The 115,343-nt window shown below is 38.9% G+C and carries 93 protein-coding genes and 3 pseudogenes (2 of these 96 cut by a window edge); 32 read left to right on the forward strand and 64 right to left on the reverse strand.

Annotation, left to right across the window (positions count from 1 at the left end; genetic code table 11):
* The 7 genes and pseudogenes from ACOV1Q_RS07110 to ACOV1Q_RS07140 all read right to left on the reverse strand — a co-directional run.
* Positions 1–628, reverse strand: partial view of a LegC family aminotransferase gene (locus tag ACOV1Q_RS07110; RefSeq protein ID WP_424493700.1) — the 5' portion only. It extends 521 nt beyond the left edge of the window; the window shows 628 of its 1,149 coding nt (coding positions 1–628); its start codon is at positions 626–628; its stop codon lies beyond the left edge, outside the window.
* Entirely contained in the window at positions 628–1,815 is a 1,188-nt protein-coding gene (locus ACOV1Q_RS07115) for a UDP-N-acetylglucosamine 4,6-dehydratase (RefSeq protein WP_424493701.1), read from the reverse strand. The genes ACOV1Q_RS07110 and ACOV1Q_RS07115 overlap by 1 nt, the downstream gene beginning before the upstream one ends.
* A gap of 2 nt (positions 1,816–1,817) precedes the next feature.
* The gene (locus ACOV1Q_RS07120; protein WP_424493702.1) at positions 1,818–3,212 is read right to left on the reverse strand and encodes a nucleotide sugar dehydrogenase; all 1,395 of its coding nucleotides are present in this window, start codon (positions 3,210–3,212) and stop codon (positions 1,818–1,820) included.
* Between the two features lie 87 nt (positions 3,213–3,299).
* Entirely contained in the window at positions 3,300–4,577 is a 1,278-nt protein-coding gene (locus ACOV1Q_RS07125; RefSeq protein ID WP_424494312.1) for a nucleotide sugar dehydrogenase, read from the reverse strand.
* 9 nt (positions 4,578–4,586) lie between these two features.
* Positions 4,587–5,303, reverse strand: coding sequence for a GNAT family N-acetyltransferase (locus ACOV1Q_RS07130; RefSeq protein ID WP_424493703.1), 717 nt, complete (start codon positions 5,301–5,303; stop codon positions 4,587–4,589).
* 24 nt (positions 5,304–5,327) lie between these two features.
* Positions 5,328–6,324, reverse strand: a pseudogene (locus tag ACOV1Q_RS07135) (SDR family oxidoreductase).
* A 131-nt stretch (positions 6,325–6,455) separates the two neighbouring features.
* The gene (locus ACOV1Q_RS07140) at positions 6,456–7,466 is read right to left on the reverse strand and encodes a LacI family DNA-binding transcriptional regulator (RefSeq protein WP_424493704.1); all 1,011 of its coding nucleotides are present in this window, start codon (positions 7,464–7,466) and stop codon (positions 6,456–6,458) included.
* A gap of 382 nt (positions 7,467–7,848) precedes the next feature.
* Between ACOV1Q_RS07140 and ACOV1Q_RS07145 the strand changes: the two genes are divergently transcribed.
* The 3 genes from ACOV1Q_RS07145 (at position 7,849) to ACOV1Q_RS07155 (ending at position 9,656) form a co-directional block, all read left to right on the forward strand.
* Positions 7,849–8,172 carry a phosphoribosylpyrophosphate synthetase gene (locus ACOV1Q_RS07145; RefSeq protein WP_424493705.1) on the forward strand — a complete coding sequence of 108 codons (324 nt, stop codon included), beginning with the start codon at positions 7,849–7,851 and terminating at the stop codon, positions 8,170–8,172.
* Between the two features lie 74 nt (positions 8,173–8,246).
* Positions 8,247–8,738, forward strand: a complete 492-nt coding sequence (locus tag ACOV1Q_RS07150) for a Dps family protein (protein WP_424493706.1) — start codon at positions 8,247–8,249, stop codon at positions 8,736–8,738.
* An 18-nt stretch (positions 8,739–8,756) separates the two neighbouring features.
* Positions 8,757–9,656 (forward strand): mechanosensitive ion channel family protein, encoded by a 900-nt coding sequence (locus tag ACOV1Q_RS07155; RefSeq protein WP_424493707.1) that lies wholly within the window; start codon positions 8,757–8,759, stop codon positions 9,654–9,656.
* A 212-nt stretch (positions 9,657–9,868) separates the two neighbouring features.
* Here the strand turns inward: ACOV1Q_RS07155 and ACOV1Q_RS07160 are convergent, their stop codons facing one another.
* Positions 9,869–13,588 carry a metallophosphoesterase gene (locus tag ACOV1Q_RS07160; RefSeq protein ID WP_424493708.1) on the reverse strand — a complete coding sequence of 1,240 codons (3,720 nt, stop codon included), beginning with the start codon at positions 13,586–13,588 and terminating at the stop codon, positions 9,869–9,871.
* A gap of 56 nt (positions 13,589–13,644) precedes the next feature.
* Here ACOV1Q_RS07160 and ACOV1Q_RS07165 point away from each other — a divergent pair, with 56 nt between their 5' ends.
* The gene (locus tag ACOV1Q_RS07165; RefSeq protein WP_424493709.1) at positions 13,645–14,832 is read left to right on the forward strand and encodes a Pycsar system effector family protein; all 1,188 of its coding nucleotides are present in this window, start codon (positions 13,645–13,647) and stop codon (positions 14,830–14,832) included.
* On the opposite strand, the gene ACOV1Q_RS07170 is transcribed toward ACOV1Q_RS07165, so the two are convergent.
* Entirely contained in the window at positions 14,824–17,190 is a 2,367-nt protein-coding gene (locus ACOV1Q_RS07170; RefSeq protein WP_424493710.1) for a GAF domain-containing protein, read from the reverse strand. The genes ACOV1Q_RS07165 and ACOV1Q_RS07170 overlap by 9 nt on opposite strands.
* A 120-nt stretch (positions 17,191–17,310) precedes the next feature.
* Between ACOV1Q_RS07170 and ACOV1Q_RS07175 the strand changes: the two genes are divergently transcribed.
* Positions 17,311–18,426: a redoxin domain-containing protein gene (locus ACOV1Q_RS07175; protein ID WP_424493711.1), complete on the forward strand. Its 1,116-nt coding sequence runs from the start codon at positions 17,311–17,313 to the stop codon at positions 18,424–18,426.
* Positions 18,427–18,499: 73 nt separating this feature from the next.
* On the opposite strand, the gene ACOV1Q_RS07180 is transcribed toward ACOV1Q_RS07175, so the two are convergent.
* Together ACOV1Q_RS07180 and ACOV1Q_RS07185 are read right to left on the reverse strand one after the other, a co-directional pair.
* Positions 18,500–19,174, reverse strand: a complete 675-nt coding sequence (locus tag ACOV1Q_RS07180; protein WP_424493712.1) for an SIMPL domain-containing protein — start codon at positions 19,172–19,174, stop codon at positions 18,500–18,502.
* 34 nt (positions 19,175–19,208) lie between these two features.
* Entirely contained in the window at positions 19,209–19,859 is a 651-nt protein-coding gene (locus ACOV1Q_RS07185) for a rhomboid family intramembrane serine protease (RefSeq protein WP_424493713.1), read from the reverse strand.
* Between the two features lie 54 nt (positions 19,860–19,913).
* Here ACOV1Q_RS07185 and ACOV1Q_RS07190 point away from each other — a divergent pair, with 54 nt between their 5' ends.
* Positions 19,914–20,816, forward strand: coding sequence for a lysophospholipid acyltransferase family protein (locus tag ACOV1Q_RS07190; protein ID WP_424493714.1), 903 nt, complete (start codon positions 19,914–19,916; stop codon positions 20,814–20,816).
* Here ACOV1Q_RS07190 and glmM read toward each other — a convergent pair.
* Positions 20,813–22,204 carry a phosphoglucosamine mutase gene (gene glmM, locus ACOV1Q_RS07195; protein WP_424493715.1) on the reverse strand — a complete coding sequence of 464 codons (1,392 nt, stop codon included), beginning with the start codon at positions 22,202–22,204 and terminating at the stop codon, positions 20,813–20,815. The genes ACOV1Q_RS07190 and glmM overlap by 4 nt on opposite strands.
* Before the next feature lie 200 nt (positions 22,205–22,404).
* Between glmM and ACOV1Q_RS07200 the strand changes: the two genes are divergently transcribed.
* Positions 22,405–22,989 carry an acyl carrier protein phosphodiesterase gene (locus ACOV1Q_RS07200; RefSeq protein ID WP_424493716.1) on the forward strand — a complete coding sequence of 195 codons (585 nt, stop codon included), beginning with the start codon at positions 22,405–22,407 and terminating at the stop codon, positions 22,987–22,989.
* 300 nt (positions 22,990–23,289) lie between these two features.
* On the opposite strand, the gene ACOV1Q_RS07205 is transcribed toward ACOV1Q_RS07200, so the two are convergent.
* From ACOV1Q_RS07205 to ACOV1Q_RS07230, 6 genes are all read right to left on the reverse strand, one after another.
* Positions 23,290–24,348: a M12 family metallopeptidase gene (locus ACOV1Q_RS07205; protein ID WP_424493717.1), complete on the reverse strand. Its 1,059-nt coding sequence runs from the start codon at positions 24,346–24,348 to the stop codon at positions 23,290–23,292.
* A 582-nt stretch (positions 24,349–24,930) separates the two neighbouring features.
* Positions 24,931–26,604, reverse strand: coding sequence for a thrombospondin type 3 repeat-containing protein (locus ACOV1Q_RS07210; RefSeq protein WP_424493718.1), 1,674 nt, complete (start codon positions 26,602–26,604; stop codon positions 24,931–24,933).
* Positions 26,605–26,695: 91 nt separating this feature from the next.
* Complete coding sequence (locus ACOV1Q_RS07215) at positions 26,696–28,150, reverse strand: hypothetical protein (protein WP_424493719.1); 1,455 nt, start codon at positions 28,148–28,150, stop codon at positions 26,696–26,698.
* 186 nt (positions 28,151–28,336) lie between these two features.
* Complete coding sequence (locus ACOV1Q_RS07220; protein ID WP_424493720.1) at positions 28,337–29,335, reverse strand: hypothetical protein; 999 nt, start codon at positions 29,333–29,335, stop codon at positions 28,337–28,339.
* A gap of 81 nt (positions 29,336–29,416) precedes the next feature.
* Positions 29,417–31,012, reverse strand: coding sequence for a thrombospondin type 3 repeat-containing protein (locus tag ACOV1Q_RS07225; protein ID WP_424493721.1), 1,596 nt, complete (start codon positions 31,010–31,012; stop codon positions 29,417–29,419).
* A 214-nt stretch (positions 31,013–31,226) separates the two neighbouring features.
* Positions 31,227–32,225: a response regulator transcription factor gene (locus ACOV1Q_RS07230; RefSeq protein WP_424493722.1), complete on the reverse strand. Its 999-nt coding sequence runs from the start codon at positions 32,223–32,225 to the stop codon at positions 31,227–31,229.
* A gap of 362 nt (positions 32,226–32,587) precedes the next feature.
* Here ACOV1Q_RS07230 and uvrA point away from each other — a divergent pair, with 362 nt between their 5' ends.
* From uvrA to ACOV1Q_RS07250, 4 genes are all read left to right on the forward strand, one after another.
* On the forward strand, positions 32,588–35,419 hold the full coding sequence (gene uvrA, locus ACOV1Q_RS07235; protein ID WP_424493723.1) for an excinuclease ABC subunit UvrA: 2,832 nt from the start codon (positions 32,588–32,590) through the stop codon (positions 35,417–35,419).
* A gap of 18 nt (positions 35,420–35,437) precedes the next feature.
* On the forward strand, positions 35,438–36,127 hold the full coding sequence (locus ACOV1Q_RS07240) for an LOG family protein (RefSeq protein ID WP_424493724.1): 690 nt from the start codon (positions 35,438–35,440) through the stop codon (positions 36,125–36,127).
* Between the two features lie 208 nt (positions 36,128–36,335).
* Positions 36,336–39,149, forward strand: coding sequence for a gluzincin family metallopeptidase (locus ACOV1Q_RS07245; protein WP_424493725.1), 2,814 nt, complete (start codon positions 36,336–36,338; stop codon positions 39,147–39,149).
* A 182-nt stretch (positions 39,150–39,331) separates the two neighbouring features.
* The gene (locus tag ACOV1Q_RS07250) at positions 39,332–41,746 is read left to right on the forward strand and encodes an alpha-ketoacid dehydrogenase subunit alpha/beta (RefSeq protein WP_424493726.1); all 2,415 of its coding nucleotides are present in this window, start codon (positions 39,332–39,334) and stop codon (positions 41,744–41,746) included.
* An 87-nt stretch (positions 41,747–41,833) separates the two neighbouring features.
* Here the strand turns inward: ACOV1Q_RS07250 and ACOV1Q_RS07255 are convergent, their stop codons facing one another.
* Genes ACOV1Q_RS07255 through ACOV1Q_RS07265 form a run of 3 tightly spaced genes read right to left on the reverse strand, consistent with a single transcriptional unit; the run spans position 41,834 to position 44,689 of the window.
* A complete protein-coding gene (locus tag ACOV1Q_RS07255; RefSeq protein WP_424493727.1) occupies positions 41,834–43,339 on the reverse strand; it encodes a PH domain-containing protein in 1,506 nt (501 codons plus the stop codon).
* Positions 43,332–43,862 (reverse strand): PH domain-containing protein, encoded by a 531-nt coding sequence (locus tag ACOV1Q_RS07260; RefSeq protein ID WP_424493728.1) that lies wholly within the window; start codon positions 43,860–43,862, stop codon positions 43,332–43,334. Before ACOV1Q_RS07260 ends, ACOV1Q_RS07255 begins: the two co-directional genes overlap by 8 nt.
* Positions 43,850–44,689 carry a 1,4-dihydroxy-2-naphthoyl-CoA synthase gene (locus ACOV1Q_RS07265; protein ID WP_424493729.1) on the reverse strand — a complete coding sequence of 280 codons (840 nt, stop codon included), beginning with the start codon at positions 44,687–44,689 and terminating at the stop codon, positions 43,850–43,852. The genes ACOV1Q_RS07260 and ACOV1Q_RS07265 overlap by 13 nt, the downstream gene beginning before the upstream one ends.
* A gap of 149 nt (positions 44,690–44,838) precedes the next feature.
* On the opposite strand from ACOV1Q_RS07265, the gene ACOV1Q_RS07270 reads away from it, so the two are divergent.
* Entirely contained in the window at positions 44,839–45,342 is a 504-nt protein-coding gene (locus ACOV1Q_RS07270) for a hypothetical protein (protein ID WP_424493730.1), read from the forward strand.
* On the opposite strand, the gene ACOV1Q_RS07275 is transcribed toward ACOV1Q_RS07270, so the two are convergent.
* Complete coding sequence (locus ACOV1Q_RS07275; protein ID WP_424493731.1) at positions 45,324–46,160, reverse strand: CvfB family protein; 837 nt, start codon at positions 46,158–46,160, stop codon at positions 45,324–45,326. The two genes, ACOV1Q_RS07270 and ACOV1Q_RS07275, sit on opposite strands and share 19 nt — an antisense overlap.
* A 177-nt stretch (positions 46,161–46,337) precedes the next feature.
* On the opposite strand from ACOV1Q_RS07275, the gene ACOV1Q_RS07280 reads away from it, so the two are divergent.
* A complete protein-coding gene (locus ACOV1Q_RS07280; RefSeq protein ID WP_424493732.1) occupies positions 46,338–47,318 on the forward strand; it encodes a sterol desaturase family protein in 981 nt (326 codons plus the stop codon).
* Positions 47,319–47,321: 3 nt separating this feature from the next.
* Here ACOV1Q_RS07280 and menD read toward each other — a convergent pair whose 3' ends face one another.
* The 3 genes from menD to ACOV1Q_RS07295 form a co-directional block, all read right to left on the reverse strand.
* Positions 47,322–49,055: a 2-succinyl-5-enolpyruvyl-6-hydroxy-3-cyclohexene-1-carboxylic-acid synthase gene (gene menD / locus ACOV1Q_RS07285; RefSeq protein ID WP_424493733.1), complete on the reverse strand. Its 1,734-nt coding sequence runs from the start codon at positions 49,053–49,055 to the stop codon at positions 47,322–47,324.
* A 203-nt stretch (positions 49,056–49,258) separates the two neighbouring features.
* Complete coding sequence (locus ACOV1Q_RS07290) at positions 49,259–50,416, reverse strand: chorismate-binding protein (protein ID WP_424493734.1); 1,158 nt, start codon at positions 50,414–50,416, stop codon at positions 49,259–49,261.
* A gap of 1 nt (position 50,417) precedes the next feature.
* On the reverse strand, positions 50,418–50,837 hold the full coding sequence (locus tag ACOV1Q_RS07295) for a PaaI family thioesterase (protein ID WP_424493735.1): 420 nt from the start codon (positions 50,835–50,837) through the stop codon (positions 50,418–50,420).
* Between the two features lie 48 nt (positions 50,838–50,885).
* Between ACOV1Q_RS07295 and ACOV1Q_RS07300 the strand changes: the two genes are divergently transcribed.
* Positions 50,886–51,527, forward strand: a complete 642-nt coding sequence (locus ACOV1Q_RS07300) for an alpha/beta hydrolase (protein WP_424493736.1) — start codon at positions 50,886–50,888, stop codon at positions 51,525–51,527.
* Between the two features lie 52 nt (positions 51,528–51,579).
* Here the strand turns inward: ACOV1Q_RS07300 and ACOV1Q_RS07305 are convergent, their stop codons facing one another.
* Entirely contained in the window at positions 51,580–55,047 is a 3,468-nt protein-coding gene (locus ACOV1Q_RS07305) for a sensor histidine kinase (RefSeq protein WP_424493737.1), read from the reverse strand.
* A gap of 28 nt (positions 55,048–55,075) precedes the next feature.
* Positions 55,076–56,446: an SdrD B-like domain-containing protein gene (locus ACOV1Q_RS07310; RefSeq protein ID WP_424493738.1), complete on the reverse strand. Its 1,371-nt coding sequence runs from the start codon at positions 56,444–56,446 to the stop codon at positions 55,076–55,078.
* A 591-nt stretch (positions 56,447–57,037) separates the two neighbouring features.
* Between ACOV1Q_RS07310 and ACOV1Q_RS07315 the strand changes: the two genes are divergently transcribed.
* The 5 genes from ACOV1Q_RS07315 to ACOV1Q_RS07335 are packed head-to-tail and all read left to right on the forward strand — an operon-like array spanning position 57,038 to position 61,333.
* Positions 57,038–58,354: an ATP-binding protein gene (locus ACOV1Q_RS07315; protein WP_424493739.1), complete on the forward strand. Its 1,317-nt coding sequence runs from the start codon at positions 57,038–57,040 to the stop codon at positions 58,352–58,354.
* Positions 58,355–58,389: 35 nt separating this feature from the next.
* A complete protein-coding gene (locus ACOV1Q_RS07320; protein ID WP_424493740.1) occupies positions 58,390–58,767 on the forward strand; it encodes a response regulator in 378 nt (125 codons plus the stop codon).
* Between the two features lie 12 nt (positions 58,768–58,779).
* On the forward strand, positions 58,780–59,817 hold the full coding sequence (locus ACOV1Q_RS07325; RefSeq protein ID WP_424493741.1) for an adenylate/guanylate cyclase domain-containing protein: 1,038 nt from the start codon (positions 58,780–58,782) through the stop codon (positions 59,815–59,817).
* A 32-nt stretch (positions 59,818–59,849) separates the two neighbouring features.
* Positions 59,850–60,737, forward strand: a complete 888-nt coding sequence (locus ACOV1Q_RS07330; RefSeq protein ID WP_424493742.1) for a YitT family protein — start codon at positions 59,850–59,852, stop codon at positions 60,735–60,737.
* Positions 60,737–61,333 (forward strand): HD domain-containing protein, encoded by a 597-nt coding sequence (locus tag ACOV1Q_RS07335; protein WP_424493743.1) that lies wholly within the window; start codon positions 60,737–60,739, stop codon positions 61,331–61,333. The genes ACOV1Q_RS07330 and ACOV1Q_RS07335 overlap by 1 nt, the downstream gene beginning before the upstream one ends.
* 168 nt (positions 61,334–61,501) lie before the next feature.
* Here ACOV1Q_RS07335 and dnaK read toward each other — a convergent pair whose 3' ends face one another.
* Complete coding sequence (gene dnaK / locus ACOV1Q_RS07340; protein ID WP_424493744.1) at positions 61,502–63,427, reverse strand: molecular chaperone DnaK; 1,926 nt, start codon at positions 63,425–63,427, stop codon at positions 61,502–61,504.
* Positions 63,428–63,641: 214 nt separating this feature from the next.
* Here dnaK and ACOV1Q_RS07345 point away from each other — a divergent pair, with 214 nt between their 5' ends.
* On the forward strand, positions 63,642–65,066 hold the full coding sequence (locus ACOV1Q_RS07345) for an L-serine ammonia-lyase (RefSeq protein WP_424493745.1): 1,425 nt from the start codon (positions 63,642–63,644) through the stop codon (positions 65,064–65,066).
* Between the two features lie 99 nt (positions 65,067–65,165).
* Here ACOV1Q_RS07345 and ACOV1Q_RS07350 read toward each other — a convergent pair whose 3' ends face one another.
* Complete coding sequence (locus ACOV1Q_RS07350) at positions 65,166–65,642, reverse strand: nuclear transport factor 2 family protein (RefSeq protein ID WP_424493746.1); 477 nt, start codon at positions 65,640–65,642, stop codon at positions 65,166–65,168.
* A gap of 63 nt (positions 65,643–65,705) precedes the next feature.
* On the opposite strand from ACOV1Q_RS07350, the gene panB reads away from it, so the two are divergent.
* From panB to ACOV1Q_RS07370, 4 genes are all read left to right on the forward strand, one after another.
* Complete coding sequence (panB, locus tag ACOV1Q_RS07355; RefSeq protein WP_424493747.1) at positions 65,706–66,524, forward strand: 3-methyl-2-oxobutanoate hydroxymethyltransferase; 819 nt, start codon at positions 65,706–65,708, stop codon at positions 66,522–66,524.
* Positions 66,525–66,621: 97 nt separating this feature from the next.
* The gene (locus ACOV1Q_RS07360; protein WP_424493748.1) at positions 66,622–67,407 is read left to right on the forward strand and encodes a CPBP family intramembrane glutamic endopeptidase; all 786 of its coding nucleotides are present in this window, start codon (positions 66,622–66,624) and stop codon (positions 67,405–67,407) included.
* Entirely contained in the window at positions 67,404–67,847 is a 444-nt protein-coding gene (locus ACOV1Q_RS07365) for a hypothetical protein (protein ID WP_424493749.1), read from the forward strand. Before ACOV1Q_RS07360 ends, ACOV1Q_RS07365 begins: the two co-directional genes overlap by 4 nt.
* Complete coding sequence (locus ACOV1Q_RS07370) at positions 67,840–68,541, forward strand: RluA family pseudouridine synthase (protein ID WP_424493750.1); 702 nt, start codon at positions 67,840–67,842, stop codon at positions 68,539–68,541. The genes ACOV1Q_RS07365 and ACOV1Q_RS07370 overlap by 8 nt, the downstream gene beginning before the upstream one ends.
* Here ACOV1Q_RS07370 and ACOV1Q_RS07375 read toward each other — a convergent pair.
* On the reverse strand, positions 68,534–70,081 hold the full coding sequence (locus ACOV1Q_RS07375; RefSeq protein WP_424493751.1) for a hypothetical protein: 1,548 nt from the start codon (positions 70,079–70,081) through the stop codon (positions 68,534–68,536). The two genes, ACOV1Q_RS07370 and ACOV1Q_RS07375, sit on opposite strands and share 8 nt — an antisense overlap.
* Before the next feature lie 148 nt (positions 70,082–70,229).
* Between ACOV1Q_RS07375 and ACOV1Q_RS07380 the strand changes: the two genes are divergently transcribed.
* From ACOV1Q_RS07380 to leuB, 4 genes are read left to right on the forward strand one after another with little or no spacing between them, the layout of a single operon-like run.
* Positions 70,230–71,399: a 2-isopropylmalate synthase gene (locus ACOV1Q_RS07380; protein WP_424493752.1), complete on the forward strand. Its 1,170-nt coding sequence runs from the start codon at positions 70,230–70,232 to the stop codon at positions 71,397–71,399.
* Complete coding sequence (leuC, locus tag ACOV1Q_RS07385) at positions 71,399–72,781, forward strand: 3-isopropylmalate dehydratase large subunit (protein WP_424493753.1); 1,383 nt, start codon at positions 71,399–71,401, stop codon at positions 72,779–72,781. The genes ACOV1Q_RS07380 and leuC overlap by 1 nt, the downstream gene beginning before the upstream one ends.
* Entirely contained in the window at positions 72,781–73,401 is a 621-nt protein-coding gene (gene leuD / locus ACOV1Q_RS07390; protein ID WP_424493754.1) for a 3-isopropylmalate dehydratase small subunit, read from the forward strand. The genes leuC and leuD overlap by 1 nt, the downstream gene beginning before the upstream one ends.
* Entirely contained in the window at positions 73,370–74,485 is a 1,116-nt protein-coding gene (gene leuB / locus ACOV1Q_RS07395) for a 3-isopropylmalate dehydrogenase (protein ID WP_424493755.1), read from the forward strand. The genes leuD and leuB overlap by 32 nt, the downstream gene beginning before the upstream one ends.
* A gap of 114 nt (positions 74,486–74,599) precedes the next feature.
* On the opposite strand, the gene argH is transcribed toward leuB, so the two are convergent.
* The 25 genes and pseudogenes from argH to ACOV1Q_RS07520 all read right to left on the reverse strand — a co-directional run.
* Positions 74,600–75,886: an argininosuccinate lyase gene (argH, locus tag ACOV1Q_RS07400; RefSeq protein ID WP_424493756.1), complete on the reverse strand. Its 1,287-nt coding sequence runs from the start codon at positions 75,884–75,886 to the stop codon at positions 74,600–74,602.
* Between the two features lie 176 nt (positions 75,887–76,062).
* On the reverse strand, positions 76,063–77,133 hold the full coding sequence (locus tag ACOV1Q_RS07405; protein ID WP_424493757.1) for a M20 family metallo-hydrolase: 1,071 nt from the start codon (positions 77,131–77,133) through the stop codon (positions 76,063–76,065).
* Positions 77,133–77,912 carry an acetylglutamate kinase gene (argB, locus tag ACOV1Q_RS07410; protein WP_424493758.1) on the reverse strand — a complete coding sequence of 260 codons (780 nt, stop codon included), beginning with the start codon at positions 77,910–77,912 and terminating at the stop codon, positions 77,133–77,135. Before argB ends, ACOV1Q_RS07405 begins: the two co-directional genes overlap by 1 nt.
* Positions 77,909–78,844, reverse strand: a complete 936-nt coding sequence (locus ACOV1Q_RS07415; protein ID WP_424493759.1) for an N-acetylornithine carbamoyltransferase — start codon at positions 78,842–78,844, stop codon at positions 77,909–77,911. The genes argB and ACOV1Q_RS07415 overlap by 4 nt, the downstream gene beginning before the upstream one ends.
* 141 nt (positions 78,845–78,985) lie before the next feature.
* The gene (locus ACOV1Q_RS07420; protein ID WP_424493760.1) at positions 78,986–80,119 is read right to left on the reverse strand and encodes an aspartate aminotransferase family protein; all 1,134 of its coding nucleotides are present in this window, start codon (positions 80,117–80,119) and stop codon (positions 78,986–78,988) included.
* A gap of 2 nt (positions 80,120–80,121) precedes the next feature.
* Positions 80,122–80,916, reverse strand: coding sequence for a pyrroline-5-carboxylate reductase (proC, locus tag ACOV1Q_RS07425; protein ID WP_424493761.1), 795 nt, complete (start codon positions 80,914–80,916; stop codon positions 80,122–80,124).
* A gap of 33 nt (positions 80,917–80,949) precedes the next feature.
* Positions 80,950–81,915: an N-acetyl-gamma-glutamyl-phosphate reductase gene (argC, locus tag ACOV1Q_RS07430; protein WP_424493762.1), complete on the reverse strand. Its 966-nt coding sequence runs from the start codon at positions 81,913–81,915 to the stop codon at positions 80,950–80,952.
* Positions 81,912–83,099, reverse strand: a complete 1,188-nt coding sequence (locus ACOV1Q_RS07435) for an argininosuccinate synthase (protein WP_424493763.1) — start codon at positions 83,097–83,099, stop codon at positions 81,912–81,914. The genes argC and ACOV1Q_RS07435 overlap by 4 nt, the downstream gene beginning before the upstream one ends.
* A 74-nt stretch (positions 83,100–83,173) precedes the next feature.
* Positions 83,174–83,812 carry a GNAT family N-acetyltransferase gene (locus ACOV1Q_RS07440; protein WP_424493764.1) on the reverse strand — a complete coding sequence of 213 codons (639 nt, stop codon included), beginning with the start codon at positions 83,810–83,812 and terminating at the stop codon, positions 83,174–83,176.
* A 335-nt stretch (positions 83,813–84,147) separates the two neighbouring features.
* Positions 84,148–85,422 (reverse strand): threonine ammonia-lyase IlvA, encoded by a 1,275-nt coding sequence (gene ilvA, locus ACOV1Q_RS07445; protein ID WP_424493765.1) that lies wholly within the window; start codon positions 85,420–85,422, stop codon positions 84,148–84,150.
* A gap of 1 nt (position 85,423) precedes the next feature.
* Entirely contained in the window at positions 85,424–86,899 is a 1,476-nt protein-coding gene (ilvC, locus tag ACOV1Q_RS07450; protein ID WP_424493766.1) for a ketol-acid reductoisomerase, read from the reverse strand.
* Entirely contained in the window at positions 86,896–87,435 is a 540-nt protein-coding gene (gene ilvN, locus ACOV1Q_RS07455; RefSeq protein WP_424493767.1) for an acetolactate synthase small subunit, read from the reverse strand. The genes ilvC and ilvN overlap by 4 nt, the downstream gene beginning before the upstream one ends.
* Positions 87,435–89,168, reverse strand: coding sequence for a biosynthetic-type acetolactate synthase large subunit (gene ilvB / locus ACOV1Q_RS07460; RefSeq protein ID WP_424493768.1), 1,734 nt, complete (start codon positions 89,166–89,168; stop codon positions 87,435–87,437). The genes ilvN and ilvB overlap by 1 nt, the downstream gene beginning before the upstream one ends.
* 12 nt (positions 89,169–89,180) lie before the next feature.
* Complete coding sequence (gene ilvD, locus ACOV1Q_RS07465) at positions 89,181–90,854, reverse strand: dihydroxy-acid dehydratase (RefSeq protein ID WP_424493769.1); 1,674 nt, start codon at positions 90,852–90,854, stop codon at positions 89,181–89,183.
* 266 nt (positions 90,855–91,120) lie between these two features.
* Positions 91,121–92,656: a carbon-nitrogen hydrolase family protein gene (locus ACOV1Q_RS07470; protein WP_424493770.1), complete on the reverse strand. Its 1,536-nt coding sequence runs from the start codon at positions 92,654–92,656 to the stop codon at positions 91,121–91,123.
* Between the two features lie 74 nt (positions 92,657–92,730).
* A complete protein-coding gene (locus tag ACOV1Q_RS07475) occupies positions 92,731–93,360 on the reverse strand; it encodes a response regulator (protein ID WP_424493771.1) in 630 nt (209 codons plus the stop codon).
* Positions 93,353–94,138: a sensor histidine kinase gene (locus ACOV1Q_RS07480; RefSeq protein ID WP_424493772.1), complete on the reverse strand. Its 786-nt coding sequence runs from the start codon at positions 94,136–94,138 to the stop codon at positions 93,353–93,355. The genes ACOV1Q_RS07475 and ACOV1Q_RS07480 overlap by 8 nt, the downstream gene beginning before the upstream one ends.
* 1 nt (position 94,139) lies before the next feature.
* Complete coding sequence (locus ACOV1Q_RS07485; RefSeq protein WP_424493773.1) at positions 94,140–94,844, reverse strand: hypothetical protein; 705 nt, start codon at positions 94,842–94,844, stop codon at positions 94,140–94,142.
* A complete protein-coding gene (locus ACOV1Q_RS07490) occupies positions 94,844–95,230 on the reverse strand; it encodes a hypothetical protein (RefSeq protein ID WP_424493774.1) in 387 nt (128 codons plus the stop codon). The genes ACOV1Q_RS07485 and ACOV1Q_RS07490 overlap by 1 nt, the downstream gene beginning before the upstream one ends.
* A 261-nt stretch (positions 95,231–95,491) precedes the next feature.
* Positions 95,492–96,349, reverse strand: coding sequence for a 5-oxoprolinase subunit C family protein (locus ACOV1Q_RS07495; RefSeq protein WP_424493775.1), 858 nt, complete (start codon positions 96,347–96,349; stop codon positions 95,492–95,494).
* The gene (gene pxpB, locus ACOV1Q_RS07500; protein WP_424493776.1) at positions 96,342–97,076 is read right to left on the reverse strand and encodes a 5-oxoprolinase subunit PxpB; all 735 of its coding nucleotides are present in this window, start codon (positions 97,074–97,076) and stop codon (positions 96,342–96,344) included. Before pxpB ends, ACOV1Q_RS07495 begins: the two co-directional genes overlap by 8 nt.
* Positions 97,073–97,810 (reverse strand): 5-oxoprolinase subunit PxpA, encoded by a 738-nt coding sequence (gene pxpA, locus ACOV1Q_RS07505; RefSeq protein WP_424493777.1) that lies wholly within the window; start codon positions 97,808–97,810, stop codon positions 97,073–97,075. The genes pxpB and pxpA overlap by 4 nt, the downstream gene beginning before the upstream one ends.
* A 20-nt stretch (positions 97,811–97,830) precedes the next feature.
* Complete coding sequence (locus tag ACOV1Q_RS07510; protein ID WP_424493778.1) at positions 97,831–99,051, reverse strand: Nramp family divalent metal transporter; 1,221 nt, start codon at positions 99,049–99,051, stop codon at positions 97,831–97,833.
* On the reverse strand, positions 99,048–100,202 hold the full coding sequence (locus ACOV1Q_RS07515) for a DUF2891 domain-containing protein (RefSeq protein WP_424493779.1): 1,155 nt from the start codon (positions 100,200–100,202) through the stop codon (positions 99,048–99,050). Before ACOV1Q_RS07515 ends, ACOV1Q_RS07510 begins: the two co-directional genes overlap by 4 nt.
* 19 nt (positions 100,203–100,221) lie before the next feature.
* Positions 100,222–100,932: pseudogene (locus ACOV1Q_RS07520) on the reverse strand (YifB family Mg chelatase-like AAA ATPase); the annotation flags it as partial.
* Positions 100,933–101,292: 360 nt separating this feature from the next.
* Here ACOV1Q_RS07520 and ACOV1Q_RS07525 point away from each other — a divergent pair.
* Positions 101,293–101,565, forward strand: a complete 273-nt coding sequence (locus ACOV1Q_RS07525; protein ID WP_424493780.1) for a hypothetical protein — start codon at positions 101,293–101,295, stop codon at positions 101,563–101,565.
* A 174-nt stretch (positions 101,566–101,739) separates the two neighbouring features.
* Positions 101,740–102,789 carry a hypothetical protein gene (locus tag ACOV1Q_RS07530; RefSeq protein WP_424493781.1) on the forward strand — a complete coding sequence of 350 codons (1,050 nt, stop codon included), beginning with the start codon at positions 101,740–101,742 and terminating at the stop codon, positions 102,787–102,789.
* Between the two features lie 408 nt (positions 102,790–103,197).
* Here ACOV1Q_RS07530 and ACOV1Q_RS07535 read toward each other — a convergent pair whose 3' ends face one another.
* Complete coding sequence (locus tag ACOV1Q_RS07535) at positions 103,198–103,839, reverse strand: hypothetical protein (RefSeq protein ID WP_424493782.1); 642 nt, start codon at positions 103,837–103,839, stop codon at positions 103,198–103,200.
* A 128-nt stretch (positions 103,840–103,967) separates the two neighbouring features.
* Positions 103,968–104,642: a hypothetical protein gene (locus ACOV1Q_RS07540; RefSeq protein WP_424493783.1), complete on the reverse strand. Its 675-nt coding sequence runs from the start codon at positions 104,640–104,642 to the stop codon at positions 103,968–103,970.
* 761 nt (positions 104,643–105,403) lie between these two features.
* Here ACOV1Q_RS07540 and ACOV1Q_RS07545 point away from each other — a divergent pair.
* The gene (locus ACOV1Q_RS07545) at positions 105,404–106,027 is read left to right on the forward strand and encodes a recombinase family protein (protein ID WP_424493784.1); all 624 of its coding nucleotides are present in this window, start codon (positions 105,404–105,406) and stop codon (positions 106,025–106,027) included.
* Between the two features lie 34 nt (positions 106,028–106,061).
* Positions 106,062–107,720, forward strand: a complete 1,659-nt coding sequence (locus tag ACOV1Q_RS07550; protein WP_424493785.1) for a recombinase family protein — start codon at positions 106,062–106,064, stop codon at positions 107,718–107,720.
* On the opposite strand, the pseudogene ACOV1Q_RS07555 reads toward ACOV1Q_RS07550, so the two are convergent.
* From ACOV1Q_RS07555 to ACOV1Q_RS07585, 7 genes and pseudogenes are all read right to left on the reverse strand, one after another.
* A pseudogene (locus tag ACOV1Q_RS07555) lies at positions 107,646–108,494 on the reverse strand (YifB family Mg chelatase-like AAA ATPase); the annotation flags it as partial. The gene ACOV1Q_RS07550 and the pseudogene ACOV1Q_RS07555 overlap by 75 nt on opposite strands.
* A gap of 120 nt (positions 108,495–108,614) precedes the next feature.
* On the reverse strand, positions 108,615–109,487 hold the full coding sequence (locus ACOV1Q_RS07560; protein ID WP_424493786.1) for an N-acetylglucosamine kinase: 873 nt from the start codon (positions 109,485–109,487) through the stop codon (positions 108,615–108,617).
* A gap of 60 nt (positions 109,488–109,547) precedes the next feature.
* Positions 109,548–110,549, reverse strand: coding sequence for a type I glyceraldehyde-3-phosphate dehydrogenase (gap, locus tag ACOV1Q_RS07565; RefSeq protein WP_424493787.1), 1,002 nt, complete (start codon positions 110,547–110,549; stop codon positions 109,548–109,550).
* A 19-nt stretch (positions 110,550–110,568) separates the two neighbouring features.
* Positions 110,569–111,555 carry a 6-phosphofructokinase gene (gene pfkA / locus ACOV1Q_RS07570; RefSeq protein ID WP_424493788.1) on the reverse strand — a complete coding sequence of 329 codons (987 nt, stop codon included), beginning with the start codon at positions 111,553–111,555 and terminating at the stop codon, positions 110,569–110,571.
* 257 nt (positions 111,556–111,812) lie between these two features.
* Positions 111,813–114,200, reverse strand: a complete 2,388-nt coding sequence (locus ACOV1Q_RS07575) for a glycoside hydrolase family 2 TIM barrel-domain containing protein (protein WP_424493789.1) — start codon at positions 114,198–114,200, stop codon at positions 111,813–111,815.
* 100 nt (positions 114,201–114,300) lie between these two features.
* Positions 114,301–115,194 (reverse strand): hydroxypyruvate isomerase family protein, encoded by an 894-nt coding sequence (locus ACOV1Q_RS07580; protein WP_424493790.1) that lies wholly within the window; start codon positions 115,192–115,194, stop codon positions 114,301–114,303.
* Positions 115,195–115,315: 121 nt separating this feature from the next.
* Positions 115,316–115,343, reverse strand: partial view of an NUDIX hydrolase gene (locus ACOV1Q_RS07585; protein WP_424493791.1) — the 3' end only. It continues 677 nt past the right edge of the window; only the last 28 of its 705 coding nucleotides appear in the window; the start codon falls outside the window, past its right edge; its stop codon occupies positions 115,316–115,318.

Raw genomic sequence — 115,343 nt, forward strand, 5'->3', positions numbered from 1 at the left:
ATACACCAAGTTCACCAAACGATCCTGTGGGTTTATCCTTATAATAACTTCCCAGGGACTCAGCAGCATCTTCCACGAAAGGAATTTTCCATTTCTTGCAGATCTTTAAAAGTTCCTCTATTTTAACCGGAAACCCAAAAGTATGCATAGGCAAACAGGCTGCAATCTTTTTGTTGGTTTTTTTATTATAACAAGCTTCCCCCCTAATTTCCCCGTATTCTTCAAGAAAATTCTCTACTGCTACAGGTGAGAGCCCCATTGTATCCAGATCTACATCAAGAAATACCGGCTGCGCATTATTATAGGCAATGGCGTTAGCAGTCGCTACAAAAGTAAGCGCTTGAGTAATTACCTCATCTCCAGCACTAACACCGGCCAAACGCAGGGCCACCTGTAATCCCGAAGTTCCATTAACTACCGCTATCGCTTTATTGGTTCTGCTGATAACTTCCATCATTTCTTCAAACTTATCTACATAAGCACCTACTGAAGAAACGAAAGTAGATTCCACCGCGTCCATCACATATTTTTTCTCATTTCCGTGAAAACGAGGTTCATGTAATGGTATAAATTCTTTGGTATTATAATAATTCTGAATAAAGGAAATAGTTTCTTTGAATTCTTGCATTACATTTTAGAATCTAAATATTTTCCGGTTTCTTTATGTCCGAAACCCGGGATCATTTTAAAGAATAAATCTACTATTTCATCTTTGGTCCAGGCTTTATTAGTTCTTAACTGATTTATTTTATTTTCAAACAAACTCAATTTTTTATCTTCTATATTTAAATCGTGTTTAATAATCCCCAAGTTTTTGAACCTTTGAAGATTCAAAGCTTCATCTTCAGTATAAAACTCTTCAAAATCTTTTTCACCCGTTGTATCACTACCGGCAAAAAGGCAGGGCCATTTTCCTTGTTCGGGTAATGTTAGTACTAAATTCCTTGCCTCTTCTTCGTCCTTACATATATAAGCTTCATAGCCTAATTGTTTAAGATATTTTACAGCCACATCTGCAAAAGAAATCAGGTGAAGTTCTTCACTTAATTTAGGAAAAAATACATCCCTGTTTTCCCCAAAGAGACAAGACATTAAACATAACTCACCGCTTTCTTGTGAAGTTAGAAAATACCGCTTCACATCATTAGGAGCAACTATTGGTTGTTTTTTTTGAATCCTTTGATTAAAGCCATGCAGTAAAGAACCATCAGAAAAGGCTACATTAGCAAAGCGAGCCGTGGAAATATTGATTAACCTACTTTTGCGCATTAAAAACATTTCCATAATACGTTTCGAAGCACCCATCATATTAACCGGATTAGCCGCCTTATCTGTAGAAACACAAAAATATTTACTCGCGCCTTTGTCAATACTCTGTTGTATCGTTTTATCTGTATTAAAAATATTCACTTCAATCATTCGCATCAATGTAAAAGGATCCTTTTCACTGCGAACATGTTTTAGTGCCGATAGGTTGAGCACGTAATCATATTCTCCATCAGCTTTTATAAAAGCATCGTATTCCAAGGAACCAATATCTAGTGCAAAGGTTTGAAAATCTCCATCTATATACCCTAAAGAACTGCGAATATCCCGAACCAACTCCACCATATTATTTTCGGAAATATCTACAACGTGAAGTTTTTTAGGATTTCTTTTAAATATCTCTTTGGTCACTGCTTGCCCTATTGATCCCGCACCACCAATCACAAGAAAGCCTGAAGCCAATACTTTTGATTTTAACTCTGATTCATGGTTTGAAATATCATCCTCAAATAATGCCTTATTTCTTCCTATTAATTTTAAAACGTCCATATTTAATTTCCTATTGCATAGAATTCAAAACCTATTTTTTCTTTTGTATCCCTTTCTAATAACCTTCTTCCATCAAAAAGAAAAGCCGGTTTTAGCATATCTTCGTATATTTTTCGCCAGTCAATAACTTTAAATTCATCCCATTCAGTCAAGATTGCAATAGCATGCGCTTGGGCACACGCTTCCATGGGAGAATCAACAACTGTGACGAATTTTCTGTTTTCTTCCTCACTTCGTGTACAAAGATAATTGAGGTCTGAATATATTTGTTCTTCAGTGACTTTAGGGTCATAAACGACTATTTCAGCTTGTTCATTGAGCAGATAATCTGCCACATAAATTGCAGCCGACTCCCTAGTGTCATTGGTATCCTTTTTAAAAGCCCATCCAAGTACAGCAATTTTTTTACCTGACACTGTATTGTACATTTTTCTCACCATGTTGGCAGCAAAACGACGTTTTTGATGATCATTCATTATAATTACCTGTTCCCAATAATCTGCAACTTCCTTAAGACCGAAAGATTTGGCTATATATACAAGATTTAGAATATCTTTTTGAAAGCAGGAACCTCCAAACCCTACAGAAGCCTTTAAGAACTTTGGACCTACCCTACTGTCCATACCAACTGCTTTGGCAACTTCCTGAACATCCGCCCCGGTTTTTTCACATAGCTCAGACATAGCATTTATACTGGATACCCTTTGCGCAAGAAAAGCATTTGCTGTTAATTTTGAAAGCTCGGATGACCAAACATTTGTGGTAAGAATATTCTCCCTTGGCACCCACGACGCATATACATTTACCAAAGCATCCATAGCTTCCTTTCCTTCAAGAGTATCTACGTCTCCACCTATCAACACACGATCGGGGTTCTTTAAGTCCTCTACGGCAGTCCCTTCCGCAAGAAATTCAGGATTTGAAAGAATTTGAAATTTCACTCCATTTCCAGTACTATCAAGGATGTCCTTTAATGCCGCTGCAGTTCTCACTGGCAGCGTTGATTTCTCAACTACAATTTTGCTGTCTTTGGCTACTTCTGCGATCTGTCTTGCACATAGTTCAATCCATTTCAAATCTGCCGCCATCCCTTTACCAATTCCATAAGTTTTAGTAGGAGTATTAACAGAAATAAAAATTATTTCTGCTTGATCAATTGCTCTAGCTACATCTGTTGAAAAAAATAAATTTCTTCCCCTGGCTTCCTCTACAATCTCAGATAATCCGGGTTCATAAATGGGAATTTTTTCCGCATCAGGATCGTTCCATTGTGCAATTCTCTTCTCGTTTATATCCACAACAGTAACAGCTATGTTTGGACATTTTTGAGCAATTACAGCCATAGTAGGACCTCCAACATACCCTGCTCCTATACAACAGATATTCTTTATCTTCATTTGACAAAAGTTTAATTTCTCTCACAACTTCAGAGAAAATTAATATATTAATTCTACCTTCTTAAAATTAGGTTTTAATGAAATTATCTAAAGCTTCTTATCGCAAACATCTCCCAACACTCCCTTCACATCATATACTACCGATTTTTTTAATCTTAACTTGGAAAAATCCAGATTTAAAAATTCTTTATGAGCTACAGTTAAAATAATGGCATCAAACTGTTCCTGAGGTAATGAATCTCTAGTTTGCAAATTGTATTCATGCAGCACTTCAGCCGGATCTGCCAAAGGATCATAAATGGTAACTTCTGTATCATATTCTTTTAAATGCTTAATGACATCTACCACCTTAGTATTTCGAACATCTGGACAATTTTCTTTAAAAGTAATTCCAAGAACCAAAACCTTTGCCCCTTTAACTTTCAGGTCTTTCTTAAGCATTAACTTTATTACTTCACTACTAACATACTGTCCCATGCTATCATTCATACGGCGACCAGCTAAAATAATTTCCGGATGATAGCCAATTTCCTGAGCTTTTTGCGCAAGGTAATATGGATCAACTCCAATACAATGCCCTCCTACAAGACCCGGTTTAAAAGGAAGAAAATTCCATTTTGTCCCAGCAGCTTCCAAAACCGCTTGCGTATCAATATCCAGCATATTAAAAATTTTAGCCAGTTCATTTACAAAAGCTATATTTATATCCCTTTGGGAATTCTCAATAACTTTTGCTGCTTCTGCAACTTTTATTGTTGTAGCCAGATGCGTACCCGCAGTAATGACAGATGCATATAAGGCATCCACTTTTTTCCCCGTTTGAGGGGTAGAACCAGAAGTAACTTTCAGAATTTTTTCAACTGTATGTTCTTTGTCACCAGGATTAATTCTTTCAGGAGAATAACCTATATAAAAATCTTCATTATATTTTAAACCGCTTGTTTTTTCAAGCACGGGTACACATTCATCTTCTGTAGCTCCGGGATAAACAGTAGATTCATAAATTACAATATCTCCTTTTTTCAAAACTTTACCTACACTTTCACTACTCTTGTATAAAGGTGTTAAATCAGGACGATTATTCTTATCTACCGGAGTAGGAACAGTAATTATATAGAAATTACAATCTACTATGTCTTGAAGTTCTGCCGAACAATATAAACCTTTGCCGGCATTTAAAGATTCTTTTTCTACTAAAGCGGACTGAAGCACATCGTCCTCAACCTCCATTGTAGAATCATGTCCACTCATTAGTTCCGTAACCCTAGATTTATTGATATCAAAACCAACTACAGGATATTTGGAAGCAAACAATCTAGCGAGAGGTAATCCAACATAGCCAAGACCTATAACGCCTAATTTCATTTTCATTATTTATATTTTTTTATTCCAAAGATGGTAGATAAACTCAGGTTGCTGGGGAACTAAACCATATCGCTTATACACCTTAAGAGCTTTTTCATTTAATTTCTGAGTACCCCCAACTACTATTTCACAACCCTCCTTTATTAGAACAGTCTCAATAGCTCTCATTAAAGCAAAAGATATACCTTTCCCTTCAAATTTCCTTTTCACCGCGAATAGTGGAGTATAACCTTTTCCCCGTTTGATGTCAATAGTTGCAAACCCAACTATTTCTGATTGTTCTCTATACACTAAAGTATATTTAGCCATTTTTTTGTTTACTGAATTTATTATCCAGTTTTTAAAGATTCCGTCACATTCTTCTACTGAGATTTTGGGATCTAAACCAAATCTTCCTTGATTTCCTGCTAATTGTGCTAATTCTATTAGAGACTGCTCAGGATAATTCTTATCGTAAAAACTTATATTTTCATGGATGGGAAATTCTTTCATTATCTTTTTTACCAAAGGCACCCTATGAATAATCAGATCTGTTGAAAAATCAGATGAGAGTGGAGGCAATTCCTCTTCCGAAGTGTAATACGCCAGTCTAACATTATCATGTGATAAGGATTGTAATATAGTTTCACCTATTGATATTTCGGATAAACTATTTTTGGAAATTTCGGCCACCTTAAATTTGAAAAAATTGGTATCCCAGTCTAAAATCTTATAAGGCTCTATCATTCTACACAGCTATACAAAAGAAGATTACAAATTTTTCCAATACCATTTTACAGCTTCTCTCAACCCTTCATCAATTTTAAACTGAGGGTTATAATTCATCAGGGCTTTTGCTTTTTCCACAGAAGCAAGGGAATGTGGGATGTCACCTGCCCGCTTTGGACCATGCTTCACTTCAACATTGGCAATCTCAGAATCATATTCTGAAAGATATTTCTTCAGCAACTGGGTAAGTTCTTTTAAATTCGTCCTATCTCCTACAGCCGTGTTATACACTTCATTAAGAGGCCTCCTCATTCTCTGTTGTTAGAGCAAGAAGATTCATTTGTACAACGTTATCAATATATGTAAAATCCCTTGAATAAGTACCATCCCCATTTATTACCGGACTTTCATGCTTCATGAATTGCATCACGAATTTTGGAATAACCGCAGCATAAGCACCATTAGGATCCTGTTTCCTGCCAAAGACATTGAAATACCGCAAACCTATAGTATTCAAACCATAAGTCATATGAAAAATATCTGCATATAATTCATTTACATATTTAGTGATGGCATAAGGAGACAAAGGCTTTCCTATTTTATCTTCCACTTTGGGAAGCGCTTCTGAATCTCCATAGGTAGAAGAACTGGCTGCATAGACAAATCTTTTCACTTCTGCATCTCTGGAAGCCACCAGCATATTTAAAAAACCGGAAATATTTACATCATTACTTGTTACAGGATCATTAATAGATCGGGGAACTGAACCCAGTGCTGCTTCGTGAAGAACAAAATCAACTCCAGAAACGGCCTTTTTACAATCCTCAATATTCCTGATATCACCCTCTATTAAAGTAAAATTCTGGTGACCCTGAATGGCAGACAAATTACTCTTTTTTCCTGTCGAAAAATTGTCCAGGCAAACAACTTTACTATTTAATTGAAGTAATGCTTCACATAAATTAGAGCCTATAAACCCAGCTCCCCCGGTAACTAAAACTTTTTTTGAATCAAGCAGTTCGAACTGTTTGCTGTTCATATAATGAAATTTGTTAAATTATCGCTCAAAGGTAAAATTTCAATCCTTTTATTTTCCTAATATCTTCTTAAAGCTATAACAAACATGTTTCGTCACGTGGTGAAATTACGAAAAAGGAAAGAAGCTATAAGTTATTCGAATTTTGTACTCTCTAAATGTACCAGTTCCGTTTTGACAATTTTTTCGATGGTAGCACCTGTTTTCTTCGCTTTATTGATCCGGTTAATTAATAATTCCATCGCGTTTTTACCGATTTTTTCCGGAAATTGTTCAATATAACTAATTGAAGGAGATAGAAGAGTAGCCAGCTCCTTACCCAGGAATCCGATTATCTTTAATTCTTCTGGAATTTTGATACCATTTTCATGTGCAATTCGGTAGACGAACATGGAGCTTTCAAAATCAGTACATACCATGGCATCCACCTTGTCCTTGAGTAAAAGCTTTTCCACCTTTTCTCGAAGAACCTCAGGTTTTGAAGAATTTGCTATTAAAAAATCGTCCTGACTTCGCAACGCTTTTTTATATCCTGAAATTCGAAGTTTCCCAAGCCCCAAATGATGAATGGAAGTGGCAATTCCTATTTTGCTCACTCCATGCGAGAGCAATAATGTAGTTGCATCGGCCAAACTTTTTTCATCGTCCACTCCAATTTTATCAACCGGAATATCAAGGTTCGTACGATCATATAAAACCAGAGGAATATTGTATTCCATCAGGTTCACCAGGTGATCATATTCTTTCTTTCTCTGTGTTTCTTCAGAAATTGCAACAAGAACCCCGTCTACCAAGCCTGAGGTAAGTAATTCCGCAATTTCCTTTTCACGCTCCAAAGATTCATTAGAAATGTACGTGATTACCTGCAAGCCTTCCTGCTGGGCTTTCGCTTCCATTCCTGAAAGCACTTTTGCGAAAAAAGAATTAGATATATTAGGTATTACCACACCTATAGTCCCACTCTTGCTGCTTTTCAAATTAACAGCAATGGGATTAGGCCTATATTTATGTAATGCAGCCAGTTCTTTAACTCGCTCTACAGTCTTTTGGCTTATCTCAGGACTGTCATTCAAAGCCTTTGAAACAGTCGAAACTGAAACGTTCAACAGCTTGGCCAGCTCCTTAAGTGTAATATTGTTCCTCATCGCTAGAAATTATAAAAACGCTAAAGTAAGGATACCTGTGCATTTCTCCGAAGAAAAAAGTCTCCTTGTCTTATTACAGGCATTATTTATTTACTAAATTATTATTTTTAAGTGTATTTATTACGGTTAAAATATAAAAGATGGTTATTATGAAATTCACCCAGCGCTATTGGTTTTACCTCCTTGCAGCTATTATTACAATCATTGGCTTTATTACAGGTTGGTATTTCTTCATATTCCTTGTTATACCACTCGGATTTTTTAATTCAGGAAAAAGAAATGAAAATGATTAACAGGTTAAATTTATCCTAAAGACTCTGAAGGGTTTGTCAGGTCCGCGATTCAAGCGTATTTTAACATTAATCTTCAAAAAAAAAAAAAGATGAAACAAAAAGGTACATTATCAGAAACTATTAATATGCTAAGGATTGAGCACGGTTATGAAGAAGATTTTAATCTTCTCGATGAAAAGCTTAAGTCCCCAGAGGAAAGAGAGGAGTTTCTTTCAAATGACTTTGTGGTAGACAAAGTATATAGATTTGAAGGACCAAGCAATCCTGGAGATGAAGCTACGCTTTATGCTATTAGCATTTCGTCGGGAAGAAAAGGAGTGCTTCTGGACGGGTATAATTATTCTTCAGGACAAATTTCGGAAGAGCTTCTTAAAAAGCTTGATCTTAAAAAGAACCGTCCCATTTCAGATTAAGCCAAGAAAATTTGATTTTCAGCTATAACTATATTATTTTTGAATAGAATTTATAAAATCAATAAATAAAAATTATGAGTTACTTAAATCTCGATTCAGAGAAAACGGGGAAAACAGTAGAACAGTTGAATGTTCTTTTGGCCGATTACCATTTATATTATCAGAAATTAAGGAATTTCCATTGGAACATTATTGGTCAGAACTTTTTCGATCTTCATGAAAAGTTCGAAGAGCTCTATGATGATGCCAAACTAAAGGTAGATGAAATTGCTGAGCGTATCCTTACGCTTCGTTTTCAACCAACTAGTAATTACAGTGATTATCTTAAGAAATCTAATCTAAAAGAAGCGTCGTCTGATCTTGAAGATAGTGAAATGGTGAAAATCCTACTTGATGATCACGGTACAATCCTTCGACAAATGACAAAAGTAGTTGAAACTGCTGAAGAAAACGGGGATGAAGGAACCATAGATCTCATTGGCGGATATATAAGAGAGCTGGAAAAAACCAGTTGGATGCTTGATGCATGGAAAATGAAAACTGCAGATAAGCATAAACCGGTATAAGCCTCCTATTTTTAATAAATGTCAGACGAATTTAACATACAGGAATCCATTAACGGGATCTGGGAAAAACTTGCCGAATGGCTGGATTCTCTAATTATAAGTCTTCCCAATTTTATACTTGCCGTAATAGTCTTCCTGCTCTTTATAGTAGCAGCAAAATATATTGGTAAGTTTGCAGGTAAGATACTCTTCTACAAAGTCCGGCAGGATTCTATAAGGGAAATTACTGTAAAGATCCTAAAAGTTGTAGTAATTGCTATTGGATTCTTTGTAGCACTGGCATTGTTAAACCTCAATACAGTACTCACCTCGGTGCTAGCCGGTGCCGGGGTTGTAGGTTTAGCCATAGGTCTTGCATTGCAAGGCACCTTGAATAACACTTTTTCGGGTATTATCTTAAGTTTCCTTCCAGAACTGCAAATTGGTGATTGGATAGAAAATGATGGATATGCCGGTACGGTGGTAGAAATTAATCTTCGAAGCATTGTTCTAAAGGAAGCCGATAATAATTATGTAGTAATTCCCAATTCTCAATTAATTGATGCTCCTTTCAAGAATTTTACCCGCACAAAGCGTTCCAGGGTTATGGTAAACTGCGGTGTGGCTTATGATTCTGATTTAGAAATGGTAAGAGACCTAACTGTCGATACCATTGCAAAAACATTCCCACAAAATTCTTCTGAAGAAGTAGAATTCATGTACCAGGAGTTTGGTGACAGCTCGATCAATTTTGTAGTGAGGTTCTGGAGTGATGTGTCGAAGAACAGAGATATTCTTTTTGCCAGAAGCAAAGCTATAATTGAGATTAAAAAAGTTTTTGATCAAAACGATATCAACATTCCATTCCCAATTCGCACAATTGACTTTACCAATAAGCTCAATGTGGAGAATTCTTCTGAAGAGCAAGGGCAGGATTAAATTAAGACAACTTCCATAACTTATTAAAAAGAGGTATAAAAATTCATTTCTGGATAGTTAGCTACAATCTATTTTCAGAATATATCTTCGAAAGGAAATGGAATTGTCCCATAAAACTACAGAAGCAAAAAAGGTTCGGATGAATTCATCCGAACCTTTTTGCTTTTTGTTTGAGAAAAATATGCATTCAAAAATGCCATTTTTGCGCCCCTTTAAAAGCTAAATCCAAATCCGAAGGAGAAGCGCCAGCCTTCGTCTCCACCTGTAAAGAAGTTAAATTTTCCAGTTACTGCTTCAGCACTATTTACCCAAAAACCACCACCATAGCTGTCATGCCATTTCTCGCTACCTTCCCCATCAAGCCAAACCCTTCCAATATCATAACCTCCAAACACGCCTATTTGAAAAGGTAAAAAACTGGTCTTAAATTTATCAAAGCTATACCTTAGATCTGCACCAGCAGCAAAAGCTTCTTCTCCGGCAAATCTTTCATGCCGGTAACCTCGCAAATCATTTTTTCCACCTAAGGTGGCAGCCTGGTAAAACTGAAAACCATCACCAAAGTTCACTTTTCCCTGAACCCTGGAGTTTAAAACCCATTTCCGGTTTTGAGAAATAGCATTATAAAATTCCATGTAAGGGTTAAGATAAGCATAAGCTTCGCTGTCATCTACAACATTTATTTTTCCACCGCCTTTGAGCTCAAACTTCATCCCGTTGGTAGGATTTAATACATCATCGTAACTTTCATAACGATAAGTTCCTTCCAGTCCTGCGAAGTAATCTCTTTCAAAGAATTCGGGATCTGTAGTAAATTCTTCCACTAAAAACCTGTTTTCGGTATCATCAACCCTGTTTCCTTCAAAAGTGGCCATATACCTAAAATAACTACCAAAAGGTGTTTCCTTTACCAACCCTGCCTCCACTCCAAGGCGGCTAATTCTAACACGATTATAATCCAGGGAAAGATCTTCATCAGGATTGACACTTTCATTTCCATATCCAAAGAAATTGCGGGTGGTTTTTGGGCTGGAATAATGAGCTCCTATTCCAAAATTATAACTACCCCAAACATTTGCAAATTCTCCTTCATATCCAATTTCGAAACCTTGTGTAGCAGAAAAATATCCTGCATTTATTTGATGTCTCGCCGTATAAGGATTCCGCACAAACTCATATTTTGTATAGGAGGTGCTAATGCCGAGGATGACTCCATCATCAGGATTAAATCCTACAGAAGGAAGAACTACATTGGTGTCATAGATCCTTCTATCCTTGTCATATACGTTTACCTGGTAATCATCTGTAAAAACCATTTTTGCACCATCATTTTCTTCCACCGTATTTAGCAGAGATTTATGGTCGTATACACGTACTTTCTTTCCGTTTTCGATGTTATAAATGTCATTATTCTGTCCACCAATTATCCGCACAAGAATTTTAGCATTGCCTGTACCGTTTACGAAAATCTCATCATCATCGTCAAGAGCATATATCCAGATTTCCTTAGTTTCCTGCGCTCTATAAATCTTCTCACTTAATACGGCTCCTCTCTCACCATCTTTATTTCGGGAAACTTTTACTCTTGTTTTTCCGTCTTTCAGCCGGGTGACATCTACAAAATCATCTTTGTCGGTTCCTGTTACAATGGCGAGATCGCTCAATTTGTCATAATACCGCTTTGTGATGTCAACTATATTATCTCTTCTCCCTTTCAGTTTCTGAATAAGTCCCTGGGTAACTTCCCCACTCGCTTCTGAAGGTAAGCTTAAAAACGCTTTTTCTATGACTTCATCGGTAATATGCTCCTGGATAAACTCTGCCTGTTCAAGCCAGGTTTCTTTTCCTACATTCTGAAGTAAAGAACGGTCTAAACCTGTCGCAGACATGTTGAACCATTCTACATCATTTATATCTTCGCCATAAACTGCAAATTGATTAGCAAAGCCTGTCAATCCCCGAAGGGTTCCAAGTAATGCACCGTCAAAATTAGAAAAAACCTGATCCCTATCCCTCGGAATAGGTTCAAAAATGCGGTTTTCATCTTCGGTTTCAATTTCTGCCCATCTCCACTGGTCTTGATGACGGTCCCAATCGCCAATGAGCATATCGAAAATTCGTGCCTTTACATAGGCTGCTTCATCCAAAGAATACTTTTCATCTCTTCGAAGTCGGTCAAACATACCGGCAGTACTTTGTATATCATGGTTTGGAGATCCAAAAGAATCATAATCCAGCCAGTTTTCTTCAGGACGCTCCTCAATCATATAAAGTGCGCCACCATGCTCAAAATTATAATCTCCCAATGCAGGTTGCTTTGGAAGGTAAAAGATTTTCGGGTTGGTATGATGCAGCCCTATAGCATCGGCCAATACGGGTACAGCCATAAAAGCAAAAGGATGAGAGGCAGTGTAGAAATCTTCAAGAATATTCTCTGGTAAAGTATTTTCAAAGCTTTTATTGATAGGTTTATTTTTGAATGCAGTAGACTGTAAAAATTGCACGGCATCCTTTTTCAGCATCCGGAAGTTATATTCCCTTCCCAGGCTATCCTTCACCCGTAAGGAATTTGTTTGATGCCCCCCTCCTTTTCGAATGGGCTCCACCCCACCATATAGGGTGTCTAGATCTACAACCTTTGCTTCTATTTCTGTATGATATAGTTCCCGGTAGCGATCACCCCAAATACTTTTGTACACCTGGCTTTTCTCTCCTTCAGGCTCATAAACACTGGCTCGAACCACTTGAGGGAAATTGGTTTGAAGTGTATCTACATTATAATTTTCGGCCACGGAAAAAATCTCTTTTTGGTACAGCAATTTCGGTTTTTTGTCCCTACTTCCGTAGAAACTTGCCCAAGTAGAGCCGTCTTCAAAAAGATCTAAAACCACAAAACCCTGCCCGGAATAAGCAAACACACCGTCATTCCTAAGCCCAACATAAGAAGCTTTGGAAGCAGACCCTGCAACTATTTGCTTAATATCTTCATGCTCTATGTATTGCAAAGAATGATCATGACCAGAAACAAAAATTACATTTCCCCATTTTCCCGCGATGGTTTCCAGTCGTAGTCTTAGGTTTTTATAGCGCTCGTTCTGAGTATCGGTCGTAGAAACTCCTCCAGTAGTTCTAATTAGGGTTACGAGCGAACCAAGCAACGGAAGTGGAACCTTTCGCTGGGTTGGATATAAGTGATTGGTAAAATGGAAGTTACCTCCATGCAGGCCATTTGTATAAAGTGGATGATGAATGGCAAATACCACTGTTTTATTTTGATTTTTCTTCAACTCCGATGCCACCTCAAGAAAGAAGGCTTCCCTCGTTTTTATGTCTGGGCAGTTGTCATTAATAGTGGGGTTTTTATCCCAATCTGTAAGATACCATTCAGAATCTACTACCAGCAGCTGAATATTTTCTGAAATTTCAATACTCTGCAGAGCACAACCAGCTTTGGGTGAAAAAATATCATCTTTTTCCAGCTTTCTTTGAAGGTAATCTTCCTGTCGCTTTAATCCAAGAACGCCCTGATTATACCAATCATGATTCCCCGGAATAAACAAAATTTTGCCGTCATAGTTTTCCACCGCATCAATTTGGGCATCGAGCCGGTATTCCATTTCGTCCCTTAGCGGGTGATCTTCTGCCACCATTCCTGCAGGATAAATATTGTCACCAAGAAAAAGGGTATGATTACCTATTTGTTGAACAGAATCCACATACTTTTTGAAAGCCAGTAGCCCATCCGAACTTCCTCCAGGTTTGGAATAACCACCATCTCCTAAAAGGTAAAATGATTTTTCTATAGTTTTATGGGAGGGATAATTAAAATCCTCTTTGGGTTCTCCTTCCCTGTACATTGCTTTCTGAAGATTGGTACAGCCTGAAAACACTACGAAAGCGATTAGCGTTAGAAATATGTTATTTTTTTCCATAGAAATTGAGCGGGGGATTTTTTTTGTAATTTGGCGTAAAACTTAACCTGAATTTCATGACGAGCCTAATTGACAAAGCTGAAAAATTTGTTCTGGAATTATTTAAAGAAAAGCTACCCAACACCTATTTATACCACAATGAAAGGCATACGCAAAGGGTAGTTAAAAGTACTAAAGAATTAATTGATAGTTCTGAAATTCATGTTAAACAAGAAGAACCTCTTTTAATCGCAGCCTGGCTTCATGACATAGGATATACTCTAACGTATGATGGTCATGAAGATGAAAGCAAGAAAATGGCCGAAGAATTTCTAAAGGAAAATGCTGCGGATGAAGAGCTTATCCGCGAAGTATTGCGGTTGATCGATGCTACGAAGCCCAGCCATGAACCTGTGGATCTTTCTGAAAAAATAATTAGAGATGCCGATACATCTCACCTTTCAAAAGATTATTTTGAAGAAGTAAGCGAATTATTGCGCCAGGAACTGGAGTTACAAAAGATACGAAACTTTAGTGTTCGGGAATGGGTGCAGCAGAACATCCAGCTTTTTACAAAAAATCACCGGTTCTATACAGCGTATGCCCTTGAAAATTGGGAAGACGAAAAGCATGAGAATCTTCTCTCTCTTCTCAACACCGAAAGGAAATCTAAAAAGAAATTAGAAAAGGAAGAAACAAAGGCCAGGCTAAAAGCACGCTTTAAAGACGAAAGTCCAGATAGAGGTATACAAACCCTGTTTAGGGTGACCATGAGAAATCATCTTAAATTAAGCGATATTGCAGATGCCAAGGCAAACATTTTACTTTCAGTAAATGCCATTGTAATTTCACTCCTTATCGCCAATCTTATCCCCGATCTTACTGCTCCAACTAAGGATTATCAACTAATGATCCCTACATTGATACTCATCATCTTTAGCGTTGCCTCTATTATTGGAGCTATTATGTCTACCCGGCCCGATGTAACCAGTGGAGAATTCACCAGGGAACAGGTGAAAAACAGAGAAGTAAATGTGCTCTTTTTTGGAAACTTTCACCGCATGCCTTACGACCAGTTTGAATGGGCGATGAACGAAATTATAGACGACCAGGATTTTATTTATAATTCTCTCACCAAAGACCTTTACATGCTGGGCGTTGTTCTAAATCGCAAATACAGGCTGCTAAGAATCACATATAACATCTTCATGACAGGAATTGTACTTTCAGTTCTGGCCTTTATTTTGACGTATTATTTACTCTAATCTTTCCATTAGATCTTCATAAGTGATGATATCTTCTGACGAAGAATCATTGAGAGAATAAAGTATTTCTACACGAATTGCTTTCAAACCAACCACTCCCTGAACTTCTTCCAGCTCAAGCAGTTCTACCTTATTTCCAAGGTATTTCTTGGCCTGTAAGTATTTCACGTACCTTAAATATTCTCTTTCGTCACTACGTTGCGAATAAATGATTACTATTTTACCCTTTTGGGTAATTCTCTCTCCCGTTTCTTTTACGCATGCTTTATCTATGCGTTTTTTGATAATTTCATAGCGCGCATTATAAGTGCCATCTACATCAAACTGCTTTTCATCCATGCGGTATCTAATGGAAAGAGTATTATTAAAGACAAGGATAAGAGAAGCAGCCTCCAGTGTTATAGGTAAATTACCCTGAAGCTTATAAAATCGGTTTTCCATTTCGCACATGGTCCTTAGCTGCCATAACCTCAGGTTGTACAGGTAAACTTTATCAAAGGGATTTTTTGTGGCATTCGTTAATGACGCACCCAGGTAAATGTTATGCTCCACCCCATCGGTCTTGTAGCGCTCGAAGTAATGCGGATAAATCTTTTGAGCTTCTACTTCCTGCCGGTCAAGATAGCGCGCCATTGTCCTGTTTATTTGTTGAACCGCTTCATCATAATTTTTACGATGATCATAGATCACACCAGATTCCGAATTTACCTGGTCCCGGTAATTCTTAACCCGCTCTTTTAAAGAAGAGTCCTGGTTCTCTATATGGTCAAGTAATGGATTAATCTCCTTCTGAAGCAAATTAAATACCTTCTGTTCACTGGAAGCATTCAAATTTTCCTGCAAGTCCTCTACAAACTCATTTATCCTGAATTTCACCTGCTCATAGATCACGAGCTCCTCCAGTTCATGGGCTTCATCTATAATTTCTCCAATTAGACCAAGCTGGTACAGTAAATCTTTTTGAATAGCTTTATTACGTGCTTCCGAGGAAGCTACAATATCTATTTGCCCATAAAGCGGATGTATGTCTTCGAATACAATATCCTTAAAAGAAGCCAGCCCGTCCTGTTCTATGTCACGAATAAATTTTTTTGCTTCCTCTTCAAAAGCCCACAAAACACTGGGGTGAATTGAAGTACATTCACTCTGGATGACGGCTTTTATCCTATTTTCAAATTCGGCTTTATTTCTTTCCACAGCTGTAACAATATAAGGCAGGATATCATCCAACTTGGTAGCGTTCACGCTGTTAAGTTCATTTTTTCTGAAAGATACAAGCTCCAGGGTGGCTAAAAGCCTTTGATTCTTTGCTATAGGCGCTAAAATGGCACTTTTGACTCCCTTTTCCTGAAGGCTCTTGTAAAGCAAATTTTGAGTGTTCTTGCCATAATTCTCCACGTTTGAAATAGTGAAATAAGATTGATCCTCCACCAGTGTCTGGAAAGTCTCATCTCCTACTGCCGCCCTGCAGCTATTTTTTTCTTCAGAACTAAGAATGAAACTGGTGGCTCCATTCTCCATTGCTTCAAAAGTAGCATCCTTTGCATTAAATACTGTAAAGCCTACCTGTAAATCGGGTATTTTATAGATGGAACGAAAAATTTCCTGGAATTTTTTTAATTCTTCTTCATTCGAGGTGTTCCGTTGCAGTAAAGTGGTTTTAAGATCTGAAATCGCATCATCTGCCGTAACATCGGTAAGGGTAATAATTGTAAAACCTTTAAAAATCCAGCTTTTTGGAGGGAACATTTCTTTCCATACCTCCACTTCTTCCATATTCTGGATAAGCCGGTCCACATCCTCTTCAGTAATGTCTTTTGCTCTTTCTGTGGGAAGAACTTCGATGAAATCAGCATTCATTTCGATCCTGTAATGTCTTAAAATGCCATTTTTATCTGGGATGTCGTAATAAAGTGGACGCGAAAAATCAATGTTGTGGCCATAATAATTATTCAGGATCATGATGCAGGCAAAAATGTAATCTAAATCTTCATTGAGATTGCGCATGGAAAGTTCAAAATCATCGCCCGCCTCCTGAAGAATTTCCTGAAATCTTTCCGTGGAGTTAAAGATCACATTATGAAAAGGCATGGAAATGGCTTTTATCTGATTTTTTGATAAAATTCCGGGGAAAAGATCCTTTAAAAGAACCCGCACAGGATCTTCATAGTTTTCCAATTCTTTTTCCTCGGTAATGCCATCAATTAATGCTGGAAAAGAAGAGACGTATTGAAGCATCTTTTCTATGTATTCCTTTGAAATACTTCCCGGTTCAGATTTTACCAGATTTCGGTATTCTTCTATAATTTTGTGAAAGCTAATTTTTATATCCAGGGGCGAATTCTTCTGCTTCTTCATAATGTTAAAATTAAATTATTTTTCAAGCTATTTCAGCGCCTTGCCTCATATTAACAATATTTTACAAATTAGCAGTCTAAACGATTTGCGTTCCTTATTTTTGCCGAAAACAAAATAATCATGAAAAGAATATTAGCACTGGGCATATTTGCTCTTCTGATTTCCTGCCAGGAAGATCAGGGATATTTTATAAGCGGAAGCATCGATAACGCTGTCGATGGTCAAAAAATATATGTTTCTGAACTAAATCAGGAAAATAATCAAACGACCGTCATTGATACAATAGAGGTAAAAGATGGACAATTTTCTGCAGATCTTGCTGAAAAGGAGAAACCAACCCTTAGTTTTCTTACCCTAGAAGGTACCAGAGGAAACGTTGTTTTTATCGCAGATAATAATCCCATTGAATTCACCATTTACAAAGACAGTCTTTTTGCATCTAATGCCACGGGTGGAAAAGACAATGACCTGCTTTACCGTTATTTTGAAGATATGCGGGCATCAAATAAAAGCCAGGCACAAACACGTACTGCAATGATTGAAGCATTTCGTCAAAAAGATTCTATAGAATTAACCAGGCTTAGAGTACAACAGGAAGAGAACTTCTTACAAAATATGGAAAACAAAAAGGAAATGGTTAGGAATAATTCGAACTCCATTGTTTCTGCAATGATCCTTCAGGAACTGGCGAGCTCGCAGAGACTAGAATCATCAGAATTGGCGGAGCTTTATAATTCGCTCTCGTCTGAAGTTCAGGAATCGCGCCTTGGAAAAATGCTGGAAGATACCATTAGCAGGTTAAGTAAGGTAGAAATTGGGGGTAAAGCACCTAATTTTTCAGCACCCACTCCGCAAGGAGATGAGCTTGCGCTGAACGAGGTTTTAGGAGAGGTCACTTTAGTTGATTTCTGGGCATCCTGGTGTAAACCATGTCGTGATGAAAACCCCAATATTGTACGGGTTTATGAAAAATACCACGATCAGGGATTTAATGTGGTAGGTGTTTCTTTAGACAGACCGGGACAAAAAGACAAATGGGAGCAGGCGATTGCAGAAGATAACCTGCAGTGGAACCAGGTTTCCAATCTAATGTTCTGGCAGGATCCAATTGCTGCAGAATATGGTGTAAGAGCAATACCCGCTGCATTTTTACTCGATGAAAACGGAGTGATCGTTGCAAAAAATTTAAGAGGAAAAGATCTTGAAAATAAGGTAGCAGAAATGTTGGGCGAATAATGCCATTTTTGGATACCTAAAAACAGAAAAGGCTGCCAAATGGTAGCCTTTTCTATTAGGACCATTTTATGTTTTAAAGAAGTAAAAAAGATACATTTATTTTCACGGTGACTTCCAGTTCTCCCGGTGCGATAGTTTGTTCACCTCCACTTCGGTCACTTTTCATTTCCATTGCCTGCATTACAGGAACAAACCGGGCATTTTCCACTTCTGAAATTTGAAATGCCTGACCGAGTTTCTGTCCTAATGGTTGCACAAGTTCCGAAGCTTTCTCTTTCGCATTAAGAACCGCCAGTTTACGTGCTTCAGATTTAATTTCTTCCTGCCTGGAGGTTTTAAAATTCACTGCATCAATACGATTTAGACCAGATTCCAGCAGACCTGCCATTATTTCTTCATAGCTGTCCAATTCTTCCAGATGAATAGAAATTGCCTGATTCGCGGAGTAGCTATATTCTTTGGTATTGTAATTATAATCCTTGTTAAGATTAATATATTCTGTCCTCACATTCTTGGAAAGAATACCTTTATTTTTAAGAAACTTTAGGATCTTGCTTACCACCTCGTCATTCTGCATTTTAACTTCGGAAGCTGATTCACCAGAATGTTCTACCCGGGCCCTAATTACCACTTCATTTGGAACGACATATACTGTACCCTCCCCTGTTACTGTGACACCATAATTTTGTTGCTGTGCAAATCCCACGATGGAAAATAAAATGGTCAGAAGAATTGATATTTTTCTCATATTATGTTTGTTTTTAAAAGTTGAATTTTTTCTACTAAATTCTGCCTGATTTCTGAAGGATAAACAGCAGTATAATTGGCACTGCCAGTAAAATTACCATCAATAAATGAGCGCTTAAAATCCATGGAGCTAGTATGAGGGTTAAGAGATATCCTCCCACTGCCCCACCAAAATGTGCGTCATGACCAATATTTCCAACCCTGCGTTTCATGCCGTATATCGAGTATAACATATAACCAATTCCGAAGATATAGGCTGGAATGGGCACAGGAATAAAGAACATGTAAAGGCTCATATCTGGGTATAACAATATTGCTGCGTAAATGATCCCTGATACCGCACCGCTTGCTCCTACTGCATTGTAACCATATTCGTCCTTATGAAAAAAGTATGACAATAAATTCCCCAGCAGAAGGCTCGCCACATAGACCAGAACAAAACCTGAACTACCAAGCGCCTGTATCACTACATCTGCGAAAAAGTACAAGGTAAGCATATTCAAGAAGAGGTGGCCATTATCTACGTGTAAAAACCCAGAAGAAAAAATCCTCAATTTTTCTCCATTCCGAATTGCACCGGTATTAAATTTATACTTCTCAAAAAAGGAATAATCATTAAAACCCTTAAAAGAAATGATCACATTTGCGGCAATTATGATGATGGTGACCAGGTGTAAATCTCCCATTTATGCTTCTGTTTAGTGCCAAATATAACATATATTTGCCGAAACATTTTATTCATGCAGCGTTTAGTTTTCTGGCTGACTTACCCTCTTTTGTGGCTCATTTCTGTCTTGCCTTTTTCTGCATTCTACCTGGTTTCTGATGCCATTTTTGTTTTAGTATACCACATTATAGGCTACAGGAAAAACACCGTACAGAAAAATCTTGAAATGGTGTTTCCTGAAAAATCTTCTAAAGAAAGAAAAAAAATAGAAATTAAATTTTACAGGCACATGGTAGATATGTTCCTGGAAATGATCAAAAGTATTTCTATTTCCAACGAAGAGCTAAAAAAAAGGTTTCGCTTCACCAATCTTGAAGAGGTACATAAAATTAGGGCAATGAATAAAAGCATTATTCTTGCCTGCGGTCACTATGCCAGTTACGAATGGATCAACGCGCTACAGTTGCACGACCTTGACTATAGAGGCTTCGGAATTTATAAAAAGGTAAAAAATCCTTATTTTGATAAAATGGCCAGGGACATACGCGGCCGGTTTGAGGGAGAATTAATTCCTACAGTGACAGCTACCAAGCAAATTGTAAAGAATGAGAAAAATGGCATTTTAGGAGTCTATGCCATGATCGCAGATCAGTCGCCACGGCTGAAGAGGGCTAAGGCCTGGACAAATTTTATGGGAATAGAAGTTCCAGTTTTTATGGGCACCGAGAAACTTGCGAAAGATCTTGATATGACTGTGGTGTATCTTCATGTTGAAAAGAAAAAGAGAGGTTTTTACGAAGCAACTTTTAAAACGCTTTCATATAATCCTTCTGAAGAAAAAGCATTCAGCATCACCCGAAACTATTTCGATGAACTGGAGAAACAGATCAAAAATACTCCTGAATATTATTTATGGACACATAAAAGATGGAAGCACCGAGGTGCTTCCATTCCTGCTAATGCACAATCTTTTTAGTCCAGATTGGCTATTTGTTTTATTTCCTTGATCATGGATTGTGCAACATCATCTGCTTCCTGTTGTGATTTTGCTTCCGTATAAATCCTGATAATAGGTTCTGTATTTGATTTTCTAAGGTGCACCCAATGCTCTTCAAAATCTATCTTTACACCATCTACAGTAGAAACTTCTTCTTTGGAATATTTTTCCTCAACTTCTTTTAAAATATTATCCACGTCGAGTCCCGGAGTGAGTTCAATTTTATTCTTGCTCATGAAATAGGACGGATAGGTTTTTCTTAGTTCAGAAACTGAAATTTTCTTTTCGGCCAAATGAGTAAGAAATAAAGCTACGCCTACCAGACTGTCTCTTCCATAATGTAACTCCGGATATATAATTCCGCCGTTTCCTTCCCCTCCAATAACAGCATTGGTTTCTTTCATCAATTCCACTACATTCACCTCGCCCACGGCACTTGCCTTATATGTTCCGCCATGTTTTTCAGTAATGTCTTTTAAAGCTCTTGAAGATGAAAGATTACTTACCGTGTTCCCTGGATTTTTGCTTAGCACATAATCTGCACATGCAACGAGTGTATACTCTTCGCCAAACATTTCGCCGTCTTCTGCAATAAATGCGAGCCGGTCTACATCAGGATCTACCACAATTCCAAAATCGGCTTTCTTCTCCTTTACAAGTTCACATATATCTCCAAGATGCTCTTTTAAAGGCTCTGGGTTATGCGGAAAATGTCCTGTGGGTTCACAATACAATTCTATCACGTTCACTCCCAATCTTTTTAAAAGACGTGGGATGGCAATTCCCCCCGTAGAATTTACACCGTCTACCACTACAGTGAAATTTGCTTCAGAAATCTTCTTTGCGTCTACCAGAGACAGCATTGTGACTTCCTCTATATGAGTATCAATATAATGGGTGGTTTTGGTGATCTTTCCCAGTGCATCTACTTCAGAAAAGGTAAAATCGGCAGCTTCTGCTATTTCAAGAATTTCGGCTCCCTGTTTCCCATTTAGAAATTCGCCTTTTTCATTCAGTAATTTTAAAGCATTCCATTGTTTTGGATTGTGACTTGCCGTAAGTATGATCCCACCAGTGGCTTTTTCAAGGGGTACAGCCACTTCTACCGTGGGAGTTGTAGAAAGATCAAGATCAATCACGTCTATACCTAAACCAATTAAGGTATTCATTACAAGTTGCTGTATCATTTCTCCTGAAATTCGCGCATCACGTCCTACTACCACTTTCACGGTTTCATCTTTGCTTTGATTTTTTAACCAGGAACCGTAGGCAGCTGCAAATTTCACAGCATCTATAGGAGTTAAATTATCTGAAGGCTTCCCTCCTATCGTCCCTCTTATTCCCGAAATCGATTTAATTAATGTCATTTTTGGATATCTTATAGATTAATAGTTGTATCTCCTCTTCTATTTCTGAAAACTTGGGCTAATCATGCCTGAAGGAGCTTTTTAACTTTAACAGGAAAAACTTTAATTTACCTGCAGAGTGCCAAACAAAGATACAAGCCTCTGGAGCTTCTGGCAAAACTTAACACAATATAAACATTCTAAAAGCATAACTTGCTTCAATGAACTTTCTTGCACACATATATCTTTCAGGTCAAGATGAAGAATTGATCATAGGTAACTTCATAGCCGATTCTATCAAGGGGAAGAAATACCTCGAATATCCAGAAGGGATTCAAAAAGGAATTATTCTGCACCGGGCAATCGATTATTATACAGATACGCACCCCATTGTAAAAAAAAGCACTTCCAGGTTGTTTAGCAAATACAGCCATTACAGCAGCGTTATCGTAGATATTTTATATGATCATTTTCTTGCGCATAACTGGCAGGAGTATTCCAAAGTGCCCCTGGATGTTTTTGTGGAACGTTTTTATGCTTTACTAAAAGCTAATATTGATGTGCTACCTAAAAATGTTCAGCAATTTCTGCCTTTCATGATTAGGGATAACTGGCTTCTTAGCTATGCCAGCATTGAAGGAATAGGAAGAATCCTCCAACAAATGAACGAACGGACAAATAAAATATCCAAAATGAATTTTGCAGTAAATGAACTGCAAATGCATTATGGGGATTTTGAAAAAGAGTTCCGCTTGTTTTTTGAGGACCTCCAAATCTTTGCTACAGCAAAAATAAAGGAGCTCTAAAATTCCCTTTTTAGAAGGCAGGGAAGCTTCAAATTATCTTTTTATCGGGAAAAAGAAGCTTTTAGTAGAAGGTAAAAATTTTGCATTTAAATTCCACAGCAAGTTGGAATAAAAAACGGTTTTTGTAGAATTCCACACTGAGCTAAAAATACCTGTAGAAAATTTCCACAGATAACCTTTGGGTTCCACATTTATTCTACGCAAGCTTATCATCGCCGGCCTTATATTCGAAACAAATAAGCAAAAAAAAATACCCTGAGAATAGTTCCCAGGGTATTTGAAATAGAATTTCTGTGAATTCTATCTATAGTACCATACGTTATTCTTAAGGTATACGGCACGCATTCCGTAACGACCGCTATAGAACCAGTTGTCATAAAACCTTAGTACCTTAAGTCCCGCAATAGTGTAATATTCACCGTTGATATAAGTAGGTTCAGGATTAGGATTACCAGGTTTTGCTACGTTTGAAGGGTACATACTGTTAATTCCCTGAACGTCACCAGAAGATAATCCACTTCTTTGAACATTAAAAGTACTGCCATCTGTCTTTGTGATTGTTGGTTTTCCATTTTTAGAGAAGGAATAAGAGCTGTACATCATAATTGAACCAAAATCAAGATTAGAAGTAAACTCGTTCCCGTCATACCCTTCGTCTGCATAAGTGGTGAAATTATGTTCAGTCCCACTTTTCACATTTTCGAAAAGAATAGAGATATGCCTGTCTCTGTCTACCCTGCTTTGCTCATGCCACAGCCCTACTGCGTGTCCAATTTCATGAATAGTATTTCCTGTAGAACAACCGCTGGAAAGGGTGATGTTTTGTTTCCCTCCTATCATTCCAACATAAGAAGCACAACCAGAACCAGTAGTGAAATAGATATAGTTTCTTTCGGAAGATCTTTCTACAAATTGAAGACTGGTTTTTGACTCCCAGTGCTTGATAGCATCAATAACGCGCTGCTGGTTACTTAAACCTGCATCAATAGCGTAATAGACAGTATTGTCTGGCCACCTTCCGGAAGTTCTTCCAACACTTTTTTGTGCAGGTGGAGTTTCTCCTTCTTCAAAGACAAGCTTTACGGGACTGGTAGACACCATATCACGACTAAGAAGCATGTCTCCCTGGTATATGTAGTCTCCGTTAAAAGATTCTACAGGAATTCTTTGACCTGCAAAATAAACGTCGGAAACTGCTCCGATTTTATCAGGATTTGCAAGCTCCATAGAGATGTTCTCTCCAGAAACTAGATTGGTATTTTCGTTTTCCTCAGATATCTCATAATTATCAAGAGAGTCTTCACTGCAGCTCATTACGGCCAATGCAGGTAGTAACAAAAATAATTTGATTTTTTTCATAAGTAGGGGTGCTTTTTTGTTAAGTAACAATTGATTTGGGTTTAATTTGTTACTTCCGTTTTTAATTAAATTTGTGATAATCGTTTGATCTTTCATTAGTAAATTATTCTAAAAGCGACGTCGTTTTTCTTTGCTGCCGATTCTATTTAGAATAACCGTGCCAAAAAGGGATTTAATAAATAATTAACGAACCCTGTTCCGCTGCTAAAAATAGAGTCTGAATTGAATTGTAGGTTTTTTCTGCAGAAATTTAATTTTTTAGAGTTATACATAATCAAATGGATACAAAAATTTTTCTAAAAGGCCTTTTTTCAATAGATTTTTTAATCCGATGAATCTGAAGCAAAATTAAAATTATTTTTTCTTTAACAAACCTTTTCAAAAACTTTAACAAACTGATTATTAGCATGTTTATCTTTTGGAGGACTTTTCTTACAGGTTTTCATCAATTCAAAAAGGAGTCCTTTTGAATTAAAGTTTATTGAAAATTTTACATAAAGAAAAAGCTGCTTATGTTACTATAAGCAGCTTTTAATTTTAAATGTGATTTTTATACAGGTAGTTTACCTTTTATTCCTGTTATTATTCCATGGCTATTATGTAATTTGCCCGGAATTCTACCTCCAATGGGTAAACCACGTCAATTATATCATCACTATCATAGGTGATTTCAAATTGATTTTCTGAAATACCAGAAACACAAATGGCTTCACCTCCTAAGTCAGGAAGGTTCAATTCCCAGCTTATAATTGTATATTCGGTAAAATTGTTTTCAACAGAACCGTCATACATATCAATTAAAACAATAAGTTGATCATCTTCTCCTGCAGTATCTAAATTGAAAGTTATGGTACCTACATCTTCACCTCCTACTTGAAGAACGTAAAATGGATTTTGACCTACAGGAAAATTTGTTACATCAACGATTTGATTAAAGGCTATTATAGCTCCATTCTCATCTAGACATTCTCCAGTATCTATAGGGCATCCCACATTATCAACCTCAACACCTGTCGGAGTTTCAGGACATTCATCTATAGAGTCTGGAATCCCGTCTCCATCAGCATCGTTTTCCTGAATAGGACATCCTACATTATCAACCTGCACTCCTTCTTCAGTATCTGGACATTCATCTATAGAGTCTGGAATACCATCCCCATCAGTGTCGGTCTCGCCATTCACAGCGCATCCCCACTCATCTACCTCAACATCTTCCTCAGTGTTTGGGCATTCATCTATAGAATCTGGCACACCATCATCATCGCTGTCCACAGGAACTTCTCCATTATCATCGCCGCATCCAAATCTTAAGTGCAGATAGTCCACATTTTCTCCGTCAAAGTTAGCTTCAATATCATCTCTGCTTAAGGTTCCGCTGAGAACGGTTGATTCCACTTCACCATAATTATCAGTCCAATCCATTAAAGTAACTTCGTAGTACAGGTAATCCTCAGCATCCTCAAATTGAGGAAGATTTGGCAGCGCAAAACATAACGGATCTGCATAGAAATCTCCCTGGTTGTTTTCTCCTGTCGTATTACTTACTCCAGAATATAAAACAGCGCCACTATCGTCATCACCCAGCCAGATATTTACAGCATAGGCTGCAGAAAAATGTCTTCCATTTTCATCACAATAGTTTGCAAAGAAGCAGAATTCAAATGCCTCTGTAGTTTCGAGATCAAAGAACAAGTAACCATACTCGTTTACCATACGGTCATCAAAGCATAGTACTTCCACATCTACGTATTTTTTAACACCTGCACCTAATTCAATATCCATAGGCAGTGGGTTTGTTACCCAGGTTGAAATTTCACCGCCCTCCATTGGTGCTACCCAAATAAGGTTATCATTAGTGTCGTAAACTGCAAAAAATTCAAGAGAATAACTTCCGGGTTCCAGCTCCAGATCTGCTGATTCCTCTGTAAAATATTCATCTACCCCATCTTCGTCATAATCACCGGGATTGGGGTTTATATTAACCACAATAGGGTTTGCCATTGTCCCTACATTAGTAGTACCGGTAAGCACCACTTCCACATATGCCGGTGCTTCATCGGAACATCCAGGAATATCTCCAATAGCTTGTTTTAGAGAAGCTTTATTTGCTGTTAGATCATTTAATAAGGTTGCAAAAGACAATGTTGAAGTTTTTCCCTCTGGTTCATCAAGAAGATTTTGCTCATCTTTACTACAAGAAGCAAAAAGCAGGGAAAATACCACAGCAAAGCTTAAGTATATTTTTATTTTTTTCATAATATTTCATTTTTGAGTCCATTCAGTTATTCAGTACTTAATAAAACTGCACGGGAAAAAATTTATCCCCCGTGCAGCTCATAACTAAAAATTAGTCGACTTCGCTAACTGTACCACAAGCTACTGGTAAAGTTGGCCAGTACTCGCCTTCTACAGTCATACCGTGTAATACTACAGCTCTATCCTCCAATGGGTCTAGCATATCTGAATCCACTGTAAAAGTTTGCTGGTACACTATAATACCTGTACCCATAGCTGTAGGAAATTCTGAGCCTCCTTCAGTTAGAGTGAGTGATAACATTACATCACCATAATCAGGAAGTCCTTCCTCTAGACTAATAAGCCCGTCTTCATTTTCATCATCATCTTCATCTGGACAAGTTGAAACCAATCCTTCTTCTCCATGAATATGCTGTGGATGTTCCATACCAGTTTCAAGACCAGATGCCAGTATCGTGGTTTCCAAAGTAGTTCCTTGAAGCCTGAAATAAGCAAAACCAATAGCTCCTGAATCGTTTAGTTGATATAGACAAGCTTTATAGTTTTGAGCTTCATCTTCAGGATCTGGGAAAATGGGAGTATCTTCTCCACCACAATTACCTTCTTCGAAGTGATAATAGTCCAGATTATCTTCTCCATCAAAGAAAGTTCTAACCAAATTGTCATCTATAACACCCGCACGAATAACTCTGTTCTCAATATCACCGTAGGCATCAGAATCTTGAATAGTAATTTCGAAGTAATATTCATCAAGTCCTTCAGTATCTGGTAATGCAAAACATAGTGGATCACCTGCGTAATCACCATCCTCATTTATCTCAACGTTATTAGGAACATCTGTATATAATGGCGCTCCCATTTCTCCATCTTCGTAGGACCATACGCTTACAGTATATTCTGCAACATAGTGTCTTCCACTTGGAGGACAGAAGTTACCAAAAATACAAAATTCAATAGCCTCTGTTGTTTCAATATCAAAGAACAGGTAACCATATTCGTTTACATCACGATCATCATAGCATAGAACTTCTACATCTATGTATCTTTTTGTACCTGCACCCAAATCAAAACTGATAGGCAAAGTAACATCTACAAAGTCTTCCATTGCACTACCTGCCATTGGAGCCACCCAAATCACATTATCATCAGCGTCATAAACGACAAAATGTTCGAGGGTATATGCCCCTGGAGTTAATTCCAATTCCGAAGATTCTTCTGTAAAATATTCGTCTTCCCCGTCCTCATCGTAATCGCCCGGAGTAGGGCTCACATTAATAACCAAAGGATCTTCTGCAGTACCTACACTTTCAGTACCGCTAAGAACAACCTCAACATAAGCAGGCGCTTCGTCTGAACACGCAGGGAAATCACTTAAATGATCTTTTAAAGCGGCTTTATTATTTACTAAATCGTTCAAAACCGTTGCAAATGATACAGTGGCTGTTTCGCCATCTCGACCATCAATCAGGTTTTCATCTTTACTACACGAAGTAAAGATCATTGCAAAAACTGCCAGGCAGGCAAATGATAATTTAAAATTTTTCATAATAATTGTTTTTAGATATAATATTTATAATGGTTTCAAATCACTTTTACATAAAGTAAAGCGTCACATGCACAGATAATTGCTTACCTCTCATTACTCCCTTGGTTGGGAAGGTTCATTTAAATCTTAATTTATTCCCGGCAAGTCTTTTATTGAAAATCCGGGTATAATTAATTTATAGTTATCTTAAAACCCGGTATTTCCCATCTCACAATTTTCTCTAAAGTGGTAGTAGTCTACAGTATCTCCTTGGCCAAAAAGATTTTTAACATTGGCATCTGTAAATACTCCCGAAACGACTAATCTTCCTTCATCGTCGTCATCTCCAAATTCAAGTACATAGATTTCTCCATAGTACCTATCAACACCAGGGCTGTCTGGTAATGGGAAGCATAAAGGATTGGCATAAGCATCACCATTATTGTCTACACCCACTTCATTTATGTAAGGGTTTTCAGGATCAAACAGAGGAGTACCCATTGGACTTGAACTATTTCCGCTGTAAGTCCATACCTCTACTCTAAAATGTGCTGGGAAATGTCTTCCGTTTTCATCACAATAATTCCCGAATACGCAGAATTCTATGGCTCTTTGTTCTTCAATATCAAAGAAGAGATATCCATATTCATTGACCACCCTGTTGTCAAAACAAAGAACTTCAACGTCCACATATTTTTTGGTCCCTGCCCCTAAGTTAAAATCCATAGGAAGGGTGTTATTAACAAAGCTGGCTAAGGTACTGCCGGTATGAGGGGCAATCCAGATTAGAGAACTTGCTGAATCTGCAGGATCACCATTATACACCGCAAAATATTCCAGTGTATAAGTTCCGGGCTCTAACTCAAGTTCCATAGCCTCTTCAGTAAAATATTCCATTTCAGGATCATCATCGTAATTTCCTGGGTTAGGATTTACAGGAACGACAAGGGGATTTTCCATGGTTCCTACCGATTCTGTCCCGGAAAGAACTACTTCCACAAAAGCAGGAGCGTCATCTGAACAATCTGGTAAATTTTCGAGGCTTTGTTTCAATGCGCCCTTATTGTTTACCAAATCATTTAACACCGTAGTAAAGGAAAGGCGTGCCTTTTCATTCTTTTCACTCACTCCTTCTTCCTTACTACAGGAAGTAAATAGCAGCCCTACGACAGCCAAATAAGCAAATAGTAATTTTGTTCTTTTCATAGTACTTGTTTTTAGGTTATAAATTATTCATATTTAAATGGTTAATCTTTATACCTGTGGATCTACTCAACAGGTTTATTTTTAATTTTCTTTACAAACTTCTCCATGAATCATTACCCAAAAAGAACCGTCACCACTGTATTCCAGAACATAGATGTTCTCCTCACTAGAACAAGGTTCTTCATCTGTTATTCCCGCATTTGAAGAAAAGCTTCCAGGTGCAGCCGAGACGGGTTTGTTATCACTTAGATATAAATCCAATTTATCCAGTTTTATGCCCGGTTCTGCTTTAACAGATATGGTCACCATAGATCCTTCAACCCTAATCATTACTTCCCCCGAGAGGAAACCAGTGGCAGGATTGTTTTTACCAGCCGCTGCGTACATTTTAAAACTTGTATGCTCCTGGCCTACCTCAAATTTTTCTGCCCATCCCCACTTTGCAGAGAGGCTCAAACCATCATTATCTTTTCGAGTTAGCGTGTGATCTCCCCACATCCATGCAGTTTCAGATTTGAAACAAGATTGCGGTTCACAGGGTTCTTCAGGATTGCAGTTGTTCGCTGAATCCTCCGGACAAGGATCTTCATTATTCGGCAAACAATCCCCATCATCATCCAACCAAAAAGGGATTAGAGGGCAAGGATCACACTCATCAAAAATTCCATCTTTATCAGTATCAACAGTACCATTGGGGCAAGGATCCTGACCCTGATCTTCACAACCAAATCTTAAATGTTCATAAAACACAGAATTGTCAGGACCAAAATTTTCCCGAATATTATTGCGGCTCAGGGTACCGGTAATGGGCTCCATTGCTATGTATGGATATACCTCATCCCACGCCATTAATGTTATTTCATAATAAATGTAAGCTTCATCATCTTCATATTGGGGTAGGTCGGGCAGTGCCAGACATAAGGGTTCTGCAACAGCAGCATCCTCATTGAATGTTGTGGCATTCATAATATTGGAAAAAAGAAGCGGTGCATTTTCATTCGTTCCCAAATAGATATCTACTGAATATGCCGCCGGAAAATCTCTACCATCCGGTGTACAGTAATTGACAAAAAAGCAATACTCCACAGCCCTTCGTGGCTCAATATCAAAGAAGAGGTACCCATACTCATTTACCAGCCTTTCATCAAAACAGAGCACTTCGACATCCAGATACTTTTTAACTCCTGCTCTTAGATTAAAATCCATAGGAAGTGCCAGGTCAACATAATTTGCTAATGGGCTTCCAATTATGGGAGCTACCCATATTCTGTTACTTTCTTCCATAAGAGGATCACCATCATATACCGCAAAGAATTCTAAAGTGTAAGTTCCCGGTTCAAGCTCCAGCTCTGTGGACTCATTAGTAAAATATTCCGCCCCCGAATCCCCATCAAAGTTTCCCGGGGTTGGATTTACTGTAATTACTAAAGGCTCACTCATAGTTCCTACATTCGTTGGCCCTGAAAGTACTACCTCCACAAAAGTCGGTGTCTCATCTGAACAAACTGGAAAGGCCTGTTTTAGACTTGATTTAGAAGAAATGAGATCATTCAGGACTGCACCAAACATCAGTTTTCCCTTTCCTCCGTACTGTGTGGTAATATCCTCATCTTTATCGCATGAAGAAATGAGAAATATACTTAGTACAGCAATCAGGATATTTTTCAAGTGTTTCATGACGTTATCTAAACAAGATGTTTGATAGTTCTTTCTATTATTGGTTCTATTTTGTAATCAAGACCTATAGTTGAGGGGAAATTGGTCTTATACACGGGGGGGAGAAAAAGCGTGTTTAACTTTACTAAAAGTAGGATTTATCTGTAGTCCATCCTATGGGGGAAATCACCCATTTAATAATCAAGAGGACCCAAAATCCTAATTTTTTAAGGATTCAGATATCTATTAGTTTATGATTCAAAGCATAGACTATACTTTCCAGAATCGTATCAGAATTTGTTCTTTTTATGATATTAGACCTGTGTTTTTCAATGGTTTTAGCAGAAATACATAGAGCTTCAGAAATCTCTTTGGTTTTATATCCTTTACATAAAAGTTCAATGATTTCCTTTTCCCGTTGTGTGAAATTAAATGCTTCGGCAGAATTATTCTGAGCGAAGTAATTTTCAGTTTCTCTGGAAGATGTTCCTATCTCTTCATTTAACGGTATTCCATTTTCAGCAAAGTCAATAATCAACAGCAATTGTCCGCTTAAATTTTTATCGAGTTTGGAGAATGTTACTTTTGCTTCTCTCACCTTATTATTCATGAGCCGAAGCGAAGTAGTGGTGGTGGCTTTCATATGCTTTCCACGCACAAAATTTTTCAAAGTCTCCAGCACTTTGTATTTATTCCTGCAATCCACAAAATCTATAAGATTAATTTCAGTGGGATTATTTACAAAAAAATATTTTTTGAAAGCGTCATTCATTGCAATGATAGCTTCATTTTGTAGCAGCACAACCGGCTGACTTAGTAAATTGAACAATCCCAGGAACGAGTCCTTCCAATAATTAGTGAGGGATCTTTTTAGAGAAACGACATCTTCAATTTGATTACATATATCTACATAGGAACAGTTATAAATGATATGATCTACAGCGTCCTTCAAAAGGCACTCCAAGCTGCTTTTTTGTCCTGTTTTAGCATATAGAAAGAGAATGCTTTTATTCAAAAAATGAGTGGATTTAAAATTCTGCAGGTTCTTCGCGCTCTCCTGATCCATAGAAGTATAATCCACAAGAATAACATCAGGTAAATAAGCCAGAGCCAGAGTATAACCTGCATGAATATTTTTGACACTTGTCACTTCAAAAGAAAATCCTGCTCCGGACTTTACACCCTCTAAAAAATCATTGTTGTTGGAAATTAATAGTAATTGTTTTTTTTCCATTACCAGCTATTTTGTTTTAAATCCACATCCTTTAACAGGATGATAAAAATTAATTTTATTGCAACAGGGGGGAATAAAAACAGGGGGAAGTGCTTATTCTTCAGGTATAAAGATATCTATTCTATCCTAAAATAAATCCCAATATTGTGTAGTATTACACTGACAATTAACAATTTAAAATCCTGCTTTAACACCAGAATTATGTCCTTTTTAGGAATTTTTTAATCCATGAAATACCAAACGGTTGCAAATTTTGTAGGAAATTTTCTTTTTCGTAGGAAGAATCTTATGCCTTTTTTCAATGACACCCTTCTTTTCTAAATTCCTGAAGATTAAGTACCTTTGCGCACTTGAAAATAAATATGGCTGCTACAGAAGAATTCATCGAGGTTTTGGGCGCACGAGTCCACAACCTAAAGAATATTGATGTCAAAATACCACGGGAGAAACTGGTGGTGATCACAGGATTATCAGGTTCAGGAAAATCATCCCTGGCCTTTGATACTATTTATGCTGAAGGACAAAGAAGGTACATTGAAACTTTCTCGGCCTATGCGAGGCAGTTCCTGGGAGGACTGGAGCGCCCTGATGTTGATAAAATAGATGGGCTATCCCCTGTGATTGCCATTGAACAAAAGACCACTAGTAAAAGCCCCAGAAGTACGGTAGGAACTATTACAGAAATTTATGATTTCCTCCGGCTCTTATTCGCTCGTGCCAGTGATGCTTACAGTTATAATACCGGTGAGCAAATGGTAAGCTACAGTGATGACCAGATCCAGGAGATCATTACGGAAAAATTTGAAGGCAAAAGAGCAAATATTTTGGCGCCTGTCATTAGGTCCCGAAAAGGGCATTATAGAGAGCTTTTTGAACAAATAGCAAAACAAGGTTTTGTAAAGGTACGCGTGGACGGGGAAATTCGGGAAATTTCCAAAGGCATGAAGTTAGATCGGTACAAGACACACGATATAGAAATCGTGGTAGATAGATTGAAAATTGATCGCAAGGAAGATATTGACACAAGATTAAAGGAGAGCATCAAAACAGCAATGTATCATGGCGACGGCGTGTTAATGATTATTGATCAGGATTCCGGAGACACGAAATTCTTTAGTAGAAATCTAATGTGCCCCACGACGGGTATTTCCTATCCCAATCCTGAACCCAACAATTTTTCCTTTAATTCTCCTAAAGGAGCCTGCCCGGTTTGTAATGGAATTGGAACTTTGCATAAGGTAAATGTAGACAAGATTATTCCGGACAAAAATCTTTCTATTAAAAAAGGGGCTTTGGCACCTCACGGTCCCCAAAAGAAGAATTGGATATTCAAGCAGCTGGAATTGATTGCAGAAAAGTTTGATTTTACTCTAAACGATCCTTTTAAAAGTATTCCAAAGGAAGCGATCGAAATGATCTTGTTCGGGGGAAAAGAAAAATTTTCCAAAGAATCAAAATCCCTTGGAATTACTCGTGAGTTCAAAATTGATTTTGAAGGTGTTGCTTCTTTTATTGAAGAAACTTACAACAAGAACGACTCTACTTCCTTAAGGAGGTGGGCGAAAGAATATATGGACCAAGTAATTTGTCCAGAGTGTGATGGCAGCCGTTTAAAGAAAGAGAGTCTTTATTTTAAGGTCAATGGGTTGAACATAGCCCAACTTGCCCAAAAAGACATTGTAGATCTTGGTACTTGGTTTGACCAACTGGAAGGAGAGCTGTCAGAAAAGCAAAAGAAAATTGCTTCTGAAGTCGTTAAAGAAATTAAAGTGAGACTGCAGTTTCTTATTGATGTAGGCCTTGATTATCTTAATTTAAACCGAGGTTCAAAATCCCTTTCCGGAGGGGAAGCACAGCGAATTCGGCTTGCAACACAAATTGGATCTCAATTGGTGGGTGTTTTATACATTCTGGATGAACCTAGTATTGGATTGCATCAACGAGACAACGAAAAACTTATCAATTCCTTGGTTTCCCTGAGAGATTTAGGAAATTCTGTGATTGTTGTGGAGCATGATAAAGATATGATAGAACGTGCAGATCATGTCATCGACATTGGCCCGGAAGCCGGTCGTCACGGTGGAGAAATTATTAGTGAAGGATCTCCTGAAGAAATTAAGAAACACAGTACCACTACTGCATCTTATCTTAATGGAACAATGAAAATTGAAATTCCTGAAAAGCGCAGGAAGGGAAATGGTAAAACCATAGAACTAAAGGGAGCCACCGGGAATAATCTAAAGAATGTTTCGGTTAAAATTCCGTTAGGAAAAATGATTGCGGTTACAGGCGTGTCCGGAAGCGGAAAATCCACCCTTATTAATGAGACTCTTTACCCTATAATGAATGCTCACTATTTTAACGGGGTTAAAAAACCTATGCCGTACAAAAGCATAAAAGGGCTGGAACATATTGATAAGGTTATTGATATCAACCAAACCCCCATCGGCAGGACACCACGTTCAAATCCTGCAACCTACACTGGAGTATTCTCTGAAATAAGGAATTTGTTCACCAAAACTCCCGAAGCCATGATTCGCGGGTATAAACCGGGAAGGTTCAGCTTTAATGTAAAAGGGGGGCGGTGTGAAACCTGTAAAGGTGGCGGATTAAGAGTTATAGAAATGAACTTCCTGCCAGATGTTTATGTAGAATGTGAAACCTGCCAGGGGAAACGTTTCAACAGGGAAACTTTAGAGATTCGTTATAAAGGAAAATCTATTTCAGATGTACTGGAAATGACCATTAATGAAGCAACTGTTTTTTTTGAGAACATTCCGAAGATACACAGGAAACTGAAGACCATTAAAGATGTTGGATTGGGGTATGTTACCCTGGGACAGCAGAGCACCACTCTTTCTGGAGGTGAAGCACAACGAATTAAACTGGCTTCTGAACTTTCAAAAAGAGATACTGGAAACACCTTTTACATACTTGATGAACCAACAACCGGCCTTCATTTTGAGGACATAAGGGTACTCATGGAGGTGCTTAATCGTCTCACAAATAAGGGAAATACGGTATTAATCATTGAACATAACCTGGATGTCATTAAAATGGCCGATCATATTATAGACATAGGTTACGAAGGGGGAAAAAACGGTGGTAAGGTCATTGTAACCGGAACCCCTGAAGAAGTCGCAAAACATAAAAAAAGCTATACCGCCCAATTTCTGAAAAAAGAATTATTTTAGCGGGCAATCAAATTTACTATGAGAACTGAAACAAGGAACAAAAGCTGGAATGAAATAAAAACAAATGACTCCTGGGCTATTTTTAAAATAATGGGAGAATTTGTTCATGGATATGAAAAACTAAGTCAAATAGGCCCCTGCGTATCTATCTTTGGATCTGCGCGTACAAAGCCAGATCATAAATATTACAAGCTTACAGAAGAAGTTGCACAAAAAATAGTAGATCATGGCTACGGAATAATCACCGGCGGTGGCCCAGGAGTGATGGAGGCCGGGAATAAAGGTGCACATCTTGCAGGAGGAACATCTGTAGGTTTAAATATTGACCTCCCGTTTGAACAACATGACAACCCATATATTGACAGTGATAAGAACATTAATTTCGATTATTTTTTTGTTCGCAAAGTAATGTTCGTTAAGTATTCACAGGGTTTTGTAGTAATGCCTGGAGGATTTGGAACATTAGATGAACTTTTTGAGGCAATCACTCTCATCCAAACGCACAAAATTGATAAGTTTCCAATAATATTGGTCGGTAGAGATTTTTGGGGAGGTTTGATCGAATGGGTTCAAAAAACCCTTCTTGACAGTTTTCAGAATATTAGTGCCGGTGACATTGATCTTATTCAGGTGGTAGACACGGCCGATGAGGTTATTGAAATTCTGGACGCCTTCTATGATGAATATAATTTAAGCCCTAACTTTTAAACCATTACGGGCAAAAAATCAGAGGGCGGATAAATTATCCGCTCTTTTGTTTTGCTTCAATATTATGTAAAAGCTGGAACCAATTTGAAACCTGCAATGTTTCTATTATTCAAACATTACATAAACAGGTAGAATTTTTAAAGTATAAATTTTATATCTTGACGCACTAGAATTATAGGTCTTCAAACATTTTTATCTGAACCAAATCTTGAAAAAAAAAGCCATTTTTTACACATTAATGCTTCTTGCATGGGGTAAAACCTATGCACAAAATTCGACTTCCATTGAAGCTGTATTAAATGATTCTCTAAAGGTGTTATCAATTAACCAGGAGCTTTTTTATTATAATTCCAGTGAAGATACTTTGCGCGAAATTTATCTTCATGACTGGATGAATGCTTTCAGCACAAAATCCACCCCACTCGCCCAAAGATTTTCTGAAGATTATATGCGTCGGTTTCACTTTGCAAGAGAAAGTGAACGTGGTGCTACTACCATACATGGTTTTCAAAACAGCCGTGGAGAAGATTTAACCTGGTTTCGTCCTAAAGATTCACAGGACCTCATAAGAATTGAACTTCAAAAGCCCTTATTGCCCGGAGAGAAATTTTATATTAGGTCTTTGTATGATATAAAATTTCCAAGTGCTGAATTCACCCGCTATGGGTATACAAAAGATGGAAATTATAAGCTTAGATACTGGTTTTTAACACCCGGTGTCTACACCAATAAATGGGAAGTTTACAGCCATAAAAATCTCAATGACCAGTTTATTTTACCCCTTGATGTGGACGTTTTTCTTGAAACTCCCCCAAATTATGCCGCAGTCTCTGCCCTTAAAACTGAAGCTCTGGAAACCACCAAAACTTCTAGGAAGATTCATTTATCTGGAGACAATCAGGTAGATTTAAAGCTCTACATAATTCGTAATTTTCTATTTGATGATATAGAAACCGAAGATTTTCATGTGATCACCAATATTGATGATGAAGGATTAAACCCTGTGATGAAGTCTATGCTCGTACGAAGGATCACAGAATTTTTAAATAAGAAACTTGGCGCCTATCCTCATGACAATATGCTGGTAACAAAAGAGGATTATGCCGCCAATCCATTTTACGGACTTAACCAGTTACCTAAATTTGTCCGTCCTTTTCCAGACGGATTTAGTTATGACCTTCAGCAGCTAAAAACAATTACTGGAAACTTCCTCCAGAATACACTTATAATTAATCCCAGGGAAGAGAAATGGGTTATAGATGCCATCCAAATTTATCTTTTGATGGAGTATGTAGATGAATATTATCCAAATATGAAGATCCTGGGAAATCTTAGTGAAATGTTTGGCATAAAATGGTTTCATGCTGCAGATCTTGAATTCAATGACCAGTATGCTTTTCTTTACCTGCACATGGCCCGCTCATATCTTGATCAACCGCTTATAACTCCGCAGGATTCATTGGTCAAATTCAATAAGAACATTGCAAACGCATATAAGGCTGGGATTGGCTTAAAATATCTGGAGACCTTTCTTGAAGACGAAACTGTAGAAAATTCAATTGGGGAATTTTTTAATCAGTATAAACTTAAAAAAGTAGAACCCCAAAATTTTCAAAATATCTTACAGAAAAATGCTTCTAAAGACATTCAGTGGTTCTTTGATGATTACTTAGCCACTAATGAGAAGATTGATTTCTATATAAGCAATGTCAAAAAGAAGGAGGATTCCCTGGAGGTAACCATTAGGAACAAATCCAGTAATGGAATGCCTGTATCCTTGTATGGATTACATGACAAGAATATCATTTTTCAAACCTGGGTAGAAGATGTAAATAAGGAGAAAACTATTAGTATTCCCTATGGAGATATTCGTCGTTTGGCTTTAAATTATGAAGGCAAAATTCCCGAAGTAAACCAGCGGGATAATTATTACGGGGTGGAGACGTTTCTTGACAAACCCATACAGTTACGCCCTTTTATAGATGTAGAGAATCCGCGATACAGGCAACTTTTTTTCATGCCCGAATTCCAGTACAACCTGTATGACGGTCTTGCCTTAGGAGTGAAATTATATAATAAAACCCTGCTTAGCAAAAATTTTGAATTTCAACTAGCGCCTTTGTATGGCATTAGAAGTCAAACCCTTATTGGTGGCGCAAGTTTTTCCCACAGCATCTATTTCGATCAGGAAAATCTTTTTTCCATCACTTATGGTGCTGCAGGCAGCCGCTTTTCCTTTGGTTACAACCTTTTTTATGAAAAGTTTACGCCATATCTCCTAATGAGTTTTCGCGGTGATGATTTACGAGACAACAGGAAGCAGCAGCTCATGGTGCGAAATGTAAATGTCTACAGAGATCAAAACCTCCTGCAACCATTAGACGTACCAGATTACAGTGTGTTTAATATCAATTATAGGTACAATGATAAAGGGATGATTGATTATCTCACCGGAAATGTAGATTTTCAATTAGCTAAAAATTTTAGCAAAGCTTCCGTTACTACAGAATACCGAAAGCTTTTCAAGAATAACCGGCAAATCAACCTTAGGTTCTTTGGAGGTGCATTTCTCTATAATGACCATACCGAATCTAATTACTTCAGCTTTGCGTTAGACAGACCTACAGATTACCTTTTTGACTATAATTATTACGGAAGAAGTGAAACTAGCGGACTATTTAGTCAACAGATCATCATGGCCGAAGGTGGCTTCAAATCTCAACTGGAGCCAGAATTTGCAAATCAATGGCTCACCACCGTTAATGCAAGTACAAATCTTTGGAAATGGATCTTTGTGTATGGAGATCTTGGTTTGGTTAAAAACAAACATGAGAATGCCAAATTCATGTATGATTCCGGTGTAAGATTGAGCCTAATTGCAGATTACTTTGAAATTTTCTTCCCTGTATACTCCAATCTGGGCTGGGAAATAAACCAGGATAATTACGACCAGCGCATTCGTTTTATTGCCACACTGGATATTCGCACCTTAACCGGACTTTTCTCCAGAGAGTGGTACTAATTTCCGAAGGATCCTCTTTTAGAATTAAACATCTTTAAATTTTATTCTTCTAAAAGTAACTTATTTGAAATATTATTAAAATAAGGCGCTAATAATAAGAATTAAGCATTTTAGTAGGCTTTTTTTTCAATTGTAATTAATTATTGTTTTTGCTACATTTGTGCTTACATAAATTAGTAGATATGCAAAGTGAAACCTCATCAAAAAAAGACATTTCTTTTGAAGATTTTAGAGCCCAGGTGCTTGAAGATTATAAGACTGCAGTCACCAGCAGGGAATGTAGTCTTTTGGGCCGAAGAGAGGTTCTAACTGGAAAAGCAAAATTCGGCATTTTTGGCGATGGTAAAGAAGTTCCACAACTTGCGTGGGCCAAGGTATTCAAAAATGGTGATTTTAGATCTGGTTATTACAGAGATCAGACCTTTATGATGGCCATTGGAGCCCTTACTATCGAGCAGTTTTTTGCAAGTTTATACGCTACCAGTAACATTGAAGACGAACCCATGTCTGCCGGACGTCAAATGGGCGGACACTTTGCCACTCACAGCCTTCAGGAGGACGGGACATGGAAGAATTTAACTCAACAGAAGAATTCCAGTTCAGATATTTCTCCTACAGCAGGACAAATGCCGCGTTTGCTGGGTTTGGCGCAGGCTTCCAAAATTTACCGTCATGTAGAAGGTATAGATGCCGAAAAATTTTCTGATAAGGGAAATGAAGTAGCATGGGGAACTATTGGTAATGCCAGTACGAGCGAAGGCCTTTTTTGGGAAACGATTAATGCTGCGGGAGTCTTACAGGTCCCTATGGTGATGAATGTATGGGATGATGAATATGGGATTTCGGTTCATGCAAGGCACCAGACCACCAAAGAAAATATTTCTGAAATTCTCCAGGGGTTTCAGCGCGACGAAGATCAAAATAATGGTTACGAGATCTTAAGGGTGAATGGCTGGGATTATCCCGCACTTATTGAAACCTATGAACGTGCCAGCAAAATAGCGCGAGAATCACATATCCCGGTATTGATCCACGTGCAGCAGCTTACACAACCACAAGGACATTCCACCTCGGGCTCCCATGAACGCTACAAGAGTGAAGAGCGCCTTCAATGGGAACGAGAACACGATTGCAATGTAAAAATGCGGGACTGGATGATATCCAGTAATATAGCAACAGATGAAGAGCTGCAGAAAATAGAAAAAGCTATTAAAAAGCAGGTTCGTGACGGAAAGAAAGCCGCATGGGAAAACCACGGAAATCCTGTTAAGAAAAAGCAACAGGAAATTCTTCCAATACTTGAGAAGGTTGCACAAGCAAGCAGTAACAAGGCGTTCATTCTTCAGCTTAGAAAAGATCTTGCTCAAAACCGGGAGCCTCTTAAAAAAGATTTGCTTTCCACTGCACGTAAAGCGCTGCGATATATAATTGGAGAAGACAATTCTGAAAAGACCACATTGGTTGATTGGATCGATAATTTTTCTGAAGAAACACAGCGCCAGTACAGCAGTCACCTTTATAGTGAATCTGCACATAATACGCTGAATATTGAAGGAGTAGCACCTACTTATGATGCAGACGCAAAAGAAGTAGACGGACGCGTCGTATTAAGGGAAAATTTTGATAAAATATTTGAAACCAGGCCCGAAACCCTCATATTTGGAGAGGACACGGGTGAAATTGGAGACGTAAACCAGGGATTGGAAGGTCTTCAGCAAAAATATGGAGAGCTGCGCATTTCTGACACAGGAATTCGTGAAGCAACCATCCTGGGACAAGGAATTGGAATGGCAATGCGAGGTCTTCGCCCTATTGCAGAGATCCAGTACCTTGATTACATCCTCTATGCGCTTCAAATCATGAGCGACGATCTTGCAACTTTACAATACAGAACCGCCGGGAAACAGAAAGCTCCGCTCATCGTGAGAACGCGGGGACATCGTCTTGAAGGTATTTGGCACAGTGGTTCTCAAATGGGCGGATTGCTACACCTGCTAAGGGGAATCTACATCCTGGTGCCACGAAATATGACCAAAGCTGCAGGTTTTTATAATACTCTGCTGGATGGTGATGAACCTGGTCTTATTGTAGAATCGCTTAATGGTTACCGTCTAAAAGAGAAATTACCTAGCAATTTGGGAGAATTCAAAACCCCAATTGGAGTAGTCGAAACACTTAAAAAAGGTACAGATATTACACTGGTTTCCTATGGTTCCACTTTAAGAATTGTGGAGCAGGCGGCAAAAGAGTTGCTGGAAGTGGGAATAGATGCCGAAGTGATTGACGTACAATCATTACTTCCTTTTGACCTGAATGGAGATATTGTAAAAAGCGTAAGTAAAACAAATCGTCTTCTGGTAATCGATGAAGATGTGCCTGGCGGCGCTTCTGCCTACATCCTTCAGAAAGTATTGGAAAATCAGGATGCCTGGAAACACCTTGACAGCAAGCCACAAACGCTTACTGCCAAAGAACACCGGCCTGCGTATGGAACTGATGGTGATTATTTCTCAAAACCTTCGGCTGAAGACATTTTTGAAAAGGTATATGCCATTATGCACGAAAGCAATCCCGCACAATTTCCGCAGTTGAAGTAACAATTAAAATGAAACCTTGAAAAGCCGGAAAAGTGATTTTTCCGGCTTTCTTTTTGGAATATTTTCAGGAGTAAGTGATTGGTTCAGTTACATCCAGGGTTTTTCCGTAGATTCAATTTTGTAGAGCAGATAATTCATGAGTCCAGTAATTTCCTGCTTTTTAACCATCGGAAACATGATATCTCCACCTGCCGAATGAAACGTAAGATGTACCAGCCCACGGCGTTTATACCATACCGGCTGAACCATACTTACCGACTGTAGCTTGTAAATTTCAAGATATTGCTTCTTCCTCCTCCACACTCCCGAGGATTTCACCAGGAAATCATCGGCGATATGAAGACAAAGGCTCTTGTAGTGGAAATATTGGTAGACACTAATAAATAGGATAAGCAGGAAACCACCGCCCGCGATCCACCACCATGGAAAACCATCAGCAAATATGAATAATACGGCAATGCCTGTTAGCAAAGGAAACGTACGTCTGGAAATCTTTCTAAAAAGCAGCATTTTATGAGGTAAAATATGCTTCTTTCCCACGACCTCCTTTCCGTAAAAGTAATTTTTCACCTTGGCAACCACCTCCGCTGGTAATCCAGGGATCTTGATCTGATCCTTATTAAATTCATCCTGACTGCTGGCCAATGAAATTTTCAGTTTATGCATCTCCAGCCGTCGATGCACGGGATTGGTGCTTTCTTGTAAAAGTTGCACCCTTTGGTTTTTGATATTAACCTTTTTATTATTCCTTAAGCCCATTTCCACCTGCAAGCCGGCGCGGGATTTTTGTATTTCTAATCCGAAATACTTTATAAAGGTCTCTACGACTGTTGCGATCATTCCTATAATAAGCAGCATCAGCATTAACGCCATAGTCGAAAACATTTCGGTCAATATGCTGTAATTTAATTCTGCAGGAACCTCTTCGGAATAATTGAATTGAGAACGAATCGTAAAATAGAATGCCAGTAAAATGGAAAGTCCGCGAAAGTAATTAGAAGTTAACCCAAGCTTCAGCAACCTTAATAGATCAAGCTTGTACTGCCAGTCTATTTTTGATTTTTCAGTAAATTCATCCCGTTGCACCTCTTCTGAAAAAGGCTTTTCCTCTACTTTTTCACGAGAAGAAAGTTCCATCAGTAATTCCGCAAGATCATCTGCTTTTTCTTTGGAAAGTGCTTTTATTTCAACCTCTTTGTCGGTACTTCCGGCAGTATCAATCACTACACTGTACACCCCAATCACGCGTTGCAGAATATTTCTTTGGAAATTCACCTGCTGAATCTTACTAAAAGGAATACTTATAAAATCTGAATTAAAAACCCCTTTTTGGAGGATGAAGCTGTTCTTTTCTTCATCTATATAGAAAAGAAATTTCAGGTAATAAGCAATGCTGTAGCCCAGGGAAATAAATAATACAGCTACAGCTCCCAAAATTGCGAAAAAGATGATTTTTGGAGCAGGATCCATTACAATCAAATAAATTGCTACTGCCCAAAAATTCTTTATAATGTGATACAAAGAAGTGGCAAAAATCAAGGCAATTCCTGTCACCGACTGGCGCTGCGGAGTGCGAAAAGTTGAATTAGACATGACCGGACATTCTCGCGGCCAAAGCTTCCTTCAGGGAATCTGCCGTGGCAGGTTTTAATCCGGGAAGTGCCACGTCACTGCCCGAACCACCTGCTGTAAAAACATTCAGCGTGGAAAGATCGAGCATTTTGTCAAGCACTCCCCTGTTCGTCGACACATGTTGAACCCTGTTAAAAGGTATTACAGTTGTTTTTTCGAATAAAAACCCTCTTTTATAGATGATATCCCGTTCCCTTAGGGCGTATCCACTCTTTTTAAACCATTGATAATTCAAAACGTAAGACCAGGTAAAAACGAGAATGAAAACCGGCACCGCATAAGGCACAAACATCCGAAATTCCTGCCCAAACCAATAGGCGATCACTATAGCTATTGCGACAAAGACGAGCCAAATGCTTGTTGTAATATTCCTTTTCCACAGATATGCAGGTGCAAAGGAAATTAATGCCACTTCTTCATACTTCGGAATAGAATCAACTGCCAAAACCTCATTTTTGAATGTCTTGTGTTCTATGGAATCCATTTCTTTTCGAAGTTCGGTTTTCTTTTCTCCAAAAAGGCATTTCTACCTTCTTTAGCTTCATCGGTCATATAAGCCAATCTCGTCGCTTCCCCGGCAAATACCTGCTGTCCCACCATTCCGTCATCTGTTAGGTTCATGGCGAATTTCAGCATTTTGATGGAAGTTGGGGATTTGGCAAGAATTTCCTGCGCCCATTCATAAGCAGTATCTTCCAACTCCTCGTGCGGGATCACGGCATTCACCATTCCCATTTCGTACGCCTCCTGTGCAGAATAGTTGCGTCCTAAAAAGAAGATCTCACGAGCCCGCTTCTGCCCAACCATCTTCGCCAGGTAAGCAGAGCCATAACCGCCATCAAAGCTGGTCACATCGGCATCGGTTTGTTTGAAAATGGCATGTTCTTTACTTGCCAAAGTTAAATCACAAACTACGTGCAGACTGTGTCCACCTCCTACTGCCCAACCGGGCACAACCGCAATCACTGCTTTTGGCATAAAACGAATAAGCCGCTGTACTTCCAGAATGTTCAAACGGTGCATGCCGTCTTCGCCAACATACCCCTGGTGGCCACGGGCTTTTTGATCTCCACCACTGCAAAAGGAATATACCCCGTCTTTCGAAGATGGTCCTTCTGCCGAAAGTAATACCACTCCAATTGAAGTATCTTCATTAGCATCATAAAAAGCATCATAAAGTTCACTGGTGGTTCTAGGCCTAAAGGCATTTCTGACATCTGGACGGTTAAAGGCAATTCGGGCCACTCCATTTGATTTTTTATAGGTGATATCTTCGTATTCTTTTGCTGTTTTCCAGTCAGTTTTACTCATATTTCTCTATTTTTACGTAAAAGTAAGATTTTAAAACTTTTTGCATCATCAAAAATTCGCGATTCTTTCTTAGATTATTTTGATAATTTAAATCGGAAAAGCACGTTTTGTATGATTCTTGATCAATGAATTATAAACCGCAAAACAGGATGAAAAAATTCTTTTTTCTGATCTTTTTTATTGTAACATCATTTTCCGTGTTTTCTCAGGAATTCGGCGATAAGAATGGTTATCTCATTGAAAGAACAGAAGAGGTGTCTAATTACATTCAGATGCCTGAAGTAAATGCTTCACTTTCTTTTCTATCACCCGATATTAATAAGCAGGAATTTACTCTGCGCAGTGCAGATATTTTTAGGAAAAACGAAAAACGGGAGATCAATATGCTCGCTATTATGGAGCAGGAAAAACGGGACCGGGAAAGTTATCTCGTGGAACTTGATTCGCCAGTGCCAGCATTGTCTAAAGGTGAAAAAGGAATTATACAAGTCACCAATCAAATACAGCTTCACAACCGCGGCTCAAATTACGATCCTTATACCGGCCAGAAAAAAATACCTGCCTACACCGAAATGCGAGCTGGATTGTTTAACGGATATTACTCCCCTAACGTGGGCGGGAGATATTACTCTCCTTATTCGTTCTTGAGGTAAATTCCGTTTTCCTTTATATCTACTTTTCTTTGCTTGTAAAGCGTTCCTAAAGCACGTTTAAAACTTTTCTTGCTCATATGAAGGATCTTCTGAATTTCTTCAGGAGAAGATTTATCTGTAAGTCCCAAAAAGCCGCCTTTTAGTTCCAGTTCTGTTAATAGCTCCTGTGCGTTTGGTTCAATACTTCGATAGCCAGGCCGTTGCAAGGTAACATCAATCTTACCATCTGGACGGGTCTTTTTGATCCAGCCTTTCAGTTTATCTCCTGTTTGGATATTAACGAAAACATCATCTTTATATAGAAGCCCCTGGTGAAGTTCATTAATAATTACATTCCATCCAAGTTCAGTCGGATTGCTTATAATGAGATCCACCTCCTCGAAAGGTTGTATCGTAAGTTCAGAATTATCAAGAAAATTATTGACTTTACTTGATCCAACCAGGCGGCCGGTAAGTTCATCCAGGTAAACAAAAACAAGATACCTGTCCCCTTTTCGCATTTTTGACACCTGTTCTTTAAAAGGCACAAAAAGATGTTTCTCCAGTCCCCAATCCATAAAAGCTCCAATATCTGTTACTTCCACGCATTTGAGGTAGCCGAATTCATCTAGCTTTACAAATGGCCGTAAAGTTGTGGCCACAGGTCTTTCTTCATGATCGAGGTACACGAATACTTCCAGTTCATCTTCCAGGTTAAAAGATTCGGGTTTGTATTTGTTGGGAAGTAAAACCTCATTTCCCTCATGATCTTTAAGAAACAAGCCGGGTTCTGTATCCCGGTCTATGGTAAGTGTATGGTATTCGCCTATTGTAAGCATATTGATATTTTGTACAAAGGTAAGATAATACTGCTCACTAGTAAATGATAGTTCACAAAATGAATAAGTTGCGAAATCACAATTGTTCAGAAGGAATTAGGCAGTTCTGATTATTTATTTATTTTTACCAAATAAGCTGTTTTTGTGCATATTAACTATTTATCCCGAACATTATAAATGGACTTTACCAATCCTCTTGTTTATGGCGTCCCCTGCTTCCTGGGTCTGATTTTACTGGAACTCACCTACAGTAAAAGCCACGGAAACAAAGATCTTTACGAATGGAAGGATCTTGGTTCCAGTTTATCTATTGGAATAGGTTCTGCTGTGATCGCTGCACTAGTCAAAACGGTCTCGGCGATCGTAATTTTTAATTTCATCTACGAGATCTTCAATCCTGAAATAAATGGCGTGCGGACTAACATTTTTGGATGGGCATCTTTTGGTTACGCCTGGTATGTTTGGATTTTTTGTCAGTTGGCAGATGATTTTAGTTATTACTGGTTTCACAGGCAGAACCATATGGTTCGGTTTTTCTGGGCAGCGCACATCGTTCATCACTCGTCACACAACTTCAATTTAGGTACTGCTGTACGCAACGGCTGGTTTACCATATTCTACAAACCCTTGTTTTATTTATGGATTCCCGCTTTAGGTTTTCCTCCCGCAATGCTCGTGGTGTGCCTTGGTATAGAAGCATTATGGCAATTTCAGCTTCATTCCACTTATGTTCCAAAAATGGGATTTCTGGAGAAGATTTTTAACACGCATACCATGCACCAGGTTCACCATTCCAGAAACCTCGAGTATATGGATAAAAATCACGGCGGCTTTCTCAATATTTTTGATAAGATTTTTGGCACCTGGAAAGAACTCGATGAGGATATTTCTATCGAGTATGGCGTGACTTCCCCTCCAAATTCTCACAATCCATGGGTGGTTTTGACTCATGAGTATGTAAACATCTGGAATGATATGAAGAAATCTTCAAACTGGCGCCACAAATTCATGTATGCATTTGGACCTCCGGGCTGGAGCCATGACGGCAGCACAAAAACGGTTAAACAAATGCGGAAAGAGATAAAAAACCAACAGGAAAATACTATTTCTGAAGCTCCCGAGCTTACAGAGATCTCAAAAACTCCTGAATTACATTAACCTTTAACCTCTCATAAACCTAAAATACTCCAAAAGCACTTCATCATTTACTTTTCTTGGGGTAAAGATTTCAAGTAATTTAGGCCGTTCTCCGTCTTGATAAAAGCTCTCCAGCGAAGTTTCCACCTTAACCAAATCATCTGCCCGCTGGTACTCGAAGTTGTACATTTGGCAAAGAGCTTCGGCGTTGAGATCGTGCACCGTTTCAAAGAATTTATCAAAGTTCTCAGAATTTTTATTTCCGGGGAGAATCCTGAAAATTCCACCACCACCGTTGTTTATAACCACGATCCTGAAATTTTTGGGAATATAATTGTTCCACAAAGCATTGGAATCATAGAAAAAGCCAAGATCGCCGGTCAATAGCACGGTAGGATCTTCATTCACACAAGCCGCACCAACGGCAGTAGACGTACTACCGTCAATTCCGCTCGTCCCCCTGTTGCAGTAGATTTTATAAGAAGGATCCAGTTTGAAAAGCTGGGCATAACGAATGGTGGAACTGTTACTAAGATGTACAACATAATCCTGCGGAATGTTTTTCAGCAAACATTCAAATACTTTAAAGTCCGAAAATGGGATTTTCTCCACATATTCTTCATGCAGGAGCTGCCGTTTTTCTTTTACTGCAATCCACTTTTCGCGGTAATTACTTTTTACTCCTTTTAGAAGTGGGAAAAAACTGCTGAAAAAGTTATTTGCGCTGGTTTCAAAATGTTTGTTGAGGCAAAAATATGTGTTGTAAGCCTTCTTTTCATCTACGTGCCAGTGCTGTTTTGGCTGATACTTTCTTAGAAAAGCTTTGATCTTCTTGGAAACCACCATTCCTCCGAAAGTGAGCAAAATATCGGGCTGCAGTTCTTTGAACTGTTCATCACTGTTTGCAGATTGTTCAATGGGACCAATAATCGTATCAATCCTTGTAAAAAAGTCTTCGTGATTAAGATTTGAAGTGGTTTCAGTAAAAACCAGGACAGAATCATCTTTTGCCAGTTTTTCCAGGAATTTTTGTTCGACAGAATTTGGCTGATTGACTCCCACCAATACCATTTTTCGGGCGGCATTGTTCCAAAGGTTAGCATAATGCAGAAGATTCTTTTCCGTTAGAATATTGGCTTCAGTTTCAGGAAGAATTTGCAGCGGATTAACCGTTGGCTCATCCACCACATCGTACAGCGGTTCATAAAAAGGCACATTGATATGCACCGGCCCCTTCTCCTCTATAGCCGCGTTTAAGGCGAGATTGATCTCCCGTTCATTGTGCTTCTGCGATTCCCATTGTTTCTGCTGAATTTTCTTATCGGCTGCCTGTACTTCAGAAACCACTTCAGAATAAAGATTGGCAGAATACAAAATGTGATTTTCAAAAACGTTTTTCTGCCTGATGGTTTGTCCGTCCCCAATGTCAATCCTTTCTACCGGTCTGTCGGCAGAGATCACCACCAGGGGAATATCACTGTAAAAAGCTTCGGCGATGGCAGGATAATAATTCAGCAAAGCCGAACCTGAACTGCAAAGCAGAGCCACCGGCTTTTGCAACTGCTGGGCCATTCCCAACGCAAAAAAGGCAGCGCATCGTTCATCAACTATACTGTAAGATCTAATATTTGGATTTTGTGTAAAACCAATGGTCAAAGGCGCATTTCTGGATCCCGGAGAGATCACCACATGGTCAATTCCTTTTGCTTCACAAAGTGCCACAATAGATTGGGCTACTGGTATTTTTGGGTATTTCACTAGCAAGATTTTAAGCCTAACCGCCAAAGTAGCTTTAAAAACATCATTCCGAAATTATTTCAGAATCTAATAAACTTCCTTTGGTAATTTATTAGAACCTCAAGTAAATTCAGGTTGACGTAAAGCAGGTTATTTAGACGGTTCGATCTGTAATAGGACCAAATTTACAATTTCACAGGCATTTTAAATAATGAAGAACAGCCTTATTTAAAAAGCACCTTTTTCATGGTTTCGGCTTTGTTTATTGTTTCCTGCCACTCATCTTTAGGAACAGAATCCTTTGTAATTCCGCCACCAATAAAAAGGATGGCCTTGTCATTTTCGATTTTCATACAACGTAAGTTCACAAAAAGGGAAGTTTCTTTCTTTACAGCACGGTACGCCAGATTTTCAACATTTCTCTTATTTTGCGTTCGCTGTGTCACTTGTTGTATATTGAGCTCGCCCAAATAGCCGGTATAAAATTCGCGATCATAACCTTCTTCTTCTAAAATGAACTTTTTTGCCAGTTCTTTTGGAAGTCCGCATACGGCAGGAGTTGGATGAAGTGCAGAAATTACCTGCTTTAGATTTGCTGCGGAATTGGTGTTACTCACAGGTGATCTTCCAAAATTCCCCTGAATATCAGTTCTCAAATGCAGCAGATTTCCGGCTTGTACTGTATAGGCTCGGGTGGATTGAATATTTTCGGCAGAAGTATCCTGAAGGTTTTCAAGAATAGAATCTGTTACGAATTGCTGCTCCTGCTTTTCCTTCTCACCCCACGAAACCTCTACTGTTCCTTCAAATTTTTGAGTGCCGGCAAGGGCCATTGATTTAAACCGGTTTCCTTCAACCTTTAACAAAGTTTCCGGGGTAGCGCCCAGCCACAATCCTGTTTCTGGATGGTACCAGCAGTATACGAAAGCGGTCGGGTAACTATTTAAAAGGTCAAAAAAAAGATTAAGAGGAACTTCTTTTGTTAAAGCCACTTCTTCTTTTCGGGACAAAACGACTTTTTTCATTTCCCCTTGTTGTAAAACCTCAACGGCTTTGGCAACAAGTGCAATATGCTTATGTTTAGCTTCTTCAGAAGTGTTTCCAGCTGCTATTTCAGGTTCCCCGGAAGCAGGCGAAAATTCATTCTCCTCGAAAATAAGCTTTTTCGAAGCATTTCCAGGAATTAATAACGGTACTTTTTCTTCGTCAAAAGGTGCAAAAACAAAGCCGGATTCTGAGAAATCCTCCACCTTATAGAGCCTGGAATCCTCCTGGAGCAAGGCTTTTACAGTTCCCGAAGAATCGCATGAGCGATATATTGCAAATGGAAGGTTTTCAGAATACTGCCGCTGCAATTTGGAAAGGAATTCCGTTTGAGTCATGCTATTTCTTTTTAGGTAAAGTAATAGTAGTCAGTTTCACGACAGAGATCAGGTTTTCTTCGGAATCTGTGATCTTTATATCCCAAAGCTGAGTGGTCCTTCCTTTGTGCAGGTACGTTGCTTTTGCGTAGACAAATCCTTCGGAAATACTTTTTAAGTGATTTGCTGAGATCTCGATCCCGCGTACCACAAACTCATTGGTATTCAGAAAAATATAACTAGCAAAGCTACCTACACTTTCGGCAAGTGCGACAGTGGCACCCCCGTGAAGTACACCATCTGGCTGATAAACTTTGGAAGTAACCGGCATTTTGGCGATCAAATAATCCTCCCCAACTTCAGTAAACTCAATCTCAAGGGTTTCCATAAGGGTATTCTTACACACCTTTTTGGAAAGGTTGAGAATTTCTTCTTTGGTCATATTAATACAATTGGTTTCTTTGTAAAAGTACAAAACCACTCACGAAAAATGACGAATGAAAAGAGCCTTTCTTACCAAACCACCAATACCTACAGTACTTTAAACGATTTTACTCCACAAACAAAGAACGTTTGGATCGTTTTTCACGGTATTGGTTATCTAAGCCGCTATTTCCTTAGACACTTCAAACATTTAGATCCTGAAGAAAATTATATCATCGCCCCACAGGCCCCTTCAAAGTATTATTTGAACAACAAATATAAACATGTAGGCGCCTCCTGGCTTACAAAGGAGAATACTGAAGTCGAAATGGAAAATATTCTCCACTATTTGGACGAAATTTATCATAAGGAAGATCTTAAAAATGCCAAAAATCTCATAGTTTTAGGTTATTCGCAGGGAGTTTCTGTCGCTACACGTTGGGTGGCGAGAAGAAAAATTCAACCTGCACAGCTTATCATTCACTCAGGAAAAATTCCGGCGGAATTGAAACCTTCAAATTTTGAATTTCTGAAAAACACACAGATAAAGCTACTTTGGGGCACAAAGGACCCTTATTTAAATGCTGATGTTATTAAAAATGAAAAACAACACTCTACTGCCCTTTTTGGATCACGGGTTGAATACATTTCCTTTGATGGTGTTCATGAGGTGAATCAGGATTTAATAAAAAGAATCGCTGAAGATTGATTAGTGACAGATTGCTGAAAAATTTTCTTTCCTGAACATTCAAAAATGGCATTTAAGCGGGAGTTTTTTTCGTCGGCTTGTACTTGTGAATGGGCAGAGAAATTACAAATTCTGCACCTTTTTCATCCGCTTTTGTAAGTCGCAACAGCCCCTCATGACCTTGTGTAATAATGTTATAACTAAGGCTTAAGCCAAGTCCGGTGCCTTCCCCGGTTGGTTTGGTTGTAAAAAATGGTTCAAAGATCCTTTCTCGTATTTCGGGAGGAATACCCGGACCATTATCTGAAATGACAATTTCAACAAAACCTGCTTTCTTGCGGGTTGTAATCCTGATTTCAGGATCATATTTACCGCCAATGCTCCTTTGCTTTTTTCTTACTGCATCAAGAGAATTTCCAATCACATTCAACAGTACCTGCCCAATTTCCTGGCCAACGACTTTTATTTTTCCAATTTCAGGATCAAGATCCTTTTCTATACGAGCCGAAAAGTTCTCAAATTGATTCTGTTTTCCCTGGTAAGCCAGAGTTGTGTATTTTTCTACCAACTCATTCACATCAAAAAATCCAAAAACCGGTTTTCCGCCCCTAACGTGCTGCATCATCGATTTTACAATTGCATCTGCCCGCTTTCCATGCTCGCCTATTTTGTTTGCATTTTGTTTCAGGTCTTTCATAAGCAAACCTATTTCGGTTTCATTCCCTGCTTTTTTTGCTTCTTCCAATTCTTCAAGCAGGTCTACAGAAAGCTCGGCGAAATTATTAATGAAATTCAGCGGATTCTTGATCTCATGTGCCACACCGGTTGCAAGCCGGCCTAAAGAAGCCATTTTTTCAGATTGAATCAGCTGTTTCTGAGTGGATTTTAATTCATTATAAGCCTTTTCCAGCTCGCGCGCTTTTTCCAATTCAACGGCTTTTTTCTCATTTTCAGCCTGCAGTGCCTGCGCCTGGGCTTCGGCAGCATTTGATCTTGCATTGGCAGTTTCAGCTTCCAGTTTTGCTTCTCTCAATCGTGCGGAATCTCTTTCCTGCTTTATTAATCGTCGTCGCTGTACACGATCTACAACTGCTATAATGATTCCGAGGAGAATAGCGTAAATGAGAAATGCCCACCATTGCAGCCACCACACCGGTTCTACTTCAAAGCTGTGACGAAGCGGTGCTAAAGATTTTACTCCGCTTTCATTCTCTGCCATTACTTCCAAAGTATATTCCTTAGGAAAAAAGTAAGCGGGTAAATTTGTATAACGCAGCCTTTTTACCGCAGAGGGCTCAGACCAGGATTCATCATAACCTAATAGCCTAGTTTGATACTTCACTTCGGCCACATTGGAAAAACTTAATGCTGTAAACTCAAATGCCACTTCATTCCTACTGTCACTCATATAGGAAATTTCTGCAGAAGTTAGCTCAAGATTTGGGGGATGCAGGTTAGGTTTGTCTTTTTCGGCATTGTAAATTGAAAGTCCGCTCGATGTGCCATAATATACATTTCCTGCAGAGTCTACCTGTACTGATCCATACAGCCAGACTTCATTATCAATTAATCCATCCTGCCTGGTAACCACATCAAGCACCTTTCCGGTTTCCGGGTTCACCTCGGCAAGCCCGCCGTTCGTTCCCACCCATAGGTTCCCAGATTCCGGAGATAAGGCAAAACTAACGGCATTGTCTGCAGGAAGACCATTTTCACTATTAATTTTATGAATTACTTCGGTAGTTTCGGGATCCAAAATGAATAGGCCTAGCTGAGTCCCAACCAATAATCTGTCCTTGTTCCAAAAAAGTTTTTCAATATGGTTTGTTGGCCCACCCTTTTCAAGAGACCAGACATTTTCAAAAAGTTGTTCTTCTGAAGCAGATAATGCCTCCAGGTTTTCTGTTTGAAATGAAAGTTTACTTTTATACAGTCCCTGATCACGTGTTCCAACCCATAAATATCCTTTGTCATCAACGGCCACAGCTTTATACAAAGAAGAAGGAAGGCCCTGCCTGGGTCCAAATTCATAAACCGCTCCGTCAGAAAATACATATAGACTTTCTAAGCCCGGAAACCAGGTACTCTGAGAATAACCCTCTGTAACAGTGTTGATAAGGCGGAGGTTTTCCGAAGCGATAAATGGCGGACTTTCATAAAGAGAAAAAACATATGCCTTTTCACCCAAAACAGAGATTTCTCTTACGTCATATGCATCTTTAATAATTAGATTTTTGTCAAACACAAGGCTACTCAGCCCCTGATTAGTAGCGATCCACACCCTGTTTTGCTCATCAATGGAAATTCCGTTAACCCAATCCCCTCTTAAACCATCGGTATAGGTAACAAATCTTGAAGCGCCGTTTGCACCAATACAGGTCGCACCGCCTTCAGTCCCTACCCAAAACCTGCAGGGGCTGTTATCGCTGGTGGTGACAGCAATTGTATTGATCTTCCCAGATGGTAGAACCGGTCGCTCCCCCGCTTTTGAACTTGCTGTATAATTTTCAAAAGCATTAAAATTGTACCTTAATTTTGAGACTCCGCCTGCCTGTGCAATCCAGACATTTCCTTCTAAGTCTTCGCGTATATGATATACGTTGTCGCTTAACAAGCCATTGGCACGGGAATAAATATTCACAACATTCCCGGTATTTTGATCAATCCTTATCATACCCAACTCGCCGCTACCAGCCATAAGTGTACTGTCATTGAGAGCCATTAAACTGGTTATGTTAGATGGTGCACCTGAAAAGATTACTTCAGGAAAAGAAGAATTTGATTTGAAGCGAAATATTTTGCCGTCCTGCCTGTAGGCCCAGACATTTTCTTCGGAATCTTCATAAAGGGCATGAAAATTTTCTTCTTCAGCCTCTTCTTTCGATTTAAAAATGATTTTTGGGTCGTTTTTGGTATAGGAAATTATGTTTCCATTTTCCAGGGCGGCCAGTACATTTCCGTTTTCCCTTCCATACAAAGACGCCACTCCCGTCATTCCAGTGCCGGAAAAATTAGTGGAAATTGTATCTGCAACAACTTCAGTTCCAGATTTAGAATCATACCTTAAAATGCCATTTTTAGAAGTTCCATACCAGATGCGCCCCTGTTTGTCTATCGCCATTTGCTCGTTACGAACCGCAGCATTTGTAGAAAGCTGAACCCCATTCCAATAATCCCTGAACCTTATTTCCTGGTCGTGCTCATATTCCTGCAAAGGCTTTTCAGAAACAACCAATCCGCTTCCCGAAGAAACCCATAAAAATCCTCTGCCGTCTTCCAACATTTGCCAAACTCCAAGATCTTTTAATCCTGAAACTTTATTAAAAACTTCCATTTTTGAACCATCATACCGCACGAGTCCGGAAGTATAAACAGCAAACCAGATGTATCCCTGCCTGTCCTGATAAACATAGGTGACCTGTGCAGACGGTAAAGCATTTACCTCACTATTACTGGTGAAGTGCGTAAGAGGTAGTTCCTGCGCCTGGATAGGACAGCAGGTACAAAGCAGAAAAAATAAAATATAATACCTCCAAAACATTCACAACATTCATTTGTTTTTATCAATTTCAAATTCCTCCTGTGCCGTTAAAGGCGATGAGCATCTGGGTATCAGTTCTTGTTACAGCTTTTACTGCTGCTTTTGAAGACAAAGCATTTTCCTCTGCACAGTTTCCGCCTTCTCTGCAGGCTACGGCTTCAGAATAAATCAATAATGCGCTATTAAACTGGTCATGTAATTCTGTAGGATTTTTAAGAACTCCTCTCCCACTCACCACATTTAATTCAGCCGTAAGCAGCTGTTTCAGAAACTCTTCATATTCTGTTGTTGGATTCTTAAGCAGAATGTCTAAAGCTGCACCTTCTTTATCTTCGCCAAACTGAAAAGGTTCAAATAACAAGGTCTTTTCTATTTCAACCAGAAATTCCCTGAGTTCCATTTCTGAATACAAGGCAGATTGCTGCCTGTAAGCCGTAAACTCGCTTATCCAAAAAGCCGTGGGCTCTGTATTTGTTTCGAGAACATCATCCTCCAGATCTTCTATTATTTTTTGCCGGTTTATGTGATAAGCAAAATTTTGGTCAGAAGCATCATTTGCAACCCCCGGAAGATCTATGTAAGCAAATTCCACTTCACTGTACCCTACATTATCTGATCCTGCAGCAATAAAATATTCTCCTTCCAGAAGGCTTCCTCTGGCTGAAAGTTTATAATCCCCGTTTACAACGCTAAATGAATAAAAACCGTCATCTGCGGTAAATACGGTAGCTATAGGTCCATTATCTGGCGTAAGAAGATTAACGGGAATCCCTCCAACCCCTGTTTCTACATTTTGTTTCTCTCCATCTTCATTGGCATCTATAAAAAGATAGCCTGAAATAGTTCTTATTCCTGTACATGGGCCCAAAACCGAACGAATGCTTTGTCTATTCTCTTCGGAAGTGGAAACATTTACGATCCCCAGTGGAACATCTCCTTCAAAAGTGACAGAAAACTCCTGAATTTCATTGGAGGCTAGCGGCTTGTTCCACCTGATGGTTTTCCCCTGGAGTACAGATACGGCAGCAGGAGACCAATCTATAGGAGTCCCGGCACAATCAGGGATTTTCATATAAAATTCATCCACTTCTGAAGACTTTGATGGCCCAATTACTTTATACCGGAAAGTCGTCCTCCTAGTATCCTGGGCTCCTGTTACATTACGGTCTATAAATTCAATACCAAAATTTCCCAGTTGCACTTTTTGAAAACTCCATAGTTGGTCCACAAGATAATCTGGCAGGGAATTTCCCTGCATCCAATTGGATGAATCCAGCTCATTTGTAGGTTTGGTTGCATGACCATCATCTCCCGCATCATTAAATTTATCCTCAGTTTCACAGCTGCTAAAAAAAATACCCGCACAACAAATCATTAGGATGTATACAGAATGTTTCATAAAATTAACTGTTTATCGAATGTTAAAATATAGGGAGATAATGAGAAAATCCTAATTGCGTAAAGAATTGGGGGAGAGTAAAAATATGTAATTCTTTATCAATTTCCACTTTAGCAAATAGTTTTCAAAGTGAAACCGTCATAAAGGGTGAAATAATATAAACAACTACAAATTAACACAATAAGATTTTAAATTTGTAGCATTTTCAAATAAAAATTGATATTTATTAAAATCTGTAAGATGTTTCCTTCGGAATTTAAACGTGATATTTCACATAATTTCTACAAATAATAGTTTCTAATCAATTTCTTAAAAAAACAATAATTTTATATTACTTTAGTACAAACGTTTTGTCGTAAATGTTCAATGGTTGAAAGAACCTTCCTACTTCAGCTTTTTCCAGCCACGAATAGCAGTCATCATAATTGAATCGCCCTTCATAAAAACACTGGCAAATCCAAGAGATTATCTGTTTTGGATCCGGTAAGATGCCCCCTCAAAATAACGCTTTGAACAACAGCCTCAAAAAAGGCTTTTAATGAACCAATTCTTCTATGGTTTCTACTTAGATAAAAATTAATAGGAAATGAAATGAAGACCACAAGTGTAGATAATCTAGAATACGTTTATCGCGCGGCTATTAAGCTGATCACAGATCTTTCTATAGAAAATATCCAGTCCAGGAGTTCTTTCTACAAGATATTTTCTTCCAATTTAATGGGGTATGGAGCTGGAAAAGATGAAAAAGGTAATGGTTATCAGGATTTCAGGAGATTACTAGAAAGACAGAGAAAGAAAGCCATTAACTCTGGCGTCAAATTGTCCATGGACTGTACTCCTGTTTTTCGATCTCATTCCCCGGAAGGGAATGCAGCTGTTTATGTAGATGAATTTCAGTTCCTGTCAATTTTGAACGGAGTGACAAGAACAACAGATTTTCGCATTTCTCTGGTGTTCTTCAAATATATAGAGGGCTGGCGAGTAAACCATTTACACCTCTCCTCTCCTACTAAATCCTTCAGCAAAAAGCAGAATCAACCTAATAAGGAAATTGAAAATCTTGAGAAACTCATACAGCAGAAGACAGCGGAATTAAAAGAAGCCAAGCAGCTTTTAAAAGCAAATCAAGACCAACTGGTGCGCCAGGAAAAACTCGCAAGCCTTGGGCAACTTACTGCCGGTATTGCTCATGAAATTAAAAATCCGCTGAATTTCATCAATAATTTTTCCGAATTAAGTTCAGAATTTCTAGATGAAATTGGTGAAAATATTCAGAAACTCGAAAAGTCTGAAGTAACCACAGAAATCCGGGAGCTCCTGGATGATGTAAAGGGAAATCTGGAAAAGATCTCCAACCACGGGAAACGTGCCGATGGCATTGTAAAGTCCATGTTGCTTCACAGCCGTGGAGGAAGTGGTAAAATGGAGGAAACAGACCTTAATGCGCTTCTTAGGGAATATGTCAATCTCTCTTTCCACGGAATGCGCGCCAATAAACATCCTATTAATGTTGAAATAATTATCGAAACAGATGAGAACCTGAAAAGGCTGCAACTAAATCCTGAAAACTTCAGTCGTGTCATCCTGAACCTGTGCAAAAATGCATTTGATGCCATGCGTGACAAACAGGAAAATTTAAGTGATAAAACTTACATTCCAAGACTCATAGTAAGAACCGAAAAACAGCATGAGAAAGTTCTTCTGGAAATAGAAGACAACGGGCCGTGGATTTCAGAAGAAGTGAGAGAGAAAATCATGTTGCCGTTTTTTACCACCAAAAAAGGGTCTGAAGGAACCGGTTTAGGTTTAAGCATTTCCCAGGATATTATCAAGGAACATGGCGGTACCTTGAAAGTGGAATCTGAAGAAGGTAATTTCACAAGGTTCATAATCGAATTAGATCCCTAAAGCCGGGAAGAGAATACCTGAAAAAATCTATAGAGATGAAAATACTAATAGTAGATGACGAGAGAGATGTGGAAATGCTATTTCGTCAAAAATTCAGAAAGGAAATCAGGAACGAGAATCTTGAGCTGATCTTTGCTTTTTCTGGCAAAGAAGCACTGGAAATGCTGGAGGCATCAAATCCGCCGGAGGTGGTATATGTGTTTTCAGACATTAATATGCCGAGAATGACCGGCCTGGAATTACTTCAGAATATCAAGAGCAGGTTTCCCGGAATAAAAGTAAGTATGATCTCTGCCTACGGAGATGCTGAAAATCATGACAAAGCAATTTCTTCGGGAGCAAAAGAATTTTTCACAAAACCTATAGATTTTATTTCCCTAAAAAGGGAGATTAAAGAGAGTATGGTGAATTAAAAACAAATTTATATGTCAAAAATTTTAGTGGTTGATGATGAATCTGATCTTGAAATATTGATCAAGCAGAAATTCCGACAGAAAATAAGGCAAAATGAATATGAATTTGTTTTTGCCCTCAATGGGATTCAGGCGCTGGAACAGCTTGAACAGCACCGGGACATTGAGCTGGTGCTAAGCGATATCAATATGCCCGAGATGGACGGCCTAACGCTTCTCTCAAAAATTAGTGAAAATAATTCTCTTTTAAAGTCGGTCATAGTTTCGGCTTACGGCGATATGGAAAACATAAGAATCGCCATGAACCGGGGCGCCTTTGACTTCATCACAAAACCTGTGGATTTTAAGGATTTGGAAATTACGATCGACAGAACAATAGCACATGTACAACAAATCAAACACACGCTGCAGGCATTAAAAGAAAATGATATCCTTCGCATGTATGTAGATGAAACCGTTCTAAATTTCATGGGAAAAAAGGAGGTGGAAATGGCCATTTTTGACAATGAAACCGTAGATGCTTCCGTAGCCTTTATTGACATCGTGGGATTTACGAAAATTAGTGAGAACAACTCGCCAGATGTTGTGGTGAATCTTTTGAATGACTATTTTGATGTTATGGTCAAAGAGATCATCAATGAAAAAGGTATTGTTGACAAATTCATGGGAGATTGCGTCATGGCCGTTTTCAAAGGTTCGTACCACCTGGACCGGGCTATAGATGCCTGTCTCGCCATAAGAGACAGGATACAGGAATTGCCAGCGCGCTCAAAAGAGGGTTTTAAGCCCAAGATTTCTATAGGCATTAACAGCGGGGAAATGGTTTCGGGAAACATTGGTTCCTGTACGCTGCGACGATTAGATTACACCGTCATTGGTGATGTGGTAAATGTGGCCGCAAGGTTACAATCTGCTGCAGCTACCAATCAAATCCTCATTTCTGAAGAAAATTATGAACGCATTAAAGAATCTTTTAGCTGCAGGAAAGTGGGTTCTATAGAAATGAAAAATAAAAAAAATCCCGTAGTGGTTTATGAGGTAATTAGTTAAAGAATCTATTAATTCTAAAAAAGGAGTAAGGCATGAGCGGTTCCCAAAAAGTTAACTGGAAATCAATTTTTTCCCTATCATCTATAATATATACCGTTCTTGGTGTGATCTCTGCCCTTGTTGCACTTCAAGGCTTCATGATTCCCAATCATTTTCTCGACGGCGGAGTTACCGGAATTTCCATTTTACTTGAAGAAGTTTTTCATATTCCCTTTAGTGCCTCCCTTATCATCTTCAACCTTCCGTTTTTATACCTGGGCTATAGAAAGATTGGAAAAACTTTTAGTGTAAATGCCTCTTTAGCCATCGTTCTTCTCGCCATACTTATGACTTTTATTGCCATTCCCGAAGTGACCAATGACAAGGTTCTTATCGCGGTTTTCGGCGGATTTCTTATTGGATTGGGTATTGGCCTAGTCATTCGGGGTGGCGGTGTTATTGACGGACTTGAGATTATAGCCCACTATACCAACAAAAAAATAGGATTTTCTACCAGTGAGATCATCATGTGCTTCAATACGCTTCTTTTTATTGGAGCTGCCTTTGAGTTTGGGGTAGAAACTGCGATGTATTCTATTCTGGTTTATTACACTGCCATGAAAACTTCAGATTATGTGGTAGATGGCTTTGAAGAGTTCACTGCTCTTTCCATAATTTCCAAGAACTGTGGCGAAATTAAATCTATTATTGTGAATGACTTCGGAAAAGCAATTACAGTCTACAAAGGCGAAAGAGGATATCTACCTGAAAGTTTCCACGAAAGCCATGACTGCGATATCGTGATGACCATCGTAACCCGAATTGAAATTCACAGGATCAAGCAGCGAATTCAGGAATTGGATCCTGAAGCTTTCTTTTACGTACAAAGGATTAAAGAAGTAAAAGGTGGCATTGGGAAACATAACAACCAGGTTCATTAATGGCAGATTTTAAGCACATTTCAACCCAGCTATTAAAACATTTTGATTCCGCCCTGTCCAGTTGGCTAACCTATCACAATTCCACTCATACAAATTATGTTATTGAGCAAGCAGAGTTTATAGGTTTACAAGAAAAGCTATCCAAAAATGACATTTTACTCGTAAAATTTGCAGCGCTTTATCATGACTCCGGATTTTTAATTCAGCGGGAAGATCACGAGAGGCTTAGCTGCGAAATTGCTACCCGCGAGTTAAAACTTCATGGTTTTGATGCCACTGAAATTGATAGGATCTGCGGAATGATCATTGCTACGCACATTCCTCAACAGCCAAAAACGCATCTTGAAAAAATAGTGGCCGATGCAGACCTGCAATACCTGGGAACAAACAATTTTGAAGAGTTCAGCAGTAATTTTTTTAAGGAAATAAAGCATTTTCAGCCAGAATTAACCCGGAAAGAATGGGATCAAATTCAAATTGATTTTATTTCAAGTCATACGTATCACACAAATTATGGCAGAAAACATCTGGAACCCGTGAAACGGGAAAATCTGCAAAAAGTGAAACAGCGACAATCACATGGTAGAAAATGCTGAAGAAAGGCAACAGAGCCTTTACTAAAATAAGAGGTATTTTCACCTTTATTGAATAGGTTTAGATTCTAATAATAAAAAAAGCGCAACCAAAATACTCCGGTTGCGCTTTCAATTTTAATCTTCTGAAGATCCCTCGCTTGCGCTTGGAAAAGAAGTCATTAAATTGACCTACTTCACTTCTTCAAAGTCCACGTCTTCTACGTCGTCACCTTGCTTAGAGTCGCCTGCGGCTTCTCCTCCCTGAGCTCCCGTAGCACCTTGTTGTGGTCCTCCTGGTTGCCCACCAGCTTCGGCTTGCGCTTTGTACATTTCTTCAGAAGCTGTTTTCCATGCTTCATTGATCTTGTCCAAAGCAGGCTGAATGGTTTCAACTTCTTTAGTTTCGTACGCTTTCTTTAGTTCTTCCAAAGCATCTTCGATTGGCTTTTTCTTCTCATCAGAAAGTTTATCACCAAATTCCTTCAGTTGCTTTTCAGTCTGGAAGATCATAGCATCAGCTTCATTCAGCTTATCTACTTTTTCTTTGGCTTTTTTATCAGTTTCAGCATTTGCTTCGGCTTCCTGCTTCATTTTTTCGATTTCTTCTTCAGTAAGTCCTGAAGAGGCTTCGATACGAATGTCCTGAGATTTTCCGGTAGCTTTATCTGTAGCGCTTACTTTAATGATACCGTTGGCATCAATATCAAAAGTTACTTCAATTTGAGGTGTTCCTCTTGGCGCTGGTGGAATTCCATCTAAGTGGAATCTACCAATAGTTTTATTATCGGCTGCCATTGGACGCTCTCCCTGTAACACATGGATCTCAACAGATGGCTGATTATCGGCCGCGGTAGAGAATGTTTGTGATTTCTTAGTTGGGATCGTAGTATTTGATTCTATAAGCTTCGTATTCACTCCTCCCATGGTTTCAATACCCAATGAAAGCGGAGTTACATCAAGAAGCAGTACATCTTTTACGTCTCCGGTCAATACACCACCCTGGATTGCAGCACCAATCGCTACTACCTCATCTGGGTTTACACCTTTAGAAGGTTTTTTTCCGAAGAAGCTTTCTACTTCCTGCTGAATCTTAGGAATACGTGTAGAACCACCCACAAGAATTACCTCGTCGATATCACTTTTTGAAAGACCTGCATCGCTAAGTGCTTTTTGAACAGGATCCATAGAACGTTTTACCAAAGAATCGGCAAGTTGCTCAAATTTAGATCTTGTTAAGGTCTCTACAAGGTGCTTTGGTCCGCTTGCAGTCGCAGTTACGTAAGGCAGGTTAATTTCAGTTTGAGAAGACGAAGAAAGCTCAATTTTAGCTTTTTCCGCAGCTTCTTTTAAACGCTGAAGTGCCATAGGATCTTTTCTAAGGTCAATGTCTTCGGCTTTCTGGAAAGTATCTGCCAGCCAGTCGATGATCACCTCATCAAAATCATCACCACCAAGGTGCGTATCACCATTTGTAGAAAGTACTTCAAATACACCGTCTCCTAATTCAAGGATAGAAATATCGAATGTACCACCACCAAGGTCATAAACCGCGATCTTTTGATCCTGAGATTTTTTATCCAACCCGTATGCTAAAGCAGCTGCGGTTGGTTCGTTAATGATACGTCTTACCTTAAGTCCGGAAATTTCTCCGGCCTCTTTTGTAGCCTGACGCTGAGAGTCATTAAAATATGCAGGAACGGTAATTACCGCTTCGGTTACATCCTGTCCAAGATAATCTTCAGCAGTTTTCTTCATTTTCTGAAGAATCATTGCTGAAAGTTCCTGTGGAGTATATTTTCTTCCGTCTACTTCTACACGAGGCGTATCATTATCACCTTTCACTACTTTATAAGGAACTCTTCCTGCCTCTTTTGAAGATTCAGAATATTTGTTCCCCATAAATCTCTTAATAGAGGAAATGGTTTTGGTTGGGTTTGTAACCGCCTGACGTTTCGCCGGGTCTCCTACTTTTATTTCGCCACCTTCTACAAATGCAATTACAGAAGGGGTAGTTCTTTTTCCTTCGGCATTAGGAATTACCGTTGGTTCGTTCCCCTCCATTACGGCAACGCACGAGTTGGTAGTTCCTAAGTCGATTCCAATAATCTTACTCATAATTCTATAGGTTGTTATTTATTGTTCACTAATTTTTTTCAACATTCTCTAAAAGTCAATCATTATGCCAGCAGGAATTTTATGACAGGATGTCATAAATGGCATTTCAGAGGCCTTTTCTGCGGAAGAAGATTCTAAAATAAGCAGCGCTTTACTTTCTTTTTCCTCTTTATCTTCCTAAAGGATTATTACTTTTGCAGCCTAAATTGCAGGTATGGAAAGTATAAGTGTTTTTGACATGCTCAAAATTGGAGTTGGCCCTTCTAGTTCGCACACTTTGGGGCCCTGGAGAGCAGGAGAAAGATGGATCCAGGAACTTAAGAAATCCCAAAGATTTGATGAAGTTCAAAAAATTAGGATAGATCTTTATGGTTCTTTATCCCTAACCGGAAAAGGCCATGCAACAGATCTTGCTTCCATCCTGGGATTATTGGGTTATGACCCTGTCACAGTGCCTGTAGAGAACATCGATCCCGAAATCAATACTATTAAAACATTCAAACGTTTAAATCTTAATGGGGAGCGTACGATAGATTTTGACATGGATAAGGATGTTATTTTCAATAAAAAATTTCTTCCTTTTCATCCCAACGGAATGAAGTTTACCGCTTTTCTTTCCTCCGGAAAGAAAACGTTTTCTACATTCTATTCTATTGGCGGAGGTTTTGTCGTAAAAGAAGAACGCAGCCAGGCAAAGAAAAAAATGGCCAAATTTGCCGAATTTCCTTTTCCTATCACAAAAGGAACAGATCTCGCAGCTTTTTGCAAACAGGAAAACAAGAAAATTTCTGAAATTGTTTACGAAAATGAAAAATCTCTTCGAAGCGAAGAAGAGATTGATGCAGGTCTTAAAGCTGTTTGGGATGTCATGCTGGAATCAATGTATATTGGCTGTCATACGGAAGGAAAACTTCCCGGCGGACTTAATGTGAGACGAAGAGCTTATGATTCTCATCAAAAACTAATAGGAGACCTGGAATATGATTCTCCGGAAGAATGGATTGAAGCCATTCGTAAAACCGAAGTTAAATTCCGCAGCATTCTAAAATGGGTAAGCTGCTTTGCCCTGGCGGTAAATGAAGTAAATGCTTCATTAGGAAGAGTAGTGACCGCGCCCACAAACGGAAGCGCTGGTGTGATCCCGGCTGTGCTCATGTACTATCTTACCATAGAAAATCATGACGCCGGCTTTGATAAAATAAAACAATTTTTACTGGTAGCCGGCGAAATTGGCAGTCTGTTCAAAAAAGGTGCGACCATTTCGGCAGCCATGGGAGGTTGCCAGGCAGAAATTGGCGTCTCTTCTTCCATGGCGGCAGGTGCCTTAACTGAAGTTTTGGGTGGCACACCAGCGCAGGTAATGATGGCCAGTGAAATAGCCATGGAACATCATCTTGGGCTTACCTGTGATCCTATAGCGGGGCTCGTACAAATTCCATGTATAGAAAGGAATTCCATGGGAGCCATTAAAGCCATCAACGCCGCAGAACTTGCCCTTGACAGTGATGCTTCTCACGCCAAAGTGCCTTTAGACAAGGTAATTGAAACCATGTGGGAAACTGCAAAAGATATGAACTCCAAGTACAAGGAAACTTCAGAAGGCGGACTGGCAGTAAGGGTTAGTTTGAGTGATTGCTAGGGAAAAGTTAGATCTTAGAAGTGAGAGATTAAATTCTGGAAGTGAAAAACAGCTACTTTGCTTCAGTTGAAAAGTTCAGCATTCCCTGTTCCCTGTATCTTACCTATTTCGGATTGTTTCACATCCTTCTTTTTTCCTGGTATCCACGAGATAGATGATTTTCCATTCCCCGTTCATTTTATAAAGCTGAAAATAATTTACACCGCAATGCTGTAGCACTTCATTTACGAATAATGAATATGGGGTCCAGGCCTTTGCCATATCTCCTTCAATTTCTATATCGTATGAATGTAACTGTTCTTTAAAGTTTGTCGTTGCCGGAATTGAAACTATTGACTTTAGAAATTGCGAAAAATCCTGATTTTGTAGCACTGCTTCCCCTTGTGGATTTTTTCCAATAGATTGCATTAGAACCCCATCATTTACAACAGATTTCATCATTAGAGAATCCCTGCTATGAAAACCTTCAAAAAAGGTATTTACGACCTCTTTTACTTTTTCTTCCTCTGAAACTTCCTGAGCAAAAGCAGAAAATCCAAAAACAGAAATAAATATAGTAATCACAAGGTTCTTCATATCCTTTTGTTTGAATGTAGAAAGCTAATTTAGTACTTTTACCTGAAATTTAAACCACACCGAATGTCAGTCGCAAAAAAGGAATATAAACGCATCACCACAAAATCTCTTGTGGAAATGAAGTCAAATGGAGAAAAGATCTCCATGCTTACATCTTATGACTTTACCATGGCAAAAATAGTGGATGGTGCAGGCATTGATGTAATTCTCGTTGGTGATTCTGCCAGTAATGTCATGGCGGGCCATGAAACTACCCTGCCTATTACTCTTGACCAGATGATCTATCATGCAGCCAGCGTGATTCGGGCCGTCCAGCGGGCATTGGTGGTGGTAGATCTTCCCTTCGGGAGTTACCAAAGTGATCCAAAGGAAGCTTTGCGTTCGGCTATTCGAATAATGAAAGAAAGTGGCGGACATGCTGTAAAACTTGAAGGTGGTAAAGAAATAAAAGATTCAGTAAAGAGAATTCTCCACGCCGGAATTCCCGTAATGGGGCACCTTGGGCTAACTCCGCAGTCTATCTACAAATTTGGCACTTACACCGTTCGTGCCAAGGAAGAAGCCGAAGCTGAGAAGCTGAAGAATGATGCCCTTATGCTCGAAAAAGCCGGTTGTTTTGCCCTGGTCCTTGAAAAGGTACCTGCAAAACTTGCAAAAGAAGTTGCCGAAAGTCTTACTATCCCCGTCATTGGAATAGGTGCCGGAAATGGCGTTGACGGCCAGGTTTTGGTGGTCCATGACATGCTGGGAATGACACATGAATTTCACCCACGGTTCCTGCGCCGCTATGCAGATTTGTACAGTGAAATGACAAAAGCATTTGAAGGTTTCAGGGATGATGTGAAGAGCAGAAGTTTCCCTTCAGATGAGGAACAATATTAGAACTACGAAGTAAAAAGTACAAAGTTAGAATTTTCACGAGCTAGTTACAGCACCGCACGTTCATTTCGGGGGAAGTTGTTTTTCTTTAATCAGAATCATGAAAATAGCAAAGGCTATCTTACTGACCATTTTGCTTGTTCTTCTTGAAATGGGAATTCAGCTGCTGTTTTACCTTATTTTTGATACTGTAATAAGTTCAAAACATGGTGGGCATGTGCTGGGGACAGCTTTAGTAACCGCCCGGATAGTTGCTTATTCCACAATTTTTTATTTCTTCTGGAAACCTCATTTAAAGAAAAACCTTTTTCGGCCAAAAAAGATTGATCTGTTCATCATTTTATTGCTATTGCTAATAACCCTGGGAACAGAATTTATCAACCGCCCCTTTGCCGATTTAGACAGGATCTTTTCGCATACACCTGCAAACTTCAGCTTTAACGGGTTTAGCACCTATAGAATTTACACAAGTATTACAGCGCTCTTCATTGCACCTGTACTGGAAGAAACGTTTTTCAGAAAGTTTTTACTTAGAAAATTGCTTCAGGAAAACGGCTTTCTGATGGCGCTGTTCACCACTTCACTCCTATTCTCTCTCATTCACTGGGAGACACCATTGAACTTGATTCCGGCCTTTCTCTTTGGGATCATAAGTGGAATAATCTATCTAAAAACCGGAAGAATTATTTATTCCATGCTGTTACATTTTCTATACAACGCTTTCGGGTTGATGCTGTTTATTTACGCCGATTTGCATGCCAATTGGCTCAACTGGCTCAACTTTGGAATTATATACTGGAGCCTATTTATCTTCGGAATTATTTTAACTTTAGTAGCACTAAAGCTGATTCCTTCAGTTAAGACAAAAAGATTTTCGGAAATATGAGAATTAGGTTTTCAAAAAGGCATTTAAGAACAGATTTTCTTTTAGGAGGATGTTTTTTCGCATTAGGCTGCCTTGGCTTTGTATTTCAGAATCCTTTTCTAAGTTATGGTCTTTCGGCCGTGGGAATTCTAAATCTTGTCCAGTATTTTTATAAAAGAAAAGAAAAATATTTAGAGATTAGCAACAATGAACTAATACTGAATATCATCTTTCAGAGAAAGAAAAAAATCAATTTAAAAGAGGTAACCCGTGTTAAAAAATTTGCCGGCGAAATCACCTTTTTCGCATCTTATGGCCATCTAAAAATCAACACTGATTTAATAGCTAAAGAAGACCTTTGGATCCTGGAGAACGCTATTGCTTCCGTAGAAAGAAATCTTGGAAAAGATGTCTTCTTAAATGCTACTATAAAACCCAGTAAAAATCCACTTTTTGACTAGTAAAATAATTTCTACTCCACAGAATCTTCAGGTCCTTCATGAGGACAATCATTTAATTGTGGTAAATAAACGGCCGGGTGATATCGTTCAGGGTGATAAAACAGGAGATCTTCCGCTAAGTGAGGTTGTAAAAGAGTACCTTAAAATTAAATACAACAAACCAGGGAACGTATACTTGGGTGTAGTTCACCGCCTTGATCGCCCAACCAGCGGAATCGTACTTTTTGCTAAAACCTCCAAGGCGCTTCCACGGCTTAACAAGCTCTTTAAAGAAAAAGATGCGAAAAAGACTTATTGGGCAATTGTAAAGAATGCGCCGCCACATTCAGAAGGAACACTGATGCATTTCATGAAGCGCAACCCCAAACAAAATAAATCTTACGCCCACATCAAAGAAGTACCGGATTCCAAAAAGGCCATTTTGGAGTATCATTTATTAAAAAAGCTCAATAATTATTACCTACTCGAAATAGACCTTCACACGGGAAGACACCACCAGATAAGAAGTCAATTATCATCAATAGGTTCTCCCATAAAAGGAGATCTCAAATATGGGTTTGACCGCAGCAATAAAGACGGGAGCATTCACCTTCACGCAAGAAGGCTGTCTTTTATGCATCCGGTGAAAAAAGAGCCCATTAATATTATTGCGCCTCCTCCGGAAGATCCTCTTTGGGATGCTTGTTTTACTTAACGATCAATCCATTAATCCGTTTCTGGATGATTTCGGCAACGGGTTTGCTGTCGATCTTGCTTTCCAGCCAGGAAAGAATGTCAAGGTATAGAAAAGCTCTTCGCTCAAAAGGATGATCTTCATATTGCTTTAATCTTTGATGTAGATTCTTAAATTCCTGCTTGATTTCCAATGGGGAAACATCGGGTAAATTTCGAAGAAATCTTATCATTTCTTTCTGAACCTCATGAAGATCGTTCATTTTGATGAGGAATTTATAGGTAGATTTTATAAGACTCTCCAAATAATAATCCATTCCGGCTTCATAATGTGCTACCAGGTTTAGAATTCTGGCGAAACACATAAGGTCTTCCCGCATTTCCAAAGACTTATTATTGATGATCTTTTTTAAATAAACAATGCATTTCTTGTTATCCCCATCACCAAAATATAAACAGGCGATTTTGTAATAAAAGATCATAATGTGATGCTCGTCAATCCTGCTGCGGAATTTCTTGATCTTCTTCTCAATTTTTTCTACCAGTGGTTCGCCATTAGAAAAATCCCCTTTCATGAACCTTAAATTTAATTTATTCGAATAGAGGTATAGAAAAGCAAGCGCAGCAATATTGTCGTCATCAGGAATCTTGGGATCCTTTAAGTTGTTATCCAGATTTACTAGCACCTTTTCAAACAAAGTTGTATGACCTAAATAAAATAAAGATTCCAGCAAGTAATGATTTCCTTTTAGGTAAGAAACCGGGTGTACAGAGATTAAATGTGGATACTCGTTAAAGAGCTCATTCCACTTAGAGGAATAACGGTAACAGGAGAGAAAATCCTGTGAAATAAAACTGTACCACAAAGAAGCCTTGTAAAGCCATAACTTTTCACGAAATCCGAGTTCTTTAAAGTCATACTCCGGAAGACCTTTTTGAAAATCTTCTTTTATTTTTATTGCTTCGGCTTCTGTTCGTGCGTAGCCCATTTTCAAGAAAATCCCGTAAAGATGAAGCGAAAGATTTGAGAGTTTACTGGCGATAAGATTTAACCGGCTGAGCTCTTCAGTTTCCTTAATAAGAATTTCTGCGCGGTTTTCAATGCTGCGGGTAATGTATTGTGACTCTATGATCTTTTCCCAATCCAGAATTTCATAAGCAACATTTTTTTCTTCATAGTACAATGCCGTGGACTTTACCTTATCAAGAAGTTTAAGACTTTGCTTATACAAACCTTTACGATATAGGATTACTGCAAAATCAAGTTGTTCCCTTATATGAACCGAAACATTCTGGTGTGAAGGGTTCAGCCGCAGACTAATTAAAATTTGTTTGTATAAATGGGCTTTTACATTAGACAACTGGCGTTTACTGATTCTTGTATTCTTCAGAATTTGTTGCTCATCATATTTTTTGAGCCTCGACATTACCTTAAACAAATTCAAAAACTTGCTGTCTGCATTTACTCCAATTCTTCCAACATAAAGTGAAAATTGCCTTTTTTCTGAAGGAGATAAAGATTGAATTAAAGAAAAAAGGTTGTCGGTTGATTCGTTGGTCATTGTAAAAAGAAAGATTTTAACTTATTGAACATCATATATTTACACTTTATAAAACTCCTGTCAATTATCGTAATGACCTTTCCTGGATTTTCTTCATTGGAGATTATAACCGATACATTAGTTAAAGATAAAGTAAAAAAATTCTCTTATGAGCACAGAAAAGGTAGAAATTTTTGACACAACATTACGTGATGGAGAACAGGTTCCTGGCTGCAAATTGAATACAAACCAAAAGTTAAAAATCGCTGCGCGCCTGGATGAAATGGGTGTAGACGTTATCGAAGCTGGTTTTCCCGTTTCCAGTCCCGGAGATTTCAAATCTGTTACTGAGATCTCAAAAATGGTAAAAAACGCTGCAGTTTGCGGACTTACCCGTGCGGTTAAAAAAGATATTGAAGTTGCGGCAGAAGCGCTGAAATTTGCTAAAAAACCACGCATTCATACTGGAATAGGAACTTCGGATTCTCATATAAAATACAAATTCAATTCTACCCGTGAGGGTATAATTGATCGTGCAATTGAAGCAGTTTCCTACGCTAAAAAGTTTGTTGAGGATGTAGAGTTTTATGCCGAGGATGCCGGACGTACAGAAAATGAGTTTTTGGCGAAGGTTTGTACCGCTGCCATAAAAGCTGGTGCTACAGTCTTAAACATACCTGATACTACCGGTTACTGTCTTCCCGAAGAATATGGTAAAAAGATAAAATATCTTAAGGAAAATGTACCCGGAATTCATAAGGTGAGAATTTCCTGCCATTGCCATAACGATTTAGGCATGGCCACAGCCAATGCCATTGCCGGGATCTCAAATGGTGCACGTCAAATCGAATGCACCATCAATGGTATTGGAGAACGCGCGGGGAATACCTCTTTAGAGGAAGTGGTAATGATTCTAAGGCAACATCCAACCTTAAATCTTACAACAGCCATTAACCCTAAATTCCTTTATGACACCAGCACGATGGTTTCCCGGGAAATGGGAATGCTGGTACAGCCAAATAAAGCTATTGTAGGCGCTAATGCTTTTGCTCACAGCTCTGGAATTCACCAGGATGGAGTGATCAAGAACAGAGAAACCTATGAGATCATAGATCCTGCAGATGTTGGTGTGACAGAATCTGCCATTGTGTTAACGGCCCGCAGTGGTCGTGCTGCACTTGCTTATAGGGCTAAGAAGATGGGGTATGATTTAACCAAGCTTCAGTTAGATTCGGTTTACACTGAATTTCTGAACTATGCCGATGTAAGAAAAGAAGTCGTCGATAATGACATTCATGAGATCATGGAGTTGTCAAGAAAAAACAGAGCAATCGCCTAATGAGAAAAACGTTATTTGATAAGATCTGGGATGCGCACGTGGTAGAGTCAATTCCCAACGGGCCAGACATCCTGTATATTGATAAGCATTTAATACATGAAGTGACGAGCCCACAAGCCTTTAATGAGTTAAAGGAGAGAAATATTCCCGTATTTAGAAGCGAAAAAATTATAGCCACTGCAGATCACAATACTCCCACCGAAAATCAACATTTACCGGTGAAGGATTTATTGTCTCGTCACCAGTTGCAGGAACTGTCTCAAAACTGTAAAGAAAATAATATTACGCTCTATGGACTGGGACATCCCTACAACGGAATTGTTCATGTCATGGCTCCTGAACTCGGAATCACCCAACCCGGAATGACCATGGTTTGTGGCGACAGTCACACCTCTACTCACGGAGCTTTTGGAACCATAGCCTTCGGAATTGGGACAAGCCAGGTGGCTCAGGTTTTCGCCAGCCAGTGCGTGTTGGTGGAAAAACCTAAAAAATTGCGTGTGAATGTGAATGGAAAACTTCGGAGAGGAGTTCTTCCCAAGGATGTGATCCTGTACATCATTAGCAAACTGGGTACGAATTCAGGAACCGGATATTTCTGTGAATATGCAGGAAATGTCTTTGAAGAAATGTCTATGGAAGGCAGGATGACCGTATGCAACATGAGTATTGAAATGGGTGCAAGAGGCGGTCTAATCGCTCCAGATCAAACCACTTATGAATATGTGAAAGGCCGCGAATTTGCTCCTAAAGGAGAACAATTTGAAAAACTTAAAGCTTACTGGAAAACTTTAAAAACCGATAATGATGCCGAATTTGATAAGGAATATTCCTTTGATGCTGAAGACATAGAACCCATGATCACTTATGGTACCAATCCTGGTATGGGAATCAAAATTTCTGGTGCCATTCCTGTTGAAGCAGGGAAAAGTGACACAAAAGCCTTGGCTTATATGGGCTTCAATCCTGGAGAATCTTTATTGGAAAAGCCTATCAATTACATCTTTATTGGCAGTTGTACAAATTCCAGAATTGAAGATTTTAGAATGGCAGCTTCTTACATTAAGGGAAAAAGAAAAGCAGAGAACGTGAATGCACTTATCGTTCCTGGTTCAAGGCAGGTCGCGGAACAGATCAAAGCTGAAGGCTTACAAAATGTTTTTGAGGAAGCAGGTTTTGTACTTCGCCAGCCAGGTTGTTCCGCTTGTCTTGCAATGAATGATGATAAAATACCTGAAGGCGAATATTGTGTTTCCACCAGCAACAGAAATTTTGAAGGAAGGCAGGGCCAGGGTTCCAGAACCATTCTTGCGAGTCCGTTGACTGCTGCTGCCACGGCCATTGCCGGGAAATTGATCAATTACACCGAAAGCCTCAACTAATGGAAAAATTTATAACATTAACAGATACGGCAGTTCCTTTAGAGATCGAAAATATTGATACCGACCAGATTATTCCTGCCAGATTTTTAAAAGCAACAGACAGGGCTGGTTTTGGAGAAAATCTTTTTAGGGACTGGAGATTTGATAAAAACGGAAACAAAAACCAAGATTTTACTTTAAATGATCCTACTTATAACGGAACAATTTTAATTGCCGGTGACAATTTTGGTTGTGGTTCAAGCAGAGAACACGCTGCCTGGGCCCTTAAAGCCTACGGATTCAAAGTAGTAGTTTCCAGTTATTTTGCAGATATTTTTAAAGGAAATGCTTTGAATAATGGATTACTTCCGGTACAGGTAAGTCCAGAGTTCCTGGCAATCTTATTTTCAACAGTTACTAAAAATCCTTCCGAAGAAATTACAGTTGATCTGGAAAATCAGAAAATTGAAATTGCCGGTACGGGAGAAGCTGAAAGTTTCAGCATTGATCCGTATAAAAAAACCTGTCTTATAAATGGATTTGATGATATTGATTATCTCGTGAGCAAGTTAGATTCTATAAAAAAATACGAAGAAAAAAAATTCAGTTATGAAATTAAAAATAGCAGTATTGCCGGGTGATGGAATAGGCCCGGAAATAACAGAACAGTCGGTCAGGGTATTAAAGGCCGTTGCCGAAAGATTTGATCACGACTTTTCCTTTGACAAAGCAGTGGTGGGTGCCGCTGCAATAGATCTACTGAATTCCCCCCTTCCCGAAGGAACACTGGAATTATGTAAAAATTGTGATGCAGTTTTATTTGGTGCCATTGGAGATCCAAAATATGATAATGATCCGGAAGCGAAGGTAAGGCCAGAGCAAGGTCTGCTTAGGCTTAGGAAAGAACTGGGATTGTTTGCCAACATTCGCCCCGTAAAAACCTACCAGAAACTTCTGGATCAATCTCCTTTACGTCCCGAACGAATTGCCGGGGCAGACATAGAAATTTTTCGGGAATTGACCGGTGGAATCTATTTTGGTGAAAGAAATACGGCTGAAGATGGAATAAGTGCGACAGATGTGTGCACTTATTCTGTACAAGAAATTGAAAGAATTGCTCATCTTGCTTTTAAAGCAGCTCAAAAGAGAAGAAAGAAACTTACCCTGGTAGATAAAGCCAATGTTTTAGAAACCTCCAGGCTGTGGAGGAAAACCGTGACAAATCTTTCTAAGGAATATAGGGGCGTTGAACTTGATTTTCTTTTTATTGACAATGCAGCGATGCAAATGATATTGAATCCTACTCAGTTTGATGTGATCTTGACCGAAAATATGTTTGGAGACATTCTTTCTGATGAAGCCAGTGTTATTGGTGGCAGCATTGGTTTACTGGCTTCAGCTTCAATAGGAAAAAGATATGCTATGTTTGAACCCATTCACGGTTCATACCCTCAGGCCACGGGAAAAGGCATTGCCAACCCTTTTGCCTCTATCCTTTCTGCAGCAATGCTTTTGGATCATTTCAATTTAACTGAAGAAGCAGAAGCAGTACGCAAAGCTGTAGAAGTTAGTATCAATCACAACATTTGCACTCCAGACATCAATAAATCCAGCGAGTATGGCACTAAAAAAGTCGGAGAATTTATTGAATTAAATATATCGGACCCCGACAACCAGATCATTAATGATGAAAACGTAAGCCTCGGACAAATGACAATTATTTAGCTTGTTCTTTTTACTTTTTCTTTTTTCAAGACCTCTCATCAACCAAGGTTTTAGCCAACATGAGAGGTTTTTTAATTTTTACACTTTATTTCATTCTCATAAAAATGGATGCATTTATGACCTTTTTGCAGCCTCTTTCTTTCCTGCGATTTGGGTGAGGGCAAGGTTATCTTTACTTCCTGTATGGGAATGCTTTTTTGAAGTGACTGGCTGGTAAGTTCCTTGCTGAACCTGACCTCCAATTTCTTTATAGGCTTCCCTAAAAGAATTACCCTGCATCACAAGATCATTGATACTATCTACTGTAAAAAGGTATTTATACTTCTCATCTTCAAGATTAACCTTTTTGACCTTTATTAAAGCAATGGAATGGATGAACACATCCAGAATTTCCTTGATATTTTCTACAGCATAAATACTGTTTTCCTTGATCAACTGGAAATCCCGGTGGTACCCGCTAGGAAGGTTGTTCGTGATCAGGATCATTTCATTTGCAATTGCCTGTAGCTTGTTACATTTCCCACGTATCAATTCAAAAACATCCGGATTTTTCTTGTGGGGCATGATACTAGAGCCGGTAGTGAGTTCATCGGGAAATGTAATAAAGTCAAAATTCTGACTCATATATAAACAAATATCCATAGCATAGCGGGTCAAGGTATTTGCCAGTGAAGCAATATTTGAAGTCACGGTTCTTTCAGATTTTCCACGACTCATTTGAGCCGCTACCACATTATACTTCATTGTTGAAAATCCAAGTTCTTTGGTAGTGAATTCCCTGTCGATTGGAAAAGAGGAACCATAACCAGCAGCCGACCCTAAAGGATTCTGATCAACAACTTTTAATCCGGCTTCCAGCAGGTACAAATCGTCAATTAGCAATTCTGCATACGCCGAAAACCACAACCCGAAAGAAGACGGCATGGCCACCTGTAAATGAGTATAACCTGGTAAGACCTTTTCCTGGTGTTCCTTTGCCAAACCTAAAAGCACATCAATCAGGTTTTCTGTTTTCCCATAGATTTCCTGCAGGTTCTTTTTAAAATAAAGCTGCATTGCCACTAAAACCTGATCGTTTCTGGAACGGGCGGTATGGATTTTTTTTCCGGTATCGCCAAGGCTTTTGGTTAGTTCATACTCTATTTTGGAATGTACATCTTCAAAATCCTCCTCAATGACAAATTCTCCATCTTCTAATTGCTGCTGAAGTTTTTCCAGTTCCTGAACCATATCATCAACCTCTCCCGAAGTTAAGATCCCAACTTTCCCCAACATCTTAGCATGCGCTTTAGAAGCTGTAATATCATAAGCTGCTAAATGCATATCTAATTCGCGGTCATTGCCTACAGTGAATTTTTCGATCTTTTTATCTATTGATATTCCTTTGTCCCAGAGTTTCATTTTTTATATTTTATTTCAAAATTGTCTTTTAACCTCAAGCTGAACTTGTTACGGCTTCTCAGAGTATTACTGAATCACTATGATAAGATCCTGAAATCAATTCAGGATGAGGTACTACAAAAATCAAATCCTGAAACTTTCGAAAGCACGAAATGACAAATTCAGGATTACATATTTTATTTTTTCAATGCCTTTTCCAGCAATTTTATATATTTTTCTATCCCCTCCTCAATTTCCTTTACATAAATAAATTCATCTGCAGAATGAGATCTTGTCGAATCTCCCGGACCCAATTTTAAAGATGGACAACTCAGCATCGCCTGGTCGGACAAGGTTGGGGAACCATAGGTTTCCATTCCTAAAGAAACTCCTGCAATTACCAGATCATGGTCTTCAGGAATTGATGAAGAATTTAGCCTTAAGGAACGTGCTTTAATCTCATCAACCGGAGCTTTTTCATTTAAAATTTCAGCAATTTCATCATTGGAATAGCAGTCATTTACACGCACATCAATCACCAAATCTACCTGTGCAGGAACCACGTTGTGTTGGCTTCCGGCGTTGATTTGCGTAACCGTAAGCTTTACTTCTCCCAAAAATTCTGAAGTCTGTTCAAACCTGAATCTTTCAAACCAATCTAGAACTTTGGCGGTTTTGTAAATAGCATTGTTATCGTTAGGATGTGCGGCGTGCGACGGAGTTCCTTTAACCACAGCATCAAAAACGATCAGCCCTTTTTCGGCAATGGCAAGCTTCATCAGCGTGGGTTCCCCTACAATTGCCACATCGATTTTTGGAATGATGGGCAACAGGGATGCAATTCCATTCTTGCCGTTGATCTCTTCTTCTGCAGTACCCGCAAAAAGCAAGTTGTAGTCTAAATCTTGGGCTTCATAGAAATAGGTAAAAGTAGCCAACAAGGAAACCAGGCAGCCACCGGCATCATTACTTCCCAAACCGTATAATCTCCCGTCCTCCACCTTTGCTTCAAAAGGATCACGAGTGTAAGCCAAATTAGGTTTGACGGTATCATGATGGGAATTCAGCAGCAGTGTAGGTTTTGATTCATCAAAATTTTTATTGACTGCCCAAACGTTATTCTGATTTCGCTGAAATGGAATTCCCTTCTCTTTGAACCAATTTTCCAGCAGGGTTGCCGTTTTATCTTCCTCTCCGGAAAAAGACTGCGTTTGGATCAAATTTTTAAGTAATTCGATTGCCTGCTCCTGAAGTGCTTTTACATTCATTATTGTACGATTTTAGTATGTGTTGACTTCTTTTGAAGAAGGGCTGAGTTTCCTAAATATACTGCTGAAACACCATTTTCGAGCGCCTCAAAACAATTTTGGAGCTTTGGAAGCATTCCGTCACTAATAATTTTATTGTCCAGCAGTTCCTGGTATTTCTTCTTGTCTATACTTTCTATAACCGATCCATCATCTGCCGCATTCGCTAACACCCCGCTTTTTTCGAAACAATAATACAATTCGGTTTTATAAAGTTCGCTCATTGCCCTTGCTATTGCTGAAGCCACTGAATCGCCATTAGTATTCAACAATTCCCCTTCCTGCGTACACGAAATAGCAGAAAAAACCGGAATAATTTCCTGCTTCAGCAATGAAGATATAAAATCTGAATTTATTTTTTCAATATCCCCCACGAAGCCAAAATCAATTTCCTTTACTTTACGTTTTTTAGAAATAACAGACTTTCCATCAGCACCACAAAGTCCAATTGCGTTAGATTCCAGAGCCTGTAACTTAGCCACGATGTTCTTATTAATAAGTCCGCCGTAGGTCATTATGATTACTTTAAGGGAATCTGCATCTGTGATCCTTCTACCGTCCACCATTTTGGTTTCATAGCCCAGCTTATGTGCAATTTGCGTAGCAAAATTTCCTCCACCATGCACCAAAATCTTAGGACCTTCCAAAGCTGAAAAATCCTTTAAGAATTCCTGAAACTTATTTTCATCTTCAATTAGCTTCCCTCCTATCTTTACAACTTTTGCAACCTGATCTTTCATAACAATCTTTTTAATACTGCCTGTGCCGCAAACGTCCTGTTGTTCGCCTGGTGAATGACAACTGAGTTTTCACTATCCAAAACTGCATCATCAATGACAACGTTTCTCCTTACCGGCAAACAGTGCATAACCTTTGCATTATTCGTCACTGCTAATTTCTCCTGGCTGAATGTCCATGATTTGTCTTCGCTTAATATCTTTCCGTAATTCTCATAACTGCTCCAGTTCTTCACATATACAAAATCGGCATCTTTTAAAGCTTCCTCCTGATTATGGATCAACGGAGTATCTTTTGTAATCTTTGGGTTAAGATTATAACCTTCCGGATTGGTAATCACCAGCTCCACATCTGTCCGCTGCATCACCTCCACAAATGAATTCGGAACAGATTGTGGCAACGCCCGTGGATGAGGCGCCCAGGTAAGCACAACTTTTGGTCGTTTCGTCTTTTTTAATTCTGAAATAGTGATCGCATCTGTCAATGCCTGCAAAGGATGCGCTGTGGCGCTCTCCAGGTTCACCACAGGAACCGAAGCATATTTTTTAAAGCTGCTCAATACCTGTTCAGCTTCATCTTTTTCACGATCCACCAACCCCGGAAATGCACGCACGGCAATGATATCGCAGTACTGAGAAAGAACAGCAGCCGCTTCTTTAATGTGTTCGGCTTTATTGAAATCCATAACGGCGCCGTCTTCAAATTCCAGTGCCCAGCCGTCTTTATCAGCATTCATCACCATTACTTCCATCCCCAGTAATTTTGCTGCTTTTTCGGTGCTTAATCTGGTACGAAGACTGGGATTGAAAAATAGCATTCCAAGGGTTTTTCCTTTTCCTCCTTCTGCCGCGGAATTTTCTTTTTTCAGCTGAAGAGCTTCCTCAATTAGTTCCTGTAAATTTTCTATATCTGATAAGTTGGTGTAATTTTTCATTCGTGTATTTAATCTGCAATTATTCTATGTCAAACTGAATTTATTTCAGCTTCTCACCAGGAGATCTGAAACAAGTTCAGGAAGACGTTCTTTATACTCTAATGAGATCCAACAGGTTTGCAAAACCTGTTGGATCTATTATTAATAATTCTTTAACGCGCTTTTCAAAGCTTTAAAAAAGATTTCAAAATGCCCTTTTTGGATATTTAGCGGTGGTAATATTCTGAGTTGTTTTTTGTTGGACGAAGCTCCCGTAAAGACACAATAGTTGAACAAAAGGTTCTTTCGAAGTGCAGCAATTTCAAAATCAAATTCCAGTCCTATCATTAAACCTCTTCCATATAATTTCTTGATTTGCGGAATTTCAGCCGATTTCTCTTTTACATATTCGAACAGGTTTTCGGCATTTTGAAGTAGGTTTTCCTTTTCAATCACATCAAGCACAGCAATTCCGGCTGCACAAGCAAGGTGATTTCCTCCAAAAGTGGTTCCGAGCATTCCGTGTTTTGGTTTTATGGCTTCATCGATTAAAATGCCGCCAATCGGGAATCCGTTGCCCATTCCCTTGGCTATGGAAATAATTTCAGGCCGAATTCCGTATTTTTGAAACCCGAAGAAATCGCCTGTTCTTCCGTAGCCCGACTGTACTTCATCTGCGATGAGAATAGTTCCATATTTTTTGCACAATACCGAAGCTGCTTTGTAATATTCCGCAGAAGCTTCTTCGAGTCCGCCAACACCGCGAATTACCTCAAAAATAAGTGCTGCAACATCTTCTTTCTGAAGCTCTTTTTCCAGCGCAGGAAGATCATCAAAAGCCAGTTTAGTAACCTCGTGATTCTTGTTAAAAGGAGCTTTAATAGATTCATTGTCGGTCACAGCGACTGCTCCGGAAGTCCTTCCGTGGAAACCTTTTTCAAAATAAATGATCCGGCTTCTTCCGGTATGAAAAGAAGCCAGTTTCAACGCATTTTCATTCGCTTCAGCTCCGGAATTACATAAGAACAGACTGTAATCTTTACATCCGGAGATTTTTTCAAGCTTTTCAGCCATTTCCTCCTGCAACGGATTCTTAACCGAATTTGAGTAAAAGCCAAGCTTCTCCACCTGATTTTTAATTGTTTTTACATAATCGGGATGGGAATGACCAATAGAAATAACAGCGTGGCCGCCATATAGATCTAAATATTTTGTTCCTGCTGCATCGTACACAAAAACACCTTCACCTTTTACCGGCGTGATATCGTAAAGCGGGTAAACATCAAATAAATTCATAGTTATTTTTCTGTAATGTTATTGATCTTTTTAAAGGACGCCTGCATTCCTCGAATGAGGGAGGAACTCAATCCATGGTGTTCCATTTCATTGAGCCCTTCGATCGTACAACCCATTGGGGTGGTCACTTTGTCGATCTCCTCTTCCGGATGTTTGCCCGATTCAATTAATAAACTGGCAGCACCCAAACAGGTTTGCATAGAAAGCTCCTGCGCGTCTTTTGCGTCAAAACCAAGTTGTACTGCACTTTGGGTGGTGGCACGGATAAGGCGCATCCAAAAAGCGATCCCACTGGCACAAATCACGGTCGCTGCCTGCATTTTACTTTCAGGAATTACCATGCTGGTCCCCAACCGATTGAAAATAGCCGAGGCAATTGCTACTCTTTTTTGACCCTTTTCATTACTGCAAAGACAGGTCATGGATTTTCCAACCCCAATGGCAGTATTCGGCATTGCGCGAACCACAAATTGATCTTCCCCAACAATTGCTTCGATCCTGCCGGTTTTGAAGCCTGTGACTGTTGAAATGATCACATGTTTTTCGGTCAAAAGATCTTTGATCTCTTGGAGTATTCCTTCCAGCTGGGTTGGCTGCACCGCAAAAATGAGAATATCTGACTGTTTTACGGCTTTTTTATTGTCTTCTGTAACAGTCACCTTTGGATACTTTTCGTAGTCCTTAATGTCTTCAGGTTTTCGTTTCGTCAAATAAAGTGTCGTGAACGCATTGTTCACAATAAGACCTTTCGCAATGGAAAGTCCGAGGTTACCGGCTCCGAGGATTCCTATTTTCATATTTACTGGTTTTTGGTTGGTTACGGAAACACACTAAAAATAATTCGCTTTTAATTTTAATCCGAGAGCTTCTTCAAACCCAAACATCAAATTCATATTATGAACCGCCTGTCCCGAAGCTCCTTTCAGAAGGTTATCCAGCACAGAAGTTATTAAAAGTTTATCTCCGAATGTCTGAAGCCTTATCAAACACTTATTCGTATTTACCACTTGCTTCAAATGCAATTCCTCCTCCACTACAAAAGTAAAAGCCGCATCTTTATAATAATCCTGATAAAGCTGCTGAGCCTCTTCCAGACTTCCACTGAAGTTCGTATAGGCTGTACAGTGAATTCCTCGAGAAAAATTCCCCCGGTTCGGGATGAAATTAATTGATGAAGAAAAATCCTCCTGCAGATTTTTTACACTCTGTTTTATTTCAGCTAAATGCTGATGTTCAAAAGCCTTGTATGCAGAAAAATTATTATCCCTCCACGAAAAATGGGTGGTTTCAGATAAAGAAGTTCCGGCGCCGGTTGCGCCCGTCACGGCGTTAATATGAACCTCATCTTTCAATAGCTTTTCAGAAGCCAAAGGCAAAATAGCAAGGGTGATTGCTGTGGCAAAACATCCGGGGTTTGCTATAAAGTTGGCCTTTTGAATTTCTTCCTTTTTAAATTCCGGCAATCCGTAAACGAAGGAATGGCTTTCATCTGAAATCCTGAAATCGGAACTTAAATCCACAATTTTAGTGGTTTCAGAAAAGGTGTTTTCCTCAAGGAATTTTATCGAATTTCCGTGACCTAAACAAAGGAAAACCACATCAACTTCTGAATTTATCTCTCCGCTGAACTGCAGATTGGTCTCTCCCAACATATCCTGATGAATTTTGGTCACCGCCTTTCCTGCCTGGGAAGTACTGTAAATAAAATTCAGGTTTACCTCAGGATGCCTCAACAGAATCCTGATCAATTCACCAGCTGTGTATCCGGCGCCGCCTATTATTCCTGCCTGGATCATTGGTGGTTCTTTACGTGCTGGGAGATTTTCCCTGCATTAGACATAATTTTAATAAAGCCCTTGGCATCATCTGCTGTCCAGGCATTGTTTTCTTCCCCATATTTTCCGAAGAGGGAATTCATCAAATCATTTTTAGATTCAATTCCGTCGAGCACGAACCTGTAAGGATGGAGCGTGACAAAAACATCACCGCTAACCTGCTCCTGAGAATTTTGCAGAAAAGCTTCAAAATCACGCATTACCGCATCCAGATATTGCCCTTCGTGCAGGTGAGTTCCATACCAGTTTGCAACATAATCTTTATGCTGAAGCTGCCATTTGCTCAACGTGTGCTTTTCCAGTAAATGATGTGCCTTTATCGTGATCAAAGCTGCAGCAGCCTCAAAACCAACTCTTCCCTTGATCCCGATGATGGTATCGCCCACGTGAATATCCCGTCCAATGGCATATTTTGATGCGATGTTTTCAAGTATTTCAATGTTCTTTTCCGGAGCATTTTGTTCTCTATTTACAGCAGTTAATTCCCCTTTTTTAAAGGTTAGAATCACCTGCTTTGGCTCTTTCTCCTGAAGTTGGGAAGGATAAGCAGTTTCCGGTAAAGCTTTTTCTGAAGTCAGCGTTTCAGCCCCACCAACGCTGGTTCCCCATAGTCCTTTGTTAACCGAATATTTTGCTTTTTCCCAGTTCATATCCACTCCGTTCGCCTGAAGGTATTCTATCTCTTCCTGTCTGGTCAGTTTTTTATCCCTAATTGGAGTAATGATGTTAATTCCTGGTGCCAAAATCTGAAAGATCATATCAAATCGCACCTGATCGTTTCCTGCACCAGTACTTCCATGCGCAATGTGCTCTGCTCCTATTTCTTTCGCGTAATTCACAATTTCGATTGCCTGAATGATCCTTTCTGCACTCACAGAAAGTGGATACGTATCGTTCTTCAATACATTTCCAAAAATGAGGTATTTCACCACCTTTTGATAAAAGGAAGAAACCGCATTTATATTTTTATAAGATTCCGCTCCAATTTTCTTTGCCTTCTCTCCAATTTTATTGATTTCCTCATCTGAAAATCCACCGGTGTTCACACTCACCGCATGCACTTCAAAGTTTTCTTCTTTTGATAAATATTTAGCACAATAAGAAGTATCAAGACCTCCGCTGTATGCTATTACTACTTTTTTCATTCTGTTTTGTTTATATCTATATTCAAATTTCTTGTTCCTCTCACTTAAGGAGATGGGATTGCAGACCAGGAGTCTCAGTTCTCACTCTTTTCCTTTTTAAAGAACAAGGTCTGCTTGATATTTTTCAGCCTTTTGAATGTATTATCATTTAACCTGCTTTGCTTTTGAGGATCTTTTTGGCTCTTTTCCTTTTTTGCAGGATCGTATAACATTCCTGTACACAAACACATTTTTCTCTCTGTACGGGTAAGAATATCAAAATTTTTACAGGTTTGACAGCCACTCCAAAAGCTTTCATCATCTGTTAATTCAGAAAAGGTCACAGGCTGATACCCCAGCTCATAATTAATCTTCATTACTGCCAGTCCAGTAGTAATTCCGAAGATCTTAGCATTGGGATATTTCTTTCGTGAATGCTCAAAAATGGCTTTTTTGATGTCCTTTGCAAGTCCCTGATTTCTATAATCGGGATGTACTATTAAGCCTGAGTTCGCCACAAATTTCTCGTGGCTCCAAACTTCTATGTAGCAGAAACCTGCAAATTTTTCCCCGTCTAATGCAATAATGGCATTTCCATTCGCCATTTTTTTCAGAATGTATTCAGGTGTTCTTCGCGCAATACCGGTCCCACGGACTTTAGCCGATTCTGCAATGGTTTCACAAATAATCTCTGCGTAATGAGCATGAGATTCATTAGCAATGACAATTTTCATATGCTAAAAATTTTAGTAAAAGTTTAAAAAAGGATTGGTTTTCGAAGGGGGAACCGGACTCACCTAAGTTCCATAGATTTAAGCGCGCACAAACGTGCGGCGGAAATGGCGGCGCGGCATGGAAAAACCTTCAGAAGAAATTCTGAAAATAAAGTTTAGAAATATGTAAAAGATGTGGTTCAAACTGTAAAATATCAAATAATTATTGGACGATGCTGTATTGAAGATATTCCTTACCTGCGGATGGGCATCCGGCGGCGGAAAACTGGCCTTATTATTTGACTTACTGTATGCATATTGTAAAAGTACTTTTAATTTTATAATAATCAAGAGAATCACACTAAAAATTGAAAAAGATCTTGATTATTATTTAAATACTGCCCGTAAAAATTTTGTTCTTTCATACGTTTTACCAAAGGTTCGTAGTCATTCCGGTCCTTTAACTCGATTCCAACCACTGCAGGACCATTTTCGCGATTATGAGTTTTTGAATACTCAAAATGTGTGATGTCATCATTTGGCCCCAGCACGGTGGCGACAAATTCTTTAAGAGCACCCGCCCTTTGCGGAAAACGCACAATGAAATAATGTTTGAGTCCGGCGTACAATAAAGCTCTTTCTTTAATTTCTGCCATCCTGGTGATGTCGTTGTTTCCTCCGCTTACGAGGCAAACAACATTTTTTCCCTGAATTTCTTCTGCAAAAAAATCAAGTGCGCTAAGGGCCATGGCCCCGGCAGGTTCTGCGACAATTGCATCCTGACTATAAAGGTCAAGGATGGTTTGACAAATTTTTCCTTCAGGCACTGTGAACATTTGATCCAGATTTTCTTTACAAAGATCAAAATTCCGGACACCTACTTTCTGAACGGCAGCACCATCCACAAATCTCTCTATTTCTTCCAGTTCTGCCACTTTCCCTTCCCTCAATGCAAATGTCATGGAAGCAGCACCATCGGGTTCCACTCCAATTATTTTGGTGTTTGGTGATAGCTGTTTAAAAACAGAGGAAAGTCCGGCAAGTAAACCGCCTCCTCCAAGCGGAGCAAAAATATAATCAATCGTATCTTTTGATTGTTCCAACATTTCCAATCCAATGGTTGCCTGCCCTTCAATCACTTTCTCATCATCAAAAGGATGAATAAAAACTAAGGAATGTTTATCACCATGAATCATAGCGGCTTTATAGGAATCGTCAAAAGTATCTCCTTCAAGGATCACCTCAACCCATTTCCCGCCAAACATTTGTGTTTGTTCCACTTTCTGCCGGGGTGTAGTGATGGGCATATAAATAACTCCCTTTGCTTCCAGGTTATTGCAGGCAAAAGCTACTCCTTGTGCATGATTTCCCGCACTGGCACAAATTACTCCTTTTTCCAGCTGTTGTCTCGGCAGACTTGAAATTTTGTTATAAGCGCCACGAATTTTATAAGAACGTACCTGTTGCAGGTCTTCCCGTTTAAGGAAGACATTTGCCCCGTATTTCCTGCTGTACGTAAGCGAATGCGCTAATGGTGTCAATACTGACACATTCGCTATGCGTTCTGCGGCTTCCTTTACAGCAGCAATTTGCGGCCTGTACTTTTTATTTTTCGTGAGAGTGTCGCTCATATTAATCGTGAATTTTCTTCATTTCTGTCATAGCTGTTCTTAAAATGGAACCTGTTATTTCAACGGGATGATTTCTAAGGGCGTCATTTACGCCAATCAAAACCTGGTTGTCCACACCTGTATAATCTGTTCCGAAGGAATGTCCTATCACATCCGGATCGAGATTTTCTACATAATTCCTGATGAGCGGCTTACAGGAATGATCAAAAAGATAACATCCATATTCTGCAGTATCAGAAATGATGCGGTTCATCTCGAATAATTTTTTTCGGGCAATGGTATTGGCGATTAGCGGAGTTTCATGAAGCGATTCGTAATAAGCCGATTCTTCAATAATGCCCGCTTCAACCATTGTTTCAAATGCCAGTTCCACACCCGATTTTACAAATGCAACTAATAACAATCCTTTGTCAAAATATTCCTGTTCTTTGATTTCCTTACTGGTGGTGTCTGTTTTTTCAAAAGCGGTATTTTCAGTTGCTGCCCTCCATTCCAATAATTCCCTGTCGTCATTTGCCCAATCCTGCATCATTCTCGAGCTAAATGCTCCAGACATAATATCATCCATATGCTTTTGGAAAAGCGGTCTCATTAATTGTTTTAATTCTTCAGAAATTTTAAAAGCCTTTATTTTGGCAGGATTTGACAACCTATCCATCATGTTAGTAATACCGCCATGCTTTAAAGCTTCTGTAATAGTTTCCCAACCATACTGGATAAGTTTCGCTGCATATTCCGGCTCTGCTCCTTCCGCCACCATTTTATCAAAACTAAGGATGGAACCCGTTTGTAATAATCCGCATAAAATGGTTTGCTCTCCCATTAGATCAGATTTTACTTCGGCCACAAAAGAAGATTCCAGTACTCCGGCTTTATGTCCACCGGTTGCAAAGGCATAAGCTTTTGCCCAGGAAAATCCGATTCCTTCAGGATCATTTTCAGGATGAACCGCGATCAACGTAGGCACACCAAATCCTCTCTTATATTCTTCCCTTACTTCAGATCCGGGACATTTAGGGGCCACCATTATAACGGTAATATCTTCTCTAATTTGCATTCCTTCCTCCACAATATTGAACCCGTGGGAGTAAGAAAGCACGGCACCTTGTTTTATCAAAGGCTGGATGGTATTGATAACCTGAGTATGCTGTTTATCTGGCGTAAGGTTGATTACCAGGTCGGCCCTTGGAATTAACTCTTCAAAAGTGCCGGTTTTAAATCCATTTTCAGAAGCATTTTTGAAAGAGGCGCGTTTTTCCTTAATGGCACTATCTCGCAGTGCATAAGAAATATCGAGTCCGCTGTCACGCATGTTCAGGCCCTGATTAAGTCCCTGGGCTCCACACCCTACTATTACTATTTTTTTGCCTTTTAATGCCTCCACTCCATCTTTGAATTCATCACTCGCCATTAAGCGGCAGGTTCCCAATTGGGCTAATTGTTCACGAAGAGAAAGGCTGTTAAAGTAGTTGGTCATGATAATGTATTTGTTGTATTGAATTTTTCTAGTATTCCTGATATTGGCATTTCATTTTTAGATACGGCAATTGTGCCCGATCGTACAAACTGCATCAATCCATATGGTCGTAATTTCTCATACAAATGATCTGTTTCTGCCCGCCTGCCGGTTTTTTCTATTATAAAAAACTCTGGGGTAACTGCTACGATGCGTGCATTGGTTTCCTTTACAAAATGTTGAATTCCTGAATCTTTCATGAAGTCTGAAGATCTCACCTTGTAAAGAGCCGTTTCCTGCATAAATAACTCTTCATCTGTATGATAAAACGCTTTGATAACTTCGATCTGCTTTTCTATCTGCCCCACAATTTTCCGAACCTGTTCTTCGGTTACCTGCACCATAACAATAAAGCGCATCACGTCATTGACTTCACTTTTTGAAGCCGTTATACTTTCAATATTAATGTGCCTCTTCAGGAAAATTGCTGCAATCCTGCTTAGAAGCCCCAGATTATTTTCAGTATAAATCGAAACTGTATAATTTTTCTTTTCCATTACTCTAATCTTATTTCTGAAACCGACGCTCCTGTTGGAATCATTGGAAAAACATTTTCTTCCTGCTCCACCTTTACCTCCAAAAAGTAAGATCCTTCTGCTTCCATCATTTCCTTCACAGCATCTTTTAATTCTGCCCTTTTTGTAACATGTCTGGCCTGAATATGGTATCCCTCTGCAATGGTCACAAAATCAGGGTTAATCATCTCTGTGGATGCATATCTCTTCTCAAAGAACATTTGCTGCCACTGTCGTACCATCCCCAAAAAGCTGTTATTGAGCACCACAATCTTCACCGGTACTTTCGTCTGGAAAATGGTTCCCAGTTCCTGAATGTTCATTTGGAAACCACCGTCACCGATGATCGCCACCACATCACGTTCCGGTTTTCCCATTTTTGCCCCTATAGCCGCTGGAAGCGCAAAACCCATGGTACCTAGTCCGCCAGAAGTAACATTGCTCCTCGAAGATTGAAAATTTGCGTAGCGGCAGGCCACCATCTGGTGCTGCCCCACATCTGAAACAATAATGGCATTTCCTCCGGAACAGGTGTTAATTTCATCAATGACTTCACCCATTGTTAATTCCGGATTTCTGGAAGTAAGGTGATGCTGAATTAATTTATCATACTCTATGGCATACATCTCTTTAAACTTCCCGTGCCATTTGGAATGATCCTTTGGCTGCAAAAATTCCAGTAACAGGTGCAGCGTTTGCTTTACATCACCAAGCACCGGAATATCTACTTTTACATTTTTATTCACCTCTGCGGGATCTATCTCAAAATGGATAATTTTCGCCTGCTTCGCATAGGTATCTAGTTTGCCGGTTACCCGGTCATCAAACCGCATTCCTATAGCAATTAAAACATCACATTCATTAGTTAACATATTTGGAGCATAGTTGCCATGCATCCCCACCATACCTACGTTGAGTGGATGTTTTGTTGGAAGCGCAGATAATCCCAGAATGGTCCAGGCAGCGGGTACTCCGGACTTTTCTATTACCTTTTTAAGAAGATCTTCTGCGCCGCCAAGAATAACACCCTGACCAAAGACAATCATAGGCTTTTTCGCATTATTGATCGCTTCAGCAGCACGTTCAATCTGCAAAAGATTTACTTCTGGAACTGGTTTATAACTTCTGATGCCGGAGCATTTTTTATAGCTGAATTCAAGCGCGGCAAATTGCGCATCTTTGGTGATATCAATTAAAACAGGACCCGGTCTTCCTGATTTAGCGATGTAAAAGGCTTTGGCAAAAACCTCAGGAATTTCTGAAGCATCTGTGATCTGGTAATTCCATTTTGTAATAGGTGTCGAGATTCCCACTACATCAATTTCCTGAAAAGCATCGCTTCCCAATAAGGTTGATCCCACTTGTCCCGTTATAAAAACAACCGGTGTTGAATCTATGTGGGCATCTGCAATGCCGGTGATGAGATTGGTAGCACCTGGGCCCGATGTGCCCACGGCAACCCCAACTTTACCAGTAACTCTCGCATATCCCTGCGCTGCATGAGCCGCGCCCTGTTCGTGCCGGGTAAGTACATGATGAATTTCATCCTGAAATTTGTAGAGCTCATCATAGACTGGCATGATCGCTCCACCGGGATATCCGTAGATGGTATCCACTCCTTCCTTCAATAGACATTTTATAACTGCTTCTGCCCCGCTCACCGTCAAAGTTTCAGGCTTGGCAATTTTTTCAAAACTTGCTGTCTTTACTTTCATAATTCACCATTTTTAAAATTCATCGGTCACACAGCCATTTGAAGCTGAAGACACCATTCTTGCATATTTATAAAGGACTCCTTTTCTAAATTTAGGTTCAGGAGCTCTCCAGTTTTTTCTTCTTTCTTCTATTTCTTCAGCAGTTAATGCCGCGTCTATAGTATTCTTTTCGGCATTGATGGAAATCTCATCACCATTTTCCAAAAGTGCCAGTAAACCGCCTTCCTGGGCTTCAGGCGTTATGTGACCTACTACAAAACCGTGTGTTCCGCCTGAGAATCTACCGTCAGTAATAAGCGCCACATCTTTCCCAAGTTTTGCACCCATAATTGCTGCCGTTGGTTTCAGCATTTCGGGCATTCCCGGTCCTCCTTTAGGGCCTTCGTAGCGAATCACCACTACGTCTCCTTTTTTCACTTTCCCTGCAGAAATTCCTGCGTTGGCTTCATATTCACTGTTGAACACCTTTGCTTTACCTGTAAAATAAAGGCCTTCTTTCCCGGTGATTTTTGCTACTGAACCTTTCTCGGCTATATTCCCGTAAAGTATCCTGATGTGTCCCGAAGCTTTAATTGGATTGTTAAGCGTTCTGAAAACATCCTGACCTTCCTCTAAATCCGGTACCTGCTCAAGGTTTTCAGCTAAGGTTTTTCCGGTTACCGTGAGACAGTCGCCGTGCAGCATTCCGTTTTTCAGCATATATTTTAGCACCGCAGGAATTCCACCAATTCGGTGCACATCTTCCATCGCGTATTTCCCACTTGGCTTTAAATCTGCCAAAAAGGGTGTTTCATCACATAATTTTTCGAAATCATCAAGACTGAATTCTACTTCCGCAGCCTTGGCGATTGCCAGGAAATGCAGTACCGCATTTGTTGAACCGCCAAGTACAGTAAGTAACCGAACGGCGTTTTCTATGGCATTTTTTGTAACAATATCCCGCGGTTTTATATCTTTTTCAACGAGCAGGCGCATCGCCTTTCCCGCTTCAATACTTTCTGAGCTTTTTTCCGCTCCTACAGCAGGATTGGAAGAATTGTAAGGCAGCGACATGCCCAGTGCTTCAATTGCAGATGCCATCGTGTTGGCAGTGTACATTCCACCGCAAGCTCCCGCTCCCGGACAAGCCTTTTCAATAACAGCATCATAATCCTCCTGGCTCATATCTCCCGATACCTTAGAACCCCAGGCTTCAAAAACCGAAACTACATCCAGTTTCTGCTCTTTATGGCAGCCAGATGCGATTGTACCTCCATAAACGAGTATTGCAGGCCGGTTTATACGCAGCATCGCCATTAAAGCGCCCGGCATATTTTTATCACATCCCACCACGGTTACCAGCCCGTCATAAGACATGGCATGGATTACCGTCTCCATAGAATCGGCAATTAAATCTCTGGAAGGCAGAGAATAACGCATTCCGGGGGTGCCCATGGAAATCCCGTCACTCACGCCAATAGTATTAAAAATAAGCCCTACCAGTTCATTTTCATTACACCCTTTTTTTACCAGTTTCGCAAGGTCATTGAGGTGCATGTTACAGGGATTTCCTTCATATCCTGTACTTGCAATTCCTATAAAAGGTTTTTTAAAATCATCTTTTGTTAAACCTATCGCGTGAAGCATTGCTTGTGACGCAGGTTGCGAATCACTTTGGGTTAAAATGCGGCTGTATTTGTTGTTCATTCCTGTTCTTTAATTCTAAATCGAAAATTAAAATTACATTCCCAGAAAGAGTACAGGTACAAAATGAACAGAGGCAGATTATCTTCAGAAATTAAAACACATTCATATAACTCTGTATACCAGTATTTTAAATGATTCAATTTTACGACTTCTGAAAGCGAATAAATAATTTAAAGTCAGCAAGCGGAGCTATGCTTCTGGAGAATGGAGGTGTAAAATGAACAAAAAAACTCCCGAAAAATGTCATTTTTCGGGAGTTATATATTTTATTCTTCAGGTTTTATCTTCAGTTTGAGCTTGTAAAGATCTTTGCGTCTATCCTTCAGGTTCCTCACACTTCCGAAGTTATGCAATTCCTTAAGGAGATCAAGATCCACATCGACCAGAAGTGTACTTTCGGTATTTGGTGTGGCTTCGGCTTTAATTCCATTCACCGGAAAAGCAAAATCTGAAGGGGTGAATACGGCACTTTGCGCATATTGAATGTCCATGTTGTTCACCTTTGGAAGATTCCCTACAGATCCTGCAACAGCGACATAACATTCATTTTCTATTGCTCTGGCCTGTGCACAAAGTCTCACCCGCGAATAACCATTTTGCGTATCTGTCATAAACGGTACAAAAAGAATATTCATATCCTGTTCTGCCAAAAGTCGCGGTAATTCAGGAAATTCAACGTCATAACAAATTAAAACCCCAATTTTTCCACAATCGGTATCCATGGTTTTCAGCTTGCTGCCACCTTTCATTCCCCATGCAGCCTCTTCTGCCGGTGTAATGTGCAGTTTTTCATAACGTTCGTAGCTACCATCCCTTCTGCACAAATAACCTACGTTGTACATGTGCTCCCCAATGATTTGAGGCATACTTCCCGTTATAATGTTGATATTGTAGGTAATGGCAAAATCACTGAAAGTTTCTAGCAGCCTGTCGGTATAAGACGCGAGAGATCGTATGGCCTCAGCTTCATTCAGATGATTGTATTCTGCCATTAAAGGCGCATTGAAAAGCTCAGGAAAGAGGATGAAATCGCTTTGGTAATCACTCACCGCATCAACAAAAAATTCAATTTGCTCCACCAGCGCATCAAAATTTTTAAAAAGCCGCATTTGCCATTGCACCAAACCTAATCTTACCACTGTTTTTTGCGAAGTAAAGGCTTTATCGGGTTTCGTATAATAAATATTGTTCCACTCCATAAGGGTGGCAAACTCCTTACTTTCGTGATCTCCTGGCAAATAACCTTTGATCACCTTTTTTACGTGGAAATCATTAGATAACTGAAAAGACAATACTGGATCGTGAATTTCCTTCAATTTTACCTTTTCAATATATTTTTTGGGAGTAAGTTCTTTTGCATATTGGCCATAATTAGGAATTCGGCCTCCAAATACGATTGACTTTAGGTTCAATTGCTCGCAAAGCTCCTTTCTTGCTTCATAAAGACGTCGCCCCAAACGCATTCCACGGTATTCGGGATGAATGAACACATCTATTCCATAGAGTACATCTCCATTTTTAGTATGTGTGGAAAAGGTCTCGCCACCTATAATCTGAAGATAGTTGTGATTGTCATCAAACTTGTTGTAGTCCACTATAATGGAAAGTGCGCACCCGGCAATTTTTTCATCAATGACGATACACAGTTGTCCTTCGGGAAACTTCTTGATAAGGTTCTTAATTTCATCCTCACTCCAGTATTCCCCGGGCATAGAATTATAGCTCTCGATCATCGAGATCTTGAGTTCCTTATAATCTTTAACACTTAAGTAACGAAGCTCTATTTTTGCTGAATCTATCACGCTGCAATTTTTAAGCAAATATACGCTTTACGGCTTTCTCTAGAAATGCGGCAGCAGTAATAATTTAGTCTTGGTCAAAGGCTTACCACTTTATGTTTTATAGCATACAGTACTACGCCGGTCCTGCTTTTAGCATTGAGTTTTCCAAAAAGTTGCTCCCGGTAACCATCAATGGTTTTAGGGCTTAGGTTCATTTCGGCTGCTATTTCTTTATATGTTTTCTCTGTACAAACGTGGTTAAGGAACTCTATTTCCCGTTTTGTGAAATCCTCGTTCTTTTTCTCATCTGCAGAACTAAAAGCTTCGGAAATTTCATTGTTGTAATAATATCCTGTTTCCATCACCGACTCCATGGCATAGCGAAACTCATCGGGATCAATATCCTTCAGTAAATAACCCCTGCAGCCAAATTTGAACATTTTGATGATGGTATCTTCCTCATGCTCCATGGTTAAAGCCAGCACTTTTTGGTTGGGGTAATTTTCCTTTAGCCATTCCATGCTCGCGATCCCATCCATCACCGGCATACGGATATCAAGTAGCACAATATCTGGTTTTACTTTGTTGCCCTCATAAAAATCTACCAGTTCTTTGCCATTTTTGAGTACCTCAATAACTTCAAAATCCTGAAGAGAATTGATCAAGCCTTTTAATGATTGTGAAAATAAGGTGTGATCGTCAACAACAAGTACTTTTTTACTCATGCAATGTGGGTTTTCTAGGATATCGCAAAGTTAAAGAAGTTCCATTACCTTCAGAAGAATTAAGGAGAAAATCGGCATTTATAAGATTTGCCCTGCTTTTCATGTTTAGCAAACCAGAGCTTTTCTGAACTTCTTCCGGAGAAAACCCTTTTCCGTTGTCTAACACATTAATCAAAAGTTCCTCTTGAGAATAGGTGAAATTGACCAATAGTTTATCTGCCCCAGCATGTTTTACAACATTTGAAAAAGACTCCTGGATGATCCTGAACAGAATAATGGAATCCTTAGGAAGCAATTCAAAACTCTGTCCCGAAGAAGAAAATTCTGCCGTAATAATATTTAGCCGGTTAAAACGCTCCAGTTCGTTCTGAACCGAGTTTTCCAGGCCTAAATAATCAATAACTTCATTATTTAAGGATTTTGACAAAGCACGTACCTCCTGAAGGGAACTCGCTACCACTTCCTTTATCTCATGTACTGCCGTTGCCTTTGGAGAATTACTTTTTGAAAGCACATTCAGTTGCATATTTGCCACAGAAAGCAGCTGGCCAATGTTGTCATGTAGTTCCCAACCCACATTCTTTAAGGTTTGCTCCTGCATTTCAATACGAGATTGTGCTATTTCCTGTTCAAAACGTTTTTCAGCTTCAAACTGTTCCTGTAACATATTGTTTTTCCGTCTTTGATATACCACAAAGAAGACGATTACAAATGCGGTAAGAAGCAGAATCACCCCAATAAAATATATAATAAGTAAAAGTTCTTCTTTGGAGACCATTTTATTTTTCTTTAATAGAAATCATTTTTCGCTTGGCGAGCCAGAAAAAACAAAGAATATATGAACTATACATAAAAATGTTCATCCCACTCAATACAAGCCTACTAAGCTGTATAAACTCCGGACTTTGATTTGTGTAATATTTATAATAAATAAATATAGGTGTAGTGGTCAAAAAATATAACAGCGCTATGATCGAAATGTAAAAACTGATTTCCTTTTTAATCACTAATATCTTAGAAGTTAATAAGATTTCAATATAATAATAGAAGATCACTGCCACTAAAAAAAAACTTCCCAATATTTGAGTAAAGGCAGAATGGGTTTGAAAAAACACGCCTGAGAAAATTAAATTAACAATACAAAGTAGTACATACACCATTAGGATTTTTTTAATGATGTTTCCCACCTTCTTATTGGTAATATTCCCTTTAAAAAACAGAATATAGGTGGAAAAAAGTATGATCGCATAAGGATTGTACAACCAGAAATTGCTGTACCACATGGTACCTTTTAAAAAGTGCAAAGGCTCATTCCAATAAATAATGGTAGGAAAAAGACTCATTGCCTCGACGAAATAGGTCAAAAGCAAAAAATAACTAAAGAACCCAACTGCTTTATCAGTTGGGTTCTTTCTAAAATAATATAAGGCTGAAACTGCTGCAGTACCTTCCAGCAATAGCACCAGGAATCCAAGATAATTCATTAATAATCTATTGGTGGTTGTCCTCCATTATTTTGGTTTAAAGGATCAATTTCGTAATTATTATCATCCGAATCATCGTCTTCGTCATCTGATGATTTTATAGCTTCCTTTGTAGGAGCAAGAAATAAGGTAGAATAACTTTTTTTTCCATTCGTTTTTGGGTAGGCTCCTAAATAGATTCTAATCCCGGGCCTTTTAACACCTTGCTCTTTAGATTTTTCTTTTACATAATCCAGGTATTCCTGTAATTCGTCAAGGCTGTACCAGAATTCACGAGTGTCTTCATAGCCTTGCCCTCGCTCTATTTCCTTACCGCGAGTGCGAACCCATTCGTCCTGTTCTTTTCTTGCTTCTTCTACAGAAATGCATTTTACTGGTTTTTTCATGAGGGGTTGTTTTTAATTAGTCAGTTAACTTAATTTTTAGAAATTTTAAGATAAAAGTAAGAAAATATTTCACTTTTGAATCTTCGGAACCAAAAAAGGGGATTTTTCCCCTTGCAAGACATGTATCCCAGACCTAAGTTTGTAATATATTTAATTAAGGGGGCAAAAAGTGTCAGGATCCTGTAAGCTCATTATGTAGGGGAAAATAAGCTTACTTGAGGGCTGGCACTTTTTATTTTTTAAAAGACCTCAGGAATGTAATTAGTGGGACCTTAAAGAAAACTTTAAAGCATCGCCTTTAAGTTTCTGCGCAAGTATATTCAAACCTTTTTCGCTGACTTGTAGCACGCGCGGATATCCTCCTGTTGTTTGACAATCTCTCATTAAAATAATTAATCGTCCCGAAGGTGTCAACTGTACGGTTCCCGGCAAAACAGGTTCTGTAAGGATTGGGCTTAGATCATTGGGAAGCTCCTCTTTAAGCTGAATAGCCATTCGGTTGTAATTTTCACCTATTGAAAACCTGAAATTTCTCAAAAGTTCCTTTTCCTTGTCCTGAAGCAAAAAATATTCGGGTCCAGGAAAGGCTTCTACTTCTGCTGCAGTGAGATATTCAGTTTCCACTTTTACTGAAGCTCTTTTATTGACCTTTTCTTCTTCTGAAGCATTGAAAAATAATTTTACCCCTCGCTCCAGCCTTACCCAAGATGTAATTTCTTCATACCAGCTGCGGCTATCCATTATTTCTTCTGTCTGAAAGCCGCCTAGTATGGCTAAATAACAACGGCAACCGCTGTTTCTTTTTCCGAAGCTTAATTCATCGCCTGCTTTTATTTCATATACCTCATTGTTAGAAATGGGTTTGCCATTTATCATAGGAGAAAGATCTGCACCAGAAAATGCCATTTTTGAAGTTCCTTGAAATAAAAGTTTTGGCCCAATCAGGGTAATTTCAAGAACAGCTGCATTCGCCGGATTATGCAACAAAAGATTGGCCATTTTTGCAGCATATTGATCCATCACACCACTTTCGGGCACCCCAAACTTTTGAAAACCATTTCTTCCCATATCCTGAATAGTAGAATACAAACCTGGTCGCAAAACTTCAATTTCAGCCATTGAGCTTCTCTTTTTTTAATTCATATTTTCCTTTCGCTATTTCGTCAGAAATTATTTCATAATCCTGTTTTGAAACAGGAACAAATTTTACTTTATCTCCTGCCATAATTTGGCAGGGAGGATTGTTTTCCTTTTGAAATAATTCCACCGGACAATTCCCGATTATCTGCCAACCGCCTGGACTTGTTTTAGGGTAAATTCCCGTCTGTTTTTCCCCAATGCCAACAGCACCTTTTTTTACCTCCAATCGAGGTTCTTTTCGGCGGGAAATATGGAGTCTTTCGTCGAGCCCGCCCAGGTACAAAAATCCGGGTAAGAAACCGGTAAAATAAACAGTATAAACCGTCTGGGAATGCAACCGAATTATGTCATTTTTGGAGATGCTATTTCTGGCAGAAATCTCCTCAAGATCAAGTCCAAATTCTTCTTCATAACAAACCGGAAGATAAAAAATATGAGAATTATTTTTTTCTAATATATTCGCAGTCTCCAAGACCTTTTCCAGCCTTTCTGCCTCCCCATAAATATCCTCTATAGCAACTGGGTATTTAACTAATAATGAACTATATGAAGTTATTACCTCACCTGCTACTTTAAGGAATTTTTCTTCTATTACTCCTTTAATAAAAAGCACTTTTTGAAGTGTTATTCCAGAGATCTTTGGCTCAAACTGAATGAGAATTGCACGCTCCCCCATGGGATTTACTTTCGGAAAACTACTCTTCATGTATTCTTGATTCTGGTATCTTTTTGCCCCAGTTCCGTCTTCAAATATTTCAGTATTTCTATAGAATCTTGAGTGTCACTATGAAGGCAAAAAGTGGTGGCGTTACATGCAATTTTCCCACCGCTCGCACACGAGATCTTCTTCTCGTAATACATTGTAAATAGATGATGAAAAACTGCTTCTCTTTTAGTAATTAGAGCATCTTTTTCACCCCGGGAAACCAAACTGTAATCTTCATTGTAATTTCTATCTGAAAATGCTTCAAAAACCACTTTTATTTTATCTTTTGCCAGTTCAGAAATAACCGATTTAGGAGGCGCATAAAGAAGGAATTTCTGATCGAATTCCAGGATAGCATCAATTACAATTTGAGCAATTTCAGGATTCTTAGCTGTATCGTTATAAAGAGCGCCATGAGGTTTTATATGCATCAATTTACCGCCTTCTGCTTCTGCTATTTGCTTGAGACTTAGAATTTGTGCCACCAGGGAACGTTTTAATTCATCTCGAGAAATATCCATTGATTTTCTTCCGAAGTTTTCTTTATCGGGATAAGAAGGATGCGCGCCCATTTCAACATGATGTTCCATAGCCAAATCTACAGTTTCACGCATGCTTTCTAATGTTCCAGCATGGCCGCCACAAGCGATATTACAGGCTGATATGAACGGCATTAACTGCTCGTCATATGTTCCTCCTTCCCCTAGATCACAATTGAGATGTATATAGTTCATGGTTTATTGATTTTGATTAATTACTGGAAAACTAAAAAAAGAGATCTTGTCCCCAGAAAAATTGTGATGGCAATAATTAAGATCCCAAGGATATTTTGTACCTTGGAATTCTTAAATTTCCCCATGACCGAAGCCTGGTTGACGATCCAAAATAGAAAGATAGCCATGACCGGTAACAAGAGGGCGTTGGCTACCTGTGCAAACTGGATCAACTCCACGGGATTTATTTGCAGTGAAGAAGAGAACACACCCACCAGCAATATTGTAGCCCATACTGCTTTAAATTTAATAGAATTTAAACCGTTTTCCCATCCAAAACAGCCTTTTATGACGTAAGCCGCTGCGAGTGGTGCTGTTATGGAGGAAGTGATTCCCGCAGCCAGCAGCCCCAAAGCAATGAACCAGGTAGCAAATTTCCCAAACAGGGGTTGTAACCCCAAAGCAAGATCGGCAGCAGAAGTAATTTGAGTTGAAATTTGTGGCGCGGCAGCGCAAACAACAATTGACATAGAAACAGTGCCTCCGAGTAATATTGCTATCACCAGTTCCTTTCGAGCGAATTTCAGATCTGAGGGATTTCTCCACTTTTCGCCAACCAGTGAAGCGTGCAGAAAAAGGTTATAGGGTACGACTGTTGTTCCTATCAGGGCCATAACCGTTAGCAGTCCGGCAGATCTTGGTGAAGGAATGAAAAGCCCTTTAAATAGCTCAACAATATCTGGCTGCACAATAAAAGCAGTAACAAGAAAGGATAGACTCATAAAAACCACCAGGCCAAGAAATACTCTTTCCAGGGTTCTATAATTTCCGACCGCAAGAATGAGAAATGCCACAGCACCAATACAAACGCTCCACAAGTTTAACTGAAAACTTCCCATAGACAGGTTGAAAGGACCAGCAATAGCCGAAATTCCCAACACAGCACCCGTAATATTTCCGGCTTCATAAGCAGCGTTTCCTACTACAATGGCAGCTAGGATTAATAAGATACTCAAGAATCTGAAAATAGGATTTTGTATTTCTTCCTTAATACATTGACTCAAGCTTTTTCCTGATATAATTCCTACCCGCGCAGCCATTTCCTGCAGGATTATACATGCGACTACAGAAAGTAGAAGCGCCCACAGTAAGGAATACCCGAAGTTGGCACCCGCAAGCGTGCAAACAGTTACCGTTCCGGGGCCAATAAATGCCGCCGAGACAAGTACTCCCGGTCCTACATTTTTAAGCCAGTTTTTCACTTATCCCTGTCCATGTTTGCTGCCTGTAAAGAATAAATTGCGAAACTGCCCAACCAGTGCCCACCTTCATAACTATCTCCTACAAGATTTGGTAATGAATATTCTACATGCTCTCGAGCCACTTCGCGTAAATGCCCGTATTTCTGTGGATATTGATCTGCCAAACCATATAACACCCATGCACGGCTAAAATTGAGTCCGTCGAGGTGGACTAATTTGCCATCTGTTCTATCAGATACTTCTCCCGGTTCCAGTGTAAATTCTTCATTTTGCAGCTGAGGCATAAAATCGTTCATCCAAAGATTAAAAGCACTTCTGGGCATGGTTCTACGCATAATGTCTATTTCAGAAAAACAGGGAGAAAGAAAATCAAATCCACTTGGTTCCCAATCCAAAGGACAATTGTCATCATTGATGTAAAAGTCCTTTGCTCTTTCTTTAATAAGATCAAGTAACTCTTCATTATTGGTTTCCTCGGCATAATCATAAGTTAATGCAAGCGCAAAAGCAGTATTCGTATGCTCTCCTACTCTAATTGGATAATTTAACTTCGGAAGAAAATCTTTGAAATTTTCCACCATAAGATTGGTTAGCGGCTGCAGGTTTTGCTCCAGTTCCCGGGCAAGAGGATCATTCCATGCATGCAGCGCTCCTGCAAGTTTCAGTAACCAGGCCCAGCCATAAGTGCGCTCAAAACTGGTACTGTGCTCCTTCTGAAAATACGCCACCTCTGCCTTTATATTCTCTTCAGAAAGGGAATTTTCCAACCTGTCTTTAATTTCTTCCGATTTCTGCAGTTCTGGAAACTGCTTCAGTAAACTTACTAACGACCAGTGCCCATGAACGGCAGAATGCCAATCAAAACAGCCGTAGAAAGCAGGATGTAATTCTTTAGGGCCACCAAGATCCTCTGCGCTGCCCAGAGTTTGATTCAATTTATTAGGATATTCAGTATTTATACAGTCCAAAGGCAATTCTGCGAGTTTGTTTGCCTGCTCCAGGGTAAGCTCCATAGGCTCTTCATTTAATAGAGCGGTGGCTTGTTCCACTAAGGTAGAATCTTCTGTAGAAGTTGAAATCACCTCCTGCTCGTTTTCATTTTTACAGCTGAACATCATCAAAACTGCTAAAACAACGATCGTTTTTTTCATCAATAAGCTACTTTTATGGTTATCCCAGCCAGCCATCTCTGTCGAGACTTCTGTACTGAATGGCTTCACTTAGGTGAGCTCCTTTAATATTCTCAGAATTTTCAAGATCTGCAATGGTGCGGGAAACTTTTAAGATCCTGTCGTAAGCACGTGCAGAAAGATTTAACTTTTCCATGGCTGTTTTAAGTAATTGCTTGGAAGCTTCATCCAGAGCACAATATTTTCTAATTTGTCGTACTGTCATTTGCGCATTGTAATGCACGTTTTCGTACTCCTGAAACCTTTTTGTTTGACGCTCTCTCGCGGCAGTCACTCTTCTTCTAATATCTACACTGCTTTCCCCGCGGCGTTCTTCACTTAACTTTTCGAATGGTACCGGCGTGACTTCAATATGTATATCTATCCTATCCAGAAGAGGCCCACTAATTTTGCTCAAGTAACGCTGCATTTCTGCAGGAGAGGAAGTAGAAGGGCTACCGGGATCATTAAAAAATCCACTGGGACTGGGGTTCATACTTGCCACCAACATGAAACTTGATGGGTAAGTCACGGTAAACTTTGCTCTTGAAATAGTCACTTCTCTGTCTTCCAGGGGCTGTCGCATTACCTCCAGAACGCTTCTTTTAAATTCTGGCAACTCATCCAGAAAAAGTACCCCATTATGAGATAAAGAAATTTCTCCGGGCTGCGGATATGCGCCGCCGCCCACTAGGGCTACATCTGTAAAAGTAGTAGTTGTAACCATTTAATTATAAATGCTGTTTTAACCCACCAATACGATCAAATAACGACAGTAGAGAGATAGTGTAATTAAAATAACGCCAATTTACCATAATTCCTTAAACCCTCTTATAACGTCTTAAAATACGCTTTACGAAGGGTTCTTTATTTAATTAAGACCATTTCAAATATAAGCTAAAATAATTCCAGTTTAACTATAAATGTTTATTCACCTTACCACCAATAGGTTAACTATATTTCAATGTTAAGAAATTGTTAAGAGTTAACTGTGTCATTTACTTTTACTATCTCAGACGGTATATATTATATGAAGCGAAAGCTATAATAGTTTCCACTAAAAATATATATAATGGAAAATCCGATTAAAATTAAAAAAGAGTACCAATTAAAGAATGATTACCAGACCCTAAAAGCTAACCACAGAGAACAGGTACTATTGTTGTTCACTCTTCATAAATTGTCGGGAGATACAGGTAAAAAATTGATTGATAGCTATTTAAATGCAATTATACCAATAACTGTTAAGTCAAAAGAACCCAGATACAGCACCATTACCAGCCACCGCTGCAAACGTCGGGAACACCTCAACCACCTGTTAAACAATTACTTTACTCTTAACTAAAAAAGGGGCTAGAAACCCCTCAACATCTTACTAAAGTGCACAATAATGAGGACACTGGACGGTCTTTTAAAGTACCTATAGCACTATAGATTAACATCTTAACATATAGGTATAAATAGTCCATTAATCACTAATAGTCAAGTGATAAATGAAATAAATGTGGATAGCCTACTATTGCGGCTACCCCTAAATCCTGATCTCGTACAACTTAATGAAAAAGCGGGGCTAAATGATAAATACCGTATAATTAACGAAAACACGGGCGAAGAAAAACCCTATTCACCCAAACAGAAAAAAGCCCCCATAATAGTAGATGGAGTAAAGTATGTGATCTACACCCAACTAAGGCACATAAACGGGGTAACTAATAATTATCTCTACTGCCACATTAACTCCCATCAATTAAAAGAAAAGTACATGGAGGGCGTGACCTTAGACAATGCACCCTTTATTTATAGCGACATAATGCAGCTAAATATATTCCGATGCAGTTATGATACTTTCCTAAATAGAAGTTACTGTACAGACATTGACTTAAAGCGGGATAGAATAATAACCGATGTGGAATTTACACAAATAAAGAAGCAATTACGCACAATGACCATGCCCACCAAGAATAACAAAGGGTATCAAAATTACGGTAATGGCGTTGTGTGGAACACCCGCAGGGGGGCGAATAGTACAAATCCCAACGTGAAGATTTACGATAAGTCCAAACACCTCGATAAGGAATGTAAGGAATTTCAGGATAAGCATTTAGTGGGGCAAGACCTAACCAACATAAAACGGCTGGAATATAATATAAAAGATCGTAAGCACCTAGAGCGGTTGGGATTACCAGCAACCCATACTAGTCTAAAGCACATATTAAGCCTTACTAACCAACAGAAAAATATGATTGAACGGAAAATACTTAACCAAGTTCTGGACTTAAAGAACATTCCCTCAACAAGTAAACCCGCAGGGGGTGAAATAAAGGGTAATGACATTGTAATTAAAAACTATATCCTTACTCTTATTGATGATAAAAAAGAACTTACCTACCCTCAAATAGTAGATGTAGCTTCCAATGGTTTAGAAGATAAGACCAGGAAAAGGTTTATTGATAAATGGTTGAAGCTTTATGACCACTTCAAGTATAAATATGAAGGGGAAAAAAAGTATCTGTCAACAATACCATCTAAGGAATTAAAGGAGTTGTTAAACCTCGGTAAAAGTGCTTAAACGTTGCACATTGGTATAGGGGCAATTCGGACAAATTTGTCCCCACTCCATACCCCCATAATAACCACCCATGTAAATACAATTATTCAAGTTTAGAACAGTAAACGTAATATCAACAATGATCACTAGTAAAGATTAAATACAGGATTAAAGATATCATTTAACCTTAAACCCATTCAATCCCAAAAAATATTTAACACTTGTTGAGTGATTGTGGTGATAAGGTATAGTAAAACACCTCAACCCCAGTAATAACAATATATACAGCAGTATTAGCTATTAAAATAGTATACCTTTAGAGTTTAAATAGTAATAAAGAAATTTGCTAAACCCCTCACAGATGTACTTCACGTGAAGGGGGATTTCACTCATTATAATCTCTCAAGTAAATACTAATAAGCATGGTTGCTAATATTGGCTTATAGTAAGGGAATGAATTTTTGATAATAAGCGGTCAATTTCAATATCATTCGTTTTTCTAATATGACTTATGTAAGAATTTATAACTAAATCTGTAGTCAATTTTATAGGTGCTCGGTTTTTAATATTATCGTGAACCTCTTCAATTTGTTTAAACAGGTCTTTCTTTACCATTTCAACTAAATCATCATTTCTTCTTAAAAGCCAAAAATAATAATCAGAAAAATATCTAATAGAAGATAACGCCTCTTCAAGATATAGTGCATATTCACCATTTGATAAATGTTCTTTAGATTTCGACCGCAGTAGTTTGGAATTATCAAAACTGACTTTAGAGTTTAATGATTCCAGAGCAACTTCAAGAGATTTATATTCATTTAGTCTTTCAATATTCTTAGATTCCGATTCCGCTATATAACTACTAAATCTATCTTCAAAAGTTTTAAAAGATAATAGACCGAAAATCACAAATACAAATCCAATTACGAACAGTATCAATGTGGTATCCCTGTTTAGTTGTTGGATATAATAATCCTCTTTGAAAGTCTTTTCAGAACTTAATTCGGAAATTCTTAAATCTTTATATAAATATTGGTTTGTAGTACTCAACCGTGATTCTAAATTATCCAATCTGGAATAGATGTAAAAGCAAAAAATAATTGAGGCTATGGTGGTTACTAATAAAATTATGGTAGCCCAAAGATTAAATTTATTGTTTATGGTATTTGTCTTTAACATAGAAGTTAGTTAACATAATTTTATTTAGTAGAAACAAATTTTCTATAGACCGACACCCACTTATCTGTACTTATACTGATATTACCCCCATTTTTCAGTGCATGGATACCTCCGTAAGTTAGAGAATAGAAACCAATTACTTGTCTGGCATGCATCAACAAATCTTCTACCATTTCGTGAGGTATGCTCAAATCTAATTCTATTGCCTCATTATGAGCTAAGAATTTATCTCTTATTTTCTTCAGTTTCAGCTTGTATTCATCAATGGGTGGGCTACTTTCTAAAGAAAGGAAATGCCAATACGTGCGTTTATTAAAGGTATAATCACTTACATTTTCATATAATGCTATTTCTTCAGGATAAAAACCAAATGTTGGGAAGTGAAATAAGCTTTCCTTCTTTAGGTCACCTAGCTCAATATTAAAATCCGACTTTTTAATTTCTTCATATAACCAATCAATACATCTAGTCTTGTCTTTTCCTTTAACCTGATAAATTCTATTTAGAGCTAATACCGTATCATTATAAGTGAGATTAATTAAAATCTTAGCCATTCCAATTTTACTCTTATCCAAATCTTTATAAGATGTGGTAATTTCACGATATAACTTAAATGACCTTTCGGCTATTAAATAATCTTGGTACAACCCTTGATCATAAATAATACTCCTAATACGGGATTTTCTGTCAACCATTCTCCTAGGGTTCAACACCTAATATTACTAGACTCTCCGTTTTTTATGATATATTGATGGTCTGTATCTAAAAGCTTTTTCTTAGGCATTACGAAATTTTTTGAGCAATTTACAAAATCAAATAAGAAGAACAGTAAACATCTACATGTTAAAAAGGCATCAAAACTAAAACGAAGCTACGGCCTCAATAGAACTACTTATTCGTACCTTTTCCCTGTAGGTGTGACAAGTAAAAGGAGGGGTGATAATTCCTAATATTGATGATTTTAACCAAGTTATAGAGGAAAAAGGGTGGTTCACGTTCAAAGTGCATTCTTAAAAAGGTTGCTTATCATCATATCTCACTATTCAGGGTTTATACTATTCCCCCCTCCCTAGTGTCCCCCTCCCTGATCTATCCCTCCCCCCGTCCCCCCTTCCTTCCATTCAAATTATTATAATTATATGATTTTTTTAGAATTAACATAGCGTATCCGCTCTTTTGAAGAGGTAAAAAAGAAAACTGGATATTTACTAACTGACTATGTAAAAAAAATTTCAGATAAAAAATCAGGACAATTTTAAGATGACTAAAGTTTCAGTTAATTCACATACTCCACCCAGCCATCAAAAACTGTATCAAAATTACAGGTGTATCAAATTAAATCTGTAAGTCATTATAATAACACATGAAAAACGTATTTATATTTATCAAAGAATTATTCGAATACACCAATATTTTATTTTACCTTAGCATCATTGTTAATTTAAACTCCTCAATAATGGAAAGTGCTATAATAGTTGCCCGATGTTCCACCAACGAAAAAAAACAAGATGTACAACGGCAAGTGCAGGAACTTCAGGAAAAGTACAGTAAACTATATGATATTGTTGAGGTGAAAGCCTACTACCGATCAGGCACAAAAAACCAAATCGATAATAAAGAGATTCTTAATTTAGTCAAGACCAAGAAAATACAGAACATTATAGTTTCTGAAATTTCCAGATTATCCCGTAGGGTAATACATTTCTTAGAATTCGTTGAGGTCACCAATGATTTAAAAGTAAATATAGTAATTGATAACCACGGCCTGAACACCCTCAATAGTGATAATTCCGTCAACCTAATGACGAAAACCATGTTAACTATTGGGTCGAGCTTCGCAGAAATGGAGTTACAACAGACAATGCAGCGCATGAATAGTGGGCGAAAGAAATATATCAGGGAAGGTGGCAAATTGGGGCGTAAGTCGGGAACAAAGGAAACTCCTGATGAATATTTAAAGAAACATAAGGATGTGGTTAGAAAGCTTAAAGCAGGAAAGAGTATTAGGGAAACAATGAAGTTAACAGAGAAATCCACGGGAACGGTACAAAGGGTTAAAAAACTTCTGAAAACCTCTTAAAACATATTATATTCACTATCTAAATTCCAATCCAATGTTAGCGATCTACACCCGATTAAGTAAAGAAGATGAGGAAAGTACAAGTATTGATAATCAGTTAAGAGAAGGTAAGGAATTTGCCCATCAACAGAACTATAAAGATTATAAAATATATAATGAGGGCGAAGGCGTTTCTGGAACTGTAGATATTTCCCAACGCCCCGTATTTAGTGAATTGGTTAATGATATACTTCAAGGAGATTTCAAGGCTGTATGGTTCAGAAACCAAAACCGATTAGAACGTAATTCCCTTACCTTCCATATATTCTTAGATGCCTGTAAAAAATCGAATACTAAAATATTCCATGCAGATCAGGAATTTAACTATAATGACCCTAACCAACTATTAACCAGTAGCATATTATCCAACCTCAACGCATATAGCGCACAATTACAGAGCGTACAGACCAAGAAAGTACTGAAAAGTAGAATAGAACAAGGCCTGGCACACGGTATGTTGGCGTATGGTTATGGAAAAGATGCGGACGGCTTTTTAATGATTGATAATGATGAAGCCGAAACCGTTAAATTAATATACTCACTATCCCTGAAGGGGCAAGGTTATGATTCTATCGCTAAACACCTCAACAGTAAAGGAATAAAGACAAGATATGCCCAGCTGGGTAATGGTGAATACAGACATAAGGATAAATATACAGGAGAAAAAACTGTCTACAAAAAAGCTAATAGTGTATGGTCTGGTAAGTCGGTAAGTGCAATTATTAAAAATCCCATTTATAAAGGTGAGCGAATTTGGAAGGGTGAAAGTTATAAAGCCCCCGCAATCCTTACCCCTGAATACTGGAACCAAGTTAATGATAACCTAACGAACAACAGGAATAATTCAGGTAAAAAGGTTAATCACAAGTACCTACTGAAAGGAATAATGCGTTGTGGTCGTTGTGGTCGTAATTATTATGGGCGCAGCAGAGTAAACAAAAAAGATCACTACTATCAATGCAGCAGCAAGCGTACACAAAGTTGTGGTAATAGATCAATTAATATCGATAAAATAGAGGCTTATGTATGGGTTACTTTATTCCTTAACGGTGAAATTGAAAACCAAATAACCCAAGCTTACCAACAGGATAAAAATGTGGATAGACTGAATATCTATGAAAATGAATTATCCCTCCTCAACAGACAAATAAAGAGCTATGAAAATAAAATAGATAAAGCTCTTGAACTCATCATTGAAGGAACAACCACAAAAAAATTACTCCAACAAAAAATAAAGAGTTATGAAAACTCGATTAAAACAATAGATCAGGAAATTGGTGTGGTTAAGGGAAATATCGAAAAGGTGAAAAATTCAAAACAGATAATTAAGGATTACGAAAGCGAGTTTTCGAAGCTTACCAAATTAACCACCTTCCCAGAAAAAAAGGAAATAGTTAATAAGTACATTAGGGAAATCACTATTACTAGTGATGAGAATAATTGGGTGAATATTGGAATAGAATTCAATATTGATATACCTACCATAGGTGGTTTAATCATTCCTGAAATGGGAAATGATATAACCCCAGTTAACGGATATACAGAAGATTACACGGAAAAATTAGATGTTATTAACTCCCACAACAACATCGGAAATAGTGTGATGCGGACTCCTAAAAGGTCGCTGCGCCATCAATCCCACATTTTCCTTTAACCTGCCAACTACACTATGAATTTTGGTAGTTTCAAGTGCTTCATGCAGTGTCATAGGTGGCAAAATACTTGGTAACCGCTTAGCCAGCATTGTTTTTCCTGCCCCAGGAGGACCAATTAGAATAATATTATGGCCTCCCGCAGCAGCGATCTCCATGCAACGCTTGATGCTTTCCTGTCCTTTTACATCTGCAAAGTCATGCTCGGGGTTCTCCAGCTGATTAAAAAATTCCTTTCGGGTGTCAATTACTGTTTTCTCCAGTTCTTTCCCCTCATCGAAAAATGCCGTTAATTCTCTAATATTTTCAATTCCGTAGACATCGAGTCCACTAACAATCGCCGCTTCCTTTACATTTTGCTGTGGAAGAATAAAACCTTTAAAACCTTCCTGTTTAGCTTTTATAGCAATAGGCAACGCACCTTTTATGGGTTGCAGGCTGCCGTCTAGAGAAAGCTCTCCCATGACAATATATTCTGAAATATCTTCAGCTTTGATTTGTCCTGAAGCAATAAGAATACCCATAGCAAAAGTAAGATCGTATGCAGAACCCTCTTTTCGAAGATCAGCAGGTGCCATGTTTACAGTAATTTTTTTTCCAGGGAAGTTGTAGCCTACATTCTTTAAGGCTGCGGCAATTCTAAAACTGCTTTCTTTTACGGCAATATCTGGCAGTCCAACTAAATGGTAGCCAATGCCGGTATCAACATTTACCTCCACGATAATAGTGGTAGCCTCTACTCCAAAAACGGCACTTCCGTAAACTTTTACCAGCATTAAGTCATAATTTTTTTAAATGTAGTAAAATAAAAATTATTCCACAGCAGCAGTTAGAAAATGAAAAGCAAAAAAAATCCCGCCAAAAAGCGGGATTAAATAATGCAAAAAAGTAATTATTTACATATTTTCTTGTTTTTCCTGAATGATTTTTTCTTTGTAGAAATTTAATAGTCCATCGATTGGTCGTCGTACAAAGTTTCCAATATCAAGATGGTATGGTTTCGCTACATCTTTTATAATATCCTGAGAGAAATAGGCAATGGAACCAATAAAATGAACAGGTACATTTTGTGCTTCTTTAAAGCATAAAACGCGATGTTCAATAAAGTTCTTCATCCCTTCCATGATCAACTTATAAAAATAACCGTTCCGCTCATTTGTAAAAATAAATTCAGCAAATGAAGCTAAATAAGTGTTTGGATTGTCTCTTTTATAAAGATTCTCCTTAATCACATCTGACGAAAGGTCGTACTGCTTTTCAAATACTACTGCGAGATCCTGAGGCATTTTCTTGTAATAATAATCACGAATCAGTCTTTTTCCGAAGTAATTTCCACTGGCTTCATCCATAAGAATGTATCCCAAAGAATCTACAGCTGTTCTTACATCCTTTCCATCAAAGAAACAACTATTAGAACCCGTTCCCAGGATGCAAACGATACCCGGCTCTGTAGTCGCCGCATAGGCCGCTGCCACCATATCTTCTTTAACTATAACTTCTGAAGCATTGCCGTAAAATTCTGAAAGGATACGCTTTAGCTCTGCTGTTGGTTTTGGAGTACCACAACCGGCTCCATAAAAATGAACTTTTTCGACTTTATCTTTAACGTCTAGAAGTTCCTGATTCTCCAAAAGTCTTGCCTGGAGCACTTCAGATTTAAATACGGCCGGATTCAACCCTTTAGACCTGGTTTTCAATACCTGATCTCCATTAGAATCAAGTAAAATCCAATCACACTTCGTAGAACCACCGTCTGCTATTATTATCATTGTAGCTGTTTTATAGAAAAAGAACCCCAGATAAAAATCCAGGGTCTTAAGATAAAGAAATTATTTAACTGAAGCTACATGAGCAGCCATCTCAACCATTTTACTTGAATAACCATATTCGTTGTCATACCATGCGATCAACTTGAAGAAATTATCATTGAGCGCAATTCCTGCTTCGGCATCAAAGTTACAGGTATGAGCATCGGAAACATAGTCCTGTGAAACTACTGCTTCTTCCGTGTAAGAGATTACTCCTTTAAAATCTCCTTCGGCAGCTTCTTTAAAAGCTTTTTTGATCTCTTCGTAAGTAGTGTTCTTTTCAGTACGAACAGTAAGGTCTACTACAGATACATCTGCGGTTGGAATTCTAAAAGCCATCCCCGTAAGTTTTCCTTTTAGTTCAGGAATTACTTTAGTTACCGCGACAGCAGCTCCTGTAGTACTTGGAATGATATTATTTAAAGAACTTCTACCTAATCTATAATTCTTTCCTGAAGGTGAATCTACCGTGAACTGCGTAGCTGTAGCAGCGTGAACTGTAGTCATCAAACCTTCGACAAGGCCAAATTTATCATTGATCACTTTTGCTAGCGGTGCAAGACAGTTTGTAGTACAGGAAGCATTGGAGATTATATTATCATCTGCCGTGATATCCTTATGATTCACACCAAGAACAAACATAGGGACATCTTTAGAAGGGGCAGAAATAACCACTTTTTTGGCACCAGCGGTAAGATGTTTTCCTGCAGTTTCCTTCGTAGTGAAGATACCTGTACATTCCATTACCACATCAACACCGGCATCATCCCATTTTAATTCTTCCGGATTTTTTTCTGCAGTAACTCTTATAGTTTTTCCATTCACCACAAGATTTCCATTTTCTACTTCAACAGAACCTTTAAATTTTCCGTGAACAGAATCATATTTCAACATGTACGCCAGGTGATCTACATCAAGTAAATCGTTAATAGCTACTACTTCAACATCTTGTTTTTCAGAAGCTATTCTAAAGGCGATTCTTCCTATTCTTCCAAATCCGTTTATTCCTATTTTAGTACTCATTTCTACTTTTTTTTAATTGTTATACTGTGGTGATGTTAAGCACCCTTCTTAATTCATTATCTATTGGTCTTTGACCTTTTATGGCAACTTCAAAATCTACTGAAGTTACTTTTTTGTCGGTTATTCCAATCATTACATTGCTTTCACCTCGCATTAAAGCTTCCACAGCGCCAACTCCCAGTCGGCTGGCCAAAACCCTGTCAAAACAGGAAGGTTTTCCTCCTCGTTGAATGTGCCCCAATACAGAAACCCGAATATCATAACCAGGCATTTTTTCTCCTATGAACTCTGCAAGTTCAAAAATGTTTTTACCACTTTTCTCTCCTTCAGCAACGACAATAATACTGGAGGTTTTACCAGACTTTTGGCTATTTTCCAGTGACCTCATCATGCGCTCCACACCCTCATCTTCTTCGGGAATAAGAATTTCCTCGGCACCAGCTCCCACTCCGCTATTCATCGCAATATCACCAGCATCACGGCCCATGACCTCTACAAGAAAAAGCCTGTCATGTGAACTTGCCGTATCCCGAATTTTATCAATGGCATCCACCACCGTATTAAGTGCAGTATCATAACCTATGGTATAATCTGTTCCATTGATGTCATTATCAATGGTACCGGGAATCCCCACTACCGGAAAATTATGTTCTTCATTGAACAAGATGGCACCCGTAAAAGTACCGTCTCCACCAATTACAATTAAAGAATCAATACCCGCATTCTTTAAATTATCATACGCTTTTTGTCGGCCTTCTTTGGTAATAAATTCTTTAGACCTGGCAGATTTTAGAAATGTTCCGCCTCTGTTTATTATATTCTTTACCGATCTTGCAGTGAGTTGTTCCAGATCATTTTCAATTAATCCCTGGTAACCTCTATAGATCCCTATACAGTCTATTTCGTAATAAGCGCAGCCGCGCACCACAGCTCTTATTGCGGCATTCATTCCTGGAGAATCCCCTCCCGAGGTCATCACTCCTATTCTTTTAATCTCTTTTGTCATTGACTCAAAGCTATTTCAATTAAATAATATAACCTAATTTCCCCAAAGACTAAAACGTTTGCGGTTAATAAATAATAAAAAAAGCCTTAAAAAAAGAGCTTTTTTAAAAAAATTATGATATTCATCAGTTATTTGATAAATATTCTTTCCATCCAGGGTGTAAAAAGCTTATTCAACCTCTCCCGAAAATTGACCCTCCCTCCTTCCTTAGAATCTAAAAATCATAAATCTATTTAAACACTACCTCCCCCCCGGAATTAATCGTTTTCAATAATTATCTCTGTTTCTCCCAGTCCCTCAGAAAATGCTTTTAACACAATAGGTTCGGTGAATGATTCGGTCCTTAGGAGAACGGTTGCTATGCCGGCTTCTGCGGTAACGGCTTCACCGCCAATAAGCCGTGCATATTCCCCTCCTTCTTCAATAGAAAAGCGAATGAGATTCTTAGCAGAAGGAACAACAGTTCCCTTCGCATCACGAATAATGGCGTACACGAAAACCACATCAGGCGTGTTGGTGGCAATATATCTTCCGGAATGATCTACAGCAAGATCAATCTTTGCAGCCTTGCCCGGAGTCCGTACCCTGTGGCTGGCGACTTCCTTATCATTAATAAATCCTACAGCCCTAAGACTTCCGGCCTCAAAACTATCTACTTCAAATTCAAAAGGAGGGTACGGTAACTCATCAGAAATGGCATTCAGCTCTGGCTCTTTTCGATCAATTAATTCATCGTTCAGGTAAAGTGCCACTTCTTGGGTATTACTGAACACCTTTATTTTCTTCGTGGATTCTGGAGTCCAGTAATTGGCAATAAAAACCATCGGTTTTGCAAATTCATCTGTAAAGGGCGCCTTCTGACTCTTATAAAAATAATAAGCAAACTTCGGAATTCTGAAAATATCTGCAATACCCGATGCTTCCAGGTTATTAGCATAACCTCGATTATAATCAAACATTAGCCAGTTCGCCTGCCCCACAGTTTTGATTCCTTCCAGGTTCGAATTAAAAGCCTCCTGAAAATTCAGTGCCTGTTGCAGCATCCCTCTCTCTCCTGTTTTCCTCAACTGTCTGCTCGTTCTTTCCTCTTCTTCCAAATCACTAAAATTATCCTGACTAAATCCTGCATTCTGCGCATAATATTCCCAGTCGCCATATTCAGCAATAAAAAGCGGCCCTGCTCCTTCATCATAATAATTATAGTAATACGGTGGTTGTGCATGCTGCCTTGCAGGAATAAATAAATCATAGGAAGGGTGGTCTTTCCAACCAGCAGTGTAAGTGCCTTCGTATGGAAGTTCGGCTCGCAAAACTTCGTTGGCTCGCAGCATAAACTCCTCTGTCATGCCCGATTCATTCAAAGAATTTTCCCAGAAAATGACACTTGGATGGTTTCTGTCACGCCTGGCCATATCTTTAATATCCTGGAGTGAATTTTCCACAAATTCACCCTCCTCGTAATACTGCCACCCCGGAATGGCATTCATTACCATTAGACCCAACTCATCACAAGCTTCTAAGAACGCCGGATCCTGTGGGTAATGCGAGAGCCTAACAAAATCAAAACCTGCCTGCTTTATCTTAAAAGCATCACGATAATGCGCCTGGTCAGAAAGTGCATAACCAACATAAGGATATTCCTGGTGGCGGTTAGTACCATTTATAAACATCCGGTTCCCGTTTATAAAAAATGCCTCTTCTGTAAGCTCAATATCCCTGATGCCCGTTTTAAGGCGTTTCAAATCCACTACTTCTCCATCTGATATTACTTCTACTTTCACCTTATAGAGATATGGATTGTATGGAGACCATAAAAAAGGCTTGTCAATGGCTATTTCTTCGGATATAGAAACAGCTTCCCCGGCTTCCACAAAAGCATCCCGTGAAGTGAAATTATGAACCTGCCCAATCCTGTCTTCAAAGGTAACACGTAAGCTTACCTGTTGCCGAAGTTGAGAATCGTTCTTAATATGAGCCTTTACTATCCCCGTAGCGAACTCCTCTGTTGCCTTATCAAAATGAACCAGGACTCCACCGCCATTCACGACGTTGGCATGAACAGGATCTGTAATATGAACAGGGCTGGTTTTTACTAAGTAGACATCACGATAAATTCCTCCAAATAAATTGAAATCAAGCATGTTCAACGGTTTTCCAGGTGGAATTACAGGGTTGTCGACATTTATTACCTCTACTTCAATACTATTCTCCTGCCCTTCGAGCAGGTAGGGAGTAGCATCAACGGTAAAAGGTAAATAACCTCCTTTATGAGTAGTGATGAGACTGTCGTTGATAGAAATTCGCGCTTCCTGCATTACACCTTCAAAGTGGAAAAACCACTTTTCATTTCTGAGAGCCTCTACAGGGAAATTCTTTCTGTATACCGCCGTTCCCTGCCACTGGTCGTTTACCACAAGCGGTTCAATGCGGGCAGAATGCGGAATATTCACGATTTCCCAGCTACTGGACTCCATCGAAGAATCATCTAGCCGCTGAAACTGCCACTCCTTTCCGAAATTTTCTTCTATCCGCGGACTTTCATTTTCCTCCTGTCCTCTTAATCGATTGATTGTTTGGCAACCAGCGAAAAACATACTGCCGCAAAGCACTAAAAATAATATTTTGACCTGTATCTTCTTTCTCATTATTTTTTGACGCCATTATATTACAGTAATGCAAAAAGGGCATTCCTGCATTGTTTTTTTTATTTATAACTAAAAAGTCTTCGGAAAATTGGGGATAGATCTATACATCACAAATTTCAATGGCAGCTTTTAGAGCTCCAAGCTTGTCTGGATAAGTAGGCATAAACTCCTGCGCCACATACCCCTCAAATCCGGTTTCGGCAATTGCTCGAATAATGGCTGGATAAAACAACTCCTGCGTTTCATCTATTTCATTCCTGCCGGGCACTCCTGCCGTATGATAATGATTGATATAGGGGTGATATTTACGAATGGTCGCTATAACATCACCCTCCATAATTTGCATGTGATAAATGTCATAAAGCAGTTTGAAATTATCTTTTCCCATCTCCTTTGCGAGCGCAACACCCCATTCGGTGTGGTCGCACAAATAATCTGGGTGATTAACTTTACTATTCAAAAGCTCCATAACAAGAGTTACATCTCGTGCTTCTGCATATTCCAACAGCGGCAACAAGCCTTTAGCGCAGTTTTTTATCCCGGTTTGCTCATCCATACCATTTCGATTTCCGGAGAAACAGATCACATTTTTAATGCCCTGTTTTGAAGCCTGTTCGATGAGTTCCTTGTAATTCTTTTGAAGTTCAGCATGATTTTCAGGATCATTAAATCCATGTTCGATACTGGCAAAAGAATCTGTCGCCATGGAACATTTGAGCCCGTATTTTTCAACGATTTCCCATTCTGAAGGTCTTAAAAGATCGATGGCTGAAATACCCATTTTTGAACATTCAGCAGCGAGTTTCTCCAGTGGCATGTCCTGAAAGGTCCAGCGACAAACCGAATGATTTATCCTGCTTTTTGAGGTTGAAACTGATTTTCGCACAATTTCTTCCGAAGTTGAAAACGAACTTAAAAGGCTTCCCAAACCAATCGCGCCGGTACCAAGAGCTATATTTTTTAAAGCTTCCCGCCTGCTGAATTTATTTTTCATTTTTTCCCGTTTTAGAACTATTGTATACTATTATCTCGGCCTACTGAATATGCAAAATTAAAATTGCATGCTGCAAACCTCCAGATAGATTTCCTATTTTAAATGATATTCATATTCCTCTTCATGAAATCTCAAAATTATAACCAGAT

The sequence above is a fragment of the Salinimicrobium maris genome (assembly GCF_049680855.1).
Classification (GTDB): domain Bacteria; phylum Bacteroidota; class Bacteroidia; order Flavobacteriales; family Flavobacteriaceae; genus Salinimicrobium.

Coding starts and splice junctions, on each gene's coding strand:
- ACOV1Q_RS07115 (WP_424493701.1), bottom strand. CDS start 1,815: ATGGACGTTTTAAAATTAATAGGAAGAAATAAGGCATTATTTGAGGAT.
- ACOV1Q_RS07120 (WP_424493702.1), bottom strand. CDS start 3,212: ATGAAGATAAAGAATATCTGTTGTATAGGAGCAGGGTATGTTGGAGGT.
- ACOV1Q_RS07125 (WP_424494312.1), bottom strand. CDS start 4,577: ATGAAATTAGGCGTTATAGGTCTTGGCTATGTTGGATTACCTCTCGCT.
- ACOV1Q_RS07130 (WP_424493703.1), bottom strand. CDS start 5,303: ATGATAGAGCCTTATAAGATTTTAGACTGGGATACCAATTTTTTCAAA.
- ACOV1Q_RS07140 (WP_424493704.1), bottom strand. CDS start 7,466: ATGAGGAACAATATTACACTTAAGGAGCTGGCCAAGCTGTTGAACGTT.
- ACOV1Q_RS07145 (WP_424493705.1), top strand. CDS start 7,849: ATGAAACAAAAAGGTACATTATCAGAAACTATTAATATGCTAAGGATT.
- ACOV1Q_RS07150 (WP_424493706.1), top strand. CDS start 8,247: ATGAGTTACTTAAATCTCGATTCAGAGAAAACGGGGAAAACAGTAGAA.
- ACOV1Q_RS07155 (WP_424493707.1), top strand. CDS start 8,757: ATGTCAGACGAATTTAACATACAGGAATCCATTAACGGGATCTGGGAA.
- ACOV1Q_RS07160 (WP_424493708.1), bottom strand. CDS start 13,588: ATGGAAAAAAATAACATATTTCTAACGCTAATCGCTTTCGTAGTGTTT.
- ACOV1Q_RS07165 (WP_424493709.1), top strand. CDS start 13,645: ATGACGAGCCTAATTGACAAAGCTGAAAAATTTGTTCTGGAATTATTT.
- ACOV1Q_RS07170 (WP_424493710.1), bottom strand. CDS start 17,190: ATGAAGAAGCAGAAGAATTCGCCCCTGGATATAAAAATTAGCTTTCAC.
- ACOV1Q_RS07175 (WP_424493711.1), top strand. CDS start 17,311: ATGAAAAGAATATTAGCACTGGGCATATTTGCTCTTCTGATTTCCTGC.
- ACOV1Q_RS07180 (WP_424493712.1), bottom strand. CDS start 19,174: ATGAGAAAAATATCAATTCTTCTGACCATTTTATTTTCCATCGTGGGA.
- ACOV1Q_RS07185 (WP_424493713.1), bottom strand. CDS start 19,859: ATGGGAGATTTACACCTGGTCACCATCATCATAATTGCCGCAAATGTG.
- ACOV1Q_RS07190 (WP_424493714.1), top strand. CDS start 19,914: ATGCAGCGTTTAGTTTTCTGGCTGACTTACCCTCTTTTGTGGCTCATT.
- glmM (WP_424493715.1), bottom strand. CDS start 22,204: ATGACATTAATTAAATCGATTTCGGGAATAAGAGGGACGATAGGAGGG.
- ACOV1Q_RS07200 (WP_424493716.1), top strand. CDS start 22,405: ATGAACTTTCTTGCACACATATATCTTTCAGGTCAAGATGAAGAATTG.
- ACOV1Q_RS07205 (WP_424493717.1), bottom strand. CDS start 24,348: ATGAAAAAAATCAAATTATTTTTGTTACTACCTGCATTGGCCGTAATG.
- ACOV1Q_RS07210 (WP_424493718.1), bottom strand. CDS start 26,604: ATGAAAAAAATAAAAATATACTTAAGCTTTGCTGTGGTATTTTCCCTG.
- ACOV1Q_RS07215 (WP_424493719.1), bottom strand. CDS start 28,150: ATGAAAAATTTTAAATTATCATTTGCCTGCCTGGCAGTTTTTGCAATG.
- ACOV1Q_RS07220 (WP_424493720.1), bottom strand. CDS start 29,335: ATGAAAAGAACAAAATTACTATTTGCTTATTTGGCTGTCGTAGGGCTG.
- ACOV1Q_RS07225 (WP_424493721.1), bottom strand. CDS start 31,012: ATGAAACACTTGAAAAATATCCTGATTGCTGTACTAAGTATATTTCTC.
- ACOV1Q_RS07230 (WP_424493722.1), bottom strand. CDS start 32,225: ATGGAAAAAAAACAATTACTATTAATTTCCAACAACAATGATTTTTTA.
- uvrA (WP_424493723.1), top strand. CDS start 32,588: ATGGCTGCTACAGAAGAATTCATCGAGGTTTTGGGCGCACGAGTCCAC.
- ACOV1Q_RS07240 (WP_424493724.1), top strand. CDS start 35,438: ATGAGAACTGAAACAAGGAACAAAAGCTGGAATGAAATAAAAACAAAT.
- ACOV1Q_RS07250 (WP_424493726.1), top strand. CDS start 39,332: ATGCAAAGTGAAACCTCATCAAAAAAAGACATTTCTTTTGAAGATTTT.
- ACOV1Q_RS07255 (WP_424493727.1), bottom strand. CDS start 43,339: ATGTCTAATTCAACTTTTCGCACTCCGCAGCGCCAGTCGGTGACAGGA.
- ACOV1Q_RS07260 (WP_424493728.1), bottom strand. CDS start 43,862: ATGGATTCCATAGAACACAAGACATTCAAAAATGAGGTTTTGGCAGTT.
- ACOV1Q_RS07265 (WP_424493729.1), bottom strand. CDS start 44,689: ATGAGTAAAACTGACTGGAAAACAGCAAAAGAATACGAAGATATCACC.
- ACOV1Q_RS07270 (WP_424493730.1), top strand. CDS start 44,839: ATGAAAAAATTCTTTTTTCTGATCTTTTTTATTGTAACATCATTTTCC.
- ACOV1Q_RS07275 (WP_424493731.1), bottom strand. CDS start 46,160: ATGCTTACAATAGGCGAATACCATACACTTACCATAGACCGGGATACA.
- ACOV1Q_RS07280 (WP_424493732.1), top strand. CDS start 46,338: ATGGACTTTACCAATCCTCTTGTTTATGGCGTCCCCTGCTTCCTGGGT.
- ACOV1Q_RS07290 (WP_424493734.1), bottom strand. CDS start 50,416: ATGACTCAAACGGAATTCCTTTCCAAATTGCAGCGGCAGTATTCTGAA.
- ACOV1Q_RS07295 (WP_424493735.1), bottom strand. CDS start 50,837: ATGACCAAAGAAGAAATTCTCAACCTTTCCAAAAAGGTGTGTAAGAAT.
- ACOV1Q_RS07300 (WP_424493736.1), top strand. CDS start 50,886: ATGACGAATGAAAAGAGCCTTTCTTACCAAACCACCAATACCTACAGT.
- ACOV1Q_RS07305 (WP_424493737.1), bottom strand. CDS start 55,047: ATGTTTTGGAGGTATTATATTTTATTTTTTCTGCTTTGTACCTGCTGT.
- ACOV1Q_RS07310 (WP_424493738.1), bottom strand. CDS start 56,446: ATGAAACATTCTGTATACATCCTAATGATTTGTTGTGCGGGTATTTTT.
- ACOV1Q_RS07315 (WP_424493739.1), top strand. CDS start 57,038: ATGAAGACCACAAGTGTAGATAATCTAGAATACGTTTATCGCGCGGCT.
- ACOV1Q_RS07320 (WP_424493740.1), top strand. CDS start 58,390: ATGAAAATACTAATAGTAGATGACGAGAGAGATGTGGAAATGCTATTT.
- ACOV1Q_RS07325 (WP_424493741.1), top strand. CDS start 58,780: ATGTCAAAAATTTTAGTGGTTGATGATGAATCTGATCTTGAAATATTG.
- ACOV1Q_RS07330 (WP_424493742.1), top strand. CDS start 59,850: ATGAGCGGTTCCCAAAAAGTTAACTGGAAATCAATTTTTTCCCTATCA.
- ACOV1Q_RS07335 (WP_424493743.1), top strand. CDS start 60,737: ATGGCAGATTTTAAGCACATTTCAACCCAGCTATTAAAACATTTTGAT.
- dnaK (WP_424493744.1), bottom strand. CDS start 63,427: ATGAGTAAGATTATTGGAATCGACTTAGGAACTACCAACTCGTGCGTT.
- ACOV1Q_RS07345 (WP_424493745.1), top strand. CDS start 63,642: ATGGAAAGTATAAGTGTTTTTGACATGCTCAAAATTGGAGTTGGCCCT.
- ACOV1Q_RS07350 (WP_424493746.1), bottom strand. CDS start 65,642: ATGAAGAACCTTGTGATTACTATATTTATTTCTGTTTTTGGATTTTCT.
- panB (WP_424493747.1), top strand. CDS start 65,706: ATGTCAGTCGCAAAAAAGGAATATAAACGCATCACCACAAAATCTCTT.
- ACOV1Q_RS07360 (WP_424493748.1), top strand. CDS start 66,622: ATGAAAATAGCAAAGGCTATCTTACTGACCATTTTGCTTGTTCTTCTT.
- ACOV1Q_RS07365 (WP_424493749.1), top strand. CDS start 67,404: ATGAGAATTAGGTTTTCAAAAAGGCATTTAAGAACAGATTTTCTTTTA.
- ACOV1Q_RS07375 (WP_424493751.1), bottom strand. CDS start 70,081: ATGACCAACGAATCAACCGACAACCTTTTTTCTTTAATTCAATCTTTA.
- ACOV1Q_RS07380 (WP_424493752.1), top strand. CDS start 70,230: ATGAGCACAGAAAAGGTAGAAATTTTTGACACAACATTACGTGATGGA.
- leuC (WP_424493753.1), top strand. CDS start 71,399: ATGAGAAAAACGTTATTTGATAAGATCTGGGATGCGCACGTGGTAGAG.
- leuD (WP_424493754.1), top strand. CDS start 72,781: ATGGAAAAATTTATAACATTAACAGATACGGCAGTTCCTTTAGAGATC.
- leuB (WP_424493755.1), top strand. CDS start 73,370: ATGAAATTAAAAATAGCAGTATTGCCGGGTGATGGAATAGGCCCGGAA.
- argH (WP_424493756.1), bottom strand. CDS start 75,886: ATGAAACTCTGGGACAAAGGAATATCAATAGATAAAAAGATCGAAAAA.
- ACOV1Q_RS07405 (WP_424493757.1), bottom strand. CDS start 77,133: ATGAATGTAAAAGCACTTCAGGAGCAGGCAATCGAATTACTTAAAAAT.
- argB (WP_424493758.1), bottom strand. CDS start 77,912: ATGAAAGATCAGGTTGCAAAAGTTGTAAAGATAGGAGGGAAGCTAATT.
- ACOV1Q_RS07415 (WP_424493759.1), bottom strand. CDS start 78,844: ATGAAAAATTACACCAACTTATCAGATATAGAAAATTTACAGGAACTA.
- ACOV1Q_RS07420 (WP_424493760.1), bottom strand. CDS start 80,119: ATGAATTTATTTGATGTTTACCCGCTTTACGATATCACGCCGGTAAAA.
- proC (WP_424493761.1), bottom strand. CDS start 80,916: ATGAAAATAGGAATCCTCGGAGCCGGTAACCTCGGACTTTCCATTGCG.
- argC (WP_424493762.1), bottom strand. CDS start 81,915: ATGATCCAGGCAGGAATAATAGGCGGCGCCGGATACACAGCTGGTGAA.
- ACOV1Q_RS07435 (WP_424493763.1), bottom strand. CDS start 83,099: ATGAAAAAAGTAGTAATAGCATACAGCGGAGGTCTTGATACTTCTTAT.
- ACOV1Q_RS07440 (WP_424493764.1), bottom strand. CDS start 83,812: ATGAAAATTGTCATTGCTAATGAATCTCATGCTCATTACGCAGAGATT.
- ilvA (WP_424493765.1), bottom strand. CDS start 85,422: ATGAGCGACACTCTCACGAAAAATAAAAAGTACAGGCCGCAAATTGCT.
- ilvC (WP_424493766.1), bottom strand. CDS start 86,899: ATGACCAACTACTTTAACAGCCTTTCTCTTCGTGAACAATTAGCCCAA.
- ilvN (WP_424493767.1), bottom strand. CDS start 87,435: ATGGAAAAGAAAAATTATACAGTTTCGATTTATACTGAAAATAATCTG.
- ilvB (WP_424493768.1), bottom strand. CDS start 89,168: ATGAAAGTAAAGACAGCAAGTTTTGAAAAAATTGCCAAGCCTGAAACT.
- ilvD (WP_424493769.1), bottom strand. CDS start 90,854: ATGAACAACAAATACAGCCGCATTTTAACCCAAAGTGATTCGCAACCT.
- ACOV1Q_RS07475 (WP_424493771.1), bottom strand. CDS start 93,360: ATGAGTAAAAAAGTACTTGTTGTTGACGATCACACCTTATTTTCACAA.
- ACOV1Q_RS07480 (WP_424493772.1), bottom strand. CDS start 94,138: ATGGTCTCCAAAGAAGAACTTTTACTTATTATATATTTTATTGGGGTG.
- ACOV1Q_RS07485 (WP_424493773.1), bottom strand. CDS start 94,844: ATGAATTATCTTGGATTCCTGGTGCTATTGCTGGAAGGTACTGCAGCA.
- ACOV1Q_RS07490 (WP_424493774.1), bottom strand. CDS start 95,230: ATGAAAAAACCAGTAAAATGCATTTCTGTAGAAGAAGCAAGAAAAGAA.
- ACOV1Q_RS07495 (WP_424493775.1), bottom strand. CDS start 96,349: ATGGCTGAAATTGAAGTTTTGCGACCAGGTTTGTATTCTACTATTCAG.
- pxpB (WP_424493776.1), bottom strand. CDS start 97,076: ATGAAGAGTAGTTTTCCGAAAGTAAATCCCATGGGGGAGCGTGCAATT.
- pxpA (WP_424493777.1), bottom strand. CDS start 97,810: ATGAACTATATACATCTCAATTGTGATCTAGGGGAAGGAGGAACATAT.
- ACOV1Q_RS07515 (WP_424493779.1), bottom strand. CDS start 100,202: ATGAAAAAAACGATCGTTGTTTTAGCAGTTTTGATGATGTTCAGCTGT.
- ACOV1Q_RS07525 (WP_424493780.1), top strand. CDS start 101,293: ATGGAAAATCCGATTAAAATTAAAAAAGAGTACCAATTAAAGAATGAT.
- ACOV1Q_RS07540 (WP_424493783.1), bottom strand. CDS start 104,642: ATGGTTGACAGAAAATCCCGTATTAGGAGTATTATTTATGATCAAGGG.
- ACOV1Q_RS07545 (WP_424493784.1), top strand. CDS start 105,404: ATGGAAAGTGCTATAATAGTTGCCCGATGTTCCACCAACGAAAAAAAA.
- ACOV1Q_RS07550 (WP_424493785.1), top strand. CDS start 106,062: ATGTTAGCGATCTACACCCGATTAAGTAAAGAAGATGAGGAAAGTACA.
- ACOV1Q_RS07560 (WP_424493786.1), bottom strand. CDS start 109,487: ATGATAATAATAGCAGACGGTGGTTCTACGAAGTGTGATTGGATTTTA.
- gap (WP_424493787.1), bottom strand. CDS start 110,549: ATGAGTACTAAAATAGGAATAAACGGATTTGGAAGAATAGGAAGAATC.
- pfkA (WP_424493788.1), bottom strand. CDS start 111,555: ATGACAAAAGAGATTAAAAGAATAGGAGTGATGACCTCGGGAGGGGAT.
- ACOV1Q_RS07575 (WP_424493789.1), bottom strand. CDS start 114,200: ATGAGAAAGAAGATACAGGTCAAAATATTATTTTTAGTGCTTTGCGGC.
- ACOV1Q_RS07580 (WP_424493790.1), bottom strand. CDS start 115,194: ATGAAAAATAAATTCAGCAGGCGGGAAGCTTTAAAAAATATAGCTCTT.